Origin of the sequence: Nitrobacter winogradskyi Nb-255 (assembly GCF_000012725.1) — a bacterium.
Classification (GTDB): domain Bacteria; phylum Pseudomonadota; class Alphaproteobacteria; order Rhizobiales; family Xanthobacteraceae; genus Nitrobacter; species Nitrobacter winogradskyi.
In genome coordinates, this window is sequence record NC_007406.1 from 2,537,868 (window position 1) to 2,653,210 (window position 115,343).

Sequence of the window (115,343 nt, forward strand, 5' to 3'; positions counted from 1 at the left end):
ATGTCCAACTCCTTCTCAGCCCTGGCTCTGCACCGCACGGTCTGGCGCTGGCATTTCTATGCCGGTCTCGTGGTCGCACCCTTCATGTTCATTCTCGCCGTGACGGGCGCGATCTATCTCTTCAATGACGAGATCAACGATGTGCTCCATCGTGATCTACGCATTGTCGCGCCGGTGTCCGAACCGGCGCCGCTCAGCAAGATGGCCGAGGCTGCGATCACCGCCTATCCCGGCGGAAAGGTCACCCGCATCGATACGGCTCGGGCGACGAACCGCAGCGTGGAAGTATTCGTGACACCGGCGACAGGTGATGCGGTCCGCGTGTTCGTTGATCCCGGCACCGGGCGGGTTCTCGGCTCCTATGTCTATGCCCGCACGCTGGTCGGCTTCGCCGACATCGCGCACGGCTCGCTGACGCTGGGGAGCATCGGCGACAATATCGTCGAACTCGCTGCCTGCTGGGGCTTCATCCTCGTGGCGACAGGCCTTTACCTGTGGTGGCCGCGCGGCCGCTTCCGTCTCGGCGGTGTTCTCTATCCACGAATTGGCCGGCGCGGACGGCCGTTCTGGAAGGAATGGCACGCGGTGGTGGGCATGTGGTCCGCCTTTCTCATCATGTTCCTGATCCTCACGGGCCTGCCATGGGCATCCTTCTGGGGCGACTTGCTGCGCCGCGGCACCGACCTCGCCGGCATCGGCTATCCGGCAAATCACAGGCTTCAAGGAACGACGCCGTCCACGACGACGGTCAAGGACGCAGCGGGCAATGCCGCGCCCTGGACGCTGGAGCAGGCGCCGATTCCGGATTCCGATCCGCATGCCGGGCATCACGGGCACATCACCTCCGCGCCCGCCGCGAAACGCATGCTCGGCGTCGACGACGTTGCCGCGATCCTGACGCGCGAGGGTTTGATGGCTCCGTATCGCCTGATCCTGCCGAAGAACGCCAGCGGCGTGTTCACCGCCTTCAGCTATCCCGATCAGCCGGAGACGCAGCGCACGCTCCATGTTGATCAGTACTCAGGTCGCGTGATCGGCGATGTCCGTTTCGCCGACTATGGATGGGCCGCGAAGGCCGTGGAACTCGGCGTCCAGATCCACATGGGCAACTACTTCGGACGCCTCAACCAGATCGTGATGCTGATCCCCTGTATCGGCATCATCGTCCTGACGATCACAGGTCCCCTCATGTGGTGGCGGCGACGTCCGAAAGGAGAATTTGCAGCGCCGCAGCCGCTATCTTCTCCACGGCTGCGCACGTCGGCGATGATCGTCATCGGGCTCTGCGTGATGTTCCCGCTGGCGGGGGCGTCACTGGCGCTGGCGATGATTGCCGACTGGGTGTGGGAACAATCGCCTGCGTACCGGCTTCGGCCCGGACAGTGAAGGGATCAGCAAACAATCGCGGCGCAACAAGCGCGTCGCGATTTGCCGGCGGCTTGCCTTGTGCGCCTTCCCTGTCCTATATCGGGCGCACGCCGCCTTGAGCGGCAGGACAGCCAGCGGTGCCCAGATGTCTTGGCTATACCTTTTCCTTGCGGGCCTCGCTGAAACAGGATGGGCTATCGGCTTGAAGTACACAGACGGGTTCACGCGTCTGTGGCCGAGCGTGTTCACCGGTTTGGGAATGGCGCTCAGCTTCATGCTGTTGTCGATTGCGATACGAACCTTGCCGGTCGGCACAGCTTACGCAATCTGGACTGGAATCGGGGCCACCGGAACAGCTCTGTTGGGCATGTGGCTTTTTTCCGAGCCTGCAACAATAGCGAGGTTTGCATGCCTGGGGCTGATCATCATCGGCATGGTCGGCCTCAAAGTCGTTTCACCTGCTTGAGCTTAACGAATTTCCGGGAAGGCTAAATGATGCTGGACACCTCTGGTCACCCTTCCAACCGTGAGCAGGATGAAAATCGCGCGAGCGAGGATTCGCCGTCCAGGCAAGCGTGCCCCGTCAACTCCCATAACGAATGGGACCCACTGGAAGAGGTGATCGTCGGCCGGCTAGAAGGTGCGACAATCCCTTCGAACCATCCCACCGTGACGTCCAATATTCCGGGTCTCGCCGCCAAGAAAGTTCACGCGCTTGTCGCCGGAATGCGGTTCCCCAAAATCATGTCGGAACCCGCTCAGCGCGAACTGGATGGGTTTATCAAGATTCTTGAATCGTTTGGGATCAAGGTCCGCAGGCCCGATGCCATAGACTGGAAGCGCCGTTTCGGAACGCCGAACTGGCGTGCGAGAGGTTTCATCAATGCCTGCCCACGCGATTCCATGCTGGTCATCGGCGATGAAATCATCGAGACGCCGATGGCATGGCCCACCCGTTACTTCGAGACTCATTCTTATCGCACGCTCCTGAAGGAGTACTTCAGGGCCGGGGCGCGCTGGACGTCGGCGCCGAAACCCGAGCTGAGGAAAGAGCTATTCGACGACGCCTATCGTATTCCCAAAGAAGGCGATCCCATCGGTTATGTCCTGACCGAATGGGAGCCGGTGTTTGATGCGGCCGACTTCATGCGTTGCGGCCGGGATCTCTTTGTCCAGAAGAGTAATGTGACCAACGCAATGGGCATCGAGTGGCTGCGACGGCACTTGTCGGATCGCGGCTATCGCATCCACGAGATCGAAAGCCGCTGTCGCACGCCGATGCACATCGACACGACTTTCGTGCCGCTGGCTCCTGGTAAAGTTCTCGTCAATCCGGAGTACCTCGATGTCAGCCGCCTGCCTCCCATCCTGAAGGATTGGGAGATCCTGGTCGCACCGGAGCCGAACCCGATCGAAGACCGGCTGCTCAAGATCACCTCCATGTGCGGCAAGTGGTTGAACATGAATGTGCTGACGATCGACGAGAAGCGTGTTGTCGTCGAGCGACATCACACATCGATGATCAAGGCATTGGAGAAATGGGGTTTTGAGCCGGTGCCCTGCGATTTCCTGCACTATGGCGCGTTCGGCGGCGCGTTTCATTGCGCAACGCTCGACATTCGGCGACGAGGCAGTCTGGAAAGCTATTTCTAGATCCTTCCGCATCTGATGGAATCAGAAGCAAAGCTCTTTGATTGTGGTTTGACGCGCTTTCTTAACGCGGGCACATCCCATCCTCGGGCCAAGCCCGAGGACATGCTTCGCCCGGAAAGCGCTACTAGAGCGGGATGAGGAAAAGTGTGTAGCGGTTTTCCGCCCGCATCCCGCTCTAAAATGTTGGAATCGATCACGTTCATGGTTTTGGATCGATTCGATCCAAAACCATCGTGATCTAGCACGATCATAAGAGGTTGCCCGGTCCAATTGATTTCATCGCTTGAGGCAGCAAAACCGGGCTGCCATCGCCGTGATACTGAATATCCGCACAAACTTCGAACACCTTTCGGATCAGTCCGTCGGTGATCGTTTGCGCGGGAGGACCATCGGCGACAATGGCGCCGCGGTGAATAACAATAATGCGGCTCGCGAATCGGACGGCGAGATTAAGGTCGTGCAGGATCGCGATCACGGCTGTCCCGTTGCGGGCGCGCCGGCCGGCGATTTCGACCAGCTCAATTTGATGCCGCAAGTCGAGGCTTGATGTCGGCTCATCGAGCAGGAGTAATCCCGGCCCATGACGAGCTTCGCCGCACGCCAATTGAACGAGGACACGCGCAAAATGAGTGCGCTGCTGTTCGCCGCCCGAGAGGGTCGGCAGTTGGCGGCTGCGGAGCGGACGGATTGCGACCTCGTCCATGGCCGACTCGACAAGCGGATGCGCTGCAGCGATTGCCATATCGCCCGCGCCCATGCGGACGATCTCCTCGACCGTGAACGGAAACGTGACGTTGACGTGTTGCGACAGTGTCGCACGATGGGTTGCCAGTTGTGCCGCGGAGTAGGATCTGAGATCGGCCTGCTTGAGTTCGATACGTCCTTGCGTCGGCTGAAGATCGCCGGAAAGCAGGCGAAGAAGGGTAGACTTTCCAGCACCATTAGGACCAACGATCGCAACCATCTCTCCGCTTCCGACGCTGAGGTCGATGCCATCGACTAGCGTCGCGCCATTGATCCGCATCGTCACTGAATGCGTTTCGATGATCGGCCTCATAGCCCGGCCAGTCCCCGCTGCCGGAGCAGGATCGCGAGGAAAAACGGCGCGCCGATCGCCGCCGTCAAAATGCCGATCGGCATCTCGGCGGGCGCGACGATGGTCCGGGCCAGCGTGTCGGCGCCGACAACCAGAATCGCGCCGAGAAGCGCCGATGCCGGAAGCAGCATCCTGTGACCGGGGCCGATCATCAATCGAAGAAGGTGCGGAACAACAATGCCGATGAAACCGACGACCCCGCAGATCGAGACCGCGACTCCGGTCATGGCCGAGATCAGAACGATCGATGCCTGCTTCAGCCGTTCGACATTGACACCACTATGGAACGCTTCGGACTCGCCCAGCACGAGAAGGTCCAGTCCCCGGCCGATCCGAAAGCACGCGAACACGCCGATGACGAGGACCGGCGCAATTGTCACCGCCTTGCTCCAGGTCGCGCCGCTCAGCGAACCAAGCATCCAGAACGTGATGTCGCGCAACTGCCGGTCATCCGCGATGAACACCAGAAGCCCAAGTCCGGCATTGGCGATCGCGGCAATGGCCAGGCCCGCCAGGAGAAAAAGCGCGATGGAGGTCCGTCCCATGCGGCTGGCAATGCCGTAGAGGACAAATGTGGTGACAAGCGACCCCAGAAACGCCGCCAGCGGCAGGATCGCATTCTGCATGAAGCGGAAGGCATCGCCGTAACTGCTGTCGATCAGAACAATGGCGCTCGCGGCGGCGAACGCACCGCCGCTGGAAACGCCGACCAGAGCTGGATCAGCCAGCGGATTCCGAAACAGGCCCTGCATGATCGCGCCGGACGTTGCAAGCAAACCGCCAACCACGGCGGCGGCCAGAATGCGCGGGATCCGGATCGACCAGAGCACAAGCTGATCGCGCGCGAGCAGCGCGCCGGCCTGTTCACTCGTCCAAAGCCCCAGCGCCACCGGAACGCGGCCAAGAGGAATGCCTGCGGCGCCCATGGTCACCGCGGCGATCGCCACGCCCGACAATGCCACCAGCAGGCAACCGAACAGAAGGGTGGGCGCAGGGCGCGCGCTCGCGCTTCCGCGGGATGATTCTGCGTTTCCGATACTGTCGATCGCGGTCATTTCAGGCAATCGACGGTCGGCGCTGCGGGAGTGAAATTATCGGTCCCGGATGAGAGAGCCGGATAGAGTCGAATCGACAGATCGCGTGCTGCAGCAGCGGTTCGTGGACCGAACCCGAGAAGATAAAGCCCCTCCATTGAGATGAACGATTTGTTCGCCGCAGCCGGCGTCAATGCAAAAGCAGGATGCTGATAGATGGTGTCCGGCGCAAGCGAGTCGTTGCCCCTGTCAATGGACAGGACAACATCCGGCTTGGCGGCGACAATCGCCTCGTCGCTGATCGGCTTATAGCCTTCATACTCAGTGATGGCGTTGATGCCTCCGGACAGCTTGATGATCTCGTCGGCGGCGGTATGACGCCCCGCCGCCATGGCACGGCCGTTCACGAGCGACATCACGAACATGACGCGAACCGGCTTATCGATCCTGGCTCGCAGACCCTTCAGTCGGGTAAGGTCATGAGCGACGGCCGCCGTGAGACAGGCGGCGCGGGCGTCGGCTCTCAGCGCGTGTCCCACCAGGGAAATCTTGTCGAGGATACCCTGCTCGGAATAGCCCTCAGGCACAAGAACAAACGGCACCTTCGCCGCTTGCAGGACGTCAAGCGTTTCCTTCGGCCCCGATCCCTGCATCGCAAAGATCACCGACGGATTCAAACCGAGGACACCCTCCGAGGATAGCTGACGCATATAACCGACTGACGGCACGAGCCAGAACGACGTCCTGTTCGCCAGCCCTGGCCCCGGCATCGTTTTCAGGGCAGGCTTGAGGGTGCATTTTGGCGGGGTCTGATATCGTTGTTGTGATTGCGCCAATCGACCGCGCTTATATTTGCTGGTGGAGCTTGAATTTGACATTCGCATCCGGGATGCGCGGCCGATGGATCGCGAATGTCAAATTCACTCCACCAGAGTCTCGTTCAACTGCGTTGGATCACTCCAACCTTGACCTCTTGATCGAGCATGATCTTATCCGAAAACCGGTTTCCACTATTCGGGATCATGCTCCATAGCGTTTTCGAGCGAAGTGGAAACCGTCGCGTGAAGAAAACACGCCAAAACAACAATCTAGAGTTTCGGTTCTGATTCAATCAGAAGCGAAAATGCCCTGGCGCGGCTCTCGTTCTGTTATTCTGACTTGCAGAGACAGGGAATTGCAGCATACACGACATCAACCGTAAAACTGGAGGATACCAGAATGTTTATCGCGATGAACCGTTTCCAGGTTAAGCCGGGCTCGGAAGCGGCTTTCGAAAACCTTTGGGTGACGCGTGAATCCTACCTCGGAGCCATGCCGGGATTCATCGAGTTCCATCTCCTGAAGGGACCAAAAGCCGAGGATCATACGCTTTATTCGAGCCATACGACCTGGGTTGATCGCGCGGCGTTCGAAGGATGGACGAAGTCTGAAGCGTTTCGCAAAGCGCACGCCCGCGCGGACAATAAAACAGGAGAGAGCCTGTATCTCGGCCATCCGAAGTTCGAAGGTTTCGAGATCATCCAGAGCGAGCGAAAATCCGACGCCGCCGCCTGAAGTCGTAATCGACCCATCGCATCACTGGAGGATTAACGTGACCGGCGCGCTTGCTTCGGATCTGAGGACCTATCTTGCGGAGAATCCCGGCGCGGTGATCGAGGACGTGGCGCGCGACCGCCATGTGCCGCCACGCACGGTGATCGAGGCACTGCCGTCCGGCATGGTGAAGCTCTGTCAGGGTGGCGTGTTCACGGACGCAATGCAGGATATCACGCAATGGGGAGAAGTTACTCTTATCGTTCATACCGCTGACGCCATCTTTGAATTCACCGGACCAATTCCGAACGGCGAGATCGGCCGCGGTTATTTTAACCTGATGCAGCCGAAGGGCCTGCACGGCCATCTGCGGCATGAGAGATGCGCCGCTATTGCCTTCGTCGAACGCCCCTTCATGGGCAAGTCTTCGGCATTCGTCGCGTTCCTGAATGTCGACGGCGGCGTGATGTTCAAGGTATTCGTGGGACGGGACGAGACAAGAGCGTTGCGGCAGGATCAGCTCGAACGATTCCGCGCGCTTGCTGAACGTTTGGGCGCCGTGCCGGCAAGCGAGGAGATTTGTTCATAGGAAGCTCCGGAGTCTGGGACAAAGCCCGTTATGGCGTTTCCGAGCGAAGCGGGTTTTCGGCACGGCCCGCGGATTGGGATACCGGTTCGCGGGAATAAACGTATCAACCCAATCATAAAGTTCTGTTGCTGGCTCTCTCAGAAGTGAAAGGCTCTCGATCAGCTAGCCTGGCATCTGAAGAACGGCAGCCGGCCCGTCCCAGCGGGAACAGTTGCCTCAAGCCCCGCAAGCGATCAGGCGGATGACCGGGGCGCCTGCGGGGTTGCATTCTGCGGCAGCAAATGATCGGTATGGTAAGCCCTCTCCGGAAAGATGCGGCCGAGCTTGCAAGGAGATGCCGGAGAAATGACTTATCGAACCTGCTGCATTGTCGGCGCCGGCCCGGCAGGCCTCATGTTGGGTCTGCTGCTTGCACGCGCGGGCATCGACGTGACCGTGCTGGAGAAGCACGGCGATTTCCTGCGCGACTTTCGCGGCGATACGGTCCATCCTTCCACCCTCGAAGTGATGCATGAACTCGGACTGCTTGAGGGCCTCCTGAAGCTGCCGCACACGCAGGCTCCGAGACTGCACGCCGAGATCGACGGCAAGGACATCACCATCGCGGACTTCTCGCGCCTGCCGACGAAGTGTCGTTTCATCGCGTTCATGCCGCAATGGGATTTTCTCGACTATGTCGCGCGGGAAGCGGCCAGGTTTACGAACTTCAGGCTGATCATGCAGGCGGAGGTGACGGCGCTTATCGAGGAGGACGGCCGGATCGCCGGAGTTCGGGCCCTGACACCAGGCGGCGATCTGGACATCAGAACCGCGCTGGTCGTCGGAGCCGACGGGCGTAATTCGATCGTGCGGGAGAAGGCGGGCCTGCAGATCGAGCGCTTCGGAAGCCAGCGGGACGTGCTGTGGATGAAGCTCTCACACATGCCCGACGACCCACCCTACGTCATGGGCCATGGCGGACCACGGCAGGGATTCGTCATGATCGACCGTGGCGATTATTGGCAATGCGGCTACGTCGTCCGGAAGGGCTCGTTCGATGACGTAAAGGCCACGGGTCTTGATGCATTCCGCGCAGCGGTCGCTTCGATCTCGCCGCTGTCGCCCGAACGCCTAAGCGAGGTGCGGTCGTGGGATGATGTCCATGTGCTGAGCATACGCATTGACCGCTTGAAGAACTGGTGGCGGCCGGGCCTTCTCTGCATCGGTGATGCCGCCCATGCGATGTCGCCGATCGGCGGCTTCGGCGTGAACCTTGCTATTCAGGATGCGGTCGCCGCCGCGAACATGCTCGCCGATCCGCTACGCGACGGCGGACTGGCGGACAAGCATTTGGCCGCGGTCGAGGCGCGACGGTCCTTCCCGACGAAGGCGACGCAGAAAGTTCAGCTGATGATGCAGGGCGCCCGCCGCAAGCGTGAAGCAGCGGATAGCGGACGACGGGACGGGCCGCCCTCCTTCATGCGGCGCATGGCCCGATGGCCAATCCTTGCTCATCTGTCAGGCCGCCTCGTAGGTCTTGGCTTCAGGACCGAACATGTGCGCGAGCGAGCGCCGCGTGTCACGCGCGTCAGGGAAAACGCGCCGGCATGACAGCCCATCGCGCCATCGCGCGTGGGCGCTCGCGGCGACGGGACGCACAGCCTGACCATTCAGATAGACCCCCTTTCAGATAGATCCCGCCGCAGTCACGGTGTACCGACCGACTCATTGAGTCACTGCGTTTACTGAGCGCGGTAAATCTGCTATTTGCCGCCGCTGGAGCAGGCGGCCCCGGATGCGGCAGAAGCATAAATGGCAAACGTGGATTGGGGTCGTTACGGCCTTCGCGTTCGCTTTGCAGGCGTTCCTGGCGGCGGCGGTGTCGACCCAAATGGCGGTTGCGGCGCCAGTTGATTCCTTTGCGATCTGTCATTCAATCGCTGATCCCGCGGACTCCCGGCATCCACCATCCGGCACCGCTCATGGGGCTCATCATCCTTGTATCGTGTGCTCGTTCGCCTCGGCAGGCGGTCTTGCGCCGTCGCTTGTCCGTCGTCAGATGAATTGAGACTGTTCCGGGGTCACGGGAACGGAGGTTCTGGCTCATCTGGGTTTGAGGTTAGGCGGCCTGCAGGTGATGCTGCAAGCGTCTTTGGTGGATGGTCTGGCGTTTGATCCTTTCGCGTTCGGTGAGGATGGTCTGCCCGCGGCCGAAGTAGACGTCAGCGGGCGTGAGATTATCGATGCTCTCGTGATAGCGGCCGTGATTGTAGTGCTCGACGAAGGCCGCGACCTGCCGTTCAAGGTCGCCGGGCAGATAGTAGTTTTCCAGCAGGATGCGGTTCTTCAGGGTCTGATGCCAGCGCTCGATCTTGCCCTGCGTCTGGGGATGATACGGCGCGCCGCGAACGTGTTTCATGCCCTTGCCGTCGAGCCAGGTAGCGAGTTCGGCCGAGATGTATGAGGCGCCGTTGTCGCTCAACAGCCTCGGCCGATGCGCGACCGTGATCTGGTCGAGCCCCGATGCCGCCAGAGCCAGATCGAGCGTGGCGGTGACGTCATCCGCCCGCATCGTGGCGCAGAGCTTCCAGGCGACGATGAAGCGGGAGAAGTCGTCGAGCACGGTCGAGAGATAATACCAGCCCCAACCCGTGATCTTCAGGTAGGTGAAGTCGGTTTGCCAGAGCTGGTTGGGCGCTGTCGTCTTGTCCTTGAACTCAGACGCCGCCTTGATGACGATATAGGCTGGGCTGGTGATGAGATCATGAGCCTTCAGCAGCCGATATACCGACGCCTCCGAGACAAAGTAGCGCTTCTCGTCGGTGAAGCGCACCGCCAGCTCGCGCGGGCTCAGCTCCGTTTCGCGCAGCGCCAGCTCGACGATCTCGGCCCGGATTGGGTCAGGAATCCGGTTCCAGACACGATCCGGCCGCGAGCGATGATCGGCCAGAGCCTCGATCCCACCGGTGAGATAGCGATCGTACCAGCGATAGAACGTGGCGCGCGGGATGCCGAGCTTGTCCAGGGTTCGCCGTGCCGGCAGATGCGAGGCCTCGACCAGGCGAATGATCTCGGCCTTTTCGGATGCAGGATACCTCATGTGTCGTCCTCCCCATCCGCGAGCATGCTTTTTTTCAGCAGGCGGTTTTCCAGGGTGAGATCGGCCACGGCCTCCTTCAGGGCCTGCGCCTCACGGCGCAGCTCTTTCACCTCGTCCGACGTCGCGGCGCGGGCCGTGTCACCAGCGAGACGGCGCTTGCCGGCGTCGAGGAACTCCTTCGACCAGCCGTAATACATCGACGAGGCGATCCCCTCGCGCCGACACAGCTCGGCGATGCTCTCCTCGCCGCGCACGCCTTCCAGCACGATGCGGGTCTTCTCTTCAGCCGAGAACTGCCGGCGCGTTGCCCGGCGGATGTCCTTCACGACCTGCTCTGCCGGTGCTTTCTCCGGCCCGGATTTCTGTCTCATCTGCGCTCCAAATTGGCTGCGATGATCCAGAAATCCTCCCTTCCCGAAAACTCCTAAACTGTCTCAAGAGCCCTGACGGCGGACAGCGATGTCGTATTGTGAGCTACTCTTGTAGGATGCAGCGTGTGCTCGCTGCGGCTACTATGAAATGAGAATTGATGGCACTTTCCAAATTATATGACGAAGCCCTTGTCTACGCATCCGACCTTCACCGGACGCAGGTCAGGAAAGGGAGTAGCACGCCGTACATCGCGCACCTGTTGAGCGTCTCGAGCCGCGTGCTGTCCGCCGGCGGGACCGAGGTTCAGGCCATCGCCGGGCTTCTTCATGACACCGCGGAGGATCAGGGAGGCCAAGCAACTCTCGACGAGGTCAGGAAACGGTTCGGTAGTGATGTCGCGCAGATCGTGGCCGATTGCACTGATTCCTGGGTTGAGCCGACGCCGGCCTGGCGTCCGCGGAAGGAAGTTTATCTCTCGCTCCTCCCGAAAAAGCCCACCTCGTCGTTGCTCGTCCCTTGCCGACAAGGTCGACAATGCCGAAGCGACACTGAACGACTATCGCAACATCGGCGACGAATTGTGGCGCCGCTTTACAGGTGGGCGCGACGGGACCATTTGGTGTTACCGCGAGCTCAGTGAGATTTTCGATGCGGTCCTGCCCGGGACGCTGGCTCGGCAGCTCGCTGTGACGGTTTCCCACTTGCCAAGCTAAGCCTACCGCTGGGCGGATGGTGAGGGGAGTTCCGGAATATCGTGCTACCATTGCGATTTGCAGTGTCCCAAAGCCCATTGAGAAAAACTTCTTCCAACGGTTAGCATGCACCGCATTGCCTCATCGAGAATGTTACTGAAGGATTCCGCGCCGATGACTGGGGCGGCGTCACCGAATCAGGTCGGTGGCGCCAATGGCGAGCCGGATCAGCATGGGCCCACGGCGCGAGGTGTTGGCGGCGGTGGTAGGCCGCTATCGATCAGCAGGGCGGGCAGATAAGGGGCGCATTCTCGACGAGCTTTGCGCCGTGACGGGCTGGCATCGCAAGCACGCGGTTCGGGCGTTGGCCCATGTCGCAATTTCGTCGGAGGCCCGGCGGCAGCGACGGCCGACCTATGGCGCCGCGATCAGGGATGCGCTTGTGGCGCTGTGGGAGGCCTCGGATCGTATATGTGGCAAGCGGCTGAAGGTAATGATTCCGACATTGCTGCCTTCGCTGGAGCGGCATGGCGGCTCAAGCTCGACCAGGCCGATCGAGCGCTGGTGCCTGGCGTCAGCGCAGCCATGATTGATCGCCTGCTGGTCGAGACCAAAATCGCCGCGGCCGGCGGTAAGCGCCGGCGGGTCGGATTTTATTCGGCGGTGCGGCGTGAAGTGCCGATCCGGACGTTTAATGACTGGCACGATCCGCCGCCGGGGTTCTGCGAGGTCGACATGGTCGTGAACGCTGATCGAAAAATGCTCCCCCATCAGCATCATTGGGACCCCTTCAGCCCATTGATTTCGTTGACTTGGAATGATGGGACCCCCTTGCCGATCATGGTCGAGACCCCGCGCCGAAACACATTCTGTCCGTCCACGCCGCCACCTACAACACCTTCAACGTCCAACGCCACCTCATCTCAGCGAAGACACACCGGGCATTCCGAGCCTCGGCCATGCAGACGTGGCGCGAGGTGGCTGCTGCGGCGTGGTCGCGATTGAATGCTGGATTTGTTGCACCGATCATCCGCTAACGTGACAAAGCCGGTCGACCGCATCAGTCGCCGTCCTGGGCAGACGGCGCTGGGTTGAAGGTATCGAACGTTGATTGTGGTTCCTCGTAGAGCTCGTTCAGGCACTCCCGCCCTTCGAGGTACCCGATATACGCGTTCAGCGAAATTGGTGGGTCTCCCAAGTCATTCCCGTCGGCATCTTCGAACCTGTACTCGTCTTCGCGATCAACTATCCGACAACCGTCGGGTAGCTCCGTCAGGACGGTCTCGCCATCTTTGAAGTAGAAAAGAATGCCGTCGCCGTCCTGGACCTTCTGCTGAACGCCATTCCGCCACCATTCATAAATTGGGCCATCGCCGAACTCGAAGGAATGGATTAGATCGATAACTGCGGGACCATCGTCCCGATGTCGAACGCCTTCCCGCCACCACTCGTACGAGCCATTGGTCGTCCTTCCGCCAACGACAGCTGGGCCATCCTCGCGATGCAATACGCCGAAACGATACCAACTCCGATGTCTTTCTGGGCCGTCGTAGTTGTCGTAGACCTCGATCTCGGCCGGTCCATCTTCTCGGTGCAGAACGCCGCAACTGAAATACCTCACCGTGCCGTCCGGCTCCGTCACAACGTTTCTGACGGGGGCTGCTTGCGCGAATGAGTTTTCGGCGAGTGTGAATCCGCGCGGAGTCTTCGCCGAAATGCGCTTGTGGTATGGAGAGACATACAACGTGGCAAGGTTTCGACCGCTCGGGTGCGTCACTTCGTACATGTCGATTGGATGGGCCGAGACAGACGATTGCGTTGATCCGAGGCGCTGATAGGCGACTTTTGCGCCATCAGCGGCCCGCAAACGGCCGAGATAGGCAGTGCTCCCGAAAATTGTCCTGCACGGAATTGGGTTGGTGGCTGTCAGGCCATATTCACCGATGCCGTTTGGCAGCTCGTCCGCATCGACGCCAGTCTCGCACATGGCGTCCATTGCCTCGAACAATTCCTTCTGGGGCTGAAGTTCTGGAGACGACTGTAGCGCCTCTAGCACCGACCGTGGCTTTTTTCGCCGTAGGAAATCGAAGAGCCCCATTTTGACTTCTCGTGCGGTTAGGTACTTTTAACGAACTAGACGTTTTTCATCGGTGTGTTGTCGCGGCCGGGTACCTTTGCTGCTTGGCGCGAAGATGTCCAGCTTCAGGGGAATGCGCACGAGCTGTCTGACCACCTTGATTTAGAAAGCATTCTTTTCTGAGAGGTTTTTCCTTCCCCGGCTGGTGCCAGAAAAAATCAAAGAGCGACGAGCTTCCCTCAGCTTTCGAAAGCTCGATCTACTGACGCGCGACAGGAAGCCGAAGAGTAATGTTCACTCTCGTGCTGTCTGCTGTCAACGGCGGAGCAAAACCCGGCCACTGAGGCGGAGTAAAAGTAGGCCAGTCCAGACGCGGCAAAGGCCGCTCGCGAAGCGCGCTTTTCCATAGCGCCGTAGCGAGCGAGCGGTCGTCAGGGATATCGCTTCCCACCCGTGATTATTCAGCAGGCCATCTGGCTCTATGCCCGGTTTACCCTCAGCTTCCGGGATGTCGAAGACTGTAATGTCAGCGCACTTATGGGACATCCGCCCTTGAATTATAGCCGTTCGCGGAGAACCTCGTAAGGCGCCTTTCCGTTGAATGCACCGTGAGGCCGGGCGAGGTTGTAGAACTGCTCCCACTCGGAGAGCCTTGCGCGAAGATCGACATCGTCGGTGTAGGTGGAGCTGATAGAACTCCTGCTCATCTGTTCGCTCAATCCCACGGTTGCAGTCGATCTGGTTGAGGACGCTTCACATTTTGTCGCCAGCGGCCTGTGAGCTCGATGCCGCCCGACCAAAGTGAACGACGAGAGCGAGCGGACTATCGTAGTGGAGGCCGAGATTAGACTTATTGCCGCCACCGGCCGATCGAGGCGGTGAGTTTGTAGATCTGCGCGGCCGTCGTGATGAGCGGTTTGAGACATTAATGCTGCACCGGAGGCATTTCGGGCTTCGACCGTATTGTAGAGATTCTTGCAGAAAGGACTGGCATTCGCGGGCGAAGCGAGCATTGCTGTGGCGTGAGATGACCCTTGGATCGGCCCCGCAGCGCAACATCGCTGACGGGGCCTCGGGTGGTGCGACGCTGATGTCGCATCATTCGGAGGGTCTATGCAAAAGTCATCCCGCAATCGGAAGTCATGGAAACGCGCTAGCCGTGCAAAAGCTGGTCGCGGGGCAAAGAAGGCAAAAGCGGCACGTCAGTCCGCACGGCATGCAGCCGGAGAACGGGCTAACAAGCAAACAAAACTGCTTGATCTTCTGAGGCGCCCGGCTGGTGCGAGCATTGCCGCGCTCTCGGAAGCGTCAGGCTGGCAGCAGCATTCCGTGCGTGGATTTTTGGCTGGCGTGGTCCGCAAGAAGCTCGGGCTCGAGTTGGTGTCAAGCATTGAAGCAGATCAGCGCATCTACCGCATCGTTGCAGCGAAGCAGGTCTGACGATGGCTGAAGCCTCGAAGGATGGGATCAATCGCAAGCGCGATCTCGGTGGTCGGCGACCGCAGTCGCGGGGGCGTCTGTCAAGCTGGTCCGCGCTGGCGCATCTTCCGAAACATCTCCAGACAGCTATCGTAAGCTATCGGCGACAGGCGGATCAGTCGGCCGATCTCGATCCGGCGATTCGCCAGTTCCTTGATCGTATCGTCGAGACCCAGACACCCGAATCCATCATGGCCAAGCTGGTCGCCTTTGACCGGGGCCAAGTCGAGTTGAAGGCCGGCACCATCCTGTCCCGTGAATGGAACGGCATCACCCAGCGGGCGATCGTCGTTGAGGATGGCTTCCTGTGGGAGGGGACACGGTATGACAGCCTTTCAGCGATCGCCTTCGCCATCACCGGTACCCGCTGGAGCGGCCCCCGCTTCTTTGGCCTTCGGGATAGCACGGTCGGTGGGGAGGATGGGCCGTGAGAGCGGGAAAAGCGTTGTCCCGAGAGATCGTCCGGTGCGCGATCTATACCCGGGTCTCGACCGACAACGGACTCGACCAGGAGTTCAACTCGCTGGACGCCCAGTTTGAGGCTTCCAGTGCCTATATCAAAAGCCAGGCCCATGCCGGTTGGGTGCAAGTCAAAACCCGCCGCTATGACGATGGTGGTTTCTCCGGCGGATCAACCGACCGGCCGGCGCTGCAGAGCCTGCTCGAGGATATCCGGGCCCGCAAGATCGATGTCATCGTGGTCTACAAAGTCGACCGTCTGACCCGCTCACTCGCCGACTTCGCCAAACTGGTCGAGCTGTTCGATGCCCATGGCGTTTCGTTTGTCTCGGTCACCCAGCAGTTCAATACCACAACGTCCATGGGACGCCTGACCCTCAACGTTCTCTTGTCCTTTGCTCAGTTCGAGCGGGAGGTCACCTCCGAACGCATCCGGGACAAGGTTGCGGCCTCCAAGAAGAAGGGCATCTGGGTCGGAGGTCCCCTCCCCCTCGGCTACGTCATGGAGAACGGCAAGGTGGCCGTCGTCGAAGAAGAAGCCTCGCGGGTTCGTCACATCTTTGGCCGCTATCTCGAACTCGGCAGTGTCCGTGCCCTGATGCGGGACCTCAAGGACCGCAACATCGTCAGCAGGCAGCGTCTTCTCAAAACCGGAGTAACTCGGGGCGGTGTTCCGTTCGGCTGTGGAGCCTTATTCCACCTGTTGCGCAATCGTTTCTACATTGGCGAGGTTAACTACAAGGGCCAGATCTATCCGGGCGAGCAGCCCCCGATCCTGGAGCGCGACCTGTTCGAGCGCGTCCAAACGATGCTCACGGACCAGCGGAGTCATCAAACCAGAACCCGGACCTCCTTCAGCCATCTCCTGACCGGTCTGATGTTTGACGACGCCGGCCATCGCATGGCGCCGACCCAGGCCCAGAAGAAGGGCCGACACTACAGCTACTATGTCTCGCGGCCGCTTCTGTTCGGGAATGCAGCGACCGCCGCGGTTGGTTCGGTCTCTCGGGTGCCTGCCCCTGACATCGACGAGCAGGTCCGCAAGGTTGTGCTGGAGCCGCGACACAAAAGCACGAGCCCGATCGACAACACCTACGCCTCCTTGCTGATCGAACGGATTGAGGTCCAGCAAAACCGCCTCGTCGTGCAGCTGAAGCAGGATCCAGACATCACCATCGAAGAAAACCACTCCACCATCGTCATCCCCTGGACTAAGCCACCCTCCAAACGAGCGCGATCAGTCCTGCGCCCGACCTCCGCAAAACTTCCACTCCGCCCGATGAAGCTGGAGCGACGCGCCACGCTGGTCGCAGCGATTGCCCGCGGCCGGCGCTGGCTCGACGAACTCATTACGGACTCGGCGATAGATACCCAAACAATCGCAAAACGCGAACGATGCAGCCTGCGACACGTCAACATGACTCTGTCGTTGGCCTTCCTCTCTCCCGTACTCACCAAGGCTGCCGTTGAAGGCCGGTTGCCACGTGGCATCGGTCTCGAACAACTGCGCGAGCTTCCGCTTCAATGGGATCGTCAGTTCGAAGCGCTAGGTTTCGGTCCGATCTGACGAGCGCCACCGTCCTTTGGTCTGCCATTTCCAAGTCGCGGCGGAACCGTTCCTGGCATCTCCCCAAAATTTCAAGAAGACGGGCAGAACACAGCCGTCCCACCTCTTCATAAAGTAGCATGACGCCGGCTATGTCCCGTTGAACCGATTGGTTGCAGCGGCCGAACTGGCTGCGCCCACCCAGTCAGCGAACCGGTCTCTGCCGCTCGGCCAAGAACGGGAATTTTCGATGCAGAGACGGAGCGCCCTTTGGCGATATTATTGGGTCCAGAGACGCGCGCAGAGACTCGATGTCTCGTCGAAACCCCGCAATTTGCGCGACAAATTGAGGGATGGGCCACCGAGTCCGATCCTCGCGAACTGGGTGGTGGGCGATGTAGGGCTCGAACCTACGACCCGCTGATTAAGAGTCAGCTGCTCTACCAACTGAGCTAATCGCCCGGAACTGGCCGGATTCCCTCACGGGAGCGGGTCGTTTAGCAAAGTGGACCCGCGATGTCCAGCAAGGCGGCCGCGCTTTCTTCCGCCTTTTCGATGAGACGAAAAAGCCGCCGATCCCCGGCGGCTTCTTCATAGCTACCTATGCCGGCTGATCAGAGACGACCGGAGTCCTCGTCGCGGTCCTTGCTGTGATCGAGCCGATCACCGCCCCGGTCAAAGCGATGATGATGACGCCAGCCCCCCATTCCAAAGCTGTGATTCATGCGGGTGAGGACCATCAGACGGCGCTTCTGGCCATCGTCAAGGGTCTTGTAAAGTGGATCGGCAGCATCGGCGATTTTCTTCAAAGCGGCGGCTGTCTCGGCCATGCGATCGGCGTGCGCGCGAAGCCGCGCCACTTGATCAACGGCCGCCTGCTGCTTTTGCGCATCATCCTTTTTGCTTTCCTTCTTCTCCTTCTTGGCCTGCATCTTGGCGTTCACGCGGTCGATCCGAAGCTTGGCGAAATCGCGGATAGCCTGTTCCACAGGAGGCCACAGCTTCTCCTGATCCGGCGTCAGCGCAAGACCGGCATGAACCGCCGCGATCCGTGCATCCGCGATAGCCGTCCGATCCTGCGGACTGAGCTGCACGCGCTGATGGGACCACGGGTGATGCTGATGGGCATATACTGCCGTCGAACCGGCGATAGCCAGCGCTGCGACACCTGCGAGAATGGCCTTCTTCTTCATTGGAACTCTCCTTTGCAAGGTTCAATCAAGATGGAGGCACGTAGCGCGCCAGGCAAATTACATCTTCGCAAGGGTGCCTTCTCTCACGAAGATGTAATGTCGCCTCGTCGAACCGGCTTGGCCGTTTACGTTTCATCAAACGATGCGTCGCGATGAGGATGATATGTCGCGTTCGACGCGCAGACACGTCGCAGCCACAAATACCGGCGGCGCCTCACGGCGCCGTCCGTTCCGCATCAGCAATGAGGGTTCAACTCGCCGCGGCGGCGGGCACGTCGCGCTGATGCTTCATCACAATCTTGTTCAGCGCGCCGAGATAGGCCTTGGCGGAGGCAACCAGCGTGTCAGGATCGGCGGCCTTCGACGTCATCGCACGCCCGTCCTGGCTGAGACGCACCGATACTTCCGCTTGCGCGTCAGTACCCTGCGTTACCGCATGAACCTGATAGAGTTCGAGCTTGGCCTCGTGCGGCACCAGCCTCTTGATACAGTTAAACACCGCATCCACGGGACCGTTGCCCTCGGCCTCTTCGATCCGGGTCTGGCCACTGACCGTGAGCTTCATGGTCGCGCGCTGCGGACCATGGGTACCCGCGATCACCGTCAACGACGACAGCTTGATGCGATCGTGCGTGGCAGCCATTTCCTCGTCCACCAGCGCGATGATGTCCTCGTCGTAGATGTCCTTCTTGCGGTCGGCCAACGCCTTGAAGCGCACGAACGCATCCTGCAACTGGTTCTCGGCCAGCTTGTAGCCCAGTTCCTCCAGCTTGTGCTGAAAGGCATGGCGGCCGGAGTGCTTGCCCATCACCAGCGAGGTCTGCTTCACGCCCACGCTCTCCGGCGTCATGATCTCGTAGGTCTGCGCGTTCTTCAACATGCCATCCTGATGAATGCCGCTCTCGTGCGCAAACGCGTTCCGGCCGACGATCGCCTTGTTGTACTGCACCGGAAAGGAGGTGGCCGCCGACACCATCTTGGAGGCGCGGGTCAACATCGTGCTTTCGACGTTGCACCAATACGGCATGACATCGGCGCGGGTCTTGATCGCCATAACGACTTCTTCCAGCGCGGCGTTGCCCGCCCGCTCGCCGATGCCGTTGATGGTGGATTCAACCTGACGCGCGCCACCCTCGACGCCCGCCAGCGAGTTGGCGACGGCGAGACCCAGATCGTCATGACAGTGCACCGAGAAGATCGCTTTATCCGCGCTCGGCACCCGCTCGCGAATGGTCTTGAACATCCGTCGGTATTCGTCAGGAACCGCATAGCCGACGGTGTCCGGCAGGTTGATTGTGGTGGCGCCCGCCGCGATCGCGGCCTCTACGCATTTGCACAGGTAGTCGATCGGAGTGCGGGTCGCGTCCATCGCCGACCACTCGACATCCTCGACCAGGTTGCGGGCCTGCTTCACCGTGGCGGTGATGATCTCAAGCACCTCCGCCTCGCTCTTTCGCATCTGATGCGCCAGATGGATCGGCGACGTGGAAACGAAAGTATGTATGCGGCCCCGGCGCGCGTGTCGCACCGCTTCGCCGGCACGGGCGATATCGCCGGGAATGGCGCGCGCCAGACCTGCGATAACCGCGTTCCTGGCGTTCCTGGCGATCTCCGCGACCGCTTCAAAGTCGCCGACCGAAGCGATCGGGAAGCCGGCTTCGATGATATCGACGCCCATGCCGTCGAGCATCTCGGCGACCTCGATCTTCTCCTCGAACGTCATGGTGGCGCCGGGGCATTGCTCGCCGTCGCGCAGGGTGGTGTCGAAAATAACGACGCGGTCCTTGTCGGACTTGTTCGCGGGTGTCATGGAATAATCCTCTGATCAGTGCGCCATGCGGGGCGCTCGAAGGGCTGGCGTCTCTGCGTCCCCCCTGAGTGCCCAGGCAGCAACTGCCCAGCCGGCGCTCAGGGGCCGATAAGAAGCAGAAGCCCGCCAATCAGCAGGCTTGGCATGGACGCAGCCGGAATCGCTCCGGAACCAGCGGTCAACACCGCCTGCCCGTGAATTTCCGCTATTTCGCCGCGCACCAGCATTACCCGACCCTATGAAGGCCTTTTTTCAACGAGAACCATTTTTCAACAAGACCAGTTGACGGTTCGTTTCGTTGCCGGCCCTTCCCGCACGATTTTAGCCGAGAAGGACTCGATATCGCAATGCCCAAAATTTGGTCAGCGATCCTGCCGGACCTGGTTCCCGGCAAGGCGCCCCGCTATCGAAACGCGTTTCGGGGCAGGCTTGGTGCAATGGCGACCGTGTGATACCCCCCTCAAGGCATGGGCGAAACCTCACCGCTGATCGCGTTTTCACATGTCGTCAAAAGCTTTAACGGCAGCCATGTGAGAGCCGTTAACGACGTCTCGTTCGACATCGCGGCGGGTGAATTCCTCGCCGTCGTCGGTGGTTCCGGCTCCGGCAAGACCACGCTGCTGCGGCTCGCCAATCGCCTGATCGATCCCGATGCCGGTACGATCACCGTTGCGGGAGAGGATATCGCCGGAATCGACGCGATCGGGCTGCGCCGCCGGATCGGCTATGTATTCCAGAGCGGCGGCCTGTTTCCTCATATGAGCATCGCGGCCAATATCGGCATCACGCCCCGCCTGCTCGGGACGCCGAAATCCGAAATCGCGGCGAGGGTCGACGAACTGCTCGATCTGGTGCAACTCGACCGCGCGCAGTACCGCGACCGCCTCCCGCATGAGCTTTCCGGCGGCCAGCGCCAGCGCGTCGGCGTCGCGCGCGCACTCGCCGCGAAGCCGCGCATCGTTCTGATGGACGAGCCCTTCGGCGCCCTTGACCCGGTAACGCGTGACGCGCTCGGCAACGACTATCGCGCGCTGCACATCGGGCTCGGCCTCACCACCATCATGATCACCCATGACATGACCGAAGCGCTGCTGCTCGCGGATCGCGTCGCGGTCATGCACGAAGGCCGCCTGGTTGCGCTGGGGACGGCGAAAGAACTGTCCCGTATCGACAGCCCCTATGTCGGCGAACTGCTCGGCACGCCACGCCGCCAGGCCGAGCGACTTCAGGCCGCGCTCTCGCAGAACATCGCGTCATGAGCCTGCTGTTCGATCCGCGCTGGAGCGAAGCACTCGCTCACCTGCCGGACTATCTCGGCAACCACGTCCGCGTCAGCCTAACGGCGCTGGCGCTGGGCCTCGCGATCAGCTTCCCGCTGGCGCTGACCGCCCGCAACCGGCCGATGCTGCGCAGCGCGCTTCTCGGTTTTGCAAGCATCGTACAAACCATGCCGGGGCTGGCGCTGCTGGCGTTGTTCTATCCGCTCCTCCTGGCGCTGGCGATTATGACATCGCAATGGTTCGGCTTCGGCTTCTCCGCGTTCGGATTCCTGCCTTCGGTGCTGGCGCTGGCGCTCTATTCGATGCTTCCGGTGCTGCGCAACACCATCACCGGCCTTCAGGGGATCGATCCCGCATTGACGGAAGCGGCTAGAGGGGTCGGCATGACGGCGCGGCAATCCCTCACCATGGTCGAGCTTCCGCTGGCGCTGCCGGTCATCATGGCGGGCATCCGCACCGCGGCGGTCTGGGTGATCGGCACCGCGACGCTCTCCACGCCCATCGGCCAGACCAGTCTCGGCAACTACATCTTCGCCGGGCTGCAAACCCTGAACTGGGTGTTCGTGCTGTTCGGCTGCATCGCCGCGGCGGCCCTCGCGCTGGTCGTGGATCAGTTGCTGGCGCTGATCGAATCCGGCTTGCGGATGCGCAGGCGCATCCGCGTGTCAACCGGTATTGTCGGCATCGCAATCCTGGTTGCGGCGACATTGGCGCCCTCTCTGACCCGCGCGACATCCACCACGATCGTCGGCGCCAAAACCTTCACCGAACAATATGTGCTCGCGGCGCTGATCTCGCACCGGCTGCAAGCCGCGGGTCTTCCGGCGACGACCCGCGAGGGGCTCGGCTCCAACGTCATTTTCGACGCGCTGGCGAACGGCGACATCGATGTCTACGTCGATTATTCCGGTACGCTGTGGGCCAATCAGTTCCATAGGACAGACCTGAGGCCGCGCGAGGAATTACTCACCGAGCTTGAGACGATACTGGCGCGGCGGAATATTACGCTGCTTGGCGAACTCGGTTTTGAGAATGCCTACGCGCTGCTCATGCCAAAAGCGCGGGCCGACGCGCTGGGCATTCATACGATCTCCGATCTCGCCGCCCATGCCGGCAACATGTCGATCGCCGGCGACTACGAATTCTTCGCCCGGCCTGAATGGACGGCTCTGAAGAAGGCTTACGGATTATCGTTTCGCGAGCGGCGACAGATGCAGTCGGATTTCATGTATGCCGCCGTGGCGTCCGGTGAAGTCGACGTGATCGCGGGCTACACCAGCGACGGCCTGATCGCGAAATACGGCCTGACCGTGCTTGACGACACCAGACACGCAATTCCACCCTATGACGCGATTGTTCTGCTGGCGCCGCGGCGCGCCAATGACGCCAAGCTGCGCGCCGCGCTTCAGCCCCTGCTTGGCAGGATCGACATCGCCATCATGCGGGAGGCCAACTTCCGCGCCAGCGACAGTGATACGGACAACTCACCGGCAACCGTGGCGCGGTGGTTGTGGACGAAGATCAATGAGAAGAAGATCAATGAGTAATAGGATGGTGATCTAACAGCGCGGGTGGGCACGGCGCTTCTTCCTCCCCTCCCCCTTGCGGGAGAGGGTGGCTTCGGACGTAGTGACAAACCGGGTGAGGGGTGAGGGGATGTCGGAAAGCCCCTCCCCCGCCCTCATTTCGTTCGGGCGGCTCTCCGCTAGAGCGTTTTCGAGCGAAGTGGGAACCGGTTCGCAGCAAGAAAATTCGACCAGACAACCATTCCTAGAGCATGGTCCGATTCAACTTGATCGGATCATGCTCTAGCTGAGGGAAGCGCCGTCAATTCTTCGCTTTGTCGACCATAGCGGCCTTCTTGATCCACGGCATCATGTCGCGAAGTCTTGCACCGACCTCCTCGATCGGATGGGCGGCGAGCCGCGCGCGGGTCGCCTTGAACGAGGTCTGGTTGACCTTGTTCTCCAGCATCCAGTCGCGAGCGAATTTGCCGGACTGGATATCGTCGAGCACGCGCTTCATTTCCTTCTTCGTCTCCGCGGTCACGATGCGCGGGCCGGTGACGTATTCGCCGTATTCAGCGGTATTGGAGATCGAGTAGTTCATATTGGCGATACCGCCTTCGTAGATCAGGTCCACGATCAGCTTCACCTCGTGCAGGCACTCGAAGTAGGCCATCTCCGGCGCATAGCCGGCTTCCACCAGCGTCTCGAAGCCGTTCTTGATCAACTCCACCAGACCGCCGCAAAGCACCGCCTGTTCGCCGAACAGATCGGTCTCGCACTCTTCCCTGAAGGTGGTCTCGATGATGCCGGCGCGGCCGCCGCCGATCGCCGAGGCGTAGCTGAGACCAAGGTCATGGGCGTTGCCCGAGGAATCCTTGGCGACCGCGATCAAGCAAGGCACGCCGCCGCCGCGCTGATACTCCGCGCGCACGGTGTGGCCGGGGCCCTTGGGCGCGATCATCAGGACGTCGAGATCGGCTCGCGGGTCCAGCAGGTTGAAATGCACGTTGAGCCCATGCGCGAAGATGAGCGCCGCGCCCTTCTTCATGTTGTCGTGCAGATGCTCGCGGTAGATGTCGCCCTGCAGTTCATCAGGCGTCAGCATCATGACAAGGTCGCCCCACTTCGCGGCTTCGGCGACTTCCATCACCTTAAAGCCCGCGCCTTCGGCCTTCTTGGCGGAAGCGGAGCCCTTTCGCAGCGCGATCGCGATCTCCTTGACGCCGGAATCCTTCAGGTTCAGCGCATGGGCATGGCCCTGGCTGCCATAACCGACGATGACCACCTTCTTTCCCTTGATCAGGTTCAGGTCGGCGTCACGATCGTAATAAACACGCATGGCTGTTCCTCTTTTGCGGCCACAATCGGCCAGATCACATTCGCGGATGGCGCGAGCACGCAGCCCGAAAGAGTTGCGACCGGTTTTTAGGGCTACGGATGCCGGGAGACAAGTCCGCTGCAACCGCCTGGGGGATAGCAAGACGTCATGGGTCGTCCGGGAGTTAGGTGAACAGGACAAGGCCGCGAACGCAGGGGTCATCCGCCAGCATGGGCTTACATCCCTTCCGGCCCGCGCCCGATCGCCGCCACGCCGGTTCGCGACACCTCCACCAGGCCGATCGGCCGCATCAGGTCGACGAACTGATTGATCTTCGAGGTGCCGCCGGTGATCTCGAACACGAAACTCTCATTGGTGGCATCCACCACGCGGGCCCGAAACACCTCCGCGAGCCGCATCGCCTCGATACGCTGATCCCCCGCCCCCTTGACCTTGACCATGGCAAGCTCACGTTCGATGGAACGCCCGGTGAGCGTCATATCGACGACCTGATAGACCGGAATCATGCGGTCGAGCTGATGCTTGATCTGCTGGATCACCATCGGCGTGCCGGTGGTGACGATGGTGATGCGCGAGACGTGCTTCTTGCTCTCGGTCTCCGACACCGTAAGGCTTTCGATATTGTAGCCGCGGCCCGAGAACAGGCCGATCACCCGCGCCAGCACACCCGGCTCGTTGGCGACCAGCACCGACAGCGTGTGCGTCTCCTTCGGATCGCGGCGCTCTTCGAGGAAATAGGCGGAAGCGGGCTGGTTCATGGACACGTTCTCGGATTGATGTCGTGATTACCGTCATTGCCGGGCTTGACCCGGCAACCCATCTTCACAAACGGGATGGGTGCGCGGATCACGTCCGCGCATGACCGTCTTCGCGGAGCGGCGCCTCGAGTCATCTCACACCAGCGCCTTGCCGCCGGCAAAGGCGGCGGCGGTCACATCGTCATTGGCTTCCGCGGGCAAAAGCATCTCGTTATGCGCCTTGCCGGACGGGATCATCGGAAAACAGTTTTCCAGCGCGGCGACGCGACAATCGAACAGCACCGGCTTCTTCACCGAGATCATTTCGGCGATCGCGCCGTCGAGATCGGAGGGCCTGGTCGCCTGTAGCCCGACGCAGCCGAAGGCATCGGCGAGCTTGACGAAATCGGGTAGCGCCTCGGAATACGAGTGCGACAGCCGATTGCCGTGCAGCAACTGCTGCCATTGCCTCACCATGCCCATGTACTGATTGTTGAGGATGAATATCTTGATCGGAAGATCGTGCTGAACGGCCGTCGACATCTCCTGCATCGTCATCTGCACCGAGGCATCGCCTGCGATATCGATCACGAGGCTGTCACGATGGGCCACCTGCACGCCGAGCGCGGCCGGCAAACCGTAGCCCATGGTGCCGAGGCCACCCGAAGTCATCAGGCGATGCGGCTCATCGAATCCGAAGAACTGCGCGGCCCACATCTGATGCTGGCCGACCTCGGTTGTGATGTAGGTGTCCCGGCCTCGCGTCGCCTCGAACAGGCGCTGGATCGCAAACTGCGGCAGGATCACATCGTCATTCTTCTTGTAGGCCAGCGAATTGCGCGCGCGCCAGCGCCCGATCTCGAACCACCACGGATCGATCCTGGGCGTCTTGCCTTCCGCCTTGAACGCCTGCAGCAGGTCGGCCATCACGCTGCCGGCATCGCCGATGATCGGCACGTCGACGCGGATGTTCTTGTTGATAGAGGAAGGGTCTATATCGATGTGAATCTTCTTTGACCCCGGCGAGAACGCATCGGTGCGTCCCGTGATGCGATCGTCGAAGCGCGCCCCGATACACAGCATGACGTCGCAATCATGCATCGCCATGTTGGCCTCATAAGTGCCGTGCATGCCGAGCATTCCAAGCCAGTTCTTGCCGGAAGCCGGATAGGCTCCCAGTCCCATCAAAGTCGAGGTAATCGGAAAGCCAGTGGCTTCGACCAGCGCGCGCAGCGTCTTCGACGCCTCACGGCCTGAGTTGATGATGCCGCCGCCGGTATAGATCACCGGCCGCTTGGCATTCAGCAACAGCGCGACCGCCTTGCGTATCTGCCCCGCATCGCCTTTGATCTGCGGCTTGTACGACGCATGGACGTCCGATTTCCGCGGCGGCGTGTAGGTGCCGGTCGCGAACTGCAGGTCCTTCGGCACGTCGACCACGACCGGCCCGGGACGGCCGGAGGTCGCGACATAAAACGCCTCGTGCAGCACCTTCGGCAGGTCCTTGATATCGCGTACCAGCCAGTTGTGCTTTGTGCATGGCCTGGTGATGCCGACGGTGTCGCACTCCTGGAACGCATCGTTGCCGATCAGGTGCGTGGGCACCTGGCCGGTGATGCAGACCAGCGGGATCGAATCCATCAGCGCGTCGGCCAGCGGCGTTACCATGTTGGTCGCACCCGGCCCCGAGGTCACAAGCGCCACGCCGGGCTTGCCGGTGGAGCGGGCATAGCCTTCCGCTGCGTGGCCAGCGCCCTGTTCGTGCCGCACCAGAACGTGCTCGATGTCGCGCTGCTGGAAAATCTCGTCATAGATCGGGAGCACCGCGCCGCCCGGATAACCGAAAATGTGCTTGACGCCATGATCGACGAGGGCGCGAACGATCATGGCCGCACCGGTCATCTGATTGGAATCCTGATGTTTGTTCTGGCTCATGGTCGACTCCGGCTTCGCAGTTCTGGCGTAGGATTGCCACCGTCACGGATAAGAAAAAAGGCCCTTGGAAGGGCCCGGCGCACCGCCCCTTGATTGGGACAGCTCAACCGCGCCAGACAGCACTCCCGGAAACGACGACCACCGGAACAAGATCTCTGGTAACAAAATTACGCATTTCGTCGCTAACTTTCGCAAAGGTTGCGCGGGTTATACGGGGCGGATTTGCACCCGTCAACGGTGTTTCAATGCAAAATAATGGTGATTTCAGTGTTTAGGAGTGGGGGGGGAAGCCGGCCAGCAGCATCGCCCGGCGTTATCGCGCTTCGGCCCTCTCCAGCACTTGTCTTGCCTCCGCCGGAGCGGCCCAGATGAACTCCGGCAACTGATGACGAAACCAGGTGAATTGCCGTTTGGCGTAATGGCGCGTGTCGGCGCGGCCGATCTCGGCCGCCCGCTCCAGGGATATCTCGCCGCGCAGATGCCGAATCAGCGCCGGTACGCCATGCGCCTTCATCGCCGGCAGAAGCGGATCAAGGCGCCGTTCGGCCAGCGCAGCGACCTCTTCCAGCGCCTCGGCCGCCAGCATCGCGCCGAAACGCGCGTCGATCCGCGCGTAAAGCGCGTCACGCTCCGGAGCAAGGAACACCGCCCTCACCCGCTCCGCCGGCAGCAAAGGCGGCAAGCCGTCGCGATGCCAATCGGTCAGCGAGCGTCCGGTCGCCTCGACGACTTCAAGCGCGCGGGCGACGCGGGAGCGATCGCGCGGTCTCAGGCGTTGCGCCGTCTCAGAATCGCACCGGGCAAGAACCGCATGGAGCGCCTCGGCCCCGTCGCGTTCGAGACGAGCGCGGACGTCGTTGCGCACCTCTGGCGGAATCGGCGGCACCGCCGACAGGCCGCGCGTCAGCGCCTTGAAGTAGAGACCGGAGCCGCCAACGAAGATCGGCAGCCGCTTTTTTGCGAGTGTTTCGTTGAGAACCGCCGTCGCATCGGCCACCCACCTTCCGGCGGAGTAGTTCACGCTCGCATCAACGTGGCCGTAAAGCCGGTGCGGCGCGCGCGCCTCCTCATCAGGCGTCGGCCGCGCGGTGAGAATGCGGAGATTTCGATAGACCTGCATGGAGTCGGTATTGATGACGACGCCGCCAGTCTGTTCGGCAAGCGACAGCGCCAGCGCGGACTTGCCGCTCGCGGTCGGCCCTGCGATAAGCACGGCATCCGTCGCCTCCACCCCCTCATCACGGTTCAACCCGCCCATGTCGCTCGTCGCCACGCTGATCTGCAATCCGGCCAACCCCGCGCTCGATAGCACGGTGCTGGACGGCGCGCGCGCAATTCTGGGCAATGCCGGTCCGGCGCAATGGCTGTGGGACGAGGTCGCGGCCGACATTCCCTTCGAAAGCACCGACTCCATCCCGGCCATCACACAGCGCCTGCGCGAGGCGCGTGGCGATCTGCCGATCGACGTGGTGGTCCAGCCGCAGATCGGACGGCGCAAGAAGCTGTTTCTGGCCGATATGGATTCCACCATGATCGGCCAGGAATGCATCGACGAACTCGCCGATTTCGCAGGCCTCAAGGCGCATGTCGCAGCGATCACCGAGCGCGCCATGCGCGGCGAAATGCAATTTGAGGCGGCGTTGCGCGAACGCGTGGCGTTGCTCAAGGGGCTTCCCGTATCCGTGGTCGACGAGGTGCTGGCAAAGCGCATCACGCCGACGCCGGGCGGGCGCGAACTGGTCATGACCATGCGCGCCAACGGAGCCTATACCTGCCTGATCTCCGGCGGCTTCACGCTCTTCACCGAGGCGGTAGCCGCCCTGATCGGCTTTCACGAGAATCGCGGCAACACGCTGCTGGTCGAAAACGGAAAACTGTCAGGCACGGCCGCGGAGCCGATCGTCGGCCGCGAGGCCAAACTCACGACCCTGATCGAATTGCGTGAGTCCTCCGGTCTCGACGGGCTGGATACGCTGGCGGTGGGCGACGGCGCCAACGACCTCGGCATGATCCAACAGGCGGGCCTGGGCGTCGCCTATCACGCCAAGCCCGCGGTTGCCGCGGCGGCAGCAGCCCGCATCGACCATGGCGACCTGACCGCGCTGCTGTATGCGCAGGGGTACCAGCGCGACGAGTTCGTCAACGCATAGACTCTATAGTGTTTTCGAGCGAAATGGATGACCTGTTCGCGTGAAGAAAACGCGTTAAAACAAGATTATAGAACCTCTTAAACGTGGTTCCGCGAGAGAGTGACTTCCGGACCGGCGTGCGTCGCAAGCCGTCCGGAATAACGAAGGGCTGGCGCGCCTACTTCAGGCTCAGCGCCACGAAACGCAGTTCGCCGGCGCCGTTCGACACCATCAGCAGCACAGCTTTCTTGCCGTCCTTTTTCAGCTGATCGATGCGCTTGCGGATATCGGACGCACTGTTCACAGCTTCCTGCGCCACCTCGACGATCACGTCGCCGGCGCTGAGCCGCTTCTCGGCGGCGTCGGAATCTGCTTCCACCTCGGTGATGATGACGCCCTTGACGCTGTCCTTGATCTTGTAGCGCGCGCGCAGATCCTTGCTTAGCGTGGCGAGATCGAGGCCGAGCGCCTTTTGCGTGACGGGCTTGTCGTCATCTTCCGGCTTGGTCTTGATCGAAACGGGGATGGCCTTGTCGCTGTCGTCGAGACGTCCCAGCGTCACCTTCTTGGTCTCTTCCTTGCCCTTGCGGATGACCACGACGCTGACGGTCTTGCCCACCGCCGTATCCGCGACCATGCGCGACAGATCCTTAGGCTCCTTGATGTCCTTGCCGTCGAAAGCGATGACGACATCGCCGGGTTCGATGCCGGCAGGCTTGGCCGGCCCCTTATCCTCCACACCGGCAACCAGCGCTCCGCGAGCCGGCTTGATATTGAGGCTGTCGGCGATTTCGTCGGTCACCTGCTGAATGCGAACGCCGAGCCAGCCGCGACGCAGCTCGCCGAATTTCCGCAACTGATCGACGACGCCCGCTACCGTCTTCGACGGCACCGCGAAACCGATACCGATCGAGCCGCCGGATGGCGAGATGATCAGCGTATTCACTCCCACGACCTCGCCTTCAAGGTTGAACAACGGGCCGCCGGAGTTGCCGCGATTGATGGCGGCATCGGTCTGGATGTAGCTGTCGTAAGGGCCGTTATTGATGTCGCGGTTGCGCGCCGAGACGATTCCGGCGGAAACGGAGCCGCCCAGACTGAAAGGGTTGCCGATCGCGATCACCCATTCGCCGAGCCGCAACTTGTCGGAATCGCCGAATTTAACGGCCATCAGCGGATGCGGCGGCTTGAACTTCAGCACCGCAAGGTCAGTTTTCTTGTCGACCCCGACGGTCTCGGCCTTGACCTTGGTGCCGTCATTCAAAATGACGTTGATCTCATCGGAATCGGCGATGACGTGATTATTGGTGACCACAATTCCGGCGGCATCGACGATGAATCCGGAGCCAAGCGAGTTCGTCTTGTGCGTCTGCAGGCCGTCACTCTTGCCGCCGCGGCGATTCTTGAAGAAGTCGTCGAAGAACTCCTCGAACGGTGATCCCGGCGGAAGCTGCGGAATCATGCGGCGGCCCTCGCCGCTCTTGGCTTCCACCTTTTGGGTCGTCGAGATATTGACCACCGCGTCGATCACCTTTTCCGCCACGTCGGCGATGCCATCGGGACCGCGGGCCAGCGCCGGCGCGGATACCACGGCGCTCGCGACGCCGAGGCAAAACGCGCTCAGAAGGAAACGCCGGCGAAGACTCAATGCTTGCATCGCTCGGGTCATGTTGCGGGTCTCTCCTGAAAAAGCATACTGCCTGGAGCGTTATCGAGCGAAGCATGTCCTCGGGCCTGACCCGAGGATGGAATCCAGTTCGCGTGAAGAAGCGCGTCAAAGCGTAAAGATAGAGTCTTTCACTGTTCCCATGAAACGGTGAAAGACTTTAGCGCGTATTCCGCAAAAGTGGATACCGGTTTTGCGATCGGAATGCGCGCAAGTTTTGATTGAGAGCGTTTTCTTCACGCGAACCGGATTTCACTTAGCCGGAAGATGCTGCAGCATACACTGCGCCGGACGCCGGGCCTGCGCAAGGTGCGAATGAGACAAACTGGAACCTGCGATCAGGCCAAAGCTGTTGCCAGGACCGCTCCACTATCGCTGGAGCTTCGCTTCTGACTCAAATCAGAAACGAAAATGCTCCAGAGCATGATCCGAACAGGTTGGATTGAGCCATGCACTGGAAGTTACGGTCGGGTCGCATTTTCCTGCGGCGAACCGGTAATCTACTTCGCCGGAAAACGCTCTAACGCCTGACCAGCCAGATCAGGATCAGGCCCGCGATGGCCGACCCGATTCCGGCTATCCGCAAAACCTGCTCCGGAGCCGCCAGCGCGCTTTCCATCGCCCGCCGCACCCACTTCGGAGCCGCGGCGAACAGGATGCCTTCAAGCATGAAAAGGATACCGAGACCGATCAGAAAATCGGCGAAGGCGATGGAACCCATCGAACAGCGTCTCCTAGAGCCTTTTCGCTTCTGATGGAATCAGAAGCGAGGCTCTATAATCTTGATTTAACGCGTTTTCTTCACGCGAACCGGTATCCACTTCGCTCGAAAACGCTATAGAGCATGATCCCGACCCGAAGGGCGGCGCCAGCGCAAAGTGGAAACCGGTTTTCGGATAAGATCACGCTCGATCAAAAGTTAAGGCCAGGGTCTTATTCAACGCAGTTGGATCAGACCCTGGCATCGCAATGTCGAGTCTAAGGCTTCGGTGCGGAGGCAGCCGACCGGCCGCCGATATGTCCAAAGAAACGGAAGAAGTCAGAATCCGGTTTCAGAAGGAAACGCGTGTCGGAACTCTTCAACCCGTTCTGATAAGCGCTCATCGACCGATAGAATGCAAAGAACGCCGGATCCTGATTGTAGGCCTGGGCGAAAAGCCTGTTGCGCTCGCCATCACCCTGACCACGGATCCGCTCCGCCGCCGAGTTGGCCTCGGCGATGATGACGGTCGCCTCCCGATCGGCCTTGGCCCGGATTTCCTGCGCCTTCTGACCACCCTGGGCGCGGAATTCGGCGGCTTCCCGTTGTCGCTCGGTCTGCATCCGCTGATAGATCGCCTGGCTGTTCTGTTCCGGCAGATCGGCGCGCCGGATCCGGACATCGACCACCGAGATGCCGTATCCGCTGGCCTCCTTGTCGAGTTGATCGCGGATGCGCGCCATCAGCATTTCACGCTCATCCCGCACCACCTGAATGAATGTCACCTCACCGAGAACCCGGCGCAGCGACGCGTTGAGCAGCGTCGTCAACTGGATATTAGCGACCTGAATGGAGCCCACGCTTTGGTAGAAACGCAAGGCGTCCTTGATGCGATAACGCGCGAACGCATCGACGACGAGCCGCTTCTGGTCCGACGCGATGACTTCCTGCGACGCCTGCTCAAGGTCCAGAATTCGTTTGTCGATCTCGATGACGGAATCAACGAACGGCGCCTTGAAATGCAGTCCCGGCTCGGTGACGACGCGTACCGGCTCGCCCAGTCGCACCAGCAGCACCTGTTCGGTCTGGCCCACGGTGAAAACAGAACTGTATCCCACCACCAGCAGGGCCAGTCCAACCAGTAGCGCGGCGATCCCTAAAACTCCGGTTTTCATCGGGCACCCCCATCCGTCCTGGCCGGCTGGTTCGCCGTCGAGCCGCTACGCCGCGATGTCAATTCACTCAGCGGCAGGTAAGGCACAATTCCCCCGGAAGACGATGATCCCGGATCGTAGATGAGCTTATCCGCGTCGCCGAGCACGTGCTCCATGGTCTCCAGGTAGATGCGTTCGCGCGTCACGTCAGGCGCCTCCTTGTAAGCCTGGTAGACCTGCAGGAAACGCGAACTCTGACCCTTGGCTTCGGCGATGGCCTGCTCCTTGTAACCTTGGGCATTCTGCACAATCTGAGCCGCCCGGCCTCGCGAATCGGGAACGACACGATTGGCGTAAGTCTGGGCTTCGTTCTGCAGTCGTTCGAGGTCGGCACGGGCGGCCTGCACGTCGCGGAAAGAGTCGATGACCTGAGCGGGTGGATCGACCTTCTGCATCTGCACCTGCTGAATCAGAACCCCCGCTCCATATTGATCCAGGGTCTTCTGCATCAGTTCGTGAACCGACGCTTCGATCTTGGTTCGCTCGGAGGTCAGAATCGGCTGAATATCCGAACGCCCGACCCACTCGCGCATGGCGCTTTCCGCCACGGCCTTGACGGTGCCTTCGGGGTTCTGGATGTTGAACAGGAAGTCGCCGACCCCGTCCGGCTTGATCCGCCACAACACGGTGAAATCGACGTCGACGATGTTTTCGTCGCCCGTCAGCATCAGGCTTTCCTCCGGCACATCGCGCATCGTGCTGGTGCTGCGGGCCGAATCCTGAACCAGCGTCAAACCGATATTGAGGGTCGAGACGCGCAGCGCCTTGGGCAGCAACACGGTCTCGATCGGATATGGCAGATGATAGTTGAGGCCCGGCTGCACGGTTCGCACATGCTTGCCGAACCGCAGCACCACGCCGAGTTCTTCGGACTGCACGCGGAAAAAGCCGGACATGCCCCAGATCGCCACTGCTCCGATCAGAATCAGCAGAATCCCCATGCCGCTCAGATGTCCTCCCGGCAACAGTTGCCGGATACGCTCCTGAGCGCGACGCAACAGATCCTCAAGATCCGGTGGCTTGGGCCCAGTCGGCTGCGGGCCGGCTCCCCAAGGCCCTTTCGGGCCAGGACCCCATGGGCCCCCGGTTTGATTCTTCCACGGCATCGACACTCTCCTCCGCGCGGATGGGCCTTGAAGGCCTAGCCTCGCTCTGTCTATTCGACCTTATAGGGGACGCACCCGGCCCTTACAACGCGGCTTGCTGGCTGAAAGGAGCTATATTCGATCAGACAAATGTCAATGCAAACATCATGAAATGCGGTTAATGCCGGACGCGACGGCGATATGTCACATAAGAAAAATCCGCAGTGTCACCAGCGGCGGCCTTGTTTCGGCAGCGGGCGATTTCGTCCCATACCGACGGATCGATCGGCGGAAAAATAGTGTCGCCGTCGACTGCGGTGTGAACCTCGGTCACTTCCAGACGATCGGCCGCAGGCATGGACGCGGCATAAATTTCGGCGCCGCCGATCACCGCGATCTCGGCCACTGAACGCCGCAGGGCGTCTCCTTTTGCGATGACGAGCGCGTCTGCCGGCGATCGCGCCACCAAAGCTCCCACCGCGGTAAAATCCGGATCGCGGGTGATGACGATGTTGGTGCGTCCCGGCAGCGGCCTGCGCAATGAGTCGAAGGTTTTGCGGCCCATCACGATCGGCTTGCCGATTGTGATCGCCTTGAAACGCCGCAGATCGGCTTTCAGCCGCCACGGGATTCCATTACGCTGACCGATGACGCCGTTCTCGGCAACCGCAACCACCAGGATTACTTCCGGACGCGGGCTGACGGTCCCGGTCATACCGCGACCTCGGCCTTGATGTGCGGATGGGGATCGTAGTTCTCGAGCCTGAAATCCTCGTAGCGGAACGCGAAGATATCCTTCACCTCGGGATTGATGGTCATCGTCGGCAGCGGCCGCGTCGGCCGCGACAGTTGAAGCCGGGCCTGATCGAGATGATTTGAATAGAGGTGCGCATCGCCCAGGCTGTGGACGAAGTCGCCCGGCTTGAGCCCCGTGACCTGCGCGACCATCATCGTCAGCAGCGCATAGGACGCGATATTGAAGGGCACGCCGAGGAACACGTCGGCCGAGCGCTGATAAAGCTGGCATGACAGCTTCCCGCCGGCGACATAGAACTGAAACAGGCAATGGCACGGCGGCAGCGCCATCCTGTCGACGTCGGCGGGATTCCACGCGCTGACGATCAGCCGCCGCGAGTCGGGATTGCGCTGAATCAGGTCAATGACGTTGGCGATCTGGTCGATGCCGCGTCCGTCCCGCGCGGGCCATGAACGCCATTGCGAGCCATATACCGGGCCTAGATCGCCATTTGCATCGGCCCACTCGTCCCAGATCGAGACCCCGTTGTCTTTCAGATACTTGATGTTGGTCTCGCCCCTCAGGAACCAGAGCAGTTCATGCACGATCGACCTGAAAGGGAGCTTCTTGGTGGTCAGCATCGGGAAGCCGGAGGCGAGATCGAAGCGCATCTGATGCCCGAAGACGGACAGCGTTCCGGTGCCGGTACGGTCATGCTTCTCCGTACCCTCACCAAGAATTCGTTCGAGCAGATCGTGATACTGATTCATTCCGGTGGCGCTATCGGGCGATGAACTTGAAGCATCCCGCCGAAGCGGATGACCTGCTCGCCGCAAGAAAATGCGATCAAACAGTACTTCCGGCGCATGGTCCAATCAACTTGATCGGATCATGCTCCGGTGTCGGATCGGGCGGGCTGACAGCGTCGCCCACCCCTTATGCCCCGGAAACTGGATCACCGCGGCGGAAAAATGTGCCGTCAGACACCCTTTTTTCCTTGCGCCGTGCGGACTATATTGAAGTCGCCGGTTCGCCGGCTATGGAAATAAATGGCCGCCGCAATAAACCATTCGGACCCGGGGGCAGTACCCGGCGCCTCCACCAGAGCCCGAACGTGGCTGATTCGGGTTCTGGCGGGGGCGAAACAGGATCGACGAGGGCGTAAAGGGCTCGCTTTTTCCCGGTATGGTTCCGCCGTTATCGGGCTATGCAATAGTTGCAAACGACAACTATGCTCCGGTTGCTCAGGCTGCGTAACGCAGTTTGAAAGACCACTCTGAAGCCCTGACGGGTTAAGCTCCGTCAGGCGGGGTCCGGAGGCACCTGGCAACAGAAGCCTCCACTTTATCTTTATCATCTTTATCCGTTCACCACTTCAGCCAACTGGCGACGAGAAATTCACCGGCCGACCCCAACCGCTGCTGACCCGGCAGGATCGCAGGAGTATCATCGGCGAGCGGTGCGAGTCGGCCTCAGACGCTCGCGGCGATTTGCGCGACTCTGCCGAGGTGACGAGACCTAATCGATGCCAACCGATCACATCCGCTACGATTTGCTTACAAGCGACGCCATGCGCGGTGTCCTGCGCCGCGTGCTGACAGACGCCGCCGAGCGCGGTCTGCCGGGCGAGCATCACTTTTTCATCACTTTCAAGTCGAAGGCCGATGGCGTGACGATATCGCCCCGTCTTCTGACGCAGTATCCCGAGGAGATGACCATCATTCTCCAGCATCAGTTCTGGGATCTGATAGTGACCGAGGATCACTTCGAAGTCGGCCTCTCGTTCGGCGGCGTGCCGGAGCGCCTCGTGGTTCCCTTCAGCGCGATCAAGAGCTTCTTCGACCCATCTGTACAGTTCGGATTGCAGTTTGAGCCGGCTGAGACAGGGGAAGCCCAGGCGGAGAAAGCCGAGACCGAGGAGACCAGCACGAGCGAGCCATCGACCGCGCCCTCCCCGACGGCTCTGGCCGTTCCTGCCGATCCTTCCCAGCCCGCAGCGGCCGAAAGCGAGAACAAACCTAAACCGGGCCAGGGCGCCGAGGTTGTCAGGCTGGACCGCTTCCGCAAGAAGTAACAAGGCCGCCTGTGCCTGATCCTCCTTTCAAGGAGGTGGGGATGGGGACCGCGTCCGGCCGCGACATGAACATAACGGACTGAGCCATGGCCACGTCATCACGCACGGCGAAAACCCGCACGGAGACCGACAGCTTCGGCGCCATCGAGGTTCAGGCCGACCGCTACTGGGGAGCCCAGACCGAGCGCAGCCGGCAAAACTTCCGCATCGGCGAGGACCGGATGCCGATGCCGCTGATCAGAGCGCTCGGCATCGTCAAGCTGGCGGCGGCACAGACCAATCAGGAGCTTGGCCTGCTCGACCGCCGGCGCGCGAAAGCAATCATTCGCGCGGCGCGCGAGGTGATCGAGGGCAAGCTGGATGATCACTTTCCGCTCGTGGTCTGGCAGACGGGATCCGGCACGCAGACCAACATGAACCTCAACGAGGTCATCGCCAACCGCGCCAACGAGATGCTCGGCGGCAAGCTCGGCGACAAGAAGCCTGTTCATCCGAACGACCACGTCAACATGAGCCAATCGTCGAACGATACATTTCCGACGGCGATGCATATCGCGGCGGCTCACGGCATCGTGTCGGATCTCGTCCCCGCGCTGGCCGCTCTGCTCAGGGCGCTGCGCAAAAAGGAAAAGGCGTTCGCGTCTATCGTCAAGATAGGACGGACCCATACCCAGGATGCAACCCCGCTAACGCTCGGCCAGGAATTTTCCGGCTATGCGGCGCAGGTCGAGAGTGGCCTGACGCGGCTTCGCATGGCGCTGAACGACCTCTATCCGCTGGCGCAAGGTGGAACCGCGGTGGGGACCGGGCTCAACACGAAGCCCAAATTTGCGAAACTGTTCGCGAGGAACGCCGCTCTGCTCGCAAAACTCCCTTTCAAGAGCGCTCCCAACAAGTTTGAAGCCCTCGCCTCAAACGACGCCTATGTCTTCGCTCACGGCGCGATCAACGCCGTCGCAACGGGCCTGTTCAAGATCGCGAACGATATCCGCTTTCTGGGATCCGGACCTCGTTCCGGTCTCGGCGAGTTGATCCTTCCCGAGAACGAACCCGGATCGTCCATTATGCCGGGGAAGGTCAACCCCACTCAGTGCGAAGCCATAACCATGGTCTGCTGTCGGGTGTTTGGAAATCACACGACCATGACCGTGGCCGGCAGTCAGGGACATTTCGAGCTCAACGTCTACAAGCCGGTCCTGGCTTATTGCATGATCGATTCCATACGATTGCTCGCCGACGCCACGCGCTCATTCACCGAACACTGCATCAAGGGCATCCGCGCCGACGAGCAGCGGATCAGCGAATTGATGCAACGCTCGCTCATGCTGGTCACCGCGCTCGCACCGAAAATCGGCTACGATAACGCGGCGAAGGTCGCCAAGGCCGCCCATGATCGCGGAACGACATTGAAGGAGGAGGCTCAGCGGCTCGGCTTTATTACGGCTGCGGAGTTCGACCGGCTGGTGCAACCCAGCAAAATGACGCGGCCGGGGTAGTGATCGGCCGACGCTTCGATGCTTCTGTCATTCTAGAGTTTCTATAAGCGGCGACGGTCGTCTGATGATCAGCTTTTCGTGAACAGCTCTATACTAATATCGTCGGACAGCTTAGACACTCCTTCGCCCTGTTGCGGCGTATCATGATCCACCACGAATTATAGCCGTTTTGGCGGAATGAATTTTCGATTTTCGTAACAACGCGTTCCCGGCATTTGAGATAGCGGAATTGGTCATGGGGGATGTGATTAACCTGAACAAGCGCAGGAAGCGCGCTGAACGCGAACGCGCGGCCGCCGTCGCTGACGCCAATCGAGCGCGCTTCGGCCTCACCAAAGCCGAGCGCGATCTTTCGAAGCAGCGAAAGGCGCGAGAACTAAGTTTGCTCGATCAACATCGCATCGACGGCGAGGACGCATCATGAAATCGCCGGTCGTGAAACGATCGATCGTGGTCGCCGGTCACAAGACCAGCGTGAGCCTCGAGGAAGCATTCTGGAACGGGATGAAGGAAATTTCGAGTCACCGTGACATGACCCTGTCCGAACTCGTCGGGGAGATCGACAGCAACCGTCAACAGGGCAACCTCTCCTCGGCGATCCGTCTCTTCGTGCTGGACTACTTCCGAAGCCGTGCGGCGACGTCCGGACCCGAAAACAGTCCCAGCCTCGGATAGCAGGCATCACCTTTCCGCGGAACACCTCGAGTCCGGTTCAACTGCGTTGAATCAGAATCGTCGCTTATCTTTTGTTTGAGCATCATCTTTCGGTTTCCGCTTTGCGCTGGCGCGGCCCTTCGGGTCGCGATCATGCTCTCGTCAATTTCCTTCCGCATGTCTGCGCATATCGGCGTCACACGATAGAGCATTTTCCGACGAAGTGGATACCGGTTCGCCGCGAGAAAATGCGACTAGACAACCATTTCTAGAACATGGTCCGATTCAACTTGATCGGATCATGCTCTAGAGTCGTTCACCGCTTCATGGAAGCGGTGAACGACTCTAGCTTTTTGATTTGACGCGTTTTCTTTACGCGAACCGGATTCCACTTCGCTCGAAAACGCTATAATGCGTGTCGGATCGGAGCCTTCCCGCCTCTGATGGAATCAGAATTGAAGCTTCGCGCGAACCGGCACCGCCTCGCTCCAGGACACCAATAGGTTGTTTTCCGAATATCGGGGTCCGGTACTTTCAGCTACTATGTACCTGCGCCTTGACGATCCACTAGCTATCGCGCCGATCAGAGGTGGGCCGCAGGATCGCCCGCATGCCCGCGGCGCGGTCCACCGACGATCCGCAGCACCGTTTTCGCAGTCAGACCGAACAAGACGTCCGGTGAGATATCATCGTGCGCCGATGATGAGGCTTGCCGACCACAGAGGAAGTCAATCATGCACAACGACGAAAGCGGCGACCGCCGCGGAGAGCCGGAACTGTTGCGCGAATATGCCGTCGTCAAACGATCGGTGGTCGTCGGCGGACACAAGACCAGCGTGAGCCTCGAAGACGCGTTCTGGACAAGCCTGAAGGACATCGCGACACGACAGGGCATAACCCTTTCCACGCAGATTGCCTCGATCGATACCAATCGCAGGACCAGCAATTTGTCTTCGGCGATCCGTCTGTATGTCCTGGAACATTTTCGCATGCGAGCAACAAGCACGTGTCCGCCGTCAGGGCTCTTGAGACAGTTTAGGAGTTTTCGGGAAGGGAGGATTTCTGGATCATCGCAGCCAATTTGGAGCGCAGATGAGACAGAAATCCGGGCCGGAGAAAGCACCGGCAGAGCAGGTCGTGAAGGACATCCGCCGGGCAACGCGCCGGCAGTTCTCGGCTGAAGAGAAGATCCGCATCGTGCTGGAAGGCGTGCGCGGCGAGGAGAGCATCGCCGAGCTGTGTCGGCGCGAGGGGATCGCCTCGTCGATGTATTACGGCTGGTCGAAGGAGTTCCTCGACGCCGGCAAGCGCCGTCTCGCTGGTGACACGGCCCGCGCCGCGACGTCGGACGAGGTGAAAGAGCTGCGCCGTGAGGCGCAGGCCCTGAAGGAGGCCGTGGCCGATCTCACCCTGGAAAACCGCCTGCTGAAAAAAAGCATGCTCGCGGATGGGGAGGACGACACATGAGGTATCCTGCATCCGAAAAGGCCGAGATCATTCGCCTGGTCGAGGCCTCGCATCTGCCGGCACGGCGAACCCTGGACAAGCTCGGCATCCCGCGCGCCACGTTCTATCGCTGGTACGATCGCTATCTCACCGGTGGGATCGAGGCTCTGGCCGATCATCGCTCGCGGCCGGATCGTGTCTGGAACCGGATTCCTGACCCAATCCGGGCCGAGATCGTCGAGCTGGCGCTGCGCGAAACGGAGCTGAGCCCGCGCGAGCTGGCGGTGCGCTTCACCGACGAGAAGCGCTACTTTGTCTCGGAGGCGTCGGTATATCGGCTGCTGAAGGCTCATGATCTCATCACCAGCCCAGCCTATATCGTCATCAAGGCGGCGTCTGAGTTCAAGGACAAGACGACAGCGCCCAACCAGCTCTGGCAAACCGACTTCACCTACCTGAAGATCACGGGTTGGGGCTGGTATTATCTCTCGACCGTGCTCGACGACTTCTCCCGCTTCATCGTCGCCTGGAAGCTCTGCGCCACGATGCGGGCGGATGACGTCACCGCCACGCTCGATCTGGCTCTGGCGGCATCGGGGCTCGACCAGATCGCGGTCGCGCATCGGCCGAGGCTGTTGAGCGACAACGGCGCCTCATACATCTCGGCCGAACTCGCTACCTGGCTCGACGGCAAGGGCATGAAACACGTTCGCGGCGCGCCGTATCATCCCCAGACGCAGGGCAAGATCGAGCGCTGGCATCAGACCCTGAAGAACCGCATCCTGCTGGAAAACTACTATCTGCCCGGCGACCTTGAACGGCAGGTCGCGGCCTTCGTCGAGCACTACAATCACGGCCGCTATCACGAGAGCATCGATAATCTCACGCCCGCTGACGTCTACTTCGGCCGCGGGCAGACCATCCTCACCGAACGCGAAAGGATCAAACGCCAGACCATCCACCAAAGACGCTTGCAGCATCACCTGCAGGCCGCCTAACCTCAAACCCAGATGAGCCAGAACCTCCGTTCCCGTGACCCCGGAACAGTCTCAATTCATCTGACGACGGACAGACAAATCCGTAATGATGGATTCCGATGAGAGAAAGCGACCCGTTTATCCGCCGCCCGCTGTAGAAGAATTCCAGCCGTGGTTATTTCCAAGCTATCGTCGAAGGTGCAGCACCGTCTTGCAGGCCCGAGGGCACGGGGAAGCAGATCGCCATGCCCTCGGATATTTCCTTACCCGCTACACGCGGTTCCGTCCGCGCAAAAAGCCGACCACCGCCGAGATCACAAACAGGATGAGAGCAATGAAGAAGATGATCTTGGCGATTTCGAAGGAGGCGCCCGCGATCCCTCCAAAGCCCAGAACGCCGGCGATCAATGCAATAACCAGGAACGTCACCACCCAGTTCAACATGATTTTGGTCTCCATTTTCGGCGCGCTTTGCGCGTTGACTGAAAAATCAATCCGTTACGGGAACAATGGTTCCGTGCTGGTGGTGTTCGAAAGAAAATCAGGAAAATAAGCAGTTTTGGGGAACAAAACATCGAGCGCGACGCGATGATTTGTTGGCCGGGAGGCTAAAAAGTCGCTACGAAGCACGTTCGCCCTATATATTTCTTCATCCTTGCTGAGAGGGCTCCCCTTCGCTGGCAGGCAGTGCCATCGTAGGGAAAGACGATTCGCATGACCGAGCCGAACAGACTGATCCATACCAACGTTTCCGGGCACCAGCCCGCCGCCGGCGGCATCGCTGCGCGTGCGCGAGCCGCGGCAGCGCCACGATATCTGAGCGGGCTCAATCCGGAGCAGCGCGAGGCCGTGGAAACGCTGGACGGACCGGTTCTGGTGCTGGCCGGCGCGGGCACAGGCAAGACCCGCGTGCTGACGACCCGCATTGCGCATATCCTCAGCCAGGGCCGCGCCCGCTCCGGCGAAATCCTGTCGGTCACCTTCACCAACAAGGCCGCCCGCGAGATGAAGCATCGTCTCGGACAGATGCTCGGGCAGGCCGTCGAAGGCATGCCGTGGCTCGGCACCTTTCATTCCATTGCGGGCCGAATCCTGCGCGTTCATGCCGAGCTGGTGCAGCTCAAATCCAACTTCACGATTCTCGATGTCGACGACCAGATCCGTCTGCTCAAACAGCTTCTGCAGGCCGACAACATCGACGACAAGCGCTGGCCCGCGCGGATGCTGGCCGGGTTGATCGACGGCTGGAAGAACCGCGGACTGACGCCCGCGCAGGTGCCGTCGGGCGAAGCCTCCGTCTTCGGCAACGGTCGTGGCGGCAAGCTTTACGCCGCCTACCAGGCACGGTTGAAAATCCTCAACGCCGCAGACTTCGGCGATCTGCTGCTCGAAAACATCCGGCTGTTCCGCGAGCATCCGGACGTGCTGCGACAATACCAGAACCGCTTCAAGTTTATCCTTGTCGACGAATATCAGGACACCAACGTTGCCCAATATCTATGGCTGAGATTGCTGTCCCAAGCGCCGCCGTCATCCCACGCGCTGTTTCCCGCTCCCGTCGCGGCGGAAGGTCCCGACCCGCGCACGGCTCGATCCAGAAACATCTGCTGCGTCGGCGACGACGACCAGTCGATCTACGGCTGGCGCGGCGCCGAGGTGGATAACATCCTGCGGTTCGACCACGATTTTCCCGGCGCCAAGGTAATCCGGCTGGAACGCAACTATCGCTCGACCGGCCATATCCTCGCCGCCGCCTCGCACCTGATCGCGCATAACGAAGACCGGCTCGGCAAGACGTTGCGGACCGAGGATGTCGATGGCGAGAAGGTCACCGTCACCGGCTCCTGGGACTCTGAGGAGGAAGCCCGCGCCATCGGCGAGGAAATCGAGCAGCTCCAGCGTGCCGGCGAAAAGCTGAACGAAATCGCGATTCTGGTGCGCGCTTCATTCCAGATGCGCGAGTTCGAAGACCGCTTTCTCACGCTTGGCCTACCCTATCGCGTCATCGGCGGCCCACGCTTCTATGAGCGCGCCGAGATCCGTGACGCGCTCGCCTATCTGCGCCTCATCAACTCGCCGGCCGATGACCTTGCATTCGAGCGCATCGTCAACGTGCCTAAACGCGGCCTCGGCGACGCTACCGTCAAGATGCTGCACGAGATCGCGCGAAAGCGTCAGATCCCGCTTAGCGAAGCCGCCCGCGCCGTTGTCGAAACCGACGAGTTGAAACCAAAAGCGCGCGGATCGCTGCGCGCTCTGCTGGAGAGCTTCGACCGCTGGCGTATCCAGCGGGAGGCCATGCGGCATACCGAGCTTGCCGAGATCGTGCTGGACGAGAGCGGCTACACCGAGATGTGGCAGAAGGATCGCTCGGCCGACGCCGCAGGACGCCTCGAAAACCTGAAAGAGCTGATACGCTCGATGGATGAGTTCGAAAACCTGCAAGGCTTTCTCGAGCATATATCCCTGGTGATGGACCGCGACGGCGGCGCGGACGAGGATGCCGTCTCGGTGATGACACTGCATTCCGCCAAGGGACTTGAATTCGATACCGTCTTCCTGCCCGGCTGGGAGGAAGGCCTGTTTCCTCATCAGCGGGCGCTGGACGAGCAGGGACGCTCCGGCCTGGAAGAAGAGCGCCGCCTCGCGCATGTCGGCCTGACACGGGCGCGCCGTCGCGCGAAACTTTACTTCGCCACCAATCGCCGCATCCACGGCTCGTGGTCGACCACGATTCCGTCCCGCTTTCTCGACGAGTTGCCGGCGGAGAATGTGGAGATCACGGAATCGAAGGGTGGATCGGGCTGGGGCGGAACGGGCGGTTACGGCCCCTCGCGTTTCGACAACATCGATTCCTTCGGCTCGAGCTATGCGACTCCAGGCTGGCAACGCGCGCAGGCCAATCGCGGCCGGGGCGGGTTCAATGAGGCCGGAACGCCCTACGATGCAAACCGATCGAAGTCGAAGCGCGCGCCGGTGGTCATCGAAGGAGAGTTGATCGCACGATCCACCGGCTCGGATTCCGGCTTCTCATTGGGCGACCGTGTTTTTCATCAGAAGTTCGGCTACGGGAAAGTCGCGCGAATCGATGGCAACAAGCTGACCATCACCTTTGAAAAAGCCGGCGAAAAAAAGGTGGTCGATAGCTTCGTCGCGCGGGTGTAACCGAATTGCGAACCACCGCCCGTGCTCCTATCTGTTGACCTGCATTCTCCATCGTCCCGCCATTCCGCCGCGATATCATCTCTCTCCTCGTTCCTCTCCACCCGCTTACAGCGTATCAAGCCTCGCATGTCGTCCATGATATCCATCTCCGGTTTGTCGAAGGCTTACGCGTCCGGCTTCATGGCGCTGAAGAGCATCGACCTCGATATCAAGCGGGGCGAAATCTTCGCGCTGCTCGGTCCCAACGGTGCCGGCAAGACAACTCTCATCAGCATCATCTGCGGCATCACCAATCCGTCCGCCGGTCAGGTGCTGGTCGACGGCCGGGATATCCGCCGCGACTATCGGGCGACCCGCGCGATGATCGGCCTCGTGCCGCAGGAGTTGCATACCGATGCCTTCGAAACGGTCTGGGCGACCGTCAGTTTCAGCCGCGGGCTGTTCGGAAAACCCAGAAATCCGACTCATATCGAGAAGGTCCTGAAGGATCTCTCTTTGTGGGACAAGAAAGACAGCAAGATCGTCACGCTGTCCGGCGGCATGAAACGGCGCGTGATGATCGCGAAAGCGCTTTCGCACGAACCGCAAGTGCTGTTTCTCGACGAGCCCACGGCCGGCGTCGATGTCGAATTGCGAAAGGCGATGTGGGGGGTGGTGCGCACGCTGCGAGCCTCGGGCGTCACGATCATTCTGACGACGCATTACATCGAGGAGGCTGAAGAAATGGCGGACCGGGTCGGCGTCATCAATAAAGGCGAGATCATTCTCGTCGATGAAAAGACCGCACTGATGCAGAAGCTTGGCAAAAAACGGTTGAAGCTTCATTTGCAGGGTAAGGTCGAAGCCATCCCCGCGACGTTGGCGGCTTACAATCTCGAACTTGCCGCGGACGGCAGGCAGGTGATCTACACCTATGACACCCGGAGTGAGCACACCGGAATCACCAGCCTGCTCGGCGATCTCCGCGCCGCCGGCATCAGGTTTTCCGATCTCGACACCACACAAAGCTCGCTGGAAGAGATCTTCGTCAGCCTGGTCAGGACCTGACATGAATTTCGGAGCCGTGCAGGCGATTTACAAGTTCGAGATGGCGCGCACCTGGCGCACGCTGCTGCAAAGCATCGTGTCGCCGGTGGTTTCGACCTCGCTCTATTTCGTGGTGTTCGGCGCGGCGATCGGATCGCGCATCACCGAGGTCGAGGGCGTCAGTTACGGCACCTTCATCGTACCGGGGCTCATCATGCTATCCGTGCTGACGCAAAGCATCACCAATGCTTCGTTCGGCATCTACTTCCCGAAGTTCATCGGCACCATCTACGAGATACTGTCGGCGCCGGTTTCCTATTTCGAGATCATTATGGGCTATGTGGGAGCCGCCGCCACCAAATCGATCATTCTGGGCCTGATCATTCTGGCGACCGCCGGCCTGTTCGTTCCGCTGCACATCCATCACCCGATCTGGATGCTGACCTTTCTGGTCCTGACCTCCGTCACATTCAGCCTGTTCGGCTTCATCATCGGCATCTGGGCCGACGGCTTCGAGAAGCTGCAAATGATTCCGATGCTGATCATCACGCCGTTGACGTTCCTCGGAGGCAGTTTTTATTCGATCAACATGCTGCCGCCGGCATGGCAAACCGCCGCGCTGTTCAATCCCGTCGTCTATCTCATCAGCGGATTCAGGTGGAGTTTTTACGAGATCGCCGACGTCAGCCTGTCGGTCAGTATCGGCATGACGGTCGGTTTCCTCGTCGTCTGCATGTTGGTCGTATGGTGGATATTCCGAACCGGCTATCGGCTGAGAAATTAAAGCATGGCCCCGGCGAACTGATGACCGTTCGACGCAAGAAAATGCGACCAGACAATAATCTCCAAGCACGGTTTCGAAAAGTGGGAACACCCACGCAAAATCACAGGCCGCGCCGGGATGATCCCCGACCGCGGCCTGCTGATGTCTTAACCCCTATCGGCGGTAGCAGTAGAAGTGCCCGCGCTTCCAATAGCCGCGGCATCGTTGTCCCCGGTGAGGTCCGCGATCCGGAATGCCGAGCACCCCCCTGACGCCGCCGACGGCGCCACCGACCCCGGCGCCGATCGCACCGCCGATCGCGCCGCCCACCGGTCCCGCAGCACGGTTTCCCTCATAAGCACCCTGGTTGGCGCCGCGCTCCATGCCACCGAACACGCCCTGAGCATGCGCCGGATACGGAATGGAGAGCACGGCGAGCGCCGCCGCGGCGACCGCCACCGCGATCCGCAGCCGGAAGGAAGATTCGGTCGGCAATGCCTTGGTTTTGATCCTCATCGGTATCTCTATCCCTTGATGTTGAAGACTTGGATGTTGAAGACTTGACTTGGCTCGGCCGCCACCGGCGGAATGTCATCGCTGGATTCGCGGGGGTGATAACCCGGTCTCCGGTCGGAAGTTCCACACCATCGCCAGAGCTTCACAGAACTTCCCACCCGAGGTTTTCTCTTGCCCGCCCTGGTTGAACCGCGTCGTGAGTTAACGATGACGCAAACCCGATACTGGAAGCTCACCCGCTTTAAGCGCATATATGGCTCGGGGGACTGGTAGGCTGAACTCGAGGCCGATGAAAATGCGTAGATTTCTTGTTCCTGTCGCTGGTCTTATCCTTCTTGCCGCTGGCGGCGTCGCCGATGCGAAGGTGTCCATCCTGGTCGACAAGGACAATCAGCGGATGACCGTTTCCGTTAACGGCGTCGAGCGTTATCAATGGCCGGTTTCGAGCGGAAATCCGTCGTACGAAACTCCGAACGGCAAATTTCAAGCCTTCCGAATGGAGGCTGATCATTTCTCCAAGGAGTTCGACGACGCGCCGATGCCGCATTCGATCTTCTTCACCAAGGCTGGCCACGCCATTCACGGTACGCTTTCCGAAGGCAGCCTCGGCGTGCCGGTGTCGCACGGTTGCGTACGCATCTCGCGCGCCAACGCCAGCACGCTGTTCTCTCTCGTGAAACAAGAAGGCGTCCTCAATACCACCGTCACGCTGACCGGATCGTCGCGCGTGGCGCTGGCGCGCAATCCTCGCGGCAAGCGGAAAACCGATGTCGCCGGTCGCGATCCGGGACCGGCCTATCAATCTTACGATGCGGCCGGAAATCCCGTCGATCTGACGCCCCGACAGATCGCTCCCGGCTGGCAGCCGCAGGCCTACGTTCGCGGCGCCGACGGCTATATGTATCCGGCGGACGGCCGCTCGAATGATCCACGCTATCCTGATCCGCGCAGTTATCGCCGTCATTACGGCGCACAGAACGTTCCCCCGCAACAGCACTCCTATTATGGCGATCGAAACGAATACGGCTATGCGCAGCCTTACCAACCTCAGGTTTATGCGCCGCAGCCCTATCGGCCGCGAGGTCTGTTCTCGGACTTCGACGACTGACCGCTACTGATCGCCACATCACGTAGTTACCTCCCAACCCTGAAGGACGACAGTCGGACCGTCTGAGGATCTGAAGCGGATATGTCGGACACCGACGTCGTCATCATCGGCGCAGGCCACAATGGCTTGACCTGCGCGGCCTATCTCGCGATGGCCGGACTGCGCGTCAGGGTCGTGGAACGGCGCAAGGTGGTGGGCGGCGCGGCCGTGACCGAGGAATTTCACCCCGGTTTCCGCAATTCGGTCGCGGCCTACACCGTCAGCCTGCTCAATCCGAAAGTCATCGCCGACCTGCGGCTGCACGATCACGGCCTGCGGATCGTCGAACGCCGCGCCCAGAACTTCCTGCCCGCTCCCGATGGCCGCTACCTGCTCACCGGCGAAGGTCGCACCAAGGCTTCGGCGGCCCGCCTGAGCGAACGGGACGCCGCCGTACTCGACGAGTTCATGCGCGAACTCGAAGAGATCGCCGACGTCGTCCGTCAGTTCGTGCTCCGCGCGCCGCCAAACCTCGGCGAGGGATTTGGCCTCAAGGCCGCGGGCGAACTCGTCAACGCCATCGGCTCCGCCGGAATCCTGCGCGGTCTTTCGCTGGAGCAGCAGCGCAGCCTGCTCGATCTCTTTACCCGATCGGCAGGAGACATGCTCGACGACCGCTTCGAAACCGATCTCATCAAATCCCTGTTCGGCTTCGACGCCATTGTCGGCAACTATGCGAGTCCCTACGCGGCCGGCTCGGCCTACGTGATGCTGCATCACGCCTTCGGCGAAGTGAACGGCAAGAAAGGCGTTTGGGGACACGCCATCGGCGGCATGGGCGCGATCACCCAGGCGATGGCGGCGGCGGCGCGCGCGCACGGCGTGGAAATCGAAACAGACGCGAGCGTGCGCGAGGTCGTCGTCGAACGAAAGCGCGCGGCAGGCGCCGTGCTCGACGACGGACGCACGATCCGCGCGAGGTATGTGGCGGCAAACGTCAACCCGAAACTGCTTTATACGCGGCTGCTGCCCGCCGGATCGGTACCGCCCTCATTTCTCGCCCGCATCAGGAACTGGCGCAACGGCTCCGGGACGTTCCGGATGAACGTCGCGCTCTCCGCCCTCCCCTCATTTTCCGCTTTGCCGGGCGCGGGCGATCATCTCAGCGCCGGGATCATCATCGCGCCCGGTCTCGACTACATGGACCGCGCCTGGCACGACGCGCGCACGTTTGGCTGGAGCCGCGAACCGGTGGTCGAGGTTCTGATCCCTTCGGTGATCGACGACACGCTCGCGCCGTCCGGCCGCCATGTGGCGAGCCTGTTCTGCCAGCATGTCGCGCCGCGATTGCCCGACGGCACTTCCTGGGACGATCATCGCGACGAGGTCGCCGACCTCATGATCGCGACCGTCGACCGCTACGCGCCGGGCTTTGCCGCCAGCGTGATCGGCCGGCAGATCCTGTCGCCGCTCGACCTTGAACGCGAATTCGGATTGCTGGGTGGCGACATCTTCCACGGCGCGCTGACGCTGAACCAGTTGTTCTCAGCCCGACCGATGCTGGGCTACGCCGACTATCGGGGACCGCTGAAGGGGCTCTATCACTGCGGCTCCGGCGCGCATCCCGGCGGCGGCGTCACCGGCGCACCCGGCCACAACGCCGCGCGCGCCATCCTGCGGGATCACCGGACGCTGTTCGCGCGCCGCTGACGATCGGCAGCACATATGGACTGCGCTCCGGTCGCCACCTGAACACCAAACCCGCGCCCAGGCCAAGTCGGTGGATAAGCTTGTCGAAGCCCTGTGGACAGTCCGCCGTCAGGTTGTGGGAATCTTGTGGATATCCCTGTGGAAATCCGGTTGAAAACCCGGCGAGAAACCGCAGCCTACCGTCCTTCCTCGCCCCTCTCAAAGCATATCGCTTCCGACGGCATCGGAAGCGAGGCTCCAGATTGTTGCTTTGGCGCGCTTTCTTCACCCGAACCGGTATCCACTTCGCTCGAAAACGCTATAAAGCAATTTGCTTTGGCGAAAGCAGGCAAAGTTCTGGGGGTATCTAGGTGCTGCAAAATCTCGGCCGGGTCTTTCTGGCGATCGTTATCCCGATATATCTGGGTTATGTCCGCGCATCCTTGAATGTTTTTGACGTCTACCTGATCCTGGCCGCTTCATGGTCGCTATGGGCATATGGGCAGCCGGGACCACGGGAGCTTTGGGAGAGTGGCGGCATCATCGCGGTTCTGAAAGGCTGGCTTGTGATGGTATTCGCTATCCTGCTGGTCGCCGGACCGGCCTATGGAGTCGGCTATCTCATTGCCAAATATATCTGAGTTAAGGTCCTCCGGGATCCTTACCCTTCCCCGGATATGCTCTGGACTGCCGATGACCACTGAAATTTCGCCGGCGACGAGCCGCGCCGCCTTCGCCATCGGGGCGGAGCAAGTCGCGCGGCGGGCCGTCGATTTCCTGAGCGAGAGCCTGGAGGACGGCGAAACCGCGGTGACCGCGTTCGAACGCAGCGACGGCTGCTGGAGCGTCGCGGTTCACTTCGCCGACCCGCCGGATGAAGCGCGTGTCCGCGCGCTGGTCGCTCTCGCCGCCGGCGATGACGTCGCCCGGACCGTCGTCTTTGACACCATCGCCGCCAGGGATTGGGTCGAGGCCAGCCTCGAAGGGTTGGCGCCGGTCCCCGCCGGGCGCTTCATCGTCCACGGCCGGCATGACCGCGACCGCGTGCCGCCGAACAAACTGGCGATCGAGATCGAGGCCGCGCTGGCGTTCGGCACCGGCCATCACGGCACCACCCGAGGCTGCCTGCTGCTCCTCGATCACGTTCTCCGCGCCAGGATGCCGCGACGCGTCCTCGATCTTGGCGCAGGGACAGGTGTTCTGGCCATCGCCGCCGCCAAGGCGCTGCACCGGAGCGTGCTGGCCAGCGATATCGACCCGCGCTCGGCGACGGTGGCGCGGGAAAACGCTACGCTGAACGGAGTCGGCAGTCTTGTCTGGTCGATCCGCGCGACCGGCTTTTCCGCGCCGTTGTTTCGCGCGCGCGCGCCGTTCGATCTGGTGCTGGCGAACATTCTCGCCAACCCGCTGCGGCGGATGGCTCCGGCCATGGCGCGCCATCTCGCGCCCGAAGCCATGGTGATCCTCTCCGGGCTGCTGCCGCAGCATACCCGCGGCGTCATCGCGGCCTACCGCGCGCAGGGGCTGGTGTTGATCCGGCAGTTGCGGATCGACGGATGGTGCAGCCTGCTGATGCAGAACAGAGGGTGACTCGCCGGCTTGTTGCATGGCTGCACGCGAACGGGGTCCACTTCGCTCGAAAACGCTATATGATGCCGGCAATGTTCGAGGCCTATTTCCAGACATTCGAGGATCCCGAAGGTGGCGTCGCGCTGACCGCCCGCCTCGCCGCGTTTCGCGAGGAGCTGGCGCGGCGGCAACTGACCGGATTTGTGATCCCTCGTGCCGACCGGCAGCAGAACGAGTACGTCCCGCCTTCCGAGGAGCGGCTGGCATGGCTCACCGGCTTCACCGGATCGGCCGGCCTTGCGATCGTGCTCGCGACGAAAGCCGCGGTGTTCGTCGACGGCCGCTACACCTTGCAGGCGGCGCAACAGGTGGATGTCCGGGCCTGGAGCATCGCCTCGCTGGTCGATCCGCCGCCGGAGAGCTGGCTGGCGGAGCATCTCGCGGCCGGCGACCGCCTCGGCTACGATCCCTGGCTCCACACCTCGGCGGCGGTAGAGCGTCTTGCAAAGGCCTGTGCGAAAGCCGGCGCCGAACTGGTGCCGGTCGACAGCAACCCGATCGACAGCGTCTGGACCGACCGCCCCGCGCCGCCGCTCGGCCCGGTCACGATCCACGACGCGGCATTCGCCGGCGAAGCGGAGGCCGACAAGCTCGCGCGGATCCGCGCCGAGATGACAAAGCTCGGCGTCGATGCGCTGGTGCTGTCGGATTCCCACGCGGTGGCGTGGACCTTCAACATCCGCGGCGCGGATGTCTCGCATACGCCGCTGCCTTTGTCCTACGCGCTGGCGCCGAAGGACGGCCGCCCCACGATCTTCATCGACCGCCGCAAACTCTCCGACAGCGCGCGCTCTCATCTCGAACGCAACGCCGATGTGCGCGAGCCGGATGAACTGACCGACGCGCTGACGAGGACGGCCCAATCCGGCGCGGCGATCGCGCTCGACAAAGCCACCGCCGCCGACGCATTGAGCCGCCTGATCACGTCCGCCGGCGGCAAGCCGGTGGGCGGCAACGATCCAGTCGCGCTGTTGAAGGCAGTAAAGAACCCGACCGAGATCGCGGGCGCGCGCGCCGCGCATCGGCGCGACGCCGTGGCGCTGGCGCGGTTTCTCGCCTGGATCGACCGCGAGGCGCCGAAGGGCACGCTGACCGAAATCGACGCGGTCGAGGCGCTGGAGACTTTTCGCCGCGAGACCGGCGCGCTGAAGGACGTCTCCTTTCCCACCATCTCGGGCACCGGGCCGAACGGCGCCATCGTTCACTACCGCGTCACCCGCAAGAGCAACCGCCGCATCGTACCCGGTGACCTGCTGCTGATCGACTCCGGCGCGCAATACGAGGACGGCACCACCGACGTCACCCGCACCATCGCGATCGGCGATCCGACCGACGAAATGCGCGACCGCTTCACCCGCGTGCTGCGCGGCCATATCGCCATCGCCCGCGCGGTGTTTCCCGACGGCGCCACCGGCGCGCAACTCGATACGCTGGCGCGGCAGTTTCTCTGGCAGGCCGGCCTCGACTTCGAGCACGGCACCGGCCACGGCGTCGGCAGCTATCTGTCGGTGCATGAAGGCCCGGCGCGGATTTCGAAGCTTGGCACCACGCCGCTCAGGCGCGGCATGATCCTGTCCAACGAGCCGGGCTATTACAAGCGCGACGCGTTCGGCATCCGGATCGAAAACCTGGTGCTGGTGACGGAAGCCGGGATTGCCGGCGCTGAGAAGCCCATGAACAGCTTCGAGACCCTGACGCTGGCCCCGATCGACCGCCGCCTGATCGATCACCGCATCAGCAAGAAAGAGGTGGCGTGGCTCAACGACTATCACGCCCGCGTCCGCCGCGAGGTGCGCCCGCATCTCGACGAGGCCACGAAACTCTGGCTCGACGCCGCGACCGAGCCGTTTTCTCTGGAATAGCGCGCGCAGATCGTTGCGAGCTTCCTTGCCTGGAGCAGGACAAACAGAGCTGTTGCACCGTCCACCGATCAAGCAAACCTTGCTCGATGCTATCAAGAATTTTATTATTGAAGACCGTAAGATTTGGAATCTCACCCTAGAGCGTTTTCAAGCGAAGTGGATACCGGTTCGCGTGAAGAATACGCGTCAAAACAACAATATAGAGCCTCGCTTCTGATTACATCAGAAGCGAAAAGGCTCTAAACAAAAAATCATACTGAAAACGAACAAGAGGCGCATGTCATGAACCGACTGCTGATGATCTGCATCACTTTGGTGATGTCTGTTTGGTGGTCCGACGCAAACGCACGCGGCCCCTTCGGATCGATCAAGATCGCGGGATGGTCTGGCGGCGCATACACGGACAACAAAACAGGCGAGTTCTCGAACTGCATCGTAAGCGCGACTTACAAGAGCGGAATTACCTTTGGAATTGTGGTCACGAAAAAGCTTGAATGGCTATTGGCGTTTACTCACAAGCGCTGGAATCTGGCTCCTAAGGAGAAATTTCCAATCGCATTGAGTTTTGATGGCCGCAACACCTTCAACGTTATTGGGGTGTCTCTCTCGACGAATACTGTGTTCGTGCCAATGCCGGACAACTCAGCCGTTATTCGCTCGTTCCGCAGCGCGCAGATCATGTCGGCGATTGCTCAAGGAAACGTCTTTCAGTTCCGTTTAACAGGTACTTCAGCAGTTTTGCCCGCAATGGTTACGTGCGCAAAAACAATAAATGCAAGAGGGTTGGCGGCTGCAACCGATTTCGTCGCCCCTCATCAGCCTGCTATCACGCCTCCATCGATGGGCCCCCAGAGAACGACGGCAACCTTATCAAGCACCCAACCGAATTCGGCTCATGAGAACTCTACGGAATTGCAATTCGAGGCCATGCAAATCGCATCCAACTTTATCCTGAAAGCGTCCCTGGACCACCCATCTTTGCTTCGTCGCGAGGACACACCTCTATCGATTGCATCGACAGGAGCCGGATGGAAGGCCAACGATGCTACCGGCTTCGTTCGAATCATTCCCGCCAAGCAAAACATGACGGGCCTTGATGTTGCCGCAACCATTGTTGGAAACGATGCCAAGGAGTGCAAGGGCAAGTTCGCATCGGCACGCAACAGCGAGCTGATCGATAGCGAGGTTGTTTTTCGCGGCATGTCCTCTTGTGAGGATTCGAAAGGTTCTGTGGTCGCAGAGTATTTTGTTTTTCCGCGGAAGAAGGGCGGGTTCATATTGTTCTCTGTACTCACGCCGACGAAAACAGGTTCGCAACAAACACAGGCCCAGAATCGCGAGGAGATGAATGCCGGTTTCCGGCAAGCGGCTTATACCTCACTGACAAAATGAGCCTGAGCGTTTGACCCCGGTGTTTGATGGCGCAGTCTTTCTCAAGGATGGAAGAATACGCGACGCCGGGTTCACCACGGGAGCGCGATCCATCGCATGGCGACCATCGGTCAATCGCCTCGCGGATATCACACTTGCAACGGCTGTGTTGCCTTGAGCAACGCAACCAGTTGACCTTGATGGTTTGTCCCGGTTTTTCGGAATATCTTGTCGAGTAGATGCGATCCATCAAACCATTGTCATTCATGCGAGTCCGAATCTCATTTCTGGTTCCAGAGCCTTTCCGCTTCTGATGGAATCAGAAGCGAGGCTCTATAATCTTGCCGCGTTTTCTTCACGCGAACCGGTGTCCACTTCGCTCGAAAACGCTCTAGAGCATGATGAGTTTAGATTTGGTTGTATCCTGCATTGACGAAGTAGTTGGCGCATTCAGCCGGTGCAACGGTTTCGAGGATCGGAGCGATAGCATTGTAGACGGCCTCGGTGGTCCGCTGCGCGGCTTTGCGTAGCCAGTGTTTGAACTTGGCAAAGAACTGCTCGATCGGGTTCAGATCAGGCGAGTATTTCGACAGGTAGAAGAGCCGGGCACCGGCGGCACGGATGACGCGACGCACGGCGCTGGCCTTGTGCGAGCCGAGGTTGTCCATAATGACGATGTCGCCGTGCCGCAGGGTCGGGACCAGAACCTTCTCGATGTAGAGAAGGAAGGCTTCGCCGTTGATCGGCCCCTCGATGAACCACGGCGCGGTGATGCGATCGTGGCGCAGAGCGGCCATAAAGGTCATGGTCTGCCAGCGGCCATGCGGCACCTTGGCTCTGATGCGTTGACCGCGCGGCGCCCAGCCCCGCAGCGGCGCCATATTGGTTTTGGTCCAGGTCTCATCGATGAACACCAGCCGAGTGGGATCAATCCGATCTCGATACTTGGTCCATTGCGCTCGCCGACGGGCGACATCGGGACGATCCTGCTCTGCAGCAATCAGCGTCTTTTTTTGTAACTGAGCTTCACAGCGTGAACGAACTCCCACATCGTGCGGTAATCGACCTTAAGGCCACGCTCGGCAAGTTCGGCCACCAGCCCGCGCACGGTAAAGTCCTTTCGGCACCGTTGCAGCAGCCATTCGCGGTGCGGCCCCGCAATCTTCTTTGGCCTATAGCCGCCGATCTGGCTTGGCGCGACGCTGCCGGTCTCGTGGAAGCGTTGTACCCAGTTGATCGCCGTGCTGATGCCCACCCCAAACTGGGCCGCAGCCTGATGCCGCGACAGGCCGCCTTTAACGACAGCACGCACTACCCGCTCACGAAGGTCGTTCGAATAGGCTCGTCCCATCCATGCTGGCCTCCTTCCCAGTCAGCATGTTGAATCAGATGAATTCTGATTTGGGAATCTCAATCGATTCAAAATAAACCCATCCCGCTCTAGTTCAGCAATTTTTCGTTGCAGACCTGCAACAGGTCAATGCCCTCGCAGACAGGCATGAAGAGATCACCGGCATATGCCGGTAGTCACCATGGAGCAGTCTGACATCTTGGCCGCGACCTACCTCAAGTCCAGGGCTGCGCCAAATGAACACCACCACTCGTCTCTCCACTCTCCTGCTAAGCACCGCGGCCTTTGTCGCGGTTGCGTGCGGGGCATCCCTCGCCGCCGACGAAAACAGCCTTCAGCATCGGCTGGCCCAGCTTGAGCGAGAAAATGCGACACTGACGCGGGAGAATGCCGCGCTTCGGTTGAACCGCAAATTGGCGCGCGAGAACGTCGCGCTACGCAAGTCGTCCCCGGAGCGCGCGGCGCCTGCGGCCGCGCCATCGCCCGGCACAAGCGTGCGCGATGCCTATGCTGCCGATTTCCCGGTCGCGTACAAGGCTCTCCCCGTGGAAACGCAGGGACAGTTTCGTTTCTGGGGCGAAGGCGGCGCCATATGGAGCGGCGGCGATCCCGTGACGACCCCTTACTCTTTGAGGGGTTTCTCGAGTGATCTTAACTTTGGTTTCGGCGCCGCTGGAGGCCCGCCCAACAGGCTGTTCAACCTCACGCCGAAGGTCGGCTGGGAGGCCGCCGCCGGCTTCGATTATCGTTTCGCGGGTTCACCCTGGCACGTCAGCGGCGAGTTCAGGTACGGGCAGGCCAGGGGAAGCGGCGCCGACGCATCCGCGGGCACGATCGATCCGGCTGTTCTGGCCTTGCTCGCGGCAGCCAATCCCGTGTTTGCGGGGGTCGCGATAGGCGGCAGTCAAACCATCGCTGCGAGCCACCGGGAAGATCGATGGCAGGCCGACATCGCGCTGGGTTATGATGCACTTGGCGGCCCTCCCATGCCATGCAGATCAAGGGCGGCTTGCGTATCGCCGAACTGGTCGGGCGCACGACCCTCATCGATCGAGGCCAAACCTACATGCGGTTTCCAGCGCCGGTGGATATCGGCCTCGGCATACCGATCCAGAGCATTGATAACAGCACGACGTCGACCCTGAACCAGCGGAGCAGCTTTTTCGGCGCTGGCCCGCGAGTCGGCGTCGAAGGATTTGTTCCTCTGGGCGGTGGCTGGGCTTTCGATTATCTCGGTGACGCCGCTATCCTGTTCGGCAGTCAGAAACTGACCAGCACGTCGACCGTGACGACGACGATCTCCCCTGCATTCTTAGCCATCTTGGCAGGAGGAGGCACAAATACGGCGACGACTGTTCGGGACCAGCGGTTCGCCGCCGTCTTCAATACCGATCTTCAGCTCGGCGTGTCCTATTGGTTCAATCCAAATGTCAGGATCAGCGCCAGCTATCGGCTTGATGCCTATTTCAACGCGTTCAACGCCACCCTGGATCCGAATACCAGGGACACCATCAGCCGCTACATACACGGGCCACGCCTGCGCGTGACGGCGCAATTCTGATCGGCGTTGCCCCACCGTCGCGTTAGAGCCTTTTCGCTTCTGATAGAATCAGAAGCGAGGCTCTATGATCTTGTTTTGACGCGTTTTCTTCACGCGAACCGGTTTCCACTTCGCTCGAAAACGCTATAGAGCGTCCCTGGACGAAAAACGCGGTGCGTGAAGCCGGATCGCGGACGACGTGGGTCGCGATAGCGCTTTCTCCCAAATAAAAAGCCCCGTCATTGCTGACGAGGCTCCAGTCTGTTCGTGAAACGAGGCGGACAATCTGAAAGCGCGTCCCGGTCCATCCGCGGGTCACGGCGCTTTACGATTCCGCGTATGATGCGCCGGTATCATCACAAAGAGATGACAGGCGGCGCGACCATGCGTTTATTACGCGAGTGAAAGGTTCTCGGCGCTGACCTTGCCGCGCATCTTGTCGGTCTTCAGCTCGAAGTTGACCTGCTGGCCTTCATTCAGGCCGCTGAGGCCCGCGCGCTCCACCGCGCTGATGTGCACGAACACGTCGTTGCCGCCGTCGTTCGGCTGGATGAAGCCAAAACCCTTCTGGCCGTTAAACCACTTCACAGTACCTGTCGTCATCGGAGTCGTCCTTGTTCCAAAGCGCACACATGCGCGTTTTCGCGCACGATTGCGCGAACCATCCAATCTCAGCGATGTCTTTGGAAAGGAGCCGTCGTCTTAAGGAAGACCTGCGGCGCGCTCTAACAAAACCAATGCCGGCAATCGAACACCACCATCATGGCATTTTCCGCCGTAAACCGCAACTCCGGCGCTACCGCTCTGGCATTTCGGCGGATCATGACTATATTGGGCCTCATGACCAAGTCTCCGCCGAGCCCGGCACAACTGGCCCGCAACGAACGGATGCGCACGGCCGCCATCGAGGGCGCCAAAGCGCGCGCCGATATCGAAGCCCGCGACGTCGCCATACGCAAGAACATGGAGCGCCTGCGCGCCCTGCGGCTTGCGAAGGAAGCCGAAGAGGCGGCGAAACCCAAGCCAGCTAAGCCGGTCAAGGCATCGGCCCGGGGCAAGAAGGCCGCGCCCAAACAAACCGCCAAGCTGTCGGACTTCCTCGCCTCGCAAAGAAGCACCGGCCGGACCACCTGAACCGGCCGCGTTGACCCAGCGAGAAATTAAACAGAATCTAAAAAGCCCCGGATGGTTCCGGGGCTTTTCGCGTTCCGCGGTCATGCGGGGGACCTTCAGGCGAGCATGATCCGGTCCGAAAACCGGCGCCCACTTTGCGCTGGCGCGGCCCTTCGGGTCGGGGTCATGCTCAATACCGGTAATGATCGCTCTTGAACGGACCCTCGACCTTGACGCCGATGTAGTCCGCCTGGTCCTTGCGCAGTTCGGTCAGCGTGACGCCGATCTTGTTGAGATGCAGCCGCGCCACCTTCTCGTCCAGCGACTTCGGGAGCACGTAGACCTCTTTTTTGTACCGGCCATCCTTGTTATTGGCGAACAGTTCGATCTGCGCCAGCGTCTGGTTGGTGAACGACGCCGACATCACGAACGACGGATGCCCCATGGCGTTGCCGAGATTCACCAGACGGCCCTCCGACAACAGGATCATGCGCTTGCCGTCCGGGAAGGTGATCTCGTCGACCTGCGGCTTGATGTTGTCCCACTTCAGGTTTTTCAACGCGCCGACCTGGATCTCGTTGTCGAAGTGGCCGATGTTGCAGACGATGGCGCGATCCTTCATCGCGCGCATGTGCTCGATGGTGATGATGTCCTTGTTGCCGGTGGCGGTGACAAAGATATCGGCGCGGGGCGCGGCATCCTCCATGGTCACGACCTCATAGCCTTCCATCGCCGCCTGCAGCGCGCAGATCGGATCGATCTCGGAGACCATGACGCGGCACCCGGCCTGACGCAGCGAGGCGGCCGAGCCCTTGCCGACGTCGCCGAAGCCGGCGACCATCGCAACCTTGCCGCTCATCATCACGTCGGTGCCGCGGCGAATGCCGTCGACCAGCGATTCGCGGCAGCCGTAGAGGTTGTCGAACTTGGATTTGGTGACGCTGTCGTTGACATTGATCGCGGGCCACAGCAGCGTGCCGTTCTTCTGCATCTCGTAAAGGCGATGCACGCCGGTGGTGGTCTCCTCCGAGACGCCCTGGATGGACTTGGCCACCTCACCGAACCAGCCCTTCGGTTTTTCCTTCAGCAGGCGCTTGATCAGCGCGAACAGCACCTCCTCCTCTTCCGCGCCCGGCTTGTCGAGGAACGCGGTGTCGCCCTTCTCCGCGCGCACGCCGAGGTGGATCAGGAGCGTCGCGTCGCCGCCGTCATCAAGGATCATGTTGGGATGCAGGCTTTCACCACTTTTTGCACCATGCCAGTCGAACAGCTTCGCGGTGTAGTCCCAGTAGTCCTTCAGCGTCTCGCCCTTCACCGCGAACACCGGAATGCCGGCGGCGGCGATCGCGGCGGCGGCGTGATCCTGGGTCGAATAGATGTTGCAGGAGACCCAGCGGATATCGGCGCCCAGCGCTTGCAGGGTTTCGATCAGCACGGCGGTCTGGATCGTCATGTGCAGCGAGCCGGCAATGCGCGCGCCCTTCAAGGGCTGCTTGGGGCCGTACTCCTCGCGCGTCGCCATCAGGCCGGGCATTTCGGTCTCGGCGAGGGAGATTTCCTTGCGGCCGAAATCGGCAAGGCCGATGTCCGCGACGATATAGTCGGTAAAATCTGCGGTCTGCTTGGTGGCAGCGGCTGCGGTGGTCATGGGGATCATGTCCTTAGGTTTGCGATACTCCCTCTCCCCGCAGGGAGAGGGTTGGGGTGAGGGGCAAGGCTGTCAAGCCGCGCTCACTGCATTTTCGTTTACTCAACGCCCCCCCTCACCCGACCGCACCGCGGTCGACCTCTCCCCGCAAGCGGGGCGAGGTGAAGAAAGAGGCTTGTCTCCCGCAAGGAGAGAAGGAAATATCACACCGCGCGCTTGATCACCTCGGCGAGGTCGGTCTTCTCCCAGGAGAATCCGCCCTCGTTGTCCGGCGTGCGGCCGAAATGACCGTAGGACGAGGTGCGCGCATAGATCGGCCGGTTCAGGTCGAGATGCTTGCGGATGCCGCGCGGCGTCAGGTCCATCGCTTCCGACACGACTCGCTCGAGCGTATCTTCCGGTGCCTTTCCGGTGCCGTGGGTGTCGATGTAGATCGACAGCGGGCGCGCAACACCAATGGCGTAGGCGAGTTGCAACGTGCAGCGGTCGGCGAGACCGGCCGCGACGATGTTCTTGGCGAGATAACGCGCTGCATAAGCGGCCGAGCGGTCGACCTTGGTCGGGTCCTTGCCGGAAAACGCGCCGCCGCCGTGCGGCGCCGCGCCGCCATAGGTATCGACGATGATCTTGCGGCCGGTCAGGCCGGCGTCGCCGTCGGGGCCGCCGATGAAGAACTTGCCGGTGGGATTGATGTGCCAGATGGTCTTGTCGGTGATCCAGCCTTTCGGCAGGGCCTCACGCACATATGGCTCGACGCGCTCGCGCACCTGATCGGAGCTCATGTCCTCGACGAGATGCTGATGCGACACCACGATCTCGCGCACGCCGACCGGCTTGCCGTTTTCGTATTGCACGGTGACCTGACTCTTGGAGTCCGGCCCCAGCACCTTTTCCTTGCCGGAATGGCGGGCCTCGGAGATCAATCGCAGGATCTTGTGAGCATAGAAAATCGGCGCCGGCATCAGGTCCGGCGTCTCGTTGCAGGCGTAGCCGAACATGATGCCCTGGTCGCCGGCGCCTTCTTCCTTGTTGGCGCCCGGCTGCAGCGCGTCGACGCCCTGAGCGATATCGGCTGACTGGGGATGCAGCAGAATCTCGATGTCGGCGGTCTTCCAGTGGAAGCCGTCCTGCTCGTAGCCGATGTCCTTGATCGCGCCGCGCACGACGCTTTCAATCATGTCCCTGGTGACGGATTCGGGCCCGCGGGTTTCGCCGGCGATCACCACCTTGTTGGTGGTGGCGAGCGTCTCGCAGGCAGCGCGGATCGCCCACGGGTCGATGCCGGCTTTCGGGCCTTCGCTGAAAAAGAGATCGACGACCTCATCGGAGATCCGATCGCACACCTTATCGGGATGTCCCTCCGAAACCGACTCGCTCGTGAATAGATAGGATCCGCGCATCAATCGACCTTTCGTCCGCCAGAGGTGGCGGTCCTTTCATGGTGTTGCCTGAAATGTCAGTCCCGGCGACGCGAGATGACGTAGGATTCGTCGTAGAACCAGAGACCGTTATGCCTGCGCAGAACCTCCCTGGTGGCGTCGAGATAGCGGCCGCTTTGGGTCATTTCCGTCAACCGGTCATCTTCGACTTGGGCGACGTAAACCGCCGCATTCCACGCCGCGAACAGTGTCGAAGTCCCGATCGCCCCGGTGACTTCATTGGGCAGCGCTTCCATATCATAGCGAAAAATCGAACGATGGTCAGCATATGCGTTGAAATTGAGGCCCCTCCCCACCGAACCAAGCTCGTATTTCACAGCGCGCAATAACTCATGACGGCTCACGGCGAAAGGGTTTTCTCCCGGCCAGACGGCCTGGACGATCTCCAGTCCCGGATCCTGTCCGTGAGAATGTATTCCTATCAAACGCCCGCCGGGCCGCAAACTTCGCGCCAGCGGGGCGATTATTCTCCGGGCCTTGAAATTCAGGGAAGCCCGGGCCCGGTAAGGCTGCGAGGCGATCACCAGATCAAAGCTGGCCTCGACCCGTCCGGCCCGTGGAATCGTGGAATCGAGCAGGAACTGGTGGTCCTCGCGGTAAATGACCAGCACCACCGGGCGCTCATAAACCGGCATCCCCGTGACCGGGCTGACGCTCGCCCTCCAGTTCTCTTCCAGAAACGGCCACAGGTCGCGAATCTGGACCTCGAACTCGCCGGAGGACGCCCCCCGCAGCGGCACCTCGCGCCACACCATCCTGGCCGCGGCCTGGGACGATCGCGGCGTCAGCCAGGGCGCCTCCGCGTAGTTCATATTCGTCAGCACAATAACCGTCGACGGATGCTCGAACAGGCGGTCCGGCAGCTTGTCCAGCGTCAGCTTGATGTCTTCGAGGCTGAGCTCCTTGCCCGCGATGTAGAACGGCATGTGGGGAAACCGCCCGTGCATGGAGCGCATCACCCGCGCCAGCACGGTGCCGTCGCCGACCCCCGCATCAAAAACCCGCAGCGCCGGCGGACGCGGATAGATGCTGCCGAACTCCAGCGCGACCCGATCGGCGATGACCCGCTTCTCGCTGCAGGTATGAACGAAAAGCAGATACTTTTGCCGGTTCTCGAAGAAGCGGAAGTTGGCGCGGGGATCACGCCGCTCGATCGGCTCCGGCTTGCGGACCGCCACCGCGCCATCCGGCGAACCGGAGACGATATAGGCCTCGATCCGGTTCAGCGTGTCGATGGTGATGCGCTTGCCCTCACGCAAACGCTGCACGAGCTTGCCGTCATTGACGGCGCGCCGGCCAAAGGTCGATTCGGCCATGCCGACCCGGCGGCAATAGTCGGAAATCTGGCTCAGCAGTTCTTCGTTTGTCATCGTCGCGTGTATGGGCCAGATTAATGGGCAACATGTTATGTAAACTGCTTCCTATCACCATCTGCCCACAATTGAAACCCTGCGAAATGCAGCCCCAACGATAAGCTCGGGCTTGTTTGACGCGTTTCCTTCATGTGAACCGGATAGACAATGCTTCAGGACAGCGGATGCCTCGTCAGGCTGATGGCTGTCTGCTGAAATCTGATCCAACTGCGTTGAACCAGACTCCGGTCCTACCTTTTTGATTGAGCATGATCTTATCCGAAAACCGGTTTCCACTTTTCGGGATCATGCTCTAATAGGCGGGTAGCCATCTCTTCGGCCCTCCTGCGACAGGTTTGAACGATGCGCATCGCCATGATTGGCACGGGCTATGTCGGCCTCGTGTCAGGAGCCTGTTTTGCCGATTTCGGACATCAGGTGACCTGCGTTGATAAAGACGCGGCCAAGATCGCCGCGCTTTGCCGCGGCGAAATCCCGATCTTCGAGCCCGGCCTCGACGCGCTGGTGGCCACCAACGTCAAGGCTTCGCGGCTCGATTTCACCACCGATCTCGCCGGCCCGGTGGCGGAGGCCGAGGCGGTGTTCATCGCCGTCGGCACCCCCTCGCGCCGGGGCGACGGCCATGCCGACCTCAGCTACGTCTATGCCGCGGCGCGCGAGATCGCGGCGGCGATCGGTGATTTCACGGTCGTTGTCACAAAATCGACGGTGCCGGTCGGCACCGGCGACGAAGTGGAGCGGCTGATCGGTGAAACCAACCCGTCGGCGAACGTCGTGGTGGCGTCCAACCCGGAATTCCTGCGCGAAGGCGCAGCGATCCGCGATTTCAAATTCCCCGATCGGATTGTGATCGGAACGTCCGACGAGCGCGGGCGCAAGGTGCTCGGCGACATCTACCGGCCGCTGTCGCTCAATCAGGCCCCGCTGATGTTCACCGAGCGCCGCACCGCCGAGCTGATCAAATACGCGGCCAATGCCTTTCTCGCGACCAAGATCACCTTCATCAACGAAATCGCGGACCTGTCCGAAAAGGTCGGCGCGGATATCCAGGAAGTCGCGCGCGGCATCGGCCTCGACAATCGCATCGGAACCAAGTTCCTGCACGCCGGCCCGGGCTATGGCGGCTCCTGCTTTCCAAAGGACACGCGCGCACTCGTCAAGATCGCGGAAGATCACGACGCCCAGCTTCGCATCGTGGAATCGGTCGTCACCGTCAACGACAACCGCAAGCGCGCGATGGCGCGCAAGGTGGCGCACGCGCTCGGCGACAATCTCCGCAACAAGACCATCGCGGTGCTGGGACTGGCGTTCAAGCCGGATACCGACGACATGCGCGAGGCGCCGTCAATCCCTCTGATCACGGGCCTCTGCGACATGGGGGCGAAAGTCCGCGCCTTCGACCCCGCCAGCATGAAGGAGGCGCTGCGCGAACTCCCTGACATCGACTATTGCGATGACGCCTATTCCTGCGCGGAAGGCGCGGACGCGCTGGTGATCGTGACGGAATGGGTCCAGTTCCGCGCGCTTGATCTGCCGCGCCTGAAACGCATCATGAACCAGCCGATCGTGGTCGATCTGCGCAACGTTTACCGCCCGGCCGAGTTGGAGGAGCTTGGCTTTACCTACACCGGCATCGGCCGGAGCCAGGCATAGGTCGTTATTTCAACAAACGCGACGACCATCTGCCTCGCAATTTCCACATCGCGATCGTAATCACTCTCCATGACCTCCCGCTGGCGCCAACTCCCGCTCCTGCTTTGCCTTGTGCCGGTCGCGTGCACCCTGGCGGGGTGCGGCAGCATCAATTCGCATTTGTCGGCCGGGATGGGTGATATGATTCCGCACTGGGCCGGCGGACTTCCCGCGGACGCGCCTCCGCGGCCCGGCACCGCGAAATATGATGAGGTCATGAAACAACGCGAACGCGCGCGCCTGGAGCCGAAGCCGAACGAACCCGGCGCCGCCCAATCAGCGGACGGTCAGGAGCCAGCCCCGGCCAACTGAAGCTCTGCGGCCGGTTAATAATTCAATCCATGAACACCACGGTTTTGCGGCCGTTCAGAATCACGCGGTCGTCCAGGTGATGCCGGATGGCGCGCGCCAGCACCCGCCGCTCGATATCGCGCCCCTTGCGGACCAGCGCTTCGGGCGTATCGCGATGGCTGATGCGCTCGACGTCCTGATCGATGATCGGCCCCTCGTCGAGATCGCTGGTGACATAGTGCGCGGTCGCGCCGATCAGCTTGACGCCGCGCTCATGGGCCTGGTGATAGGCTTTCGCGCCCTTGAAGCCGGGCAGAAATGAATGATGGATGTTGATGCATCGGCCGGAGAGCCTTGCGCTCATGTCGTTCGACAGGATCTGCATGTAGCGCGCCAGCACCACCAGATCGGTGCCGGTTTCCTCCACCAGCTTCAGGACTTGGGCTTCCTGCGACGCCTTGCTTGTCACCGGAAAATAGTGAAACGGGATTTCGCCGAAATCGAGATGCGCGTAGGTCTCGCGGGGATGGTTGGAAACGATGGCGGTCGGGATCATCTTCAATTCCCCCGTGCGCCAGCGATACAGAATATCGACCAGGCAATGATCCGACTTCGACACCAGCAGCATGACCTTCCGCTGTGCGGCGCGATCGCGCATATGCCAGGTCATGCGGAAGCGCTCGGCGATCGCATCGAACCCGGTTTGCAGCGCCGGAAGCCGCACGGCGAGATCGGCGGCATTGAACACCACGCGCATGAAAAAACGGCCTGTCTCGGCATCGTCGAACTGCTGGGCGTCGATGATGTTCTGGCCGTTATGGGCCAGGAACGTCGATACCGCCGATACAATTCCGGGCCGGTCGGGACAGGAGAGCGTCAGGACATACTGATGGTGGGACATGGGGAGGAACGGCGGTTAGACCGGACGATCTGGGCGGTTCACTCCGCTCTATCATCCCGGCCGGCGCTGCGCCATGGCCCTTATTCCCAAAGATCGACGGAAAGAGGATTCAGTTTCGCGATTATGGACCGGAACAATCCACCAAGGTATATGCTGCCTCGCGAGCCAGGGCATAAGCCCGACCCGGAGGCCGCGCCAGCGCAAAGCGGAAACCGGTTTTCGGATAAGATCATGCCCGATCTAAAGAGCTAACGCTGGAGCGGGTAAGGAAGAATGCGGTGCGGTTTTCCGTCGGCATCCCGCTCTGAAGTATTGGAAAATCGATCATCTTTCCCTATCGCGGATCGATCGATCCGGGTCGTGATTGAATCGTGACTACTATTGGAATCCCATTGTCGCTCCTGGCCATCATTACCGCGGCGGCTCTTTCGTTCGCCCTCACCTGGCTCCTCATGCCCCTGCTGCAACGCTACGCGCTCGCAAGGCCGAACGCGCGATCGTCGCACAAGATCCCGACGCCGCAGGGTGCTGGAATCGCGGTCATCGTCGCAACGCTCGCCACGGCGGTCGTGTTTGCCTTTACAATAGATGCGAAGATTTCCGTCTATGCGCTGGCCGCGACCGTTTTCATCGCCGTCGTCGGCGCCGCGGATGACATCAAATCGCTCCCGGTCCTGACACGCCTGCTTGCCCAGACAATCGCGGTCGGAGCAATCCTTTCGACAGCGTCAGGCCACCTCCGGCTTTTCCCGGTTTGCCCTCTCTGGATCGAGCAAGGCATGCTGCTGCTGGCCGGGATCTGGTTTGTCAACCTCGTCAATTTCATGGACGGGCTGGACTGGATGACCGTGGCCGAGGCCGTGCCCATTGCGGGAGCCATCATCGCACTTGGGTATCTGGGCCATATCCCTCCGACAACCGCCTTGGTCGCCGGCGCTCTCGGCGGAGCCCTGCTCGGATTCGCGCCGTTCAACAGGCCGCTTGCCAAGGTTTTTCTCGGGGATGTCGGCAGCTTGCCTATCGGCCTTCTGCTGGGCTGGTGTCTGCTTGAACTTGCATATCAGGGACATCTCGCCGCCGCGCTATTGTTGCCTTTCTACTATCTCGCGGACGCCACCATCACGATGCTGCGCCGCCTCGTCAGTGGCGACAAAATCTGGACCGCTCATCGCTGCCATTTTTACCAACGCGCGGCGGACAACGGAACTCCGGTCATTCAGATCGTTGGTTGGGTTTTTGCCGTTAATGTTCTGCTGGCCGCCATGGCGATCGTATCGGTGGCGATCCCCTCTCCCGCCGTCACCGCATTGGCTATGGCTGGCGGCGCGACGATCGTCGCAGTGATGCTTTTCAGATTTTCCAGAGCGGGATGAGGAAAAGTGCGCAGCGGTTTCCCGCCCGCGTCCCGCCTCTCAAACTACTGGAATCGACCAGGTATTCTTGGATCGATTCGTCCCCAAAAAATCGTGGTCGAGGCAGCACCCGCGCAAGGCGTAAGCAATGTTCGGCATCTACGATGGGGTCCGTCGCCCTCGCCAATAACCAGAACAGGCTTCAGGCAGCGGCCCGCGAACGAAGGAACGCCTCATAAGCGAGCTTGATACCCTCCGGGAGCGGTACTTTTGCGCGCCATCCCAGCCTGGCGAGACGGCTGACATCAAGCAGCTTGCGCGGCGTGCCATCCGGCCGCGAGGTATCAAAGTTGATGCGTCCGCCATATCCGACCGTGGATGCGACAAGGTGCGCGAAATCCGCGATCGTGATATCCTCACCGGTTCCGATGTTGACCAACTCGCTGTCCGAGTACGTTTTCAGCAGATGGATGCAGGCGTCGGCGAGATCGTCGACGCAGAGAAACTCGCGGCGCGGCTTGCCGCTGCCCCACACCGTCACCTCCGAAGCACCGGCGACACGGGCCTCATGAAAGCGGCGGATCAGTCCCGCCACCACATGGCTGTATTCCGGATGATAGTTGTCACCGGGACCATAAAGGTTGGTCGGCATCACATTGATAAAGTCGGAATCGTACTGGCGGCGGTAAGCTTCAACCATCTTGACCCCGGCAATCTTTGCGATCGCATAGGGCTCGTTGGTCGGCTCCAGCGGACCTGTCAGCAGCGAATCCTCGCGAAGAGGCTGCTCGGCAAGCTTCGGATAGATGCACGAGGATCCAAGGAACAGAAGCTTCTGCACGCCGTGGACATGCGCCGCATGGATGACATTCGCGGCAATGATGAGATTATCATAGATGAACTCGCCGCGCAGAGTGTCATTGGCGATGATGCCACCGACTTTCGCCGCCGCCAGAAATACCACCTGCGGGTGATGGCCGGCAAACCACTGGTTCACCGCAGCCTGATCGCGCAGATCGACCTCGCGTCGATCGACGGTCAGAAGGGTGACATGCTCCTGTGCAAGCCGGCGCACCAGCGCGCTTCCGACCATGCCGCGATGACCGGCGACGAAAACCGACTTGCCTGCAAGCTCAAACGGCGTTTTGACCACCGACAGCCTCCCGTTTCGCAATGGCAAGATCGGCCGCGACCATCTCCCGAACGAGGGTTGCAAAGCTTGTCTTCGGCCGCCACCCCAGGTTCTCGCGCGCCTTGGCTGCATCACCTACCAGCAGATCGACTTCAGTCGGACGGAAATATTGCGGATCAATCCGGACCACGATCTGGCCGGACTTGATATCGACCCCGACTTCCTCGACCCCCTTGCCGCGCCATTCAATGCGGCGGCCAACCTCTTGAAAGGCGATCTCGACAAACTCCCGTACCGCGCGCGTCTCCCCGGTCGCGAGAACGAAGTCATCGGGCCCATCGGCCTGAAGTATGAGGTGCATACCCTCGACATAGTCGCGGGCGTGGCCCCAATCACGCTTGGCGTCCAGGTTGCCGAGATAAAGGCACTGCTCCAGGCCGGCCTCAATGCGCGCAACGCTGCGCGTGACCTTTCGCGTAACGAAGGTCTCGCCGCGTATCGGACTCTCGTGGTTGAACAGAATGCCGTTGGAGGCATACATGCCATATGCCTCGCGGTAGTTGACCGTGATCCAATAGCCGTAGAGCTTGGCCACGGCATAGGGCGAGCGCGGATAGAACGGCGTCGTCTCCTTCTGGGGCACTTCCTGCACCAGGCCATAGAGTTCCGACGTCGACGCCTGATAGAATCGCGTTTCTTTCTCCATGCCGAGAATTCGAATGGCCTCGAGCAATCGCAGGACGCCGATGGCGTCGGCGTTCGCGGTATATTCCGGACTTTCGAAGCTCACCGCGACGTGGCTCTGGGCCGCGAGATTATAGATCTCGGTCGGCCGTATTTGCTGCATCAGCCGGATCAGGTTCGTGGAGTCCGTCATGTCGCCGTAGTGCAACAGGAAGCGAACGTCGCCCTTGTGAGGATCTTCGTAAAGATGGTCGATACGCGCGGTATTGAACGATGACGATCGACGCTTGATGCCGTGTACGATGTAGCCGAGACCCAGGAGATATTCCGCGAGGTAGGCCCCATCCTGACCCGTTACTCCCGTGATCAATGCAACGCGCCGTGTCGCTCCGCCTGCTGACATAACTACTCCGAGATCGAGCCAAGCCGCGCTGAAGAATGAACCAGGGATGCGCCGGCGACCGGCGGACAGGCTCTCGGCTTCTGGCCGGCAAACCGGCGCCTCATTATCATGACCTGTAGCCCCCTAGCAAACCGGTTGCGCGGCTGGCTGGTCTGAGTCGTCAGGCCCATCAGGAAGATCGTCTGCGTCCGGAGCCGCTATCGCAAAAAACGAGGCGTTGCGCGGGATACGCCTGTTAAGCGATAATGACGCAATGACTGCCTTTCTCGTCACCCAACACTTCCGGCCGGACGAAACATCCACCTCGGTTTTTCTCACAGCGATCGCCGAAGAGCTTGCGAAAGACGACGATGTGGTCGTGATTTCGGGCACGCGGGGTTCCGCCCGTGCCGGCAATCCCGCTGTCCTGGAAATTCCAAGCTGGTCGCCTCCAAAGACAGCGCTCATTCGCCGAGCGCTGGCGATGCTGTGGTTTTGCATCGGCGTCCTCGCCGCATTGACCTGGCGCGCCCGGCGAGACACCCCCGTCTTCGTCGTCACGACGCCGTTCATGCTTCCCTATTTCGCAACGCTCGCGGCCTGGCTGCGTGGAGCGCCGGCGACGCTCATTCTCTATGATCTCTATCCGGAGTCACTGATCGCGGCGAACCTGATAGCGAAGGAATCATGGACAGCTAGGCTCATTTTGCGCCTTAACGAATGGATGTTCCATATTCTGAAAGCCGTGGTCGTCATCGGGCGCGATATGGAGAATCACCTTTCCCGCTACAAGGGCGCGACGCCGGACAAAATATGCTTCATCCCGCATTGGTCGACACTTGCTCCCGGTTTGCGGCCTGTCGATCCGGATAATCGATTCCGGCCCGCGGGGACGGACAAACTGGTCGTCGGGCTGTCGGGCAACCTCGGATTTACGCACGATCCGAACACGGTGTTCGCCGCGGCGCGGGCGCTTGCAGACCAGCCAGATGTTCATTTCCTGCTGTCGGGGTGGGGCGTCGGCTGGCATCGGCTCGTGGACGCCCAGCGCGCCGCCGCCTTGCCGAACGTAACCCTGGTGGAGCGCGTTGCCGAGACCGACCTCGAGAACTTTCTGACCGCGGCCGACGTGTGGATCATTCCTTACCGCCGCGGCATGTCCGGGATCTCCTCGCCCAGCCGGCTTTATAATTTGCTGGCGACCGGAAGGCCCGTGATCGCTCTCTCGGAGTCCGACGCCGAGTACGGGCTGATGCTCAGCGAGCACCGCGCGGGATGGGTGGTGGAGCCGGAGAATGCTGCCGAACTGGCGCAAACCATTCGTGAAGCGGCCCGCAACCCGGAAGATGTCGCGGTCCGCAGTCGCAACGCTGCTCAACTTCTGCAGGATCGTTTCACGAGGGACTCGGCCGGGGATGCGTATCGCAGGCTGGCGAACCGGCTGCGCAAAGCGCGCAAGACACCCGCTCCATGATAACGCCGCCGCATCGCACGGCCTTGTTGACGGGAATCACCGGCTTCCTCGGCCCGTACGTCGCAGCGGCGCTCAGAGCAGATGGATGGTCGGTCCGCGCCGCGCTGCGACGCCCGATTGGCGACCTGCCCGCCTGTGACGGGAGCGTGCTTGTCGGTGATCTGGGCGGCGCGACCGACTGGACCGATGCCCTGGTGGGAATAGACGCCGTCGTTCACCTCGCCGGTCGAGCTCACCGCCCTCCCGCGGTGCAGCTTGCGGAGCAGGATCTTTACTTCGAGACCAATACCGCCGGCACGATCCATCTTGCGCAGGCGGCCGCAGCCGCGGGCGTACGGAATTTTGTCTTCATAAGCAGCATCGCGGTCAATGGTGTGAGTACCGATGGCCGCGCCCCATTTCGGGAATCCGACGCTCCCGCCCCACAATCGATTTACGGACGGACCAAAGCCGCGGCAGAGGACGGCTTGGGCGAGGTTGCGGTGAAAACCGGAATGGCCGTCACCGCCATACGTCCACCCATGATCTACGGGGCAAACGCCAAAGGCAGTTTTCGCATTCTGTCGCGAGCGGTCACGGCGCATGTTCCCTTGCCATTCGGCATGATCCGAAATCGCCGCGCTTTTGTCGCGGCCGAGAACGTCGCGAGCTTCATTTCGTTCCGTCTCGAAAGACCCGGTCACGGCATGGAGACCTATATCGTCTCGGACGAGGAGCAAATCTCGACCGCGGAGTTCAGCCGCCGGATCGGGCGCGCGCTGGGCCGGAATGTCCTGCTGCTTCCTGTACCGGAGAAGGCGCTCGGCTTCGTGCTTCGCGTCGCGGGCGCCACACATCTGATCGAAAGCATCCTTCACTCGCTCGTCGTGGACACCGGCAAGATCGACCGTTCGGGATGGCGGCCGGCCGTATCGTTGGACCAGGGTCTTCTTCTCGCGCTCGGCAAAACGCCGCCAAAGTGATGGATCAGCAATAACTCACAGCGATTAAGCGGCCAGTCACCCGTTTCGAGGCCGCCGCGACCGGCCGCCTGTGCGCGACGCTTGCAACTTGTTTTCAGGCGGGTGATCAGGTAACCGGACAGCTCTCATCTCTACTTATGGAACGCACCCCATGGTCGACACTGGCCAAACGCTCTACCGGCGCGCGCGCGAGATCATCCCGGGGGGCACACAGTTACTCTCGAAGCGACCGGAAATGTTTCTGCCGGACCAGTGGCCCACCTATTACAGGTCAGCCAAGGGCGCCGAAGTTGTCGACCTGGACGGTCGTACACTTCTGGACATGAGCTATTGCGGCATCGGCGCAACGGTCCTCGGATTTGCGGATCCGGACGTCAATGCAGCGGTCAAGACGGCGATAGACCTCGGAGCCATGTCGACCCTCAACTGCGGCGAGGAAGTCGAACTCGCCGAACTGCTGGTCGAACTGCACCCTTGGGCCGACATGGTGAGATTCGGTCGGTCCGGTGGCGAAGCATTGGCGGTCGCGATCCGAATCGCGCGCGCCACGACCGGCCGCGATATGATCGCTTTTTGCGGTTACCATGGCTGGCACGACTGGTACCTGAGCGCCAATCTCGGCGAGACCACGGCGCTCGATGGCCATCTTCTGCCCGGACTCAAAACCGCCGGCGTTCCTCGCGGGCTCGCGGGCCTGATGCATCCATTCCATTTCAACAAGGTCAATGAAATCGAGGCGATCATCTCGGAGCATGGCAGCCGCCTTGCGGCCATCGTGATGGAGCCTGTACGCAGCAGGGAGCCAACACCCGAATTCATCCTGGGCGTTCGACGCCTTGCCGATCAATGCGGAGCGGTTCTGATCTTCGACGAAGTGACGTCCGGGCTCCGGATCAACAGCGGCGGTGCCCACCTCGCCTATAATGTCGATCCCGACGTGGCGGTGTTCGCGAAAGCGCTGGCGAACGGCTATCCAATGGCCGCCATCATCGGGCGGCGCGCGGTGATGGATGCGGCCCAGGATACATTCGTGAGCAGCACGGCCTGGACGGAACGCATCGGACCCGTGGCGGCGCTGGCGACGCTGCGGAAACATCGCGCTCAGAACGTTGCCGCGCACCTCGTGCGTATCGGGCAACGAATACAGAAAGGATGGGAAGACGCATCATCGGCCGCCAGGCTGCCCCTTCACGTTTCCGGGATTCCGCCGCTTGGACATTTCGCGTTTGATCTACCGAATGCACAGGAAGTCCGGACCTTGTTCACGCAAATGATGCTGGATCGCGGAATTCTGGCAACCGGGTCCTTCTATGCCATGTGGACACACACCGACGAACATGTCGACCGCTATCTGGAAGCGGTCAATCAGGTCTTCCGCGATCTGCGACTCGCGATCGACCAGAACGCGATCACGCAGCTTCTGCGCGGACCGGTCGCTCATTCCGGATTCAGCCGGCTAACCTGAGATCGATCAGTCCGCCCAGCCGAAGATGTCGCGAATGACATTTCGTCGTGTCGGGGATCTCTGCGTCCTTGGAAAAATTCCGTGCAAAACGCAATCTCCATGCAGCGCACCGGCATCCATCACGATGGCGCCTGTTGAAACAAACGTGTTGTCTCCAACGCTGGTTCGTCCAATCACCCGGCCCCCACCATAAATCACGATCCCCTGCCCGAATTCCGGGTAATCGCTATCGAGGTTCGCACCGACTGTGCAGTTCTGGTAGCACATGAAATAGTCTGAGTAAGTGGCTCGCCCGAGCACGGTCCCCACCGGATGCTGAACCGCGAAGATATCCGGCAGCTCGACCTCATAGAACGCATCGAGCGCGTGCAAAGCCTTGTTCAAGGCATAGGCCTTTTCCGCGATGGGATGGCCGGGCTTTTCACGAAAGGTTGAATTCGACAGATAGTACAGGAAAACCGCATATTGATCCGAGTGCCGATGCGAGAACCGCGACTGCTCTCCATCAAAGTAGCCCTTCAGCCGAACACGCGAAAAGCAATATTCAAGACGCTCCAGTGCGCGATCGACAAATGCTGGCAGATCATCGAGCGGAAAGCCGTCGGGAAAGAAGCTCTCAAGCTGTCTCGCCACATACGCTGTCAGGTCGGATCGATCGAGAGAGAGCTGCACGTCAATTCCTGCTGCTGGCGCTCGTCCTGACATCAAGCCCGCGGGAAGCAAGATGGCTGCGTAACTTGATCGGGCTATGATCGGTGAACAAGAACATCGATGAAATGGCCACGGCTGAAGCTCCCGCCTCCAACGCATCGATGGCATGTTGCAGGGAGCCGCAGCCGCCTGAAACGATCATGGGGACGCCGAGCCTTTTGGTCAAAGTGTTTATCATCTCAAGATCGTAACCCTGCATTGTTCCGTCCCGATCGATCGAGCTCATCAATATCTCGCCACAGTGCAGGTCCTCGCACCGCAAAGCCCACTCCACGGGATCAAGAGCGACATGTTCGCGTCCGCCATCGATATACACGCTGGCATGATGCGATCCGATCCTCTTGTAGTCTATGGAGACGGTGATGCACTGGTCGCCGAATGTCCGGGCGGCCTCGCGAACGAATTCGGGCCGGCGCACCGCTTCGGAGTTGATGGAGACCTTATCGGCGCCGGCGCGCAAAAGTGCATTGACGTCCTCCGCCGTCTTGACGCCACCGCCAACCGTGAAGGGCATGAATATCTCTTCCGACATCCGCCCTATGATGTCCTCGACACGCGCCCGCGATGCGGCGCTTGGAACAATGTCCAGCACGATCAACTCGTCGACGCCGTAGTCGTTATAGACCTTCGCCGTCGTGACGGGATTGCCCGCAATACGTTCATTGTCGAAGAAGCAGGTGTATTTGACCAGCCTTCCGTCCCGCAGCAGGAATTTCGGAATCAGCCTCTTCTTCAGCATGGCCGTTTCTTCACGGATTCCATTGCAGGAAATTGCTCATCAGTTCGATGCCGCTATCCTGGCTCTTTTCGGGATGAAACTGGGTGCCGACGATATTGTCCCTTGCGACGATCGCGGTTACATCCTGGCCATAAGTCGCGCGGCCAACGACGTCGTCCTCGTTCTCGCAACTCATCGCAAAGCTGTGCACAAAATAGAATGCAAGATTTGTCTCGCGCATGTTGACCAGAATCGGATGCTCACGCAGCTTCGTGATGTTGTTCCAACCCATGTGGGGGATCTTTAGATCAGGATCCTTGGGCCGCAGGCGCCGAACATCCGCCTCGATCAAACCCAACCCTTGGAAAAATTCGCCGTCATCAGCGTGCTCTTCCGAGGTCTTCGCCAGAAGCTGCATGCCAAGGCAAACAGCAAGAAGAGGTTTTCCTGCCTCGCATACGCCGCGCGCGAGAATTTCATCAAGGCCGCGATCGCGAATTTTTTTCATCGCATCGCCGAACGCGCCGACGCCTGGCAGTATGATGTGCGACGCGTCCGCGATGCCGTCATTGCCGTGGGTTACGACAGCCTCGTGGCCACAGTATTCCACGGCGTTGCGTACCGAGCGCACGTTATTGATTCCGTAATCAATGATCGCCACCCGCGCCATGAGGGAGCCCTAGCTTCGCCTGCCTTCAGCCTTTGTTGCCGATGTCGATGCCCGGATGATTTGGCCATGGCACGCGCGTGTTGTCCCATTTATCCATGTCCGGCATCCGCTTGCCGCTTTCGACCTGATTGGGCGAGAACTGCCACGGGCTGACCTCGTGCCGCATGGCGACATCAAGGAACTGCTCCTCAGAGATTTGCAGGTAGTCGAGAAACAGATCCAGGCTCGGCGGCCGTTTTCCGTCATATTCCTTCACCAGCCGCTCCCCTTCCTCGCGGGTGATCCGGTGGTTTCGAATGTCGATATTGGCGAGATGATTTGTCCGCCCCATGCCTCTTTTGATGTATTTCAGGTAGTCGCGGACTCCCTGGAAGAAGCATTCTATCTTCTCATAGTCATATTCGGGTGGAATACCCTCGACTTCCTGTCCCTTCCATCCAAGCTCACGCTTGATGATCTCGACGTGCTTCTTGGTGTCCCACCTGATGTAACTGCCGAGGCAGATCGAGCGGCACTTGATGCGCATCAGTTCCTTGCGAGGCGGATAGACGAAGGGATAGAGATCGCGCTTGGCGACCCTGCCTCCGAGAAATTCATACATGTCATCGGCCGTGATTCCGAGGTTCATCGCGCGGTTGAAACGCTTCTCGTCGACCTCTTCCATTTCATCATAGGAATAGAACGACTGATACTCGGCAAGACTCTCGCCCCAGAACAGCAGCGGCGTTTCGTAACGGATCGCGATCTGCATCGTGTGCGCGTAGATGCCGGTGTGGCAATGCCAGCAGAAGTCACCGCGGCGCTTCAGCGACTCGAGCATGAGTTCCCGAACCACGTGCCAGTTGGGCGTGAAGTTCAGAACGTCCACCCCCAGTTGCTTGAACACACTCGTGTTGTTTTCCTCGACGAGGGGCCGATAGAACCAGTGATCAAACCGGACCACGAGCGGCTTGAGCCCGAGCTTGCGAACCACGTACCAGAGCTGGAAGACGCTATCCTTTCCGCCGGAGTACGGAACGATACAGTCGTAAAGACCCTTGTCCCTGTACTGGGCGACCAGTTCCATCATCTGCCGGTGACGATCGTCCCAGTCGATCTGGGTGTCCCGCACCTCGATCTGGCGGCAAACACTGCATGACCCGGTGTCGTCGAACGACGTAGCTTCGGCGGTCTCGGGCAACAAGCACTTGCTACAGCTCAACATTTGATTCTTCTCGTCATTTCTGAGGTTTGCCGTGGCTTACCACGCCGTCCATCCGCCGTCGACGGCCAGGCATTGTCCTGTCACGTATGCGGAAAGATCGCTTGCCAGATATGCGACCGCTCCCTTGAGGTCCTCTTCCCGCGCCATGCGACCGAGGGGCGTACGCGCCACATAGCGCGAGAGGAATGGCTCCGGTGTGCTACGAAAAACCCCACCCGGCGCAATTGCATTCACACGTATATCCGGCGCGAGTGTGGTCGCCAGCCACCGCGTCAACTGAACAAGACCGCCCTTGCTTGCGGCATAGGCGGCCGGATTACCCAGAGTGGTATCATCATAGAGACGCCAATCGGGACCCACCAGGCCGTAGATCGATGAAACGTTTATCACGCTTCCCCGCCCGGACGCCCGGAGGTCGTCGGCCGCGGCCTGAATGAGGATAAAGGGCGCGGTGAGATTGACTTCCAGAGCACGCCGCCAGGTCGCAGCGGACTGTTGCTCGAATCCCACGGCCCACCCATCGAGGCCGCTTGTGCCAACAAAGGCGGCGCAATTGACGATGATATCAATGCGTCCCAGCGCTTCGTGAACTCGTCTCGGCAGATCGCCTACGGCCGCGCCGTCTTCAAGGTCACACTCAAACCCCGCAGCAGCAACGGACCAGCGTTCCTTCAGATCGGCGGCCACCACCCCCGCCGCCCCGGATGAAAGATCCACGACCGCCACGCGAGCGCCAAGCTCGGCCAGGGCGCCGGATATCGATCGGCCGATGTGACCCGCACCGCCGGTCACCAGGGCCACCCGCCCATCGAGCGCCATCAGTTCCCGAAGAGTTCGTTCTGGCGTCATCCGAAAATCCTCTGGAACTCATCGGACGCTTTCTGCAGATCATCGAGACGTCCGACGTCGATCCAGTATTCCCGCAGCGGAAAAGCGACGGATCGCTTGCCGCGCTCGATCGTGCGTTCGATCAGGGTCGGCATATCGACTGCTTCGGTGGCTCCGATATAATCGAGCACCTCGGGGTCGAGAAGATACACGCCGGCGTTGACGAAGAACTTCTGCGTCGGCTTCTCCCGAATGCCGAGAATCCGGTGATCTTCGAAATCGACGACGCCGAACGGCACGGTGATCGCATGCTCCCGCACACAGATTGTCGTGAAGGCCTGATGCTCAAGGTGATATTTCAGCATCTGCTCGAAATTCACCGTCGTCAGCAGATCGCCGTTCATGACGAAGAACGGCCGGGTCGGCCGCTCAGGAATTAACGACAGCGCACCCGCGGTGCCGAGACGATCGCTCTCGACGAGATAGTCGATCTCGACGCCCCACGCTGAGCCATCGCCGAAATACTCCCGGATCATCTCGGCCTTGTAGTTGACGGAAATAAAGAACTTTCCGAACCCGGATTTGATGAAGCCGTTCAAGACGGTTTCCAGGATCGGCTTGTTACCGACCTTTATCAATGGCTTGGGCAGGTCGTCGGTCAGCGGTCTCAGCCTGGAGCCGAGGCCGCCAGCCATCAGGACAACCCAGTGATCCGCCTGCGACGCGGCCGCGAGATCATCGATCAGCTTGATCTCTATGACTTTGCCATGATCATCCACGATGGGAAGCTGGTGGATCGAGCGTCGTCGCATGAGCGTAAGCGCGGCGGCGTTCGAAATTCCCGCCGGAGCCACGACGGGGTTACGATTCATGACCTCGTTCACGGGCGTATCGAGACCGACACCGTTCAGCAGCGCGCGGCGAACATCGCCGTCGGTCACCGTGCCGACGATCTTTCCGTCACGCTCAACCACCGCCAGTTGGAGATTGCCCTCATCGATGCGACGAAGCGCCTCGAGCAGCGGTATCTCCTCGGTAACAACAAACAAGGCGCTCATACTGTCCCGTCTTGGCGGCCGCTGAAGCAGCCGCCTTCAATATCCCTGGTCACCGTCGCCCCCGCGGCGACAACGGAGCCCGCCCCAAGCCGCACGCCACCGAGCACAATCGCACCCGCGCCGACGTGCACGCTCTCTCCGACCAAAACACCGCCGCACAACACCGCACCGGGCGCGATATGGGAATGATCGCCCACATGACAATCATGCTCCACGACCGCGCGGGTGTTTATAAGCACATTTCGGCCAATTTGCGCGCGCGGCTGAATAACGGCGCCCGCCATAACCTGGCAACCATCTCCAGGCTGAACGGTCGACGCCACAATGGCGGAGCGATGGGCGATGACAGGAAACCTGAAACCCAGCTTGTCGAATCGACAAAACAGATCGCGTCGACGCGACAATCCAGAGTCTGATCGCGTGGCGCGATTACCCATGGCGTTGACGAGTTCGGTGGTTTCGACCGGCATTTCCAGGACTGCCGCATCCGGACCCTTGATCGGGATGCCCTGAATCAGTTTCCCAACGAGCGAAGGATTTTGATCCGTCGCAAAGTCAGGTCGGGTTCCTGTGCTGAGCAAGGCCTCGATGACAACGCTGGCATGACCTCCCGCGCAAAGAACGACAAGCGTCATGGCTCGATCGCCTCGTCGACCTCATAGTCGCGAGGGGCAACCTGATCGAGATAGGTCCAGAATTCCATTGGGGAGACGCCATTGCCCGGACGTTTGACCCCGAGGTTGTCTGCCGAAAATCTCTCACCCCGGCACACGCGCCGCGTGACAACCAGACTCCTGCGCGCCACGGAACGATTGGCCAGTTCTTCCGGAGCGGGAATCTTCCGCCCGTCGCCCATCGCACTCTCGACGTCCCGTATGGCGGCGATCATGGCCGTCAGTTCATCGGGCTCGAGCGACGCGCGATGATCCGGGCCCGGCAGATTCCGGTCGAGCGTGAAGTGCTTCTCAATGACGGTCGCGCCCAGTGCGACCGCGGCAACCGCTAGATGAATGCCCACGCTGTGATCGGAAAAGCCGACCTCCAGACCGAACGCCTCGCGCAATGAGGCCATCGCGCGCAAATTGATCGAATGTGCGGCTGCCGGGTATTCCGTTGTACAATGCAGCAAGGTTACCTTTTCCCGCAGCATCGACCAGGCGCGGCGCTCCAAAAGCACCTCGGAAAAAGCGCGTGACGTGGACGGCGCGGCCTCTTCCCGGAAGTACCCGAACGCGATAACTCCCAGCGCCTGTTCAATCTCCGCCAGCGTTCCCATGCCGGTGGAGAGGATGACGGGCAAACGGAAGCGCGCCAGGTGAAGCAGCAAGGGCGCATTGGTCAGATCTCCCGAACCGACCTTGAATGCGGAGACGCCGACATGCCTGACAAGATGGGTGGCGCTGTCGGCATCGAATGGCGTCGACAGATAGCCGATGTTTGCCGCCGCGCAGGCCGCGGCAATCTCGCGCTCTTCGCTCTCGCTTAACTCGAGCGAGCGCAGCATCTCCAACTGGGATTGACCGCCGCCGGTCGTCGCCTGCTGGTAGCTGGCCTTGGCGGCGGCCGGAGTCGCCAGCTTGTCGGCCCGGAACGACTGGAATTTGATGATGTCCGCGCCCGCGCGCGCGGCGGTATCCACCAGCGCCAGCGCCCGGGCAAGATCGCCATTATGGTTGACCCCCGCCTCCGCGATGATACGGGCACGCTGCAGCATAAAGTCCGATCTTTTCCGAGGAGCTGAGGACAAAAGTGTCCCTAAATCAGGGAGTTGTTTTAATCGACCGCACTGGTAAAATCAATCGCGGGACCGGGGATCCAATGGCCCAAATCTCCGTTTTGAGGTCAGTTCACAATGCCGGATTCGGCAGACATCCTGTTTTTGATCGTTGGCCGCGGTGGTTCAAAGGGTTTGCCCGGGAAAAACCTGAAGCAAATAGGCAATCTCAGCCTGGTCGGCTACCGGGCGAGATCGGCCTTGAAATCCCGATATTGCTCGCGGCTCATCGTATCGAGTGACAGCCCGGACATTCAGGCCGAGGCAAAGCGGCACGGCGCCGAGGTTCTGTTTTCGCGACCCGCCGAACTGGCATCCGACACCGCGTCTTCAGCCGACGTTGTGCTGCACGCGATGGACTGGATCGAGAAGCACGAGGGTCGGCGGTACGGCGCGGTGATGCTTCTGGAGCCGTCATCGCCGTTCGCGCGTCCCGAACATTATGACCAGGCTGTCGAACTCTACAGGGCGCGCCAGGCCGAGCTCGTCGTCGGCATGCGTGAAACCGAGGTCTCGTCGGTTTTCGTGGGGCAGATTGGCAGCGACGGCTCCATCGCGCCGATCGTGGACAAAATGTTGTCCCTGTCTCACCTGCGGCGGCAGGATCAGCCGCCGGAAGTGACAATGAACGGCGCGCTCTATTTGATCGACTGGAATGCGATGCGAAAGCATCGGAAAATATACGCGAACCCGTCCAGCAGCTATGGCATCCTGATGGACCGTTTCCATTCGATCGAAATCGAAACCATGGCGGACCTAGCCTACGCCTCCTATGTCATCGACCACGGCATGCTTGATGCGTCGCCATGGCAGTCAACGTCACCATGACGGCCTCGCGTCGCCGCATCGCGGTCGTGACCGGATCCCGCGCCGACTATGGCCTGCTCCGCGGGCTGTTGACCAGATTGCGTGGATGCGCCGGGATCGACCTCCAGGTGGTCGCTTGCGGCATGCATCTAGCCCCGCGTTTCGGCGAGACATGGCGCGCGATCGAAGCCGACGGCTTCACTTTGACCGGGAAAGTCGATCTCGAACTCGGCGACGACACGCCGGACGCAATCGCGCGCAGCACGGGAATCGGGACTATCGGCTTTTCAGAAGCTTTCCAAAGGCTTTCTCCCGATCTGGTCGTCGTGCTTGGTGACCGCTTTGAGATCCTGTCCGCCGCCACAGCGGCAACGCTGTCCAACATTCCAATTGCCCACATCCATGGCGGCGAAATTACCGCCGGCGCTTTCGATGACGCCATCCGCCATGCGGTGACGAAAATGGCGTGCATCCATTTCGTCGCGGCGGAACCCTATCGTCTGCGCGTCATTCAGATGGGCGAGAACCCAGACTTCATATTCAACGTCGGCGCGCCCGGACTTGATCAAGCGGACGTCGCGCCTGCTCTCGACCGTTCTTCGCTGTTCGAATCACTCGGCATCGGCGAACCTCGCCGGTTCCTGCTGGCGACGCTTCATCCAACGACGGCACGCCCGGGGGCCGATCGCGCCACCGCCGCTGCTCTTCTCGGTGCCCTGGCGCAGGTCAAGGATCGCGGCATCATCTTTACCGGCGTCAATGCCGACCCGGGAAACAGGATCATTGACAATGCCGTGCGCGACTTCGTCAGCGCGCGGCCGGGGCACGCATACCTGTTCACCTCACTCGGCAGCGATCGCTACTGGTCGGCCCTCAGGCTCACCGACGTGGTGATCGGAAACTCATCGAGCGGAATCCTGGAGGCGCCCGCCGTTGGAACCCCGTCGATCAACATCGGGGACCGGCAGTCGGGACGATTGCGCGCGGCGTCGATCCTGGATTGCGCCGTCGATCAGGCCGAAATTTCGGCAGCGCTCAGTCTGGTCCTGGAAGGCCGCTTCCAGCCTGATCTGTCACTGGAGCCGCCCTATGGCCGCGGTGGCGCCTCCGGCCGGATCGCCGACCTCATCCAGTCGATCGATCTGACCAAGGCTTTTCCAAAAACTTTCCATGACCTGCCGCCCACGACCATTTCGCAGCATTCGGCATCCGCCCCTGCCGTCCCGTAGACCCTCGCCGGCTGTCATGGTAATCAAACAAGTGATGTCTTTAGGCTAACTAGCACGCGAAGGCGCATATGATGACGACGTTCGACCCGCCAGCAGATACTTTACCGGATTTGGCGTCAGGCAACATCGTGTCCCCCCCTGTTCCAGCGTATCGCAGCAGTTCGTTGCCAGACATCGACTATGACGCGCATCCGGCATATGGAGGAATCTTGCCGGCCGCGACCTTGTCCGAACGCTTTCATGCGTTGCGCGTTTTCGCTAAATCGTTTGCGTTTGTCACGATCCGCCGCATTGTCGACTATGAAAACATGCCCCTACTTTCAAAGGAGGCCGGGGGCGGACATCTGAACCTCTCATCTGCAACCCGCTACTTGACAATGTTCGCGTCGATCCGGGCTCAGCGCTTTCTGCGGACCTTGATCGGAACTCGCCGCGCCGCCAAACCTACGAACGAGACGTTGTTCCAACGAATGAAATCCGATGGTGTGGCGTGCATGACACTGTCCCCCGAGGAGATGGAAAACATTCGTCAGGTCATCGCGCCGTGCTTTGCTCACCTCGACGAACGTCGCGCCGCCATCCCAGTCGAAAGACGGAAGTTCGACGACAATGTTTACTGGTGCACGAGATCACGCGAATCAAAGGTGTTTGAGACCATAGAAGAGGTCTTCAGGCGACATGGCATCACTGATGTCGCCAGCGCCTATCTCGGGCGACCCGTCAGGGTGAAACACGTCAATCCGCAAATCAACGACGACGATTATACCTTCTGGAAGAAGCAATTCGCCGACACCGACGTACCGGACCCCTGGAGTACCTATCTTCACATCGACGCCACATACGGCATGTTGAAATGCGCCCTGTATATCCACGATATCGGGCCGGACGGTGGACCATTCTGCTACGTTCGCGGCAGCCATCGCATCAAGGTTGGCTGGTTCGAAGGCATGATACGCCGAACAAACGACTTTTGTGGTTTCTCCGGACGTAAACCCGAAGCCCGAAAGAAGTTCATGGCGTTGCCGCGCATGCTTAGGAAGAAGGCAGATTTTGGTGCTGACGTACTCGATGATTCCGCAGCCTCAAAATCCGTTCGAGAAGGGCACTTTGCTGCCACATCCAACTACGGAAATTGCGTGCTGTTCGATGGTCATGGCATTCATCGTGGCGGCATGGTCAATAAGGGCGAGCGGCGCTGTATCTTTGTATTGCTGGCAGAGGTTTGAGAACTGACGGAGAACACCTCCTCCATCGGAGGATTCAACCGACCTTAGCCCGCCGCAGCTTGCTCGGCCGGTTTAGATAATCGGCGGCCTGTTTTTCAGTGAAGAATGCCGATTGTTTGCGCAAGATGCTGTCCTTGCGCACAAGTGCTAGATCGATCTGCGCCAAGGCGCCGTCGAGCACGCGCGTATGTCCTTCGAGAACGTCGTAGACCGCGAACCCGGCTTCATCGCAAAAACGCACGATCTCAGCAAACTCCGGAATCCCCTGCCTCATGGGCAACATAGAGGTCTCCACAATCAAAAGGTCGATTGCGGAAATTCGATCACCTAATCCTTTCAAGACTTCGATTTCGGCGCCCTGCGTATCGATCTTGAGCAATACGGGATGTTCCAGCTTTTCCGGCAACAACGAATCCAGCCGTCTGATCGGCGTCAGCCGCGCTTCGCCATCCAGCGCCTTGCCTTCAACCTGCGCGAACAAACTTGACCCTGAAATGTCATCATGAACATTGAAGGTGACCTCACCATTGGTGGCGCCAGCGGCCACAAGAAAATATTCGGCATTCAATCGCCCTTTGAGTTCCTCCAGAACGGAGCGACATTCCGCAACAGGCTCGACCAGAAAATATTTCGCGTCCGGAAATGCATCATAGATCGGCGGCGTTCCGAAAGCGACTCCGACATCGATCACAGTCTTGCATTCGAAACCCAAGGAGCGAAGGTGCGCGAAGAAAAGCGCGAAACTTCGGGTCGGCGCATTGTTTCGCATCAGGCGAACGCCGAACGGCGCAATAGCACGGTTGATGCCACGAAGGGCAGCCGAAATAAAGGTCTTCATGACCCCCTCAACTCAATCAAAATGATGCACTTACAACGAGTTAGAACCGATTCACATTGCAGCATCAAGCTCGGTTTGGTAGAGGAGGTCCAGAGGCTCGTCAAGCGAGCGGCTCCTCCGGCGAGACTCCAGCAATGAAAACGATGGTAACCGGCAGCAGCGGCTTTATCGGCCAAGCATTGGTGAGAAGGCTGAGACAGGAACAGTTCGAAGTCTTTGGTCTCGACAACAGGCATTCCGCCGCAACAGATCATGTATACGACATTCTGGACGCGGAACGTCTAAAGGAAGTCGTTCAGAAACTTTCGCCGGATTTTCTCGTGCATCTCGCCGCACGGACTGATCTGGACGAGAAGCACGACCTTGCAGGCTATGCAACCAATATCGATGGCGTGAAGAACCTCATTGACGCCGTACGTCTCACGCCATCAATAAAACGGGCGATCTGGACATCATCACAACTGGTGTGCCGCGTGGGGTACGTTCCCCACAGCGACACCGATTACAACGCCGATACTCTTTACGGGCAAAGCAAGATGCGCACGGAACAGATCGTGCGCGCCGACAACGGAGCCGACCGTGACTGGATCTTGGTTCGGCCCACGACGGTTTGGGGCCCAGGAATGAGCGCCCACTACCAACGCTTCCTACGAATGATTCAGCGCGGCCACTATTTTCATGTCGGCACGAAGCCACTATGGAAGTCATACAGTTACATTGAGAACATCGCGCATCAGTATATCCAGATGCTCCGCGCTCCGACGGACGCCGTCCATGGGAAGACTTTCTATCTCGCGGACTATGAACCGCTCGATCTGCTGACTTGGGGCGACTCCTTCCAGCGTGCGTTCAAGGCGAGGAGAATACCACATATTCCGTTGACAGTAGCACGAGCGCTCGCGCTTTGCGGCGACGCGGCAAACGCCGCAGGACTCAACCAAGTTCCTTTCAACTCGTTTCGTTTAAACAACGTACTTACACAGTATACATTTAACATGAGGCCAACTGCTGCGGTCTGCGGTCCACTGCCTTATACGATTGAGCAAGGGGTGACCGAAACGGCAGCTTGGCTTGAGCAGTTGTAGTTCTCGTGGCCTCCTCGATCCCGTTTAGGATACGTTTGACTCGGAGCGCGCATCCACGGCAATCAGGGTTGAACGTCCCCGCTTGATGATTGTGAAGTCAACTGCCAAGCCAACGATAAGAATCGAAACCAACACCAAAGCCGAGTTGGCAATACCGAGCGGTGCCTGTAACGGGCTAAGCGCTATGCTCGAAAATATGAAAGTGAGGATCAATGGCGGCGTTGCAAGCGTTGACACTCGGCTGCCCCGAAAGCTCAAACCTGCAACGAGCCCCCAAAGCATAATATAGATCATTGCGCCCGACGCTCCAAAGTCGATATAGGCGGCTCCCCACACCGATGGGAAGAAACCATAAATCTCCGCCGACCTCAGTTGGCTGCTCATTAATGAGAGGATCTGGTTGTCTGGCAAGAATACCCGCAATAGCGGCGACAGAATGCCAACCTCGTAAACACCCCAGACGGGGGTCAAATTCTCTCGCGCCTGCCATACCGCATCCAGTGTGCGAACGCCGTGCGTGAGGTAGAAGTAATTGCTCAGGATACTTCTCATCGAATTCTCTGGAATGAACTGGGATTCGACCGCCGACAAGACATAGCTCCGTGGCTGGGCGTGCCACGCGTCCCGCATGACAGCCGCGAACATCGCAAAATCGGTTCGTCCTCCACGCAATTCGATCGGCAGCGTGACGGCCGCCTTCCTCGTTTCGATCATCCTGCTGAGATTCTCGGCTCCCATCGATGTCTCGGGACCACCCTTCCCGGCAGTCGCGATTATTCCTTCGAGTGCAGCCAACTGTTGTCGGAGCTTCTTCTCCTGGTCCAGGCTGGCGCTCCCAAGTTGTCGTAAAATTTCCTCGCGACGCTCATTTGCCTTATTGACCGCACGAGATGCCTGCTCGTTAACACGCGAACGCAGTTCCTCAACAAGACCGCTCATATCGGTGCAGAAACTCTGCCTCGCCGACCACATTGCATTCGCATAGAACATAAACAGAATTGCGAACAAAACCGTCTTGATGAAGAGATGGTGCCCCCGCGGCAGAAAAGATCGCCCCTGGACCAAGCGAACCAAGCCAACCGAGATGATCAGAGCAATCACAAGCAGGATCGGCATACGGCCGGAATAGAGCAGCGCATAACCCACGGGGGAGAAAATCGACAACTGTGCTAGCGTCGCAGGCCATCCCTGAATTTCTTCCCCTCTGAGGAGAAACAGCGCAAGAGAAGCATACCCGAAAGAAAAAATCACATACCCTAAGTAAATAAGAACCGTTCTCTTGATCTCGATATAGTCAACCAATTCTGGTGCACATCGTAGCAATGCTGCGTATCCGCTGTTGTTGATTCCGCTCAGCACCGTCCGATCAAGAGCAATCATTGCGATCCCCGCGAGTCCGAACAGCGATGCGATAACAACCGTACGATTCAAAGTTGTCCGGGAAGGCAACGGTAGCGGCTTCCGACGCGCGATCCATGCGTCAAAAGTCATCGCACCCACCTGATATGCCGCACAAAATAAAGCGACGCCGAATCCGACAATGATCAGAACAGGCCACGACGGTTGCGAAAAGTAGTCAATCGGGCCAAGGGCTACTGCTAGTAATATTATGAGCCACGCTAACGGCATCAGCAGCGCCGGCGACAGGAGAGAAGTCTTGTTCAATGGACTGGACACCTTTTAGCGGCTGCTGACTGCGCCAGGACTGACCACGAATCTCCTGATTCGCGACGCCGTAAACGACCCGGCCGAATGAATGTTAGTTATACCGCGCATGCGTATCATTCGAAATCGCGGCCGTCTCGGTGGGCCGGCCGCTGTAGTTCCGGGTACGATCGCGCGCAACCACACCTAGAGAAAGGAACAGGATCGCACTCGCAAACGCGCCGGATAAAGCGGCACCAGCTAACCCAAATATCGGTACCAGAACGATGTTAGAGACTACTGTTACGGCTGCGGCACTTATGTTGCACAATAGCAACACCTTATCGGAATGGGCGGCATAGAGTGCATATGACGGAACGTCAGCGAGCATGCGCAGGAAAAGTCCCGGCAGCATGAGATAAAATACGCCGATAAACTCGGCATAGTCTCGCAAACCGAACAAGCGAAGAAGCGGTCCCATCGTCAATCCCGCGACAACTACCAGCCCTCCGGCAACGATCAGCATCGATACTAGAAACAATACGACGATTCTTCGATAAGCATCCGCGCCGACAGCGTGTCCTGAAATAATCCGGGGCAGGAACTGATGAGAAATAGAAGTACCCAGTGATAGGATCCCGATCAGAATCGTCGAATAGAAAGTATAGATCCCAAGTTCGTGTCGGCCAACAAACCCGTCGATGAAAAATCGATCGATATAAGACAGCATAAGTGCACTCACCGCCGTCAACATGAACGGCCGCGCTGTGCGCAATCCCGCCTGGATCCAGCCGAGATCCGGTCGATAGCAACGAAGGTTCCGCCAGGGAAGATCAAGCAAGCACAGCGCTGAATAGACGACCGCGAGCAGTCCACCACCAGCCCACCAGATCAGTACCATTTCCAAAGAACGCGTTGAAGGCTCCAAATACATCAGAAGGCCTAACGCAAAGACCCATATTCCTCCCCGGAGAAATCCAGCGATATAGGCGTGGACAACGCGTGAGGTAATAATGAGAATGCGCATGGCCTCCAGCGAGGCATTCTCTGTCACCAAGACCAACAAGAACAAAAACAGAATCTTCTTGGGTAACAGCCCCATCAGTGCCGCGACCACCGCTACGATCGAAATGACTGCGAAGGAAGCGGAGGCCAGCACGATCTGATCGGCAATGATCTGGACGCGCTTGGCGGGGGAAGCCGGCACCAACTCGCGCAATGTATACGAGTAAAATTCAAGCCCCAGGACAAACAGGCCGAACGCAAGCATGGCTGTAATCAGCCCGTATTCACCCATATCGGAGGGCGACAACATCCGCGCTAGCAAGATCGACAACAGAAACCGGCTGGCAAGGGTTGCACCGCGTAACACCATGGCGACACCCGCGGTGAGCACGGTTGGTCGCCTTAAAAAACTGAGCAAACGAACACGCATCAGAACCTTCCCGGCGCGTCAGCGCGTTTTTATCCCAACGCTCGGAAATGAGCGCTCCATTAGGAGCGGGCTCAAGTCCAACCAGCTGATTGTATGAAACCAAACAGCAGACAGCATCGAGAGGCTACAGTCGGCGCCGAATACTAGCCATAAGGCGGTTTAGGTTTCAGAAACCGCGGCAAATAGCGATTGAGCGAACGTACCAGTGGTTGGACTTTGTCGCGGTGGGCTTGGTTCGACCGATCGAACTTGCGCCAGGTGAAGTAGTCGCCCTCCACGCTTGCGGCCACAAGATGCCGTATCATTTCCCGTCGGGCTGCGGAAAGATCGGGCGGAGGAGACCACTGCGCGATACGTTCGGCAACGTCATCGATCTCCCTGAAACTTCGTACATGCAGATAGTGCCTTTCATCGGCGTAGTAAGGTTCGGTCACCACCGAGCACAGTCCAGCGATGGCTGCCTGAAAGCCTATCGTGCCGGTGAATGTGATCGATACAGCACATTGCCCGATCAGAACCCCCGCCGGAACGTCATATGGCACCAATGTTACAGACGGCAATTTTGACAACCGCTGCATGAGTCCCCGCTGGCGGAAACCGAACTGCAGCGGATGATCCTTTACATAGATATGATAACCCGCTCCGCCGAGAACTTCGCAATAGCGAACGATAACATTATCATGTTGCAGCATATCCTGGGAGTTCAGCCAATAATCCATCGATGCTTCAGGAAACAACTGCAATCCAAGAAATACCCGACGATCTCGGGGCACATCACGCATCCGCGCTTCCCAAGCCGGATTCATAAAGGAAAGAACTGCCACATCCCGAAGTCGGGGTTTATGCCTTAGACTTTTAAGCGCATCGATGTAATGAATGTTAAGAGGGTCGCGGCGCAGGAAACGCAATGCATTGAAATACGCTCCGCGCAACGCGAAGTACGCATAAATACGCCAGAAGCGCGACAATGAGAATTTCTTCGTGTCGCTAACATATGTGGGCGCAAAGTCTGCGTGACAGAGAGTTGTGGTTGCGGCCTCCATGGCTTGACTGGTCGGCTCTTTCAGAGGGATAATTTTCCCGCGACGGAGAAACATCACCTGGTCCGGAATGATCGATGTCGTCATTTCGATGAAATCAATCTCGCGCTTACGCGCAACACGTTCCATAACGTCCATTACGTAGCGATCCATCGTAAACGTCAGAACCAGCCTCGGATCGAGGTGGTCGAACGCCTTCTCGATGGCAAGCGCCATACCGCCAATCATCTTGATGGCCAATCCCGGATCGAGGCTTCTCAGGGATCTACAACGCAGAATGATCTCTGCGCATCCGTCATCGCCGAACCGCGCCCTGGCAGCCGCCACTGCTTCCCCTGTCCGCTGGAAATGATAGAAATCATCCACGAGGGACCAGTCGCCATCCCCCCGTATATCGCTCAACACAGAGACGTTCGCAAATTCCATTTGCGAAGCCAGATAAGTCCACCACGGCGCCGTGTTGTGGATCGCAAAAAATATGGCGTTAGGCATTGGTGCAGGCGTCAATTCCGCTCGCCCGAGAGAAACGGACTACTGGGTAGATTAATGCATCGTGTAAACATATCCTCGGCCACGGGCAGCGGCGCGCGGGGACAATCACTATACATCGGCAACAAATGCAGCGGGGTCCATAACGGACGCGCCTGGATGCCGTTGGCGTGTAGCATCGACAACAGCGCGTCACGCTCGTCCGAGAATTCGCGATCGAGCACAAGCGTGTTCAGCCAATAGTTGCTGGCTGCACCACCCGGCTCTCGGAAAATGCGGGCGCCAGAAACATTTTCGAATACCTGCATATATCGAGTCGCCAAGGCGCGCTTGGCTGCGACCATCTCCGGCAACCGCTCAACTTGGCCACATCCCAAGGCCGCATTGATGTTGGGTAGCCGATAATTATACCCCACCTCATCATGCTCGAATGCCCACTGGTGCGCGATCTTTGCCGTCGTCGTGAGATGGCGGGCACGCCGGGCATACTGATCGTCTGCCGTCAGGATCATACCACCGCCACCAGTCGTAATGATCTTGTTGCCATTGAAGCTCAGAACTGCGGAGTGGCCAAACGTTCCGCACGCTTGACCCTTCCAGGTCGAGCCGAGCGACTCCGTCGCATCTTCAATGAAGATGAGATCATATTTGGCCAACAGCGCTTGCAGTTGAGGGACGTCGACAGGGTGACCAAAAACATGAACGGGAACGACGGCGCGGATGCGTCTACCAGTTTGCCGATTGAACAACTGTCCATCGCGCCGCTCGCTAACCTGTTGCAGGTGTTCGTCCAGTGCGACGGGATCAAGCCCCATTGTCATCCACGTCGAATCGACGAAATGAGGTACCGCTCCCGCATGGCTAACGGCATTGGCTGTTGCCACGAAGGTAATCGACGGCACGATGACTTCGTCGCCCGGCCTCACGCCCTCCAGCACCAGAGCCGCGTGGAGGGCCGTGGTGCCGTTAACCACCGCGACCGCATGTGGAACACCAACGGCAGAAGCGACCATCTCCTCGAAAAGCGTAACGTATCGACCGGCGGAAGATACCCAACCGGTGTCGACGCAATCCATGACAAGCTCGCGCTCCCGCGCCCCGAAACGCGGTTCATGCAACGCAACGGGTCGCTTGGCTGACGAAAGAGCAAGATCGACTGCTTCAAGTATTGAAGACAGAAAACACGCCTCTACCGCAGGCCCGGCTTGCGCTGAAATCGCCATTCTCCCAACTCACAAGGTATAAGCAGACGTACGATAACGCGACAGGTTGACGGGATCCCTGAACCAAGGAACAGTTTTCTCGATGCCGCGGCGAAATCCGTCGAGGCCAGCAAATTGCGGCGTCCAACTCAACAGTTTTTGAGCCTTGGTATTGCTGGCGAAAAGTCGGTCAACCTCGCTTCGCGCTGGACGCTGCCGACTCTGATCCAGCTCAATCTGGATCTCCACGCCCATTATTTCCGCGATCAGTTCTGCGGTATTACCGATCGATACCTCAAAGCCGCTGCCAAGGTTCACAACCTCACCAATCGCCGCCCTCTGCTCATCCGCTGCAATGAAGCCGGCAACCGTGTCCGATACAAAACTGAAATCCCTTGTCGGCTCAGTGCTCCCGAGCCTGATCACGCGCGCACCGCCGGCGATCTGGGTAATAATGGCCGGAATCACTGCACGGGCTGACTGACGCGGCCCATAGGTATTGAAGGGCCGCACCACGGTCACAGGCGTACCGAACGAACGTTCAAACGAAAGCGCAATCTGGTCAGCGCCGATCTTGCTAGCAGAGTAGGGAGATTGTCCTTGCAGCGGATGCCCCTCCGTGATGGGCACAAATTGCGCCGTACCATAAACCTCACTAGTTGATGTGTGAACCACATGCGCCACCCCCAGATCGCGCGCCGCCTGCACGACGTTCAATGTCCCGCGAATGTTGGTGTCAACGTAGGTATCCGGAGAATGATACGAATACGGAATTGCGATAAGCGCAGCCAGATGAAACACGGCATCGCAACCCTTCATCGCGTCTCGAACGCCGTTCGGATCTCGAATGTCACCGGCGAAAACATCAAGCGCGTCGCGGATATAGCGGGGCGACATATCGAGCCAACCACGGGAACCCATACTGTTGTAGTGTACAAAAGCGCGAACCGTCAGGTTGCGCCGAACGAGTTCTTCGACCAAATGAGATCCGATGAAGCCGGCCGCCCCCGTTACCAGTACCTTCCGTGATGTCATTTTTCCGATCAGCCTCTTGGTGGCGTTTTGAACACAGCCCGCTTTTAATCAGTGTCGTGGTCGGGCACTAGCCTGCACCACCGCGAAATTTACTCGCCATTAATGGATCCGATCGTTGACACGGACGCCGCCAAAACTCCGAAGACGCCGCCCTGTGCAAGTTAACAAGCTGATACTTATCATGAATACTCCAATGTCGAGATGCCACACCCGTACGCCGTTTCTGACCCCCCCCTGAATCCGGTTCAGCTTGCACGCCCAAGTAGCTGGCTTTATACTTGAGCGATTCTCTGAAATTCAGTCCATAGCCAAATGACCCGAATGTCCGTCGTCAGATAATTTGAGACTGATCAGACATTTCTAGAAGAGAGGCTCTGGTTCATCTGTGGTTAGAGTTTAAGCGGCCTGCAGCTGATGCTGCAAGCGACGGTTTGCGATGGTGTCGCGCTTGATGCGGTGTCGTTCGGCGAGGATTGTCTCAGCCCTGCCGAAGTAGACGTCGGCAGGTGTAACGTTGCCGATGCTCTCGTGGTAGCGGTCATGATTATAGTGTTCGACGAACGCGGCGACCTGACGTTTGAGGTCGTCCGGTAAATAGTAGTTCTCAAGCAGGATGCGGTTCTTCAACGTTTGATGCCAACGCTCGATCTTGCCCTGAGTCTGAGGATGATACGGCGCTCCGCGCACATGCTGCATGTCCTTGGCCCTGAGCCACGTGGCCAGATCATCCGCGACGTAACTCGAACCATTGTCGCTGAGAAGCCGGGGCCGCTGCCTGACGCTGACGTGATCCAGACCAGAGGCGGCCAGTGCCTGATCGAGCGTAGCCGTGACGTCGGAGGCACACATCGTGGGACCTAACCTCCAGGCGACGATGTAGCGCGAGAAGTCGTCGAGCACCGTCGATAGATAGTACCAGCCCCAGCCGGTGATCTTCAGGTAGGTGAAGTCGGTCTGCCAGAGCTGGTTGGCGGCGGTGGTCTTGTCCTTGAACTCGTTCGCCGCCTTGATCACTACATAGGCCGGACTGGTGATGAGGTCGTGCGCCTTCAGCAGCCGATAGACCGAAGCCTCCGAGACAAAGTACTTTCTCTCGTCGGTAAACCGCACGGCGAGCTCTCGCGGCGATAGTTCCGGAAGCTCCAATGCCAGGTCGATGATCTGGCCGCGGACGTCATCCGGGATACGATTCCAGACCCGATCCGGTCGAGAGCGGTGATCTGCCAGGGCCTCAATGCCGCCCGCGCGGTAGCGATCGTACCATCTATAAAACGTGGCGCGGGGGATGCCGAGCTTGTCCAGCGTGCGTTTGGCCGGCAAATGCGACTGCTCCACCAACGCGATGATCTCGGCTTTCTCGGACGCAGGATACCTCATGCCTCGTTCTCCCCATCCCCGTTCATGCTTTTTTTTAGCAGACGGTTCTCCAGGGTGAGATCGGCGACGACTTCCTTCAACGCCGAGGCTTCCCGACGAAGATCTTTCACCTCGCCAGAGGTTGCGGCACGTGCCGTGTCGCCCGCCAACCGGCGCTTGCCGGCTTCCAGGAACTCCTTGGACCAACCGTAATACATCGAGGCGGCGATGCCTTCGCGGCGGCAAAGCTCGGAGATGTTCTCCTCGCCGCGCAGTCCTTCCAGCACGATACGGATCTTCTCCTCCGCCGAATAATGCCGGCGCGTCTGCCGTCGGATGTCCTTCAGCACCTGTTCTGCCGGCGCTTTGCCTGGTCCGGATTTCTGCTTCATCTTCGCTCCTTGCGGCTACGATGAACCAGAAATCCTCCCTTCGGAAAGTCCCTCAATTTGTCTCATGCGTGCTGACGGCGAACAGGCCCCATTACGACTATGGCGAAGGCTATTTCTATCAAAGCTTGGCAGAGCTCGGCGTGAGCGGTCTTCGCTCCACAGAAGCTCGATTAAAGGCCTATCGGCTACTCGATCATATACGCGACAAGACCGTTCTCGACATCGGCTGCAATGCCGGATTTTTATCCGTCAGCCTTGCCAAGGCTGCTCAGCATGTTACTGGACTTGATATAAATCCATTCCTGTCTGCATTGGCCCGAACTGCGGCCCAGGCTCTCGGCCGCACCAACACGGAGTTTCTCGCCACTGGATTTGAAGACGCTCCTTTGCGCGGTCCGTACGATGTTGTGATGTCCCTCGCCAACCATTCGACTTTTGATGGCCAGACCCGTTACGATCTGCAATCCTATTTCGATCGCTGCATTTCATTATTGAAGCCGGACGGCTTGTTCATCTTTGAGTCCCATACACCTTCTTTCGAGGGAGAGGGAATCACCCAGGTTTGCGAGATGATCTCTCAGCGGCTAAACGTGAAGCAGCGAGATATCTGCAACTACGGAACCTACCTTGACAGGGGACGGACTTTCATAATTGCGGAACATTCGAAGCTGTAACAAACTTACATCCGCAATGGATAACTCCACGAAGCCGCACGAAGGTCCATTTGTTTCCAGACGCATCATCCCACCAAACAAGGGTCTGAGGCCGGAACGACAAGCATATTCGTGCGCCGGATCCAATGAGGATCGTCACGAACGATTTCAACTTTCGATCCTCAAAGAATGACTTTCCGATTCCTGATCAACCCAATCAAAGAGAAGCGGTACGTGCTCAGGGATAGCTGGATCAGCGCGGCGCACCGATCCCGAACGGCGGATCACCTCGCCGTTCTGATGGCTATATCGCTGCCGTGGTCCACCACGATCTTTGGTGTGTTTACGGTGCTGTGGCTGATCATGCTCCTGACCGTGATCGACGCCCGGCAATTCCGGTTTCAGTTTCGACGACCGGCCTACTGGCTGCCCGTTGCATTGTTCTGTCTCGCCGCGATCGGAATGCTGTGGGCCGACGCCCCATGGGCCGCCCGGATTCACGCCGCCGGGTCGGTGGTCAAGCTGCTCGCCATTCCGCTTCTGATGCACCAGTTCGAGCGCTCCGGGAAGGGCCTCGCCGTCTTTCTCGCGTTCCTTGGATCATGCACGGTTCTGCTTGCCCTGTCGTGGCTAAGCTGGTTCGAGCCGCGGGTCATTCCGGCACACGACAAAATTCCCGGCGTTCCCGTCAAGAACTGGATCACGCAGGGCGTGGAGTTCGTCCTGTGCATCTTTGGCAGCGCCGCGCTCGCGATCGTGATATGGCGAAGGCAAAGGCGTTATGCGGCGGCCGGGCTCGTTCTGCTTGGCGCTGCGTTTTTCCTCAACATGGCCCTGGTCGCATCGTCGCGCACCGCCCTCGTCTCGCTTCCCATCCTGCTGCTGATTTCGACGTTTCGCTATATGAAATGGCGCGAGGCGCTGATCTTATATACGGCCATAGCGATCACCGCGGCGCTCACCTGGTTCTTGGCTCCCAACCTGCAGGAGCGCATCGCCAGCATTCAGCAGCAATACGCGTCAAGCCAAAGCCAGCAGACCTCGGTCGGCCTCCGCCTTGAATACTGGACGAAATCACTCAGATTCATCCGCAACGCGCCGCTGGCCGGACATGGCACGGGCTCGATCCGAAGCCTGTTCGAGCGCGAGGCTGGTGGCGAAGCGGTGACGGACAACCAGATCGTCGCCAATCCGCACAACCAGACGCTCTATTTCGCGCTCGAATGGGGCGTGATCGGGGTGATTTTGCTCTATGCGATGTGGCTCAGCCACTTCCTCATGTTCATCGACATGCGCTGGATCTCCTGGCTCGGAATCATCGTGGTCAGCCAGAACGTCCTGGGCTCCCTCTTCAATTCACATCTCTCCGACTACGTCGAAGGCTGGATTTACGTCATGGGCGTCGGGGTGGCCGGCGGCATGGTTTCGAGGGTCAGAAAGCCGCCGCCGGTCGCCGGGCCGGCATCATAGCCTGACTGAAATCGAAGCCTTCAATAGCGTTTTCGAGCGAAGCATGTCCTCGGGCTTGACCCGAGGATGGTGATGACCTGTTCGCGTGAAGAAAACGCGTCAAAACAACAATCCGGAGCATTGCTTCCGATTCAATCAGAAGCAAAGCTCTAGAGCCATTTTGGATTGAGATTACGCATAACCGGCGTGATTGAAGAAGTTGATGCATTGGTCTGGAGAGAAGAGATCGAGGATAGAACCGATCCTGTTCCAGAGTGCGGGGATCGATCGCTCGGCGGCCTTTCGCAGATGGGCCTTGAGCTTTGCGAACGCCATCTCGATCGGGTTGAGGTCGGGCGAGTACGGCGGCAGATAGCGCAACTGCGCGCCAGCGGCCTCGATGATTTGTCGAACATCGTCGTTCTTGTGGGCGGGCAGATTGTCCATCACCACGATGTCGCCTGGCTTCAGGGTCGGGACCAGGCATCGTTGCAGGTAGACGCGAAAGATCTCGCCATTCATCGGCTCGTTGATGACAAAGGGAGCGGTGATAGCGTCGTGGCGCAGTGCCGCGACGAAGGTGGTGATCTTCCAGTGACCGTGTGGAATCTTGCCGACCAGGCGTTGGCCACGGCGGCAGCGGCCACGCAATCGCGCCATGTTGGTCGAGGTGCCGGTCTCATCGATGAAGACGAGGCGGGCTGGATCAAGCAGCCCTTGTTGCGCTTTCCAGACCTCGCGGGCCATCGCCACGTCGGGCCGATCCTGCTCGGTCGCGTAAACGCTTTTTTTTGAAGCTGATGCCGCGCCGGTCGTAGAAGCTCCACACCGTTGCCACGCTGACCGTAATGCCGCGCTCGCGCAGCAGGACCCGGACTTCTTCAAGCGTGATATCCGACTGTGCCCCAATCAGGTCGAGCAGCCACGCGGCATGCGGCTCAAGAACCGCGCGACGATGACCGCGAAGGCCGCTCGGCGCCGTTCGTCCGTCAAGCCGCCACTGACGGACCCATTTGATCGCGCTGCTGGCACTCACCGAAAAAACCTTGGCCGCCGAGGTTGCCGAAAGCCCGCCCGCAACCGCACCAATCACCCGCTCGCGCAAATCAGACGAATAGGCCCGTGTCATCGCTGCCTCCGAATCAAGACAGCCAAACCCTGGCCCAGAAAAACCCCTCCGTGAATCCTCAAACGAGTCAGATCAACCCAAAAAGACTCTAGGTCACGAACCCATAAACGGGATTCCGTTTGGACGGGATGCGTGATTCAATCTCCAGAGGTGGGAGGATTGAATGGCACGTTTTGATCTGACGGATTTTGAATGGTCTGTGATCCAGCCGCTGTTGCCGAACAAGTCGCGCGGCGTTGCACGGGTGGATGATCGGCGGGTGCTGAACGGGATTTTCTGGCGGCTGCGCACCGGTGCGCCGTGGGCGGACATTCCAGCGCGCTACGGCCCGCACACCACTTGCGTGAACCGCTTCAACCGGTGGCGCAAGGCAGGCGTGTGGGATCGCATTCTGTCGGCTGTTTCAAAGGCTTACGATGGCGACATCCAAATGATCGATTCGTCGTCGATCCGCGTGCATCAACATGCGGCCAACGGTCAAAAAAACAGACGCGATCCCGTTGCATGGGTCGCTCGCGCGGCGGGCTGACCACCAAAATCCACGCGCTGGTGGATGCCTGCGGCCTGCCGATCGTCCTCAAGATCACCGAAGGCCAGGCCCATGACGGGCGTAGCGCGCAGGACATGATCGACACCGTCGAACGCGGCGACGTGCTGCTGGCCGACCGGGCCTACGACTCCAACGCCCTGCGTCAAACGCTGGCCGCGCGCGGCGCGAGAGCCAATGTGAAGCCGATGCCAAATCGCGTTGCGGCCTTGCAATTCAACAGACGGCTCTATCGCAAGCGCAATCTGGTCGAACGCTTCTTCAACAAAATCAAGCACTATCGCGCCGTCGCCACCAGATATGACAAACGTGACGACAACTTCCTCACCTCCATCAAGCTCGCCTCAATCCGCATCTGGTTGCGATTTAATGAGTCGATGACCTAGATCACGATGGTTTTGGATCGATTCGGTCCAAAACCATAAACGTGATCGATTCTAGTATTTTGAGACGCGGGATGCGGGCGGAAAACCGCTACACACTTTTCCTCATCCCGCTCCAGGTTCACGCCACCACCGCTTTCAACATCGGCGCCGCCTCACGCCCCTTGAGCACCTCCATCGCCGCAGCGACGCCGCCCGCGCGATACGGCACCTCGGCGAGGTCGAGACTCATCTCGATCCCTGCGAGAGCCCCCATCAGCATCAGGTCGTTCTGATGACCGAGATGACCAATGCGGAAAGCCTTGCCCTTGATCTTGTTGAGACCCGCGCCGAGCGACATGTCGAAGTTGTCGAGCACCACCTTGCGGAAGGCGTCTGAATCGTAGCCGTCGGGCAGCATCACGGCGGTCAGCGCCGGCGAATAGGCGTGCGGATCCTGACAGACGAGTTCCAGCCCCCACTCCTTCACGGCGGCCCGCGTCGCGGCGCCGTGACGCTTGTGGCGGGCCCATACGTTCTCCAGACCTTCCTCCTCCATCATGGCGATCGCGACCTTCAGTCCGTAAAGGAGGTTGGTCGCCGGCGTGTAGGGAAACGAGCCCTGCTCGTTATTGGCGATCACCTGATGCCAGTCCCAATAATACCGCGTCGAGGTGTTGGCCTTTGAGGCCGCCAGCGCTTTTTCAGACACCGCGTTAAAACCGAGACCCGCCGGCAACATCATGCCCTTCTGGGAGCCTGAGATCGACACGTCGATACCCCAGGCATCGTGCTCGTATTCCATCGCGCCGAGGCCAGAGATGGTGTCGACCAGAAGCAGCGCCGGATGCTTGTTGCGGTCGAGGATTTTGCGAACCTCGAGGGGATGGGTGACGCAACTTGTTGATGTCTCGTTATGCACGATCATCACGGCCTTGATCTTGTGCTCCCGGTCGGCCTTGAGCCGCTCATCGATCAGGTCCAGGGGAGCGCCGCGCCTCCAGTCGGTCGGAAGCACGTCGACATCGAGATTGAACCTCTTGGCCATGGCGAGCCATAGCGTCGCGAACTGGCCGGTCTCCGCCGTCAGCACTTTATCCCCCGGCGACAGCGTATTGACGATCGCGGCTTCCCAGGCCCCGGTGCCCGAGGACGGATAGATGATGACCGGTTGCTTGGTGCGGAAAATCCGCTTGATGTCGGCCAGCACCTCATGGCCCAGCACCGCGAATTCCGGACCGCGATGATCGAGGACCGGCATGTCGATGGCGCGCAGCACGCGGTCAGGCACGTTGGTGGGGCCTGGAATTTGAAGAGTATGTCGTCCTGTGTGCAGCGTCATCGGGGAGCGTCCTTTCCGGGAATGGGTCAATTGCAGGTCGAATACCATTATCCGGGGGCGTTGTCCCGCGCCCGCATATCCCCGCCAGTCGTCAGGAATGCGGGCCGAATGCCTGCCAGGCCGCCAACAGGGAACGCCCCGGTTCGATCGCCCCGCCCGCCGCATCGAGCCCGCCTGAGAGCACTTTTGTTCCTCAACCCGTATGGGGGATTGGCCGATAAGCCATTGACAGCGGCCGAGGTCCGCCCGAACATGAAACCATACCGACAATTCCCGTTCTATCTGCATGCAGGACGCGTTTCGCGGACGCTCCGTCCGCAGCACAGGAGACAGGTTCGATGATGACTTTCAGGATTCCGCTGGCGGGCGTTCTGGCAGCCGCCGTGGTTTCGGTGGCCATCTCGGCGTCCGCGGCGGCTGGGTCACGCCACCACAAGCACTACCACACCCAGCATTCGCCCGAGACCGACATCTACCTCCACAATTACGGGCCCGCGGTGACGCCGGATCAACCCTTCGCCTATTATGACGGACCGGTCCGCGTGCGCTGCAAGCAGAGCGCCGCCGCATACCGAGGACAGGATGGCCGCCCGCATCCCTGCAACTGACGGCCTCGTGGGAGAAAACGCTCACCGCGAACAGGCGCGCCGATCGGCGAAAGCCGTGCATGGCGCGTGGCGCGATCGCAAGCCTCCGCATAGGATGGGTTCACGAACGAAAGAGCCTTCGAGGCACGCTTATGGATAAACCGGACAATGGTAAGTCGGACCATGATAAATCGGACAACGGATACGACTACAAGCGCTATCGAGACCTTCTGGCCGAGGCGACGGATGAATCAAAGCGGCTGGAACTCATCAACCTCCTGATCAAGGAAGGCGCACGGGATCAACTCATGCGCGAGCGGATCAGGCGGCTCGGCCTGACAAAGCTGGTGGATCGGTCGTGGAATCGGGACTAGTGTAGTGGTTCAGAAGTTCGCTTCATTATCCCATCGAGTCCGTCAAGCGAACTTCTGAACCTAAACCACACTGGAATCATAAAATTGCTGGTGTCCCTTTGATTCCGAAGTTCGCATCAAAGGTCGCGGCAAGGGTGTGCGAACTTCGGAATCGGGACACTAGCGAGAATGATGCCAGCCTACGACGACCAGAACATTTTCGCGAAGATTCTGCGCGGCGAACTGCCGTGCTTCAAAGTTTACGAGAATGCGCATACCTTCGCGTTTCTCGACATCATGCCGCGCACGCCGGGCCACACGCTGGTGATCCCGAAGGCCCCTGCCCGCGGAATCCTCGACATTTCGGCGGATGATCTGGCGGAAGTCGCGCGAACCAGCAAGACGATCGCAGTGGCCGCCATGAAGGCCTTCGACGCCGAAGGCATCATCATCCAGCAGTTCAGCGAAGCCGTCAGCGGACAGGTGGTGTTTCACCTGCATATGCATGTCGTGCCGATGAAATCGGGAGTGGCGCTGCGGCCGCCACAGAGCCGGCAGGAAGACGCCACGGTGCTAGCGGATCACGCAGCCCGGCTGATCGCCGCGCTCGGCTCGTCGCGCGAGCCATAGAGCGCTTTCAAGCGAAGCGGACCCCGGTTCGCACGAAGAAAGCTTTTCCAATCAAGATCATGGCGCCGCTTCTGATTCCATCAGCAGGTGAGCGAAGCATGTCCTCGCATTTGATCCGGGGTACATCCCGCTCCGCTCGAAACGCCACAACGCAACATCGCTCCCGCCGGCGCGGCTTATCCGGCATGGCGGTCGGCCGAAGCGGCGATCGCTCCTCTCCCCGTTTCGCTCTCGTCCTCCGCGATGCGCACCAGTTCCGAGAGACTTTCGACAGCAATGCGCCGGTCGAGCGTCTTGAGCCAGCCGGCTCTTTCCCAGGCGCTCAGAATGCGGCTCGCGGAGTAAAGGGTGGTTCCGGCGATATCGGCGATGTCTTTCCGGCGAAGCGGAAAGCGGATGACGATACCCCGAGCGGTCGCGGTGCCGACCTGACGAGTCAGCCGTAACAGCGCATGAGCCACGCGCCGCTCCGCGCTCTGGGTGGCAAGCTCGCGAACCCTGTGCTGGGCTTCCTGAAGCCGCTGGCCCACGATCCGGATGGCGTTGATGGCGATCTGGGGATGACTGTTCATCAGATCGAGCAAGGCTTTGTCGCTCCAGCTCACCTCGGTCGCGTCCGTCAAGGTATCGGCATCGGCGGGATAGCGCCGATCCGTGAACAGCGAGACCGCACCGAAAGTATCACCGGGTCCGATGAAGCGCAGCACCACCTGTCCGCCGTCGCTGCCGGATTGGGAAATCCTGATCCAGCCATCGACAAGGACATGAGCGCGCACGCGTGTTTCGCCCTGATTGAACACACGGCAATCGCGGGCAAAGGAACGCGGCGCAGCCGATGCAAGAACCTCATCCAGCGCTGTCGCCGGCAAGCCTCGAAAGAGTTCGAGGTTTGAAAGGGCCTGACGAGACAGCGGCGGAATCTTACTCATGCACGGACAGTAATGCGCCGCCGCGTAAAATGACAGTCAATTGCTTTTGCGCAATCCCTGCCGGACTGCCTTGCCGTACAGTCTGAATCTGGAGGCTTCAGGCCGCCCGGAGCATGACCCAACCAAGTTGAAGAGGATCATGCTCTGGAAATTATTGTCTGGTCGCGTCTTCTTCAGGCGAACCGGTATCAACTTCGCTGGAAAACGCTCTCGGCTGCGGGTGCTTCATGGATGATCTCATCGTCGCGCGGGCGCTACATGTCCTTGCCGTGGTCGTCTGGATCGGCGGCGTCTCGATGGCGACAACCGTGGCCTTACCAGCGCTCCGGCGGGGCGATCTCGGACCGGACCGGCTGAAGGCATTCGAGGCGATCGAGCGCCGCTTCATCTGGCAGGCCCGCGCCTCACTCATCATCGTCGGCCTGAGCGGCCTTTACCTGACGTGGCAGCTCGACCTGTGGGACCGGTTCCGGATGCCCGCCTTCTGGTGGATGGACGCCATGGTGGGGCTTTGGCTGCTGTTCGCCTTCGTGCTGTTCGTCGGCGAGCCTCTGATCCTGCGTCGCACCTTCCACCGGCTGGCGACCGAGCAGCCAGACATCGCCTTTGCATGGCTGCACCGGGCGCACTGGGTGCTGCTCGGGCTCGGCCTGGCGACCGTGTTCGCGGCGGTCGCGGGAAGCCATGGCTGGTTGATCTTCTTATAGCGGCACCGTCCGCCATCGTAACGACAGGTCATCCGACCGCGTCGGCGATCTCGCTGATCGCATCAAAGACGCTATCGAGTTCCTGCGGCGTGCTGCAATACGGCGGCATCAGGTAGATCGTGTTGCCGAGCGGCCGGACCAGCAGCCCGCGGCTCAGGAAATGATCGTAAAGGCGCGGCCCGATTCCGGCGAGATAGCCCGCATCATCCGCGACGACATCGAGCGCGGCGATGGTTCCGATCTGACGAACGTTGATAAATCGCCGATCCTCGCGAAAGCGGTCAAGCCCGCTGGTTTGCGCGCGCGCCACGGCGGCGATCCGCTCCATCACCGGCTCGCTTCGCCAGATTTCCAGGTTCGCGCAGGCGGCCGCGCAGGCGATCGGATTGGCGGTGTAGGAACTGGAATGAAAAAAGGTCTTGCCGCGATCCGTCGAATAGTGCGCATCGAAGATACCGGCGCGGCACAGCGTGACCGCCAGCGGCAGCGTGCCGCCGGTCAGGCCCTTGGAGTAACAGGCGATATCGGGCGTCACACCGGCCTGTTCGCAGGCGAAGAGCGTTCCGGTGCGTCCCCACCCCGTCATGACTTCATCGGCGATGAACAGAACGCCGTGAGCCTCGCAGATCCGCTTCATCTCCGCGAGAACCGGGGCCGGATAGATCAGCATGCCGCCGGCGCCGAGGATCAGGGGCTCGACGATCAGCGCCGCGACGCCGCTGTTCCGGCACGCCATCGTGATCGCATCCAGCGTGGCCTGCGCGCGGTCGCTGGAAGGAAAAGGAATCCGCTCCACATCGAACAGCAGCGGATCGTACGGCGCGTTGAAAACGCCCCGTTCACCCACCGACATGCCGCCGATGGTGTCGCCGTGATAGGCCCCTTGCAGCGCGAGAATCCGGCTGCGCCGCTCACCCCGGTTCCGCCAGAAGCCGAGCGCCATTTTCAGCGCGACTTCCACCGAGGTCGAGCCGCTGTCGGAAAAGAAGACGTAATCGAGCCCCGGCGGCGTCATCGCGACGAGTAGGCGCGCCAGTCTTTCAGCTGGTTCGTGAGTGAAGCCGGCAAAGATCACCTGATCGAGACGATCGGTCTGATCCTTGATCGCCTGCACGATACGCGGGTGACGATGTCCATGCGTCACCACCCACCAGGAGGAGATCGCATCGAAAATGCGGCGGCCGTCGGCGGTTTCAAGCCAGGCGCCCTCGCCGCTGGCGATCGGCATCGCCTCCGGCTGCAACGCGTGCTGGGTGAACGGGTGCCAGACGGGAGACGCCAGCTTCATCGGGCGCGCTCCTTGACGAAATCACCGATATCGAAACCGTCGGCAAAAGCCTGACGCAACGTGGCGCGGGTCAACGGCGTGACATAGCTCAACCGCCCAAGACGCTTCACCCTGCCCATATCGATGATGATCCCTTCGGTTTCGACGTTTTCTTCTCCGATGAAGCTGACGCCGAGTATCGCAACGTCGCGCGCGCGCAGCGCCTCGATCGACAACAGGCTGTGATTGATGGTGCCGAGCGCCGTTCGTGCGCAGAGCACCACCGGCAGACGCCACCTCGCCATCAGATCGAGATAGGTGACGTCGCGCGTCAGCGGCACCAGCAAGCCGCCCGCGCCCTCGATCACCAGCGGCCGGTCCGTATGCGGCGCCTCCAGCGCCCGGTGATCGATGGTGACGCCGTCAAGCTCGGCGGCGAGATGCGGCGATACCGGCGTCCGCAACCGGTACGCCTCGGGCCATACGCGCTCGGCCCCGAGGCCCGACAGCCGCATCACGGTTTGTGAGTCGGTTTCCTCGTCCAGTCCCGACTGCACCGGCTTCCAGTAATAACCGTCGAGAGCGCCGGCGAGCGCGGCCGAAAACACCGTCTTGCCGACGCCGGTATCGGTGCCGCTGACGACGATCCGCGCGCTCACGCCGCAAACCGCATGTCTTCCGCCAGCGCCGCGAACAGGTCAGCGACGATGGCCTCATCGACATGGAGCGTCAATGCGATGCGCAATCGCGCCGTGCCTTCGGGAACCGTCGGCGGACGGATCGCCCGTATATCGAAGCCTCTGCGCTGCAACGAGGCCGCCAGATTCACCGCGGCCTGATCAGCGCCGACGATCACCGGAACGATGTGCGAGCCGGATGGCTCGATATGGCAGCACCGGCGCAGTTCGCCGCCGGCAGAACGCACCAGGTGGGCCAGGCGCTCGCGCCGCGCGGAACCGGTGCGGGAAAGTTCGAGCGCGGCGCGCGTCACCGCGGCGGTAAGGGGCGAAGGCGCCGTGGCATAGATGAACGGCCGCGCGCGATTGACCAGAAAATCGCGGATCACCCTCGGCGCGAGAATGAAGCCGCCTGACGTGCCGAGCGCCTTGCCGCAGGTGTGCAGCGTGATGACGTTATCCCGTCCCTCGAACGGCGCGGCCAGTCCCCGCCCCTGCGGACCCAGCACGCCGGTCGCGTGAGCCTCGTCGATCACGACCATCGCCTCATGCCGGTCCGCGACGGCGAAGAGGTCTTGGAGGTTCGGGCTGTCACCATCCATGCTGTAGAGGCTTTCGATCGACAACCAGGGCCGCCCCATGCCGCCGGCCCCGCGCCACCTCACGATCGCAGCGTCGAACGCATCGGCATCGTTATGCCGGGCGCTGACGAATTCAGCGCGACCGCGACGAACGCCGTCATGGACGCTGGCGTGGATCAGCTCATCATGCACGACGAGATCGCCGCGCTGCGGCAGCGTCGAAAAGATGGCGAAGTTGGCGACGTAGCCACCGCCGAAATAAAGCGCAGATTCAGCGCCGAAGAAGACCGCCGCTTCGCGCTCCAGCGCTTCGTGTTCGGGATGATTGCCGCGCAGCAGGCGCGATCCGCCGGAGCCGACCGGCACGCCCCGCGCCAGCGCGTCGGCGGCGGCCTGTCGCAACTCCTCAGATTCGGCCAGACCGAGATAATCGTTCGATGCGAAATCGATCCCTGAGCACCCGCGCAGCGTCCGCAGACGCCCCTTGTCCGCAAGCGCCTGCAGGTCTGTCCTGTAAGTCCCGTGAATCGTCATGTGCCGCGCTTATCTCGCCGGCAACAGCAGCGGCGACGCACTACTCCGCCGGAACATCGTAATCAGCCGCAAATCGCATATCCCGTAGCGGCTGCACCCGCTTCGTCGATGCCTGATAAAGATCGTGCGCCTTGTAGGCCGCGAGTTCCACCTCGCTGTCGAACTCGCCATAGACCACCACGTCGATATCGTTGCCGAGCTGATCGGTTTTCCGGTTTCGCGCGACCTCCAGCCGGCGCGCGTGCGGAATCGTGGTGAGCGGCGACAGGCCGTCGATGATTTTGTCGATATCGCCCTTGTCTTTCGCGGTGAATAAAACGATGTGACGAATCATGGCTGGCCGTGGAACAGAGGGTGATCCCAGCCGCATGACTATCTTGCGATCAGGTCCAACGCAACGTTCACGAGGCGAGGCGTGATATCCGCTCCAGGGAGCAGCATTTCACTTGCCGGGACATCCTGTTGAATGTTCCTCGAAATACGGTCCATATGTGCTTCCTTTGACGTCCGCCGCGGACGCACCCGATTCTGGCGCACGAGCATGTTCAACGATGGCCGCCTGCGATGAGTGATCCGCTCACCAAATCCACGGCGTCCGTGCATTCGCTCTCTCCCGCGTCTCCGCAGGCGATCGCGGCGGACCTCATCGCTCTGCTGGTGGCGGTGACCGCCGGCGATCCCAGGGTTCTGACGATCCAGGACCAGAATGCGCTGCCGTCGGGTCCGTTCGAACTGGCTCATCGTTCGCTGCAATCGGGATTGCGCGCCTGGGTCGAACGCCAGACCGGGCTGCCGCTGGGCTATGTCGAGCAGCTTTACACCTTCGCGGACCGGGATCGCACCGGCGCCGCCGACCAGCGCATCATCTCCATCAGCTATCTCGGCCTCACCCGCGAGCAGGCCCAGTCCAGCCAATACGAGGCGAGCTGGCGGAGCTGGTATGATTATTTTCCCTGGGAGGACCATCGCCTCGGCATCCCGACGATGGAGAAAACGCTGCGGTCCGGCCTTGCAGCGTGGATCGCGGCAGCGCCGGACCGGGCGACGCGAAGCCATCGCCGGCAGCGAGCGGCGAGGCTGTTCGGACTGGAGGACCACCTCTGGAACGAGGAACTCGTCCTGCAACGATACGAACTCCTGTACGAGGCGCGGCTGATCCCGGAAGCCTTGCGAAGCGAGGGTCCGTCCGCAGGCGTGGCGGCGTTTGTGCCGGGCGATCCCATGATTCTCGACCATCGCCGGATTCTGGCGACCGGCATCGCCAGGCTTCGCGCCAAGATCAAATACCGTCCCGTGGTATTCGAATTGATGCCCGACACGTTCACATTGCTGCAATTGCAACGGTGCGTTGAGGCGCTGGCGGGAAAACTTGTGCATAAGCCGAATTTTCGTCGTTTGATCGAGCAGCAGGAACTGGTGGAGGATACCGGCGAGACCAGCCAGGAAACCGGGGGACGGCCAGCGAAACTTTTCCGCTTCCGCCGCGCTGTGCTGGCGGAGCGCGCGATCGCCGGGACCAAATTACCCGTCTCGGGGGCTTGACAACCCTTATACTCAATATCAGTATAATGGGTGTCCGATTGGGAGTATCGTCATGCCGTCCGTCCTCGAACTGCGACCATCGGCCCGAATCTATCCCAAGGTGCGGCACGCGATCCCCCGGATCGAATGGCCTGCTTTCGCCGATGACGTCGATGCGATCATCGAACTGAAGAAGCGCCGCAACGCGGTGGTTCTTGCGCACAATTATCAGACGCCGGAAATTTTCCACGGCGTGGCCGATATCGTCGGCGACAGCCTCGCGCTGGCCCGCAAGGCGACCGAGGTGGAAGCCGACGTGATCGTGCTCGCCGGCGTGCACTTCATGGCCGAAACAGCCAAGCTGCTGAATCCCTCAAAGACGGTGCTGATTCCCGACACCGGCGCCGGCTGCTCGCTCGCCGACTCGATCACGCCCGAAGACGTGCGGCTTTTACGGAAAACTTATCCCGGCGTTCCCATCGTCACCTACGTCAACACCTCGGCCGCGGTGAAGGCGGAGTCGGACATCTGCTGCACGTCGGGCAACGCCAAAGCCGTCGTCGAGTCGCTCGGCGTCGAACGCGTCATCATGCTGCCCGACGAATATCTGGCGAAGAACATCGCGGCCGAAACGCACGTCAAGGTCATCGCCTGGGCCGGACATTGCGAAGTGCATGAGCGCTTCAGCGCCGACGAGGTGCGGCAGCTGCGCGACAATCATCCCGGCGTCGTTGTTCTCGCGCATCCGGAGTGCCCGCCGGAGGTTGTGGCGGAAGCTGATTTCTCCGGATCGACAGCCGCCATGGCGTCCTATGTCGCCACCCGACAGCCGCCCCGGGTCGTGCTCCTGACGGAGTGCTCGATGAGCGACAATGTCGCCGCCGATCATCCTGGCCTCGAGTTCATCCGCCCCTGCAATCTGTGCCCCCACATGAAGAGGATCACGCTCGGCAACATCCGCCATGCGCTGGAGACGATGCGGCACGAGGTCACGATCGATCCAAGCATCGCTGAGCGCGCGCGCCTCGCCGTCGAACGGATGTTGTCCGTCGGATGACGGCGCCGCATGACACCAACGGCGCCGCCGTCGTGATCGGCGGCGGCCTTGCCGGCCTGATGACGGCGCTCGCGCTGGCGCCGCGACCGGTATTGCTTTTGAGCAGCGCGCCGCTGGGCCTCGAGACATCGAGCATTCTCGCGCAAGGCGGCATTGCCGCGAGCATCGGACCCGACGACAACGCGTCGCTGCATCTGGCCGACACCGTCGCCGCCGGTGACGGGCTTTGCGATCAGCGCCTCGCCGCCGCGATCCTCGCCGCCGCGCCGGATGCGATCGAACGGCTGTTGCAGCTCGGCGTTGCCTTCGATCGCGACGCCGACGGCAATCTCGCGCTCGGCCTTGAGGCAGCGCATTCACGCCGCCGGATCGTCCATGCCGGAGGCGACGCCAGCGGCCGGGACATCATTCGCACCCTGGTGCGCAAGGTCTATGAGACGCCTTCGATCACCGTATGCGAGGCGACCTGCGCGCAGCGGTTGATCGTCGAGGACAATGCGGTGAGAGGGGTCGTCTGCCAGACCAAGCGTGATTCCGTCAGCTTCGTCACCGATCATATCGTGATCGCGACCGGAGGCATCGGCGGATTGTTTCTGCACGGAACCAATCCGGCGGGATCGTGCGGCCAGGGACTCGCGCTCGCGGCGCGCGCCGGCGCCATCATGGCCGATCTCGAATTCATCCAGTTTCATCCGACCGCGCTCGACATCGGCTCCTTCCCGCTGAAACTGATCAGCGAAGCGGTGCGCGGCGAAGGCGCGACTCTCATCGACGAAAACGGCGATCGCTTCATGGCGGACACGCCCGGCGCCGAGCTTGCGCCGCGCGATGTCGTCGCTCGCGCGGTCTGGCGGCACATGGCCGCGGGCCATCGCGTGTTCTTGAATGCGAGGCACATGCCCGGCGTGGACTTCGCCAGACGCTTCCCGGCGATCACCTCATTTTGCCGTGACGCGGGGATCGATCCCCTGACACAGCCGATCCCGGTTCGCCCCGCCGCGCATTATCACATGGGTGGCGTTTCCGTCGACAACCGCGGAAGAACGTCCATCGACGGTCTCTGGGCCTGCGGCGAGGCCGCCTGCACCGGCCTTCATGGCGCCAACCGGCTCGCGAGCAACTCGCTTCTGGAGGCGGTGGTGTGCGCCGGCCTGGTCGCCCGGGATATCGCCGGCACGACGCCCGCGAAACGACGTCTGCCGCGAGCAACGGATGCAGGCGCCGGCTGCGATCCGGCATTGATCCGGCCGATCATGTCCCGCGCCGTCGGCGTCTTGCGGGACGGCGAAGGACTGCGCGTTGCCGCGCGCGCGCTCCTGCCGCTCGCGGCATCCCAGCAGACCGCAAGCGATCCGGCCATCGTCGCCCTGATGATCGTGATCGCCGCGCTTCGCCGGGAAGAAAGCCGGGGCGCGCACGCACGCACCGATTATCCGGAGCCAGCCATCAGCGCGGCCCGGACGACACTCCGCCTCCGCGACGCATTCGATGCCGCGCAAGACTGCATTCCCGATTTGGTTGGTTAGCTCGTAAGCCGGAACACAATGCCGCTCCCTGCCCTACCGCGCATCATGATCGAACCGCTGGTTCGCGCCGCCCTTCTTGAAGATCTCGGCCGCGCGGGCGATCTCACGACCGACGCGATCGTGCCGGTCGGTCATCGGACCACGGCCGTCATTGCCGCTCGCCAGCAAGGCACCGTCGCCGGGCTCGACCTGGCCCGGCTCGCATTCGAGCTCATCGACCCGGCGATCGAAATGCATGCCGGGCACGACGACGGCGCGATTGTCGCGCCGGGCGACGTGATCGCGACCTTGTCGGGTCCGGCGCGGGGGATCTTAACGGCCGAGCGGGTCGCGTTGAACTTCCTGTGCCACCTGAGCGGGATCGCCACGGCGACGGCGTCCGTGGTCGCGGCGGTTCAGGACTACAAAGCGAAGATCGTGTGCACACGCAAGACGACGCCCGGCCTGCGCGCGATCGAAAAATACGCGGTTCGCGCCGGCGGCGGCGGCAACCACCGGTTCGGTCTCGACGATGCCGTTCTCATCAAGGACAACCATATTGTCATCGCCGGCGGCGTCACCGAGGCGCTGAAGCGCGCGAAGGACCGCGTCGGCCATCTGGTCAAGATCGAACTGGAGGTGGATACCCTCCATCAACTGCGCGAAGCGCTCGAACAGGGCGTCGATGCCGTGCTTCTCGATAACATGAGTCCGGACACGCTTCGCGAAGCCGTCGCGATGGTCGCGGGCCGGGCGGTGACCGAAGCATCCGGCCGCATCACGCCGGCGACAGCGCCAGCGATCGCCTCGAGCGGAGTCGATCTCATGTCGATCGGCTGGCTCACGCACAGCGTCGGCATTTTGGACCTCGGCCTTGATTTCGAAGACGAGGTGCGCGCGTGATCCGGCGCTATAATCTGATTCAACTGCATTAAAACAGACTCGTCGCTTATCCTTATTTGAGCATGATCTTTTCCGAAGATCGGTTTCCACGTTTCGGGATCATGCTCGAGTTACGGACGTTGACGTCCGTGGATGACAAGGCGGCTTCCGCGAGCCGTCGGCCCTTCAATGAAACCGGACAGGTCGCCGGAGACGCAACTTCTCGCTCGCGTCCCGTTTTAGTTCGAAGGCGGCCGCTTCCTGAAAGGGTCGGCTGCTTCATCGTGCCCGTTGCGACTGCTCAGGAACATCAGAAACATCAATCCGCATCCGATGACGAACGAAAAGAACGTGCCGAGCCCAAGCGCGATCCAGCCGTGTTTTCCTATCTCGACACCGGCCGTCTGATTCAAGATCGCGATCATCCACACGCCGGTGGCTATCAATATGCCCGTCAGCGCAACCAGAACGATAATTCTGCCTTTGCTCATGTCTTCCATCGGGATGCCTTTCCTTGGTTAAGTCTGGCCGCTTGATCTAACTCCGCCGAAGTCTGGTTAGATCCTGCGTTTGCTGGCCAGCATGTGTCCATCTCGTTATCGCTGGTTTTCGCGTATTCTGCGCAAATCCGATGCAAGCCACGAGAGAGATTTACCTGCGCGTCGTTTTATCAGATCCGGGGCTGGAACGCTCCCTCAATTGATGCATTCCTGATATATCTTTACACCTATCCGCGAAAAAGGGAACCCTGTCGCAACCCAATTGCCGCAAAAGTTACCTTTGCCGCTTGGGCGACTTTCGATCAGCGTTTACCCGCGCAAGCCGCAGATCGATGCATCAATTCAATGCGACTGACGGCTTGAGTTCCCGGTCCTTCCAGAAGGAAGCGCAAGGATGAAACGAAGACCTTGGCTGGCTACTTGAGGCAATCACTTACGATCGTTGTCTGCCGCATGAAGCTTCCGGTTCCATTTATCAGGCTGAGAATCCTCGCCTCCTTTTGAAACGCACCGAGGAACATTCGGTGTGGCTATCGCTTTTATTTCCCACCTAGCGAAGGAGAAGCTGATGGCTATGGAAGGAAACTCTGAAAGCCTGATCGGCAGCGATAAGGAGTCCGGGAAGGCTGTCTATGGCGCCGAAGACAAGAAGATCGGCTCGATCGAACGCGTTATGATTGACAAATCCAGCGGGGAACCTGCCTACGCTGTATTGAGCGTCGGGGGATTTCTCGGTGTGGGCGACGAACATTATCCGGTGCCATGGAGGCTGCTCAGATACGACTCCGAACTCGACGGCTATCGCAGCGACATCAGTGGGAATCGGCTGAAAGGCTATCCGAAGAGTGTGTTCGGAAGTTCCGGCTCTGAACTCTTCGATTGGACCGCGCGCCGTGCAGAGCTTGATTCCTATTACGACAACATCGACACCGTAACGACGAAGGAAGGCGCAGAGTCTCCCTTGACGCGAAACTCCGGGTAAGCGGAAATGGTTATCCACGTGCAGGTCGGAGCAGTTCCGACCTGCACTCCATTGACTAACCCGCGGATGAGAAGTCGAACCGGCCTGCCCCGATATTCGTCATGAGTCAAACTTCGGCGGACGGGTAAATTGCCTCTATCCCTCGTCCGCCCTTAGCCCGCCGGTGTACCCCCCTTCGCCGGCGGGCTTTTTTTAGCTCCCCGCAAAAATACCCGAACGCCCTCCCTCACCCCATACATTCCGTTCATCATTTCAAAACCATCGCCGAGAGTGTTCTCCCCCCGGTGAGCTTCCATTAATCGCTACCGTCGCACGTTGCTGGGTAAAGACGGAAAGTCACAAGAAAACACCGGGAAGGCGGGGCGGCGTGCTCCGGGATTTGCCATGCTGAGCGTGCCGACGATATGGGTGGTGTTTATCGCCAACTTCCTGGCGCTGGGCCTGGTCTGGACCTACGTCATGCGGAGCTATCCGACGCTGGTGGCTGCGCCCTATTGGGCGGCCGCGTCCTACTTCGCCGCTCTTTTCTCCGCCCTGTCCATGCTTCGCGGCCACGTCGATTCAATGCTGCCGCTGGTCATCGGGGGTGGTGGCCTGATCTTCTCGATCTGCCTCTGCACGATGGGCATTCGGCGCTTCTATGAACGACCAGTCTCCTGGCGGACGACCTTTCTCACGGTCGCTTTGAGCGTCGCCGGACTCGCTTACTTTGTGTATGTGCGCGACGATATGCCGATGCGCATTTTCATCTATTCAGCGGCTCAGGCGCTACCGATCGCCATGACGTTGAAGATGGTGCTGTCGCGCAAGGCAGGCCGCATTAATTCGGGAGCACAGCTCGCTGGAATAGTCAGCGTGCTTATCATTTGCGTCAGCGTCATCAGGTCGGTCTGCGCCTTTTTCGATATCGGCGGCGGAGTATCCTATATCAACTTCAATGGTCTTCAGGCCGCTTTGATATTGGGTCTGGTGTTTCTGTCGATGACCTGGAACTTCGGATTTCTTTTGATGGCGATCGATCGCCTGCGAAACGAAGTCGCCGACCTTGCGCTTGTGGATGACCTCACCGGGGTCGCCAACCGACGACAGCTTCTGAGCCGGCTGGAAGATGCATGTGCGATGTCGGAGCGAAGCGGCGAACCTTTCGTGATCCTCATGATGGACCTCGACGGCTTCAAGCAGATCAACGACACCCACGGGCACGCAGCCGGCGACGCCTGCCTGCGGCATTTCACGCTGATGGCGCAGATGCAGCTGCGGCCAGGCGATTTGCTGGCGCGTACCGGCGGCGATGAGTTCTGCATCCTGTTACCCGCCACAACGCTGCAACAAGGCGCGCAGATCGCGCAGCGCGTGCTGAATGCCTGTCGCGAAGACGCCGCCGGATGCGCCGGCGCCGATGTTCCTATCTCGGCCTCCATCGGGCTCGCTCAATGGACCCAGGAGATGGGAGCCTGTTCGGAACACCTGCTCGCCGCCGCCGATCACGCGCTTTATGCGGCCAAGAACGACGGAAAAAACCGGTTCGCCTCATGCGGAGACATCGCACCACCGATCGCACCGCAGTCATGGCCGCAGCAGATCCCGTCCGATCAAAGAGCATAACGCATCCTCGATGGACTGGAGCGAAGCTAGTCTAAGAAAAAAGGGACGCGAATTGTATCGCGATCCGCTTCAAATCCTGGGCTGCTCACGATCATGGTGCTGGATCAAATTCGATTCAGAGCCATCGTGAGCTGGTGCTCCTCTCATGAAGCCTTTTAAGCCTGGAGCATTATCGCTTCTGAGTGGATCAGAAGCGGGGCTCCATGAATCGTTTTGACGCGTTTTCTTCACGCGAACAGATCACCACTTCGCTCGAAAACGCTATAGCCTGAGAGATTTTGCTTGTAGACCCGTTTTCCTTACGCGCGCCGGTACGCACCTCACAGAAAAACCGCTGCTGATCGCGAACACCCATGCGAACAAACAAAAAGGGCCGCCGGTACGCGGCGACCCTCATTTCTGAACGGAAGCTTCTCGCTTCAGCGGGCGGCTTCCATGGCAGCTTGTTCCTGCTGTGCGATCGTCGTCTTCACCGCTGACTGCACCTTCTCGAAAGCACGAACCTCGATCTGCCTCACGCGCTCGCGAGACACATTGAACTCGGCGGCGAGATCCTCCAGCGTCATCGGCTCATCCGCGAGGCGTCGGGCCTCGAAGATGCGGCGCTCGCGCGGATTGAGCACGCCCATCGCACCGGTCAATGCCCGACGGCGATGATCGAACTCCTCATGCTCCGCCATGATGGCTTCCTGATTGGGCGACTGATCGACCAGCCAGTCCTGCCATTCGCCGGCTTCGCCATCATCACGGATCGGAGCGTTGAGCGATGCATCGCCGCCGAGGCGGCGATTCATGTCGACGACATCCTGTTCCGTGACGCCAAGACGCTTGGCGATGAGCTTGACCTGATCCGGACGCATATCGCCTTCGTCAAGCGCGGAGATCTTGCTCTTCGCCTTCCGCAGGTTGAAGAACAATTTCTTCTGGTTCGCGGTCGTGCCCATCTTCACGAGCGACCACGAGCGCAGGATATACTCTTGTATTGAGGCCTTGATCCACCACATCGCATATGTGGCGAGGCGGAAACCCTTTTCAGGTTCGAATCGCTTGACCGCCTGCATCAGGCCGACGTTGCCTTCCGACACGACTTCCGATATCGGCAGGCCGTAGCCGCGATAGCCCATGGCGATCTTGGCCACCAGCCGAAGGTGGCTGGTCACGAGATGATGCGCCGCATCACGATCGTCATGTTCGCGCAAACGCTTGGCGAACATGTACTCCTCGTGCGGCTCCAGCATCGGAAACTTGCGGATTTCCGAAAGGTAGCGGGAAAGTCCGTTCTCTCCGTTGAGAACCGGTAGGGTAGCAGTACGGGCCATGGTTGCGCCCTCCACTGGTTCAGGCCCCCGACAGCGGCGAGCCCGGCAGGCAGTCTCTTGTTAAAGCCGACCACGCTGCGATGTTCCACGTTGGGTATTCAACGCAGGTGCAACATATACCAGAGATGGCTCGGAAAAAGAAGAACAAAAAGTGATTACGTTTTCGTGATCCGATCTCAACTATCTGTTATCACTTTAATTTTCAAGAACGATGCGTCATTCCGCCGCCACCAGGGCCATTTGCAGAGAAGACAAGTCCTCCGGCAGCCCCGTTTCCCAGCGCAGAACCTTCTCGGTCCGGGGATGTTCAAGGACCAGAAGGGACGCGTGAAGCGCCTGCCGGCCGAGAGCGCTGAGCGCCGCGGCGGCTCGCTCTCCCAGATGACTGACCTTGGTCCTGAAATGGGGACCATACACGCCATCACCCATCAGCGGGTGGCCGACATGGGCGAGATGCACCCGGATCTGGTGGGTGCGGCCGGTGGCTAGTTGACACGCGAGCAGAGCGGCCACCGGTTTTCCGTCCCGGCCATTGAAGGCCTGCCGGACCTCCCAATGGGTGATCGCCTCCCGCCCGCCTGCGCGCACGGCCATTTTTTCGCGCGCGTAAGGGTGCCGGTC

The 115,343-nt window shown here is 60.4% G+C and carries 103 protein-coding genes, 1 tRNA gene, 1 other RNA gene and 3 pseudogenes (1 of these 108 only partly in view); 55 read left to right on the plus strand and 53 right to left on the minus strand.

The window, feature by feature from the left end:
- The 3 genes from NWI_RS12080 to NWI_RS12090 all read left to right on the plus strand — a co-directional run bounded on the left by NWI_RS12080 (position 1) and on the right by NWI_RS12090 (position 3,021).
- Entirely contained in the window at positions 1-1,386 is a 1,386-nt protein-coding gene (locus NWI_RS12080; protein WP_011315538.1) for a PepSY-associated TM helix domain-containing protein, read from the plus strand.
- A 127-nt stretch (positions 1,387-1,513) separates the two neighbouring features.
- A complete protein-coding gene (locus tag NWI_RS12085) occupies positions 1,514-1,834 on the plus strand; it encodes a DMT family transporter (protein WP_011315539.1) in 321 nt (106 codons plus the stop codon).
- 26 nt (positions 1,835-1,860) lie between these two features.
- Positions 1,861-3,021, plus strand: coding sequence for an amidinotransferase (locus NWI_RS12090; protein ID WP_011315540.1), 1,161 nt, complete (start codon positions 1,861-1,863; stop codon positions 3,019-3,021).
- Positions 3,022-3,268: 247 nt separating this feature from the next.
- Here NWI_RS12090 and NWI_RS12095 read toward each other — a convergent pair whose 3' ends face one another.
- The 3 genes from NWI_RS12095 to NWI_RS12105 are packed head-to-tail and all read right to left on the minus strand — an operon-like array spanning position 3,269 to position 6,035.
- Positions 3,269-4,078, minus strand: coding sequence for a heme ABC transporter ATP-binding protein (locus NWI_RS12095; protein WP_011315541.1), 810 nt, complete (start codon positions 4,076-4,078; stop codon positions 3,269-3,271).
- Positions 4,075-5,172, minus strand: a complete 1,098-nt coding sequence (locus NWI_RS12100) for a FecCD family ABC transporter permease (RefSeq protein ID WP_011315542.1) — start codon at positions 5,170-5,172, stop codon at positions 4,075-4,077. The genes NWI_RS12095 and NWI_RS12100 overlap by 4 nt, the downstream gene beginning before the upstream one ends.
- Positions 5,169-6,035, minus strand: coding sequence for a heme/hemin ABC transporter substrate-binding protein (locus tag NWI_RS12105; RefSeq protein WP_011315543.1), 867 nt, complete (start codon positions 6,033-6,035; stop codon positions 5,169-5,171). Before NWI_RS12105 ends, NWI_RS12100 begins: the two co-directional genes overlap by 4 nt.
- A 334-nt stretch (positions 6,036-6,369) precedes the next feature.
- Between NWI_RS12105 and NWI_RS12110 the strand changes: the two genes are divergently transcribed.
- From NWI_RS12110 to NWI_RS12120, 3 genes are all read left to right on the plus strand, one after another.
- Positions 6,370-6,705: an antibiotic biosynthesis monooxygenase family protein gene (locus tag NWI_RS12110; RefSeq protein ID WP_011315544.1), complete on the plus strand. Its 336-nt coding sequence runs from the start codon at positions 6,370-6,372 to the stop codon at positions 6,703-6,705.
- Between the two features lie 37 nt (positions 6,706-6,742).
- Positions 6,743-7,273, plus strand: coding sequence for a heme utilization cystosolic carrier protein HutX (gene hutX / locus NWI_RS12115; RefSeq protein ID WP_011315545.1), 531 nt, complete (start codon positions 6,743-6,745; stop codon positions 7,271-7,273).
- A 345-nt stretch (positions 7,274-7,618) separates the two neighbouring features.
- Positions 7,619-8,863: an FAD-dependent oxidoreductase gene (locus NWI_RS12120; protein ID WP_011315546.1), complete on the plus strand. Its 1,245-nt coding sequence runs from the start codon at positions 7,619-7,621 to the stop codon at positions 8,861-8,863.
- A 508-nt stretch (positions 8,864-9,371) separates the two neighbouring features.
- Here NWI_RS12120 and NWI_RS12125 read toward each other — a convergent pair.
- Positions 9,372-10,723 (minus strand): IS3 family transposase gene (locus NWI_RS12125; protein WP_148203856.1). Its coding sequence is split into 2 segments (ribosomal slippage): positions 9,372-10,387 and positions 10,387-10,723, totalling 1,353 coding nucleotides; the frame shifts between segments, so codons are not numbered across the junction.
- A 158-nt stretch (positions 10,724-10,881) separates the two neighbouring features.
- Between NWI_RS12125 and NWI_RS17075 the strand changes: the two genes are divergently transcribed.
- Entirely contained in the window at positions 10,882-11,364 is a 483-nt protein-coding gene (locus NWI_RS17075; RefSeq protein ID WP_244374911.1) for an HD domain-containing protein, read from the plus strand.
- Between the two features lie 266 nt (positions 11,365-11,630).
- The gene (locus NWI_RS17685; RefSeq protein ID WP_011315550.1) at positions 11,631-12,005 is read left to right on the plus strand and encodes a hypothetical protein; all 375 of its coding nucleotides are present in this window, start codon (positions 11,631-11,633) and stop codon (positions 12,003-12,005) included.
- 471 nt (positions 12,006-12,476) lie between these two features.
- Here NWI_RS17685 and NWI_RS16500 read toward each other — a convergent pair whose 3' ends face one another.
- Both NWI_RS16500 and NWI_RS17690 read right to left on the minus strand, forming a co-directional pair.
- Entirely contained in the window at positions 12,477-13,514 is a 1,038-nt protein-coding gene (locus NWI_RS16500; RefSeq protein WP_011315551.1) for a hypothetical protein, read from the minus strand.
- A 536-nt stretch (positions 13,515-14,050) separates the two neighbouring features.
- Positions 14,051-14,207: pseudogene (locus tag NWI_RS17690) on the minus strand (IS481 family transposase); the annotation flags it as partial.
- 399 nt (positions 14,208-14,606) lie between these two features.
- Between NWI_RS17690 and NWI_RS18290 the strand changes: the two are divergent.
- From NWI_RS18290 to NWI_RS12165, 3 genes are read left to right on the plus strand one after another with little or no spacing between them, the layout of a single operon-like run.
- Positions 14,607-14,933, plus strand: a complete 327-nt coding sequence (locus NWI_RS18290) for a DUF3489 domain-containing protein (RefSeq protein WP_011315552.1) — start codon at positions 14,607-14,609, stop codon at positions 14,931-14,933.
- 2 nt (positions 14,934-14,935) lie between these two features.
- The gene (locus NWI_RS12160) at positions 14,936-15,403 is read left to right on the plus strand and encodes a DUF2924 domain-containing protein (protein ID WP_011315553.1); all 468 of its coding nucleotides are present in this window, start codon (positions 14,936-14,938) and stop codon (positions 15,401-15,403) included.
- Complete coding sequence (locus tag NWI_RS12165) at positions 15,400-16,998, plus strand: recombinase family protein (RefSeq protein WP_011315554.1); 1,599 nt, start codon at positions 15,400-15,402, stop codon at positions 16,996-16,998. The genes NWI_RS12160 and NWI_RS12165 overlap by 4 nt, the downstream gene beginning before the upstream one ends.
- Before the next feature lie 365 nt (positions 16,999-17,363).
- Here NWI_RS12165 and NWI_RS12170 read toward each other — a convergent pair.
- From NWI_RS12170 to NWI_RS12180, 3 genes are all read right to left on the minus strand, one after another.
- Positions 17,364-17,439, minus strand: a tRNA-Lys gene (locus tag NWI_RS12170).
- A gap of 152 nt (positions 17,440-17,591) precedes the next feature.
- A complete protein-coding gene (locus NWI_RS12175) occupies positions 17,592-18,170 on the minus strand; it encodes a Spy/CpxP family protein refolding chaperone (RefSeq protein ID WP_011315555.1) in 579 nt (192 codons plus the stop codon).
- A 250-nt stretch (positions 18,171-18,420) separates the two neighbouring features.
- Positions 18,421-19,980, minus strand: a complete 1,560-nt coding sequence (locus tag NWI_RS12180) for a 2-isopropylmalate synthase (protein WP_011315556.1) — start codon at positions 19,978-19,980, stop codon at positions 18,421-18,423.
- Positions 19,981-20,447: 467 nt separating this feature from the next.
- Between NWI_RS12180 and NWI_RS12185 the strand changes: the two genes are divergently transcribed.
- Both NWI_RS12185 and NWI_RS12190 read left to right on the plus strand, forming a co-directional pair.
- Positions 20,448-21,239, plus strand: coding sequence for an ATP-binding cassette domain-containing protein (locus NWI_RS12185; RefSeq protein ID WP_011315557.1), 792 nt, complete (start codon positions 20,448-20,450; stop codon positions 21,237-21,239).
- Positions 21,236-22,807 carry an ABC transporter permease/substrate-binding protein gene (locus tag NWI_RS12190; protein WP_011315558.1) on the plus strand — a complete coding sequence of 524 codons (1,572 nt, stop codon included), beginning with the start codon at positions 21,236-21,238 and terminating at the stop codon, positions 22,805-22,807. Before NWI_RS12185 ends, NWI_RS12190 begins: the two co-directional genes overlap by 4 nt.
- 280 nt (positions 22,808-23,087) lie before the next feature.
- Here NWI_RS12190 and ilvC read toward each other — a convergent pair whose 3' ends face one another.
- From ilvC to miaA, 4 genes are all read right to left on the minus strand, one after another.
- Positions 23,088-24,107, minus strand: coding sequence for a ketol-acid reductoisomerase (gene ilvC, locus NWI_RS12195; protein WP_011315559.1), 1,020 nt, complete (start codon positions 24,105-24,107; stop codon positions 23,088-23,090).
- Between the two features lie 215 nt (positions 24,108-24,322).
- Positions 24,323-24,865 carry an acetolactate synthase small subunit gene (ilvN, locus tag NWI_RS12200; protein WP_011315560.1) on the minus strand — a complete coding sequence of 181 codons (543 nt, stop codon included), beginning with the start codon at positions 24,863-24,865 and terminating at the stop codon, positions 24,323-24,325.
- Positions 24,866-25,000: 135 nt separating this feature from the next.
- Complete coding sequence (locus NWI_RS12205; protein WP_011315561.1) at positions 25,001-26,779, minus strand: acetolactate synthase 3 large subunit; 1,779 nt, start codon at positions 26,777-26,779, stop codon at positions 25,001-25,003.
- Positions 26,780-27,092: 313 nt separating this feature from the next.
- Entirely contained in the window at positions 27,093-28,037 is a 945-nt protein-coding gene (gene miaA / locus NWI_RS12210; RefSeq protein ID WP_011315562.1) for a tRNA (adenosine(37)-N6)-dimethylallyltransferase MiaA, read from the minus strand.
- Here miaA and serB point away from each other — a divergent pair.
- Positions 28,036-28,929 carry a phosphoserine phosphatase SerB gene (serB, locus tag NWI_RS12215; protein ID WP_011315563.1) on the plus strand — a complete coding sequence of 298 codons (894 nt, stop codon included), beginning with the start codon at positions 28,036-28,038 and terminating at the stop codon, positions 28,927-28,929. The two genes, miaA and serB, sit on opposite strands and share 2 nt — an antisense overlap.
- A gap of 157 nt (positions 28,930-29,086) precedes the next feature.
- On the opposite strand, the gene NWI_RS12220 is transcribed toward serB, so the two are convergent.
- The 6 genes from NWI_RS12220 to NWI_RS12245 form a co-directional block, all read right to left on the minus strand.
- Positions 29,087-30,577, minus strand: a complete 1,491-nt coding sequence (locus tag NWI_RS12220; protein WP_011315564.1) for a Do family serine endopeptidase — start codon at positions 30,575-30,577, stop codon at positions 29,087-29,089.
- 517 nt (positions 30,578-31,094) lie between these two features.
- Positions 31,095-31,295 (minus strand): DUF2065 domain-containing protein, encoded by a 201-nt coding sequence (locus tag NWI_RS12225; protein WP_011315565.1) that lies wholly within the window; start codon positions 31,293-31,295, stop codon positions 31,095-31,097.
- Between the two features lie 257 nt (positions 31,296-31,552).
- Entirely contained in the window at positions 31,553-32,449 is an 897-nt protein-coding gene (hflC, locus tag NWI_RS12230; RefSeq protein WP_011315566.1) for a protease modulator HflC, read from the minus strand.
- Positions 32,446-33,594, minus strand: a complete 1,149-nt coding sequence (hflK, locus tag NWI_RS12235) for an FtsH protease activity modulator HflK (protein WP_011315567.1) — start codon at positions 33,592-33,594, stop codon at positions 32,446-32,448. Before hflK ends, hflC begins: the two co-directional genes overlap by 4 nt.
- Positions 33,595-33,751: 157 nt before the next feature.
- Positions 33,752-34,288 carry a dihydrofolate reductase gene (locus tag NWI_RS12240; protein ID WP_011315568.1) on the minus strand — a complete coding sequence of 179 codons (537 nt, stop codon included), beginning with the start codon at positions 34,286-34,288 and terminating at the stop codon, positions 33,752-33,754.
- Positions 34,285-35,079, minus strand: a complete 795-nt coding sequence (locus tag NWI_RS12245; protein ID WP_011315569.1) for a thymidylate synthase — start codon at positions 35,077-35,079, stop codon at positions 34,285-34,287. Before NWI_RS12245 ends, NWI_RS12240 begins: the two co-directional genes overlap by 4 nt.
- Positions 35,080-35,294: 215 nt before the next feature.
- Here NWI_RS12245 and ssrA point away from each other — a divergent pair.
- From ssrA to NWI_RS12280, 7 genes and pseudogenes are all read left to right on the plus strand, one after another.
- Positions 35,295-35,653, plus strand: a transfer-messenger RNA (tmRNA) gene (ssrA, locus tag NWI_RS17085).
- 181 nt (positions 35,654-35,834) lie between these two features.
- Positions 35,835-36,383, plus strand: a complete 549-nt coding sequence (locus NWI_RS12250; RefSeq protein ID WP_011315570.1) for an SspB family protein — start codon at positions 35,835-35,837, stop codon at positions 36,381-36,383.
- A gap of 86 nt (positions 36,384-36,469) precedes the next feature.
- Positions 36,470-37,879, plus strand: a complete 1,410-nt coding sequence (fumC, locus tag NWI_RS12255; RefSeq protein WP_011315571.1) for a class II fumarate hydratase — start codon at positions 36,470-36,472, stop codon at positions 37,877-37,879.
- 235 nt (positions 37,880-38,114) lie between these two features.
- Positions 38,115-38,303: a DUF4169 family protein gene (locus NWI_RS12260; protein ID WP_041345061.1), complete on the plus strand. Its 189-nt coding sequence runs from the start codon at positions 38,115-38,117 to the stop codon at positions 38,301-38,303.
- Positions 38,300-38,554, plus strand: coding sequence for a ribbon-helix-helix domain-containing protein (locus NWI_RS12265; RefSeq protein ID WP_011315573.1), 255 nt, complete (start codon positions 38,300-38,302; stop codon positions 38,552-38,554). Before NWI_RS12260 ends, NWI_RS12265 begins: the two co-directional genes overlap by 4 nt.
- A gap of 713 nt (positions 38,555-39,267) precedes the next feature.
- Positions 39,268-39,540, plus strand: a pseudogene (locus NWI_RS18295) (ribbon-helix-helix domain-containing protein); the annotation flags it as partial.
- 85 nt (positions 39,541-39,625) lie between these two features.
- A protein-coding gene (locus NWI_RS12280) for an IS3 family transposase (protein ID WP_148203808.1) occupies positions 39,626-40,977 on the plus strand; the annotation gives its coding sequence in 2 pieces (ribosomal slippage) (positions 39,626-39,962 and positions 39,962-40,977; 1,353 coding nt in all).
- A gap of 249 nt (positions 40,978-41,226) precedes the next feature.
- On the opposite strand, the gene NWI_RS12285 is transcribed toward NWI_RS12280, so the two are convergent.
- Positions 41,227-41,400: a DUF1328 domain-containing protein gene (locus NWI_RS12285; RefSeq protein ID WP_011315575.1), complete on the minus strand. Its 174-nt coding sequence runs from the start codon at positions 41,398-41,400 to the stop codon at positions 41,227-41,229.
- Between the two features lie 270 nt (positions 41,401-41,670).
- On the opposite strand from NWI_RS12285, the gene NWI_RS12290 reads away from it, so the two are divergent.
- The 3 genes from NWI_RS12290 to NWI_RS12300 all read left to right on the plus strand — a co-directional run bounded on the left by NWI_RS12290 (position 41,671) and on the right by NWI_RS12300 (position 45,931).
- A complete protein-coding gene (locus tag NWI_RS12290; protein WP_011315576.1) occupies positions 41,671-44,121 on the plus strand; it encodes an ATP-dependent helicase in 2,451 nt (816 codons plus the stop codon).
- Between the two features lie 126 nt (positions 44,122-44,247).
- A complete protein-coding gene (locus NWI_RS12295; protein ID WP_011315577.1) occupies positions 44,248-45,168 on the plus strand; it encodes an ABC transporter ATP-binding protein in 921 nt (306 codons plus the stop codon).
- A gap of 1 nt (position 45,169) precedes the next feature.
- Positions 45,170-45,931, plus strand: coding sequence for an ABC transporter permease (locus tag NWI_RS12300; protein WP_011315578.1), 762 nt, complete (start codon positions 45,170-45,172; stop codon positions 45,929-45,931).
- Positions 45,932-46,084: 153 nt separating this feature from the next.
- On the opposite strand, the gene NWI_RS12305 is transcribed toward NWI_RS12300, so the two are convergent.
- A complete protein-coding gene (locus tag NWI_RS12305) occupies positions 46,085-46,426 on the minus strand; it encodes a hypothetical protein (RefSeq protein ID WP_011315579.1) in 342 nt (113 codons plus the stop codon).
- Positions 46,427-46,721: 295 nt separating this feature from the next.
- Here NWI_RS12305 and NWI_RS12310 point away from each other — a divergent pair, with 295 nt between their 5' ends.
- The 6 genes from NWI_RS12310 (at position 46,722) to NWI_RS12335 (ending at position 54,085) form a co-directional block, all read left to right on the plus strand.
- Positions 46,722-47,534, plus strand: a complete 813-nt coding sequence (locus NWI_RS12310; RefSeq protein WP_011315580.1) for a L,D-transpeptidase — start codon at positions 46,722-46,724, stop codon at positions 47,532-47,534.
- 81 nt (positions 47,535-47,615) lie between these two features.
- Positions 47,616-49,223, plus strand: a complete 1,608-nt coding sequence (locus tag NWI_RS12315; RefSeq protein ID WP_011315581.1) for a phytoene desaturase family protein — start codon at positions 47,616-47,618, stop codon at positions 49,221-49,223.
- Between the two features lie 350 nt (positions 49,224-49,573).
- The gene (locus NWI_RS12320; protein WP_011315582.1) at positions 49,574-49,843 is read left to right on the plus strand and encodes a hypothetical protein; all 270 of its coding nucleotides are present in this window, start codon (positions 49,574-49,576) and stop codon (positions 49,841-49,843) included.
- A 52-nt stretch (positions 49,844-49,895) separates the two neighbouring features.
- On the plus strand, positions 49,896-50,792 hold the full coding sequence (locus NWI_RS12325) for a 50S ribosomal protein L11 methyltransferase (RefSeq protein ID WP_187147972.1): 897 nt from the start codon (positions 49,896-49,898) through the stop codon (positions 50,790-50,792).
- Between the two features lie 71 nt (positions 50,793-50,863).
- A complete protein-coding gene (locus tag NWI_RS12330; RefSeq protein ID WP_041345627.1) occupies positions 50,864-52,693 on the plus strand; it encodes an aminopeptidase P family protein in 1,830 nt (609 codons plus the stop codon).
- Between the two features lie 282 nt (positions 52,694-52,975).
- On the plus strand, positions 52,976-54,085 hold the full coding sequence (locus NWI_RS12335; protein ID WP_011315585.1) for a hypothetical protein: 1,110 nt from the start codon (positions 52,976-52,978) through the stop codon (positions 54,083-54,085).
- 386 nt (positions 54,086-54,471) lie between these two features.
- On the opposite strand, the gene NWI_RS12340 is transcribed toward NWI_RS12335, so the two are convergent.
- Positions 54,472-55,415, minus strand: a protein-coding gene (locus NWI_RS12340; RefSeq protein ID WP_430691772.1) for an IS630 family transposase whose coding sequence is annotated in 2 segments (ribosomal slippage) — positions 54,472-55,077 and positions 55,080-55,415 — 942 coding nt in all. Because the reading frame shifts where the segments join, the coding sequence is not laid out codon by codon here.
- 991 nt (positions 55,416-56,406) lie between these two features.
- Here NWI_RS12340 and NWI_RS12350 point away from each other — a divergent pair.
- Positions 56,407-56,976 carry an Lpg1974 family pore-forming outer membrane protein gene (locus tag NWI_RS12350; protein ID WP_041345063.1) on the plus strand — a complete coding sequence of 190 codons (570 nt, stop codon included), beginning with the start codon at positions 56,407-56,409 and terminating at the stop codon, positions 56,974-56,976.
- 372 nt (positions 56,977-57,348) lie between these two features.
- Here the strand turns inward: NWI_RS12350 and NWI_RS12355 are convergent, their stop codons facing one another.
- Positions 57,349-57,558: a cold-shock protein gene (locus NWI_RS12355; protein ID WP_011315590.1), complete on the minus strand. Its 210-nt coding sequence runs from the start codon at positions 57,556-57,558 to the stop codon at positions 57,349-57,351.
- A gap of 219 nt (positions 57,559-57,777) precedes the next feature.
- Here NWI_RS12355 and NWI_RS12360 point away from each other — a divergent pair, with 219 nt between their 5' ends.
- Positions 57,778-58,089 (plus strand): hypothetical protein, encoded by a 312-nt coding sequence (locus tag NWI_RS12360; RefSeq protein ID WP_244374912.1) that lies wholly within the window; start codon positions 57,778-57,780, stop codon positions 58,087-58,089.
- A gap of 169 nt (positions 58,090-58,258) precedes the next feature.
- On the opposite strand, the gene ahcY is transcribed toward NWI_RS12360, so the two are convergent.
- From ahcY to NWI_RS12375, 3 genes are all read right to left on the minus strand, one after another.
- Complete coding sequence (gene ahcY / locus NWI_RS12365; RefSeq protein WP_011315592.1) at positions 58,259-59,716, minus strand: adenosylhomocysteinase; 1,458 nt, start codon at positions 59,714-59,716, stop codon at positions 58,259-58,261.
- Between the two features lie 203 nt (positions 59,717-59,919).
- Positions 59,920-61,116, minus strand: coding sequence for a methionine adenosyltransferase (gene metK, locus NWI_RS12370; protein WP_011315593.1), 1,197 nt, complete (start codon positions 61,114-61,116; stop codon positions 59,920-59,922).
- 56 nt (positions 61,117-61,172) lie between these two features.
- Positions 61,173-62,525 (minus strand): hypothetical protein, encoded by a 1,353-nt coding sequence (locus tag NWI_RS12375; protein WP_011315594.1) that lies wholly within the window; start codon positions 62,523-62,525, stop codon positions 61,173-61,175.
- A gap of 345 nt (positions 62,526-62,870) precedes the next feature.
- On the opposite strand from NWI_RS12375, the gene NWI_RS12380 reads away from it, so the two are divergent.
- Entirely contained in the window at positions 62,871-64,181 is a 1,311-nt protein-coding gene (locus NWI_RS12380; protein WP_011315595.1) for a UDP-glucose dehydrogenase family protein, read from the plus strand.
- A 373-nt stretch (positions 64,182-64,554) separates the two neighbouring features.
- On the opposite strand, the gene purU is transcribed toward NWI_RS12380, so the two are convergent.
- The gene (gene purU, locus NWI_RS12390) at positions 64,555-65,412 is read right to left on the minus strand and encodes a formyltetrahydrofolate deformylase (RefSeq protein ID WP_011315597.1); all 858 of its coding nucleotides are present in this window, start codon (positions 65,410-65,412) and stop codon (positions 64,555-64,557) included.
- A gap of 371 nt (positions 65,413-65,783) precedes the next feature.
- Here purU and NWI_RS12395 point away from each other — a divergent pair, with 371 nt between their 5' ends.
- Positions 65,784-66,785 (plus strand): glycosyl transferase, encoded by a 1,002-nt coding sequence (locus tag NWI_RS12395; RefSeq protein WP_011315598.1) that lies wholly within the window; start codon positions 65,784-65,786, stop codon positions 66,783-66,785.
- Between the two features lie 181 nt (positions 66,786-66,966).
- Here NWI_RS12395 and fcl read toward each other — a convergent pair whose 3' ends face one another.
- Both fcl and gmd read right to left on the minus strand, forming a co-directional pair.
- Positions 66,967-67,917 (minus strand): GDP-L-fucose synthase, encoded by a 951-nt coding sequence (gene fcl, locus NWI_RS12400; RefSeq protein ID WP_011315599.1) that lies wholly within the window; start codon positions 67,915-67,917, stop codon positions 66,967-66,969.
- A complete protein-coding gene (gene gmd, locus NWI_RS12405) occupies positions 67,898-68,983 on the minus strand; it encodes a GDP-mannose 4,6-dehydratase (RefSeq protein WP_011315600.1) in 1,086 nt (361 codons plus the stop codon). Before gmd ends, fcl begins: the two co-directional genes overlap by 20 nt.
- A 253-nt stretch (positions 68,984-69,236) precedes the next feature.
- Between gmd and NWI_RS12410 the strand changes: the two genes are divergently transcribed.
- The 3 genes from NWI_RS12410 (at position 69,237) to NWI_RS12420 (ending at position 72,863) form a co-directional block, all read left to right on the plus strand.
- Positions 69,237-70,436: a glycosyltransferase family 4 protein gene (locus NWI_RS12410; RefSeq protein ID WP_011315601.1), complete on the plus strand. Its 1,200-nt coding sequence runs from the start codon at positions 69,237-69,239 to the stop codon at positions 70,434-70,436.
- A complete protein-coding gene (locus NWI_RS12415) occupies positions 70,433-71,398 on the plus strand; it encodes an NAD-dependent epimerase/dehydratase family protein (protein ID WP_011315602.1) in 966 nt (321 codons plus the stop codon). Before NWI_RS12410 ends, NWI_RS12415 begins: the two co-directional genes overlap by 4 nt.
- 151 nt (positions 71,399-71,549) lie before the next feature.
- Entirely contained in the window at positions 71,550-72,863 is a 1,314-nt protein-coding gene (locus tag NWI_RS12420; RefSeq protein ID WP_011315603.1) for an aminotransferase class III-fold pyridoxal phosphate-dependent enzyme, read from the plus strand.
- Between the two features lie 6 nt (positions 72,864-72,869).
- On the opposite strand, the gene NWI_RS12425 is transcribed toward NWI_RS12420, so the two are convergent.
- From NWI_RS12425 to neuB, 8 genes are read right to left on the minus strand one after another with little or no spacing between them, the layout of a single operon-like run.
- On the minus strand, positions 72,870-73,535 hold the full coding sequence (locus tag NWI_RS12425) for a hypothetical protein (RefSeq protein WP_041345065.1): 666 nt from the start codon (positions 73,533-73,535) through the stop codon (positions 72,870-72,872).
- Position 73,536: 1 nt separating this feature from the next.
- A complete protein-coding gene (gene wbuZ / locus NWI_RS12430; RefSeq protein WP_011315605.1) occupies positions 73,537-74,313 on the minus strand; it encodes a glycosyl amidation-associated protein WbuZ in 777 nt (258 codons plus the stop codon).
- Positions 74,314-74,323: 10 nt separating this feature from the next.
- A complete protein-coding gene (gene hisH, locus NWI_RS12435; RefSeq protein ID WP_011315606.1) occupies positions 74,324-74,962 on the minus strand; it encodes an imidazole glycerol phosphate synthase subunit HisH in 639 nt (212 codons plus the stop codon).
- A gap of 25 nt (positions 74,963-74,987) precedes the next feature.
- Positions 74,988-76,166: an N-acetyl sugar amidotransferase gene (locus NWI_RS12440; RefSeq protein WP_011315607.1), complete on the minus strand. Its 1,179-nt coding sequence runs from the start codon at positions 76,164-76,166 to the stop codon at positions 74,988-74,990.
- Between the two features lie 36 nt (positions 76,167-76,202).
- Positions 76,203-77,015 (minus strand): SDR family oxidoreductase, encoded by an 813-nt coding sequence (locus tag NWI_RS12445; RefSeq protein ID WP_011315608.1) that lies wholly within the window; start codon positions 77,013-77,015, stop codon positions 76,203-76,205.
- Entirely contained in the window at positions 77,012-78,052 is a 1,041-nt protein-coding gene (locus NWI_RS12450; protein WP_011315609.1) for a nucleotidyltransferase family protein, read from the minus strand. Before NWI_RS12450 ends, NWI_RS12445 begins: the two co-directional genes overlap by 4 nt.
- Complete coding sequence (locus NWI_RS12455; protein ID WP_011315610.1) at positions 78,049-78,687, minus strand: acetyltransferase; 639 nt, start codon at positions 78,685-78,687, stop codon at positions 78,049-78,051. The genes NWI_RS12450 and NWI_RS12455 overlap by 4 nt, the downstream gene beginning before the upstream one ends.
- Positions 78,684-79,766: an N-acetylneuraminate synthase gene (gene neuB, locus NWI_RS12460; RefSeq protein WP_041345066.1), complete on the minus strand. Its 1,083-nt coding sequence runs from the start codon at positions 79,764-79,766 to the stop codon at positions 78,684-78,686. Before neuB ends, NWI_RS12455 begins: the two co-directional genes overlap by 4 nt.
- 138 nt (positions 79,767-79,904) lie before the next feature.
- Between neuB and NWI_RS12465 the strand changes: the two genes are divergently transcribed.
- The 3 genes from NWI_RS12465 to NWI_RS12475 all read left to right on the plus strand — a co-directional run bounded on the left by NWI_RS12465 (position 79,905) and on the right by NWI_RS12475 (position 83,088).
- Positions 79,905-80,654, plus strand: coding sequence for an acylneuraminate cytidylyltransferase family protein (locus tag NWI_RS12465; protein ID WP_011315612.1), 750 nt, complete (start codon positions 79,905-79,907; stop codon positions 80,652-80,654).
- Positions 80,633-81,862 (plus strand): UDP-N-acetylglucosamine 2-epimerase, encoded by a 1,230-nt coding sequence (gene neuC / locus NWI_RS12470; protein WP_011315613.1) that lies wholly within the window; start codon positions 80,633-80,635, stop codon positions 81,860-81,862. Before NWI_RS12465 ends, neuC begins: the two co-directional genes overlap by 22 nt.
- A gap of 71 nt (positions 81,863-81,933) precedes the next feature.
- On the plus strand, positions 81,934-83,088 hold the full coding sequence (locus tag NWI_RS12475) for a phytanoyl-CoA dioxygenase family protein (protein WP_187147976.1): 1,155 nt from the start codon (positions 81,934-81,936) through the stop codon (positions 83,086-83,088).
- 34 nt (positions 83,089-83,122) lie between these two features.
- Here NWI_RS12475 and NWI_RS12480 read toward each other — a convergent pair whose 3' ends face one another.
- Positions 83,123-83,926, minus strand: coding sequence for an FkbM family methyltransferase (locus NWI_RS12480; protein WP_011315615.1), 804 nt, complete (start codon positions 83,924-83,926; stop codon positions 83,123-83,125).
- Positions 83,927-84,060: 134 nt separating this feature from the next.
- Here NWI_RS12480 and NWI_RS12485 point away from each other — a divergent pair, with 134 nt between their 5' ends.
- Positions 84,061-85,011 carry an NAD-dependent epimerase/dehydratase family protein gene (locus NWI_RS12485; protein WP_011315616.1) on the plus strand — a complete coding sequence of 317 codons (951 nt, stop codon included), beginning with the start codon at positions 84,061-84,063 and terminating at the stop codon, positions 85,009-85,011.
- A 24-nt stretch (positions 85,012-85,035) separates the two neighbouring features.
- On the opposite strand, the gene NWI_RS12490 is transcribed toward NWI_RS12485, so the two are convergent.
- The 6 genes from NWI_RS12490 to NWI_RS12515 all read right to left on the minus strand — a co-directional run bounded on the left by NWI_RS12490 (position 85,036) and on the right by NWI_RS12515 (position 93,604).
- Positions 85,036-86,676: an O-antigen polymerase gene (locus NWI_RS12490; protein ID WP_148203860.1), complete on the minus strand. Its 1,641-nt coding sequence runs from the start codon at positions 86,674-86,676 to the stop codon at positions 85,036-85,038.
- A gap of 94 nt (positions 86,677-86,770) precedes the next feature.
- On the minus strand, positions 86,771-88,090 hold the full coding sequence (locus NWI_RS12495; RefSeq protein ID WP_148203861.1) for a lipopolysaccharide biosynthesis protein: 1,320 nt from the start codon (positions 88,088-88,090) through the stop codon (positions 86,771-86,773).
- 143 nt (positions 88,091-88,233) lie between these two features.
- A complete protein-coding gene (locus tag NWI_RS12500; RefSeq protein ID WP_041345072.1) occupies positions 88,234-89,622 on the minus strand; it encodes a hypothetical protein in 1,389 nt (462 codons plus the stop codon).
- Between the two features lie 11 nt (positions 89,623-89,633).
- On the minus strand, positions 89,634-90,842 hold the full coding sequence (locus NWI_RS12505; RefSeq protein ID WP_011315620.1) for a LegC family aminotransferase: 1,209 nt from the start codon (positions 90,840-90,842) through the stop codon (positions 89,634-89,636).
- 9 nt (positions 90,843-90,851) lie between these two features.
- Complete coding sequence (locus NWI_RS12510) at positions 90,852-91,856, minus strand: NAD-dependent 4,6-dehydratase LegB (RefSeq protein WP_011315621.1); 1,005 nt, start codon at positions 91,854-91,856, stop codon at positions 90,852-90,854.
- A 396-nt stretch (positions 91,857-92,252) separates the two neighbouring features.
- Positions 92,253-93,604, minus strand: a protein-coding gene (locus tag NWI_RS12515) for an IS3 family transposase (protein WP_148203862.1) whose coding sequence is annotated in 2 segments (ribosomal slippage) — positions 92,253-93,271 and positions 93,271-93,604 — 1,353 coding nt in all. Because the reading frame shifts where the segments join, the coding sequence is not laid out codon by codon here.
- A gap of 20 nt (positions 93,605-93,624) precedes the next feature.
- Here NWI_RS12515 and NWI_RS12525 point away from each other — a divergent pair.
- Positions 93,625-94,278, plus strand: a complete 654-nt coding sequence (locus NWI_RS12525) for a class I SAM-dependent methyltransferase (RefSeq protein WP_011315623.1) — start codon at positions 93,625-93,627, stop codon at positions 94,276-94,278.
- 279 nt (positions 94,279-94,557) lie between these two features.
- Complete coding sequence (locus NWI_RS12530; protein ID WP_244374913.1) at positions 94,558-95,727, plus strand: O-antigen ligase family protein; 1,170 nt, start codon at positions 94,558-94,560, stop codon at positions 95,725-95,727.
- Positions 95,728-95,898: 171 nt separating this feature from the next.
- On the opposite strand, the gene NWI_RS17095 is transcribed toward NWI_RS12530, so the two are convergent.
- A protein-coding gene (locus tag NWI_RS17095; protein ID WP_148203782.1) for an IS630 family transposase occupies positions 95,899-96,835 on the minus strand; the annotation gives its coding sequence in 2 pieces (ribosomal slippage) (positions 95,899-96,498 and positions 96,500-96,835; 936 coding nt in all).
- Between the two features lie 163 nt (positions 96,836-96,998).
- On the opposite strand from NWI_RS17095, the pseudogene NWI_RS17100 reads away from it, so the two are divergent.
- Positions 96,999-97,768 (plus strand): annotated as a pseudogene (locus tag NWI_RS17100) (IS5 family transposase).
- Positions 97,769-97,886: 118 nt separating this feature from the next.
- Here NWI_RS17100 and NWI_RS12555 read toward each other — a convergent pair.
- Positions 97,887-99,086, minus strand: a complete 1,200-nt coding sequence (locus NWI_RS12555; protein WP_041345074.1) for a pyridoxal-phosphate-dependent aminotransferase family protein — start codon at positions 99,084-99,086, stop codon at positions 97,887-97,889.
- Between the two features lie 338 nt (positions 99,087-99,424).
- Here NWI_RS12555 and NWI_RS12560 point away from each other — a divergent pair, with 338 nt between their 5' ends.
- From NWI_RS12560 to NWI_RS12570, 3 genes are all read left to right on the plus strand, one after another.
- On the plus strand, positions 99,425-99,694 hold the full coding sequence (locus tag NWI_RS12560) for a hypothetical protein (protein ID WP_011315626.1): 270 nt from the start codon (positions 99,425-99,427) through the stop codon (positions 99,692-99,694).
- A gap of 131 nt (positions 99,695-99,825) precedes the next feature.
- Positions 99,826-100,047, plus strand: a complete 222-nt coding sequence (locus NWI_RS12565) for a hypothetical protein (RefSeq protein ID WP_041345075.1) — start codon at positions 99,826-99,828, stop codon at positions 100,045-100,047.
- A gap of 171 nt (positions 100,048-100,218) precedes the next feature.
- Positions 100,219-100,656 carry an HIT family protein gene (locus NWI_RS12570; RefSeq protein WP_041345632.1) on the plus strand — a complete coding sequence of 146 codons (438 nt, stop codon included), beginning with the start codon at positions 100,219-100,221 and terminating at the stop codon, positions 100,654-100,656.
- 176 nt (positions 100,657-100,832) lie between these two features.
- Here the strand turns inward: NWI_RS12570 and NWI_RS12575 are convergent, their stop codons facing one another.
- Positions 100,833-101,585, minus strand: a complete 753-nt coding sequence (locus tag NWI_RS12575) for a Crp/Fnr family transcriptional regulator (protein WP_011315629.1) — start codon at positions 101,583-101,585, stop codon at positions 100,833-100,835.
- A 227-nt stretch (positions 101,586-101,812) separates the two neighbouring features.
- Between NWI_RS12575 and NWI_RS12580 the strand changes: the two genes are divergently transcribed.
- Positions 101,813-102,292: a membrane protein gene (locus NWI_RS12580; RefSeq protein ID WP_011315630.1), complete on the plus strand. Its 480-nt coding sequence runs from the start codon at positions 101,813-101,815 to the stop codon at positions 102,290-102,292.
- 28 nt (positions 102,293-102,320) lie between these two features.
- Here the strand turns inward: NWI_RS12580 and NWI_RS12585 are convergent, their stop codons facing one another.
- The 4 genes from NWI_RS12585 to NWI_RS12600 are packed head-to-tail and all read right to left on the minus strand — an operon-like array spanning position 102,321 to position 105,685.
- Positions 102,321-103,580, minus strand: a complete 1,260-nt coding sequence (locus NWI_RS12585) for an adenosylmethionine--8-amino-7-oxononanoate transaminase (protein ID WP_011315631.1) — start codon at positions 103,578-103,580, stop codon at positions 102,321-102,323.
- On the minus strand, positions 103,577-104,218 hold the full coding sequence (gene bioD / locus NWI_RS12590) for a dethiobiotin synthase (protein WP_011315632.1): 642 nt from the start codon (positions 104,216-104,218) through the stop codon (positions 103,577-103,579). Before bioD ends, NWI_RS12585 begins: the two co-directional genes overlap by 4 nt.
- On the minus strand, positions 104,215-105,351 hold the full coding sequence (locus NWI_RS12595; RefSeq protein ID WP_011315633.1) for an 8-amino-7-oxononanoate synthase: 1,137 nt from the start codon (positions 105,349-105,351) through the stop codon (positions 104,215-104,217). The genes bioD and NWI_RS12595 overlap by 4 nt, the downstream gene beginning before the upstream one ends.
- A 40-nt stretch (positions 105,352-105,391) precedes the next feature.
- Complete coding sequence (locus NWI_RS12600) at positions 105,392-105,685, minus strand: Dabb family protein (protein ID WP_041345076.1); 294 nt, start codon at positions 105,683-105,685, stop codon at positions 105,392-105,394.
- 230 nt (positions 105,686-105,915) lie between these two features.
- Between NWI_RS12600 and NWI_RS12605 the strand changes: the two genes are divergently transcribed.
- The 7 genes from NWI_RS12605 to NWI_RS12635 all read left to right on the plus strand — a co-directional run bounded on the left by NWI_RS12605 (position 105,916) and on the right by NWI_RS12635 (position 113,403).
- A complete protein-coding gene (locus NWI_RS12605; protein WP_011315635.1) occupies positions 105,916-106,893 on the plus strand; it encodes an NUDIX hydrolase in 978 nt (325 codons plus the stop codon).
- 52 nt (positions 106,894-106,945) lie between these two features.
- Complete coding sequence (gene nadA, locus NWI_RS12610; protein ID WP_011315636.1) at positions 106,946-107,929, plus strand: quinolinate synthase NadA; 984 nt, start codon at positions 106,946-106,948, stop codon at positions 107,927-107,929.
- Entirely contained in the window at positions 107,926-109,455 is a 1,530-nt protein-coding gene (locus NWI_RS12615; protein ID WP_011315637.1) for an L-aspartate oxidase, read from the plus strand. The genes nadA and NWI_RS12615 overlap by 4 nt, the downstream gene beginning before the upstream one ends.
- A gap of 18 nt (positions 109,456-109,473) precedes the next feature.
- The gene (nadC, locus tag NWI_RS12620; RefSeq protein WP_011315638.1) at positions 109,474-110,337 is read left to right on the plus strand and encodes a carboxylating nicotinate-nucleotide diphosphorylase; all 864 of its coding nucleotides are present in this window, start codon (positions 109,474-109,476) and stop codon (positions 110,335-110,337) included.
- Positions 110,338-110,465: 128 nt separating this feature from the next.
- Positions 110,466-110,852 carry a hypothetical protein gene (locus NWI_RS17995; RefSeq protein WP_187147977.1) on the plus strand — a complete coding sequence of 129 codons (387 nt, stop codon included), beginning with the start codon at positions 110,466-110,468 and terminating at the stop codon, positions 110,850-110,852.
- A 532-nt stretch (positions 110,853-111,384) separates the two neighbouring features.
- Entirely contained in the window at positions 111,385-111,798 is a 414-nt protein-coding gene (locus NWI_RS12630) for a PRC-barrel domain-containing protein (protein WP_011315640.1), read from the plus strand.
- 384 nt (positions 111,799-112,182) lie between these two features.
- The gene (locus NWI_RS12635; protein WP_011315641.1) at positions 112,183-113,403 is read left to right on the plus strand and encodes a GGDEF domain-containing protein; all 1,221 of its coding nucleotides are present in this window, start codon (positions 112,183-112,185) and stop codon (positions 113,401-113,403) included.
- A gap of 419 nt (positions 113,404-113,822) precedes the next feature.
- Here the strand turns inward: NWI_RS12635 and rpoH are convergent, their stop codons facing one another.
- Both rpoH and NWI_RS12645 read right to left on the minus strand, forming a co-directional pair.
- Positions 113,823-114,722: an RNA polymerase sigma factor RpoH gene (gene rpoH, locus NWI_RS12640; protein ID WP_011315642.1), complete on the minus strand. Its 900-nt coding sequence runs from the start codon at positions 114,720-114,722 to the stop codon at positions 113,823-113,825.
- 216 nt (positions 114,723-114,938) lie between these two features.
- Positions 114,939-115,343 carry the final stretch of an RluA family pseudouridine synthase gene (locus NWI_RS12645; RefSeq protein ID WP_011315643.1) on the minus strand. It continues 651 nt past the right edge of the window, so 405 of the gene's 1,056 nt are visible here — the last part of the coding sequence; its start codon lies beyond the right edge, outside the window; its stop codon occupies positions 114,939-114,941.

What these genes read in the sequence shown, in the direction of transcription:
- NWI_RS12565 (WP_041345075.1), top strand. Translation starts at nt 99,826, where the DNA reads ATGGATAAACCGGACAATGGTAAGTCGGACCATGATAAATCGGACAAC.
- NWI_RS12485 (WP_011315616.1), top strand. Translation starts at nt 84,061, where the DNA reads ATGAAAACGATGGTAACCGGCAGCAGCGGCTTTATCGGCCAAGCATTG.
- NWI_RS12525 (WP_011315623.1), top strand. Translation starts at nt 93,625, where the DNA reads ATGAACCAGAAATCCTCCCTTCGGAAAGTCCCTCAATTTGTCTCATGC.
- NWI_RS12285 (WP_011315575.1), bottom strand. Translation starts at nt 41,400, where the DNA reads ATGTTGAACTGGGTGGTGACGTTCCTGGTTATTGCATTGATCGCCGGC.
- NWI_RS12220 (WP_011315564.1), bottom strand. Translation starts at nt 30,577, where the DNA reads ATGACCCGAGCGATGCAAGCATTGAGTCTTCGCCGGCGTTTCCTTCTG.
- NWI_RS12380 (WP_011315595.1), top strand. Translation starts at nt 62,871, where the DNA reads ATGCGCATCGCCATGATTGGCACGGGCTATGTCGGCCTCGTGTCAGGA.
- NWI_RS12355 (WP_011315590.1), bottom strand. Translation starts at nt 57,558, where the DNA reads ATGACGACAGGTACTGTGAAGTGGTTTAACGGCCAGAAGGGTTTTGGC.
- NWI_RS12510 (WP_011315621.1), bottom strand. Translation starts at nt 91,856, where the DNA reads ATGACATCACGGAAGGTACTGGTAACGGGGGCGGCCGGCTTCATCGGA.
- NWI_RS12090 (WP_011315540.1), top strand. Translation starts at nt 1,861, where the DNA reads ATGATGCTGGACACCTCTGGTCACCCTTCCAACCGTGAGCAGGATGAA.
- NWI_RS12300 (WP_011315578.1), top strand. Translation starts at nt 45,170, where the DNA reads ATGAATTTCGGAGCCGTGCAGGCGATTTACAAGTTCGAGATGGCGCGC.
- NWI_RS12465 (WP_011315612.1), top strand. Translation starts at nt 79,905, where the DNA reads ATGCCGGATTCGGCAGACATCCTGTTTTTGATCGTTGGCCGCGGTGGT.
- NWI_RS12080 (WP_011315538.1), top strand. Translation starts at nt 1, where the DNA reads ATGTCCAACTCCTTCTCAGCCCTGGCTCTGCACCGCACGGTCTGGCGC.
- NWI_RS18290 (WP_011315552.1), top strand. Translation starts at nt 14,607, where the DNA reads ATGCAAAAGTCATCCCGCAATCGGAAGTCATGGAAACGCGCTAGCCGT.
- neuB (WP_041345066.1), bottom strand. Translation starts at nt 79,766, where the DNA reads ATGCTGCAGCGTGCCCGTATCATCGCGGAGGCGGGGGTCAACCATAAT.
- NWI_RS12475 (WP_187147976.1), top strand. Translation starts at nt 81,934, where the DNA reads ATGACGACGTTCGACCCGCCAGCAGATACTTTACCGGATTTGGCGTCA.
- NWI_RS12290 (WP_011315576.1), top strand. Translation starts at nt 41,671, where the DNA reads ATGACCGAGCCGAACAGACTGATCCATACCAACGTTTCCGGGCACCAG.
- metK (WP_011315593.1), bottom strand. Translation starts at nt 61,116, where the DNA reads ATGCGCGGATCCTATCTATTCACGAGCGAGTCGGTTTCGGAGGGACAT.
- NWI_RS12415 (WP_011315602.1), top strand. Translation starts at nt 70,433, where the DNA reads ATGATAACGCCGCCGCATCGCACGGCCTTGTTGACGGGAATCACCGGC.
- NWI_RS12530 (WP_244374913.1), top strand. Translation starts at nt 94,558, where the DNA reads ATGGCTATATCGCTGCCGTGGTCCACCACGATCTTTGGTGTGTTTACG.
- NWI_RS12160 (WP_011315553.1), top strand. Translation starts at nt 14,936, where the DNA reads ATGGCTGAAGCCTCGAAGGATGGGATCAATCGCAAGCGCGATCTCGGT.
- NWI_RS12445 (WP_011315608.1), bottom strand. Translation starts at nt 77,015, where the DNA reads ATGACGCCAGAACGAACTCTTCGGGAACTGATGGCGCTCGATGGGCGG.
- NWI_RS12100 (WP_011315542.1), bottom strand. Translation starts at nt 5,172, where the DNA reads ATGACCGCGATCGACAGTATCGGAAACGCAGAATCATCCCGCGGAAGC.
- NWI_RS12095 (WP_011315541.1), bottom strand. Translation starts at nt 4,078, where the DNA reads ATGAGGCCGATCATCGAAACGCATTCAGTGACGATGCGGATCAATGGC.
- NWI_RS12190 (WP_011315558.1), top strand. Translation starts at nt 21,236, where the DNA reads ATGAGCCTGCTGTTCGATCCGCGCTGGAGCGAAGCACTCGCTCACCTG.
- purU (WP_011315597.1), bottom strand. Translation starts at nt 65,412, where the DNA reads ATGTCCCACCATCAGTATGTCCTGACGCTCTCCTGTCCCGACCGGCCC.
- NWI_RS12330 (WP_041345627.1), top strand. Translation starts at nt 50,864, where the DNA reads ATGTTCGAGGCCTATTTCCAGACATTCGAGGATCCCGAAGGTGGCGTC.
- NWI_RS12570 (WP_041345632.1), top strand. Translation starts at nt 100,219, where the DNA reads ATGCCAGCCTACGACGACCAGAACATTTTCGCGAAGATTCTGCGCGGC.
- NWI_RS12325 (WP_187147972.1), top strand. Translation starts at nt 49,896, where the DNA reads ATGACCACTGAAATTTCGCCGGCGACGAGCCGCGCCGCCTTCGCCATC.
- NWI_RS12350 (WP_041345063.1), top strand. Translation starts at nt 56,407, where the DNA reads ATGCAGATCAAGGGCGGCTTGCGTATCGCCGAACTGGTCGGGCGCACG.
- NWI_RS12180 (WP_011315556.1), bottom strand. Translation starts at nt 19,980, where the DNA reads ATGACACCCGCGAACAAGTCCGACAAGGACCGCGTCGTTATTTTCGAC.
- hflC (WP_011315566.1), bottom strand. Translation starts at nt 32,449, where the DNA reads ATGAAAACCGGAGTTTTAGGGATCGCCGCGCTACTGGTTGGACTGGCC.
- NWI_RS12120 (WP_011315546.1), top strand. Translation starts at nt 7,619, where the DNA reads ATGACTTATCGAACCTGCTGCATTGTCGGCGCCGGCCCGGCAGGCCTC.
- NWI_RS12240 (WP_011315568.1), bottom strand. Translation starts at nt 34,288, where the DNA reads ATGACCGGGACCGTCAGCCCGCGTCCGGAAGTAATCCTGGTGGTTGCG.
- NWI_RS12500 (WP_041345072.1), bottom strand. Translation starts at nt 89,622, where the DNA reads ATGCCTAACGCCATATTTTTTGCGATCCACAACACGGCGCCGTGGTGG.
- NWI_RS12295 (WP_011315577.1), top strand. Translation starts at nt 44,248, where the DNA reads ATGTCGTCCATGATATCCATCTCCGGTTTGTCGAAGGCTTACGCGTCC.
- nadC (WP_011315638.1), top strand. Translation starts at nt 109,474, where the DNA reads ATGCCGCTCCCTGCCCTACCGCGCATCATGATCGAACCGCTGGTTCGC.
- neuC (WP_011315613.1), top strand. Translation starts at nt 80,633, where the DNA reads ATGGCAGTCAACGTCACCATGACGGCCTCGCGTCGCCGCATCGCGGTC.
- NWI_RS12555 (WP_041345074.1), bottom strand. Translation starts at nt 99,086, where the DNA reads ATGACGCTGCACACAGGACGACATACTCTTCAAATTCCAGGCCCCACC.
- NWI_RS12480 (WP_011315615.1), bottom strand. Translation starts at nt 83,926, where the DNA reads ATGAAGACCTTTATTTCGGCTGCCCTTCGTGGCATCAACCGTGCTATT.
- NWI_RS12315 (WP_011315581.1), top strand. Translation starts at nt 47,616, where the DNA reads ATGTCGGACACCGACGTCGTCATCATCGGCGCAGGCCACAATGGCTTG.
- NWI_RS12335 (WP_011315585.1), top strand. Translation starts at nt 52,976, where the DNA reads ATGAACCGACTGCTGATGATCTGCATCACTTTGGTGATGTCTGTTTGG.
- NWI_RS12420 (WP_011315603.1), top strand. Translation starts at nt 71,550, where the DNA reads ATGGTCGACACTGGCCAAACGCTCTACCGGCGCGCGCGCGAGATCATC.
- rpoH (WP_011315642.1), bottom strand. Translation starts at nt 114,722, where the DNA reads ATGGCCCGTACTGCTACCCTACCGGTTCTCAACGGAGAGAACGGACTT.
- NWI_RS12085 (WP_011315539.1), top strand. Translation starts at nt 1,514, where the DNA reads ATGTCTTGGCTATACCTTTTCCTTGCGGGCCTCGCTGAAACAGGATGG.
- NWI_RS12455 (WP_011315610.1), bottom strand. Translation starts at nt 78,687, where the DNA reads ATGACGCTTGTCGTTCTTTGCGCGGGAGGTCATGCCAGCGTTGTCATC.
- NWI_RS16500 (WP_011315551.1), bottom strand. Translation starts at nt 13,514, where the DNA reads ATGGGGCTCTTCGATTTCCTACGGCGAAAAAAGCCACGGTCGGTGCTA.
- ahcY (WP_011315592.1), bottom strand. Translation starts at nt 59,716, where the DNA reads ATGACCACCGCAGCCGCTGCCACCAAGCAGACCGCAGATTTTACCGAC.
- NWI_RS12600 (WP_041345076.1), bottom strand. Translation starts at nt 105,685, where the DNA reads ATGATTCGTCACATCGTTTTATTCACCGCGAAAGACAAGGGCGATATC.
- NWI_RS12605 (WP_011315635.1), top strand. Translation starts at nt 105,916, where the DNA reads ATGAGTGATCCGCTCACCAAATCCACGGCGTCCGTGCATTCGCTCTCT.
- NWI_RS12595 (WP_011315633.1), bottom strand. Translation starts at nt 105,351, where the DNA reads ATGACGATTCACGGGACTTACAGGACAGACCTGCAGGCGCTTGCGGAC.
- hisH (WP_011315606.1), bottom strand. Translation starts at nt 74,962, where the DNA reads ATGGCGCGGGTGGCGATCATTGATTACGGAATCAATAACGTGCGCTCG.
- hflK (WP_011315567.1), bottom strand. Translation starts at nt 33,594, where the DNA reads ATGCCGTGGAAGAATCAAACCGGGGGCCCATGGGGTCCTGGCCCGAAA.
- ilvN (WP_011315560.1), bottom strand. Translation starts at nt 24,865, where the DNA reads ATGAACCAGCCCGCTTCCGCCTATTTCCTCGAAGAGCGCCGCGATCCG.
- NWI_RS12305 (WP_011315579.1), bottom strand. Translation starts at nt 46,426, where the DNA reads ATGAGGATCAAAACCAAGGCATTGCCGACCGAATCTTCCTTCCGGCTG.
- NWI_RS12110 (WP_011315544.1), top strand. Translation starts at nt 6,370, where the DNA reads ATGTTTATCGCGATGAACCGTTTCCAGGTTAAGCCGGGCTCGGAAGCG.
- fumC (WP_011315571.1), top strand. Translation starts at nt 36,470, where the DNA reads ATGGCCACGTCATCACGCACGGCGAAAACCCGCACGGAGACCGACAGC.
- NWI_RS12185 (WP_011315557.1), top strand. Translation starts at nt 20,448, where the DNA reads ATGGGCGAAACCTCACCGCTGATCGCGTTTTCACATGTCGTCAAAAGC.
- nadA (WP_011315636.1), top strand. Translation starts at nt 106,946, where the DNA reads ATGCCGTCCGTCCTCGAACTGCGACCATCGGCCCGAATCTATCCCAAG.
- NWI_RS12175 (WP_011315555.1), bottom strand. Translation starts at nt 18,170, where the DNA reads ATGAAGAAGAAGGCCATTCTCGCAGGTGTCGCAGCGCTGGCTATCGCC.
- NWI_RS12495 (WP_148203861.1), bottom strand. Translation starts at nt 88,090, where the DNA reads ATGCGTGTTCGTTTGCTCAGTTTTTTAAGGCGACCAACCGTGCTCACC.
- NWI_RS12585 (WP_011315631.1), bottom strand. Translation starts at nt 103,580, where the DNA reads ATGAAGCTGGCGTCTCCCGTCTGGCACCCGTTCACCCAGCACGCGTTG.
- NWI_RS12410 (WP_011315601.1), top strand. Translation starts at nt 69,237, where the DNA reads ATGACTGCCTTTCTCGTCACCCAACACTTCCGGCCGGACGAAACATCC.
- NWI_RS12105 (WP_011315543.1), bottom strand. Translation starts at nt 6,035, where the DNA reads ATGCGAATGTCAAATTCAAGCTCCACCAGCAAATATAAGCGCGGTCGA.
- NWI_RS12440 (WP_011315607.1), bottom strand. Translation starts at nt 76,166, where the DNA reads ATGTTGAGCTGTAGCAAGTGCTTGTTGCCCGAGACCGCCGAAGCTACG.
- NWI_RS12615 (WP_011315637.1), top strand. Translation starts at nt 107,926, where the DNA reads ATGACGGCGCCGCATGACACCAACGGCGCCGCCGTCGTGATCGGCGGC.
- NWI_RS12310 (WP_011315580.1), top strand. Translation starts at nt 46,722, where the DNA reads ATGCGTAGATTTCTTGTTCCTGTCGCTGGTCTTATCCTTCTTGCCGCT.
- gmd (WP_011315600.1), bottom strand. Translation starts at nt 68,983, where the DNA reads ATGTCAGCAGGCGGAGCGACACGGCGCGTTGCATTGATCACGGGAGTA.
- NWI_RS12560 (WP_011315626.1), top strand. Translation starts at nt 99,425, where the DNA reads ATGATGACTTTCAGGATTCCGCTGGCGGGCGTTCTGGCAGCCGCCGTG.
- NWI_RS12575 (WP_011315629.1), bottom strand. Translation starts at nt 101,585, where the DNA reads ATGAGTAAGATTCCGCCGCTGTCTCGTCAGGCCCTTTCAAACCTCGAA.
- NWI_RS17685 (WP_011315550.1), top strand. Translation starts at nt 11,631, where the DNA reads ATGGCGAGCCGGATCAGCATGGGCCCACGGCGCGAGGTGTTGGCGGCG.
- miaA (WP_011315562.1), bottom strand. Translation starts at nt 28,037, where the DNA reads ATGGGCGGGTTGAACCGTGATGAGGGGGTGGAGGCGACGGATGCCGTG.
- NWI_RS12375 (WP_011315594.1), bottom strand. Translation starts at nt 62,525, where the DNA reads ATGACAAACGAAGAACTGCTGAGCCAGATTTCCGACTATTGCCGCCGG.
- NWI_RS12265 (WP_011315573.1), top strand. Translation starts at nt 38,300, where the DNA reads ATGAAATCGCCGGTCGTGAAACGATCGATCGTGGTCGCCGGTCACAAG.
- NWI_RS12260 (WP_041345061.1), top strand. Translation starts at nt 38,115, where the DNA reads ATGGGGGATGTGATTAACCTGAACAAGCGCAGGAAGCGCGCTGAACGC.
- NWI_RS12630 (WP_011315640.1), top strand. Translation starts at nt 111,385, where the DNA reads ATGGCTATGGAAGGAAACTCTGAAAGCCTGATCGGCAGCGATAAGGAG.
- NWI_RS17075 (WP_244374911.1), top strand. Translation starts at nt 10,882, where the DNA reads ATGGCACTTTCCAAATTATATGACGAAGCCCTTGTCTACGCATCCGAC.
- NWI_RS12360 (WP_244374912.1), top strand. Translation starts at nt 57,778, where the DNA reads ATGACTATATTGGGCCTCATGACCAAGTCTCCGCCGAGCCCGGCACAA.
- NWI_RS12580 (WP_011315630.1), top strand. Translation starts at nt 101,813, where the DNA reads ATGGATGATCTCATCGTCGCGCGGGCGCTACATGTCCTTGCCGTGGTC.
- NWI_RS12450 (WP_011315609.1), bottom strand. Translation starts at nt 78,052, where the DNA reads ATGAGCGCCTTGTTTGTTGTTACCGAGGAGATACCGCTGCTCGAGGCG.
- ilvC (WP_011315559.1), bottom strand. Translation starts at nt 24,107, where the DNA reads ATGCGTGTTTATTACGATCGTGACGCCGACCTGAACCTGATCAAGGGA.
- NWI_RS12635 (WP_011315641.1), top strand. Translation starts at nt 112,183, where the DNA reads ATGCTGAGCGTGCCGACGATATGGGTGGTGTTTATCGCCAACTTCCTG.
- serB (WP_011315563.1), top strand. Translation starts at nt 28,036, where the DNA reads ATGTCGCTCGTCGCCACGCTGATCTGCAATCCGGCCAACCCCGCGCTC.
- NWI_RS12225 (WP_011315565.1), bottom strand. Translation starts at nt 31,295, where the DNA reads ATGGGTTCCATCGCCTTCGCCGATTTTCTGATCGGTCTCGGTATCCTT.
- NWI_RS12250 (WP_011315570.1), top strand. Translation starts at nt 35,835, where the DNA reads ATGCCAACCGATCACATCCGCTACGATTTGCTTACAAGCGACGCCATG.
- wbuZ (WP_011315605.1), bottom strand. Translation starts at nt 74,313, where the DNA reads ATGCTGAAGAAGAGGCTGATTCCGAAATTCCTGCTGCGGGACGGAAGG.
- NWI_RS12245 (WP_011315569.1), bottom strand. Translation starts at nt 35,079, where the DNA reads ATGAATCAGTATCACGATCTGCTCGAACGAATTCTTGGTGAGGGTACG.
- NWI_RS12205 (WP_011315561.1), bottom strand. Translation starts at nt 26,779, where the DNA reads ATGAGCCAGAACAAACATCAGGATTCCAATCAGATGACCGGTGCGGCC.
- NWI_RS12505 (WP_011315620.1), bottom strand. Translation starts at nt 90,842, where the DNA reads ATGGCGATTTCAGCGCAAGCCGGGCCTGCGGTAGAGGCGTGTTTTCTG.